Annotated in this window: 82 protein-coding genes (1 of these 82 cut by a window edge); 55 read left to right on the forward strand and 27 right to left on the reverse strand. The window is 63.4% G+C overall.

The genetic code is table 11. The features are described 5' to 3' along the window. Positions 1–768, reverse strand: the start of a protein-coding gene (locus MKI88_RS06185) for an EAL domain-containing protein (RefSeq protein ID WP_241630087.1). The gene continues 2,313 nt to the left of window position 1, outside the view; only the first 768 of its 3,081 coding nucleotides appear in the window; the start codon lies at positions 766–768; its stop codon lies off the left edge, out of view. A 314-nt stretch (positions 769–1,082) separates the two neighbouring features. Between MKI88_RS06185 and MKI88_RS06190 the strand changes: the two genes are divergently transcribed. From MKI88_RS06190 to MKI88_RS06210, 5 genes are all read left to right on the forward strand, one after another. Then, positions 1,083–1,793: a response regulator gene (locus tag MKI88_RS06190; protein WP_241630088.1), complete on the forward strand. Its 711-nt coding sequence runs from the start codon at positions 1,083–1,085 to the stop codon at positions 1,791–1,793. A 5-nt stretch (positions 1,794–1,798) separates the two neighbouring features. Next, positions 1,799–3,100, forward strand: coding sequence for an ATP-binding protein (locus MKI88_RS06195; RefSeq protein ID WP_241630167.1), 1,302 nt, complete (start codon positions 1,799–1,801; stop codon positions 3,098–3,100). Positions 3,101–3,221: 121 nt separating this feature from the next. Next, entirely contained in the window at positions 3,222–3,911 is a 690-nt protein-coding gene (locus MKI88_RS06200; protein ID WP_241630089.1) for a carbonic anhydrase, read from the forward strand. After that, on the forward strand, positions 3,908–5,425 hold the full coding sequence (locus MKI88_RS06205; RefSeq protein WP_241630090.1) for a SulP family inorganic anion transporter: 1,518 nt from the start codon (positions 3,908–3,910) through the stop codon (positions 5,423–5,425). Before MKI88_RS06200 ends, MKI88_RS06205 begins: the two co-directional genes overlap by 4 nt. Next, positions 5,422–6,525 (forward strand): aspartyl protease family protein, encoded by a 1,104-nt coding sequence (locus MKI88_RS06210; protein ID WP_241630091.1) that lies wholly within the window; start codon positions 5,422–5,424, stop codon positions 6,523–6,525. Before MKI88_RS06205 ends, MKI88_RS06210 begins: the two co-directional genes overlap by 4 nt. Before the next feature lie 50 nt (positions 6,526–6,575). On the opposite strand, the gene MKI88_RS06215 is transcribed toward MKI88_RS06210, so the two are convergent. Genes MKI88_RS06215 through MKI88_RS06225 form a run of 3 tightly spaced genes read right to left on the reverse strand, consistent with a single transcriptional unit; the run spans position 6,576 to position 10,400 of the window. Next, entirely contained in the window at positions 6,576–7,433 is an 858-nt protein-coding gene (locus tag MKI88_RS06215; RefSeq protein ID WP_241630092.1) for an SMP-30/gluconolactonase/LRE family protein, read from the reverse strand. Positions 7,434–7,461: 28 nt separating this feature from the next. Next, positions 7,462–9,258, reverse strand: a complete 1,797-nt coding sequence (locus tag MKI88_RS06220; protein ID WP_241630093.1) for an IlvD/Edd family dehydratase — start codon at positions 9,256–9,258, stop codon at positions 7,462–7,464. A gap of 11 nt (positions 9,259–9,269) precedes the next feature. Next, the gene (locus tag MKI88_RS06225; RefSeq protein ID WP_241630094.1) at positions 9,270–10,400 is read right to left on the reverse strand and encodes an aldose epimerase family protein; all 1,131 of its coding nucleotides are present in this window, start codon (positions 10,398–10,400) and stop codon (positions 9,270–9,272) included. A 147-nt stretch (positions 10,401–10,547) separates the two neighbouring features. Here MKI88_RS06225 and MKI88_RS06230 point away from each other — a divergent pair, with 147 nt between their 5' ends. After that, entirely contained in the window at positions 10,548–11,855 is a 1,308-nt protein-coding gene (locus tag MKI88_RS06230) for a sugar MFS transporter (RefSeq protein WP_241630095.1), read from the forward strand. Positions 11,856–11,937: 82 nt separating this feature from the next. Here the strand turns inward: MKI88_RS06230 and MKI88_RS06235 are convergent, their stop codons facing one another. Further along, entirely contained in the window at positions 11,938–12,705 is a 768-nt protein-coding gene (locus MKI88_RS06235; RefSeq protein ID WP_241630096.1) for a FadR/GntR family transcriptional regulator, read from the reverse strand. Positions 12,706–12,811: 106 nt separating this feature from the next. On the opposite strand from MKI88_RS06235, the gene MKI88_RS06240 reads away from it, so the two are divergent. From MKI88_RS06240 to MKI88_RS06280, 9 genes are all read left to right on the forward strand, one after another. After that, positions 12,812–14,380: an aldehyde dehydrogenase (NADP(+)) gene (locus tag MKI88_RS06240; RefSeq protein WP_241630097.1), complete on the forward strand. Its 1,569-nt coding sequence runs from the start codon at positions 12,812–12,814 to the stop codon at positions 14,378–14,380. 93 nt (positions 14,381–14,473) lie between these two features. Beyond that, positions 14,474–15,466, forward strand: a complete 993-nt coding sequence (gene araD1, locus MKI88_RS06245) for an AraD1 family protein (protein ID WP_241630098.1) — start codon at positions 14,474–14,476, stop codon at positions 15,464–15,466. Between the two features lie 2 nt (positions 15,467–15,468). Further along, a complete protein-coding gene (locus MKI88_RS06250; RefSeq protein ID WP_241630099.1) occupies positions 15,469–16,395 on the forward strand; it encodes a Gfo/Idh/MocA family protein in 927 nt (308 codons plus the stop codon). A gap of 18 nt (positions 16,396–16,413) precedes the next feature. Next, on the forward strand, positions 16,414–17,982 hold the full coding sequence (locus MKI88_RS06255; RefSeq protein ID WP_241630100.1) for an alpha-N-arabinofuranosidase: 1,569 nt from the start codon (positions 16,414–16,416) through the stop codon (positions 17,980–17,982). Between the two features lie 120 nt (positions 17,983–18,102). Then, positions 18,103–19,116 carry an arabinan endo-1,5-alpha-L-arabinosidase gene (locus MKI88_RS06260; RefSeq protein ID WP_241630168.1) on the forward strand — a complete coding sequence of 338 codons (1,014 nt, stop codon included), beginning with the start codon at positions 18,103–18,105 and terminating at the stop codon, positions 19,114–19,116. Positions 19,117–19,196: 80 nt separating this feature from the next. Beyond that, positions 19,197–20,618 (forward strand): glycoside hydrolase family 43 protein, encoded by a 1,422-nt coding sequence (locus MKI88_RS06265; RefSeq protein WP_241630101.1) that lies wholly within the window; start codon positions 19,197–19,199, stop codon positions 20,616–20,618. A 305-nt stretch (positions 20,619–20,923) separates the two neighbouring features. Next, the gene (locus MKI88_RS06270; protein WP_241630102.1) at positions 20,924–23,767 is read left to right on the forward strand and encodes a TonB-dependent receptor; all 2,844 of its coding nucleotides are present in this window, start codon (positions 20,924–20,926) and stop codon (positions 23,765–23,767) included. Between the two features lie 119 nt (positions 23,768–23,886). Then, a complete protein-coding gene (locus tag MKI88_RS06275) occupies positions 23,887–25,929 on the forward strand; it encodes an MGH1-like glycoside hydrolase domain-containing protein (protein ID WP_241630103.1) in 2,043 nt (680 codons plus the stop codon). Positions 25,930–26,083: 154 nt separating this feature from the next. Beyond that, the gene (locus MKI88_RS06280; protein WP_241630104.1) at positions 26,084–27,721 is read left to right on the forward strand and encodes a GMC family oxidoreductase; all 1,638 of its coding nucleotides are present in this window, start codon (positions 26,084–26,086) and stop codon (positions 27,719–27,721) included. Positions 27,722–27,770: 49 nt separating this feature from the next. Here the strand turns inward: MKI88_RS06280 and MKI88_RS06285 are convergent, their stop codons facing one another. Next, a complete protein-coding gene (locus tag MKI88_RS06285) occupies positions 27,771–28,565 on the reverse strand; it encodes an STAS/SEC14 domain-containing protein (RefSeq protein WP_241630105.1) in 795 nt (264 codons plus the stop codon). 55 nt (positions 28,566–28,620) lie between these two features. Beyond that, positions 28,621–28,983, reverse strand: coding sequence for a hypothetical protein (locus MKI88_RS06290; protein WP_241630106.1), 363 nt, complete (start codon positions 28,981–28,983; stop codon positions 28,621–28,623). Positions 28,984–29,175: 192 nt separating this feature from the next. Between MKI88_RS06290 and MKI88_RS06295 the strand changes: the two genes are divergently transcribed. From MKI88_RS06295 to MKI88_RS06305, 3 genes are all read left to right on the forward strand, one after another. Next, entirely contained in the window at positions 29,176–30,777 is a 1,602-nt protein-coding gene (locus tag MKI88_RS06295; protein ID WP_241630107.1) for an MBL fold metallo-hydrolase, read from the forward strand. Between the two features lie 57 nt (positions 30,778–30,834). Further along, positions 30,835–31,647 carry a universal stress protein gene (locus tag MKI88_RS06300; RefSeq protein WP_241630108.1) on the forward strand — a complete coding sequence of 271 codons (813 nt, stop codon included), beginning with the start codon at positions 30,835–30,837 and terminating at the stop codon, positions 31,645–31,647. Positions 31,648–31,716: 69 nt separating this feature from the next. Further along, positions 31,717–32,373 (forward strand): NAD(P)H-dependent oxidoreductase, encoded by a 657-nt coding sequence (locus tag MKI88_RS06305; RefSeq protein WP_241630109.1) that lies wholly within the window; start codon positions 31,717–31,719, stop codon positions 32,371–32,373. 43 nt (positions 32,374–32,416) lie between these two features. Here the strand turns inward: MKI88_RS06305 and MKI88_RS06310 are convergent, their stop codons facing one another. Next, the gene (locus MKI88_RS06310) at positions 32,417–33,214 is read right to left on the reverse strand and encodes a universal stress protein (RefSeq protein ID WP_241630110.1); all 798 of its coding nucleotides are present in this window, start codon (positions 33,212–33,214) and stop codon (positions 32,417–32,419) included. Between the two features lie 114 nt (positions 33,215–33,328). Then, positions 33,329–34,354: an Acg family FMN-binding oxidoreductase gene (locus tag MKI88_RS06315; RefSeq protein WP_241630111.1), complete on the reverse strand. Its 1,026-nt coding sequence runs from the start codon at positions 34,352–34,354 to the stop codon at positions 33,329–33,331. A gap of 145 nt (positions 34,355–34,499) precedes the next feature. Between MKI88_RS06315 and MKI88_RS06320 the strand changes: the two genes are divergently transcribed. Then, positions 34,500–35,489 carry a zinc-dependent alcohol dehydrogenase family protein gene (locus MKI88_RS06320; RefSeq protein WP_241630112.1) on the forward strand — a complete coding sequence of 330 codons (990 nt, stop codon included), beginning with the start codon at positions 34,500–34,502 and terminating at the stop codon, positions 35,487–35,489. A gap of 130 nt (positions 35,490–35,619) precedes the next feature. Further along, the gene (locus MKI88_RS06325; protein WP_241630113.1) at positions 35,620–36,129 is read left to right on the forward strand and encodes an Hsp20/alpha crystallin family protein; all 510 of its coding nucleotides are present in this window, start codon (positions 35,620–35,622) and stop codon (positions 36,127–36,129) included. Positions 36,130–36,332: 203 nt separating this feature from the next. On the opposite strand, the gene MKI88_RS06330 is transcribed toward MKI88_RS06325, so the two are convergent. Beyond that, positions 36,333–37,082 (reverse strand): protein-L-isoaspartate(D-aspartate) O-methyltransferase, encoded by a 750-nt coding sequence (locus MKI88_RS06330; RefSeq protein WP_241630114.1) that lies wholly within the window; start codon positions 37,080–37,082, stop codon positions 36,333–36,335. Continuing rightward, positions 37,079–38,449, reverse strand: coding sequence for an APC family permease (locus MKI88_RS06335; RefSeq protein WP_241630115.1), 1,371 nt, complete (start codon positions 38,447–38,449; stop codon positions 37,079–37,081). The genes MKI88_RS06330 and MKI88_RS06335 overlap by 4 nt, the downstream gene beginning before the upstream one ends. A 455-nt stretch (positions 38,450–38,904) precedes the next feature. Here MKI88_RS06335 and MKI88_RS06340 point away from each other — a divergent pair, with 455 nt between their 5' ends. The 5 genes from MKI88_RS06340 to MKI88_RS06360 all read left to right on the forward strand — a co-directional run bounded on the left by MKI88_RS06340 (position 38,905) and on the right by MKI88_RS06360 (position 44,507). After that, complete coding sequence (locus tag MKI88_RS06340) at positions 38,905–39,105, forward strand: hypothetical protein (protein ID WP_241630169.1); 201 nt, start codon at positions 38,905–38,907, stop codon at positions 39,103–39,105. A 192-nt stretch (positions 39,106–39,297) separates the two neighbouring features. Next, positions 39,298–40,371, forward strand: coding sequence for a DNA polymerase IV (gene dinB, locus MKI88_RS06345; RefSeq protein WP_241630116.1), 1,074 nt, complete (start codon positions 39,298–39,300; stop codon positions 40,369–40,371). Between the two features lie 292 nt (positions 40,372–40,663). Beyond that, positions 40,664–42,364: a toll/interleukin-1 receptor domain-containing protein gene (locus MKI88_RS06350; RefSeq protein ID WP_241630117.1), complete on the forward strand. Its 1,701-nt coding sequence runs from the start codon at positions 40,664–40,666 to the stop codon at positions 42,362–42,364. Then, entirely contained in the window at positions 42,365–42,961 is a 597-nt protein-coding gene (locus MKI88_RS06355; protein ID WP_241630118.1) for a hypothetical protein, read from the forward strand. 25 nt (positions 42,962–42,986) lie between these two features. After that, positions 42,987–44,507 (forward strand): TRAFs-binding domain-containing protein, encoded by a 1,521-nt coding sequence (locus MKI88_RS06360; protein WP_241630119.1) that lies wholly within the window; start codon positions 42,987–42,989, stop codon positions 44,505–44,507. Here the strand turns inward: MKI88_RS06360 and MKI88_RS06365 are convergent. Next, on the reverse strand, positions 44,475–45,128 hold the full coding sequence (locus MKI88_RS06365; protein WP_241630120.1) for a Crp/Fnr family transcriptional regulator: 654 nt from the start codon (positions 45,126–45,128) through the stop codon (positions 44,475–44,477). The two genes, MKI88_RS06360 and MKI88_RS06365, sit on opposite strands and share 33 nt — an antisense overlap. 458 nt (positions 45,129–45,586) lie before the next feature. Here MKI88_RS06365 and MKI88_RS06370 point away from each other — a divergent pair, with 458 nt between their 5' ends. From MKI88_RS06370 to MKI88_RS06425, 12 genes are all read left to right on the forward strand, one after another. Next, complete coding sequence (locus MKI88_RS06370) at positions 45,587–45,847, forward strand: hypothetical protein (protein WP_241630121.1); 261 nt, start codon at positions 45,587–45,589, stop codon at positions 45,845–45,847. A gap of 243 nt (positions 45,848–46,090) precedes the next feature. Beyond that, complete coding sequence (locus MKI88_RS06375; RefSeq protein ID WP_281063716.1) at positions 46,091–46,669, forward strand: helix-turn-helix transcriptional regulator; 579 nt, start codon at positions 46,091–46,093, stop codon at positions 46,667–46,669. A gap of 56 nt (positions 46,670–46,725) precedes the next feature. Beyond that, entirely contained in the window at positions 46,726–47,085 is a 360-nt protein-coding gene (locus MKI88_RS06380) for a hypothetical protein (protein WP_241630123.1), read from the forward strand. Positions 47,086–47,129: 44 nt separating this feature from the next. Beyond that, on the forward strand, positions 47,130–47,579 hold the full coding sequence (locus MKI88_RS06385) for a hypothetical protein (protein ID WP_241630124.1): 450 nt from the start codon (positions 47,130–47,132) through the stop codon (positions 47,577–47,579). Positions 47,580–47,698: 119 nt separating this feature from the next. Next, positions 47,699–48,157: a RadC family protein gene (locus tag MKI88_RS06390; protein WP_241630125.1), complete on the forward strand. Its 459-nt coding sequence runs from the start codon at positions 47,699–47,701 to the stop codon at positions 48,155–48,157. Between the two features lie 49 nt (positions 48,158–48,206). Beyond that, entirely contained in the window at positions 48,207–48,737 is a 531-nt protein-coding gene (locus MKI88_RS06395) for a MarR family transcriptional regulator (protein WP_241630126.1), read from the forward strand. A gap of 456 nt (positions 48,738–49,193) precedes the next feature. Beyond that, positions 49,194–49,331: a benenodin family lasso peptide gene (locus MKI88_RS06400; RefSeq protein WP_241630127.1), complete on the forward strand. Its 138-nt coding sequence runs from the start codon at positions 49,194–49,196 to the stop codon at positions 49,329–49,331. A 57-nt stretch (positions 49,332–49,388) separates the two neighbouring features. Continuing rightward, complete coding sequence (locus MKI88_RS06405) at positions 49,389–50,048, forward strand: lasso peptide biosynthesis B2 protein (protein WP_241630128.1); 660 nt, start codon at positions 49,389–49,391, stop codon at positions 50,046–50,048. Between the two features lie 20 nt (positions 50,049–50,068). Beyond that, a complete protein-coding gene (locus MKI88_RS06410) occupies positions 50,069–51,787 on the forward strand; it encodes an asparagine synthase-related protein (RefSeq protein WP_241630129.1) in 1,719 nt (572 codons plus the stop codon). Beyond that, entirely contained in the window at positions 51,762–52,103 is a 342-nt protein-coding gene (locus MKI88_RS06415) for a hypothetical protein (RefSeq protein WP_241630130.1), read from the forward strand. The genes MKI88_RS06410 and MKI88_RS06415 overlap by 26 nt, the downstream gene beginning before the upstream one ends. A 24-nt stretch (positions 52,104–52,127) precedes the next feature. After that, positions 52,128–53,051, forward strand: a complete 924-nt coding sequence (locus MKI88_RS06420; protein WP_241630131.1) for a DUF692 family multinuclear iron-containing protein — start codon at positions 52,128–52,130, stop codon at positions 53,049–53,051. Continuing rightward, complete coding sequence (locus MKI88_RS06425) at positions 53,048–53,728, forward strand: hypothetical protein (RefSeq protein ID WP_241630132.1); 681 nt, start codon at positions 53,048–53,050, stop codon at positions 53,726–53,728. The genes MKI88_RS06420 and MKI88_RS06425 overlap by 4 nt, the downstream gene beginning before the upstream one ends. Before the next feature lie 117 nt (positions 53,729–53,845). On the opposite strand, the gene MKI88_RS06430 is transcribed toward MKI88_RS06425, so the two are convergent. The 6 genes from MKI88_RS06430 to MKI88_RS06455 form a co-directional block, all read right to left on the reverse strand. Beyond that, entirely contained in the window at positions 53,846–55,942 is a 2,097-nt protein-coding gene (locus MKI88_RS06430) for an Atxe2 family lasso peptide isopeptidase (protein ID WP_241630133.1), read from the reverse strand. Then, complete coding sequence (locus MKI88_RS06435) at positions 55,939–58,530, reverse strand: TonB-dependent receptor (RefSeq protein ID WP_241630134.1); 2,592 nt, start codon at positions 58,528–58,530, stop codon at positions 55,939–55,941. The genes MKI88_RS06430 and MKI88_RS06435 overlap by 4 nt, the downstream gene beginning before the upstream one ends. Before the next feature lie 80 nt (positions 58,531–58,610). Next, positions 58,611–59,627 carry a FecR domain-containing protein gene (locus tag MKI88_RS06440; protein WP_241630135.1) on the reverse strand — a complete coding sequence of 339 codons (1,017 nt, stop codon included), beginning with the start codon at positions 59,625–59,627 and terminating at the stop codon, positions 58,611–58,613. Beyond that, on the reverse strand, positions 59,624–60,175 hold the full coding sequence (locus MKI88_RS06445; RefSeq protein ID WP_241630136.1) for an RNA polymerase sigma factor: 552 nt from the start codon (positions 60,173–60,175) through the stop codon (positions 59,624–59,626). The genes MKI88_RS06440 and MKI88_RS06445 overlap by 4 nt, the downstream gene beginning before the upstream one ends. A 649-nt stretch (positions 60,176–60,824) precedes the next feature. Continuing rightward, positions 60,825–61,676: a hypothetical protein gene (locus MKI88_RS06450; RefSeq protein ID WP_241630137.1), complete on the reverse strand. Its 852-nt coding sequence runs from the start codon at positions 61,674–61,676 to the stop codon at positions 60,825–60,827. Between the two features lie 102 nt (positions 61,677–61,778). Then, positions 61,779–63,065 carry a S8 family serine peptidase gene (locus MKI88_RS06455; protein ID WP_241630138.1) on the reverse strand — a complete coding sequence of 429 codons (1,287 nt, stop codon included), beginning with the start codon at positions 63,063–63,065 and terminating at the stop codon, positions 61,779–61,781. Positions 63,066–63,186: 121 nt separating this feature from the next. Here MKI88_RS06455 and MKI88_RS06460 point away from each other — a divergent pair, with 121 nt between their 5' ends. The 5 genes from MKI88_RS06460 (at position 63,187) to MKI88_RS06480 (ending at position 65,756) form a co-directional block, all read left to right on the forward strand. Next, a complete protein-coding gene (locus MKI88_RS06460) occupies positions 63,187–63,675 on the forward strand; it encodes an RNA polymerase sigma factor (RefSeq protein WP_241630139.1) in 489 nt (162 codons plus the stop codon). Continuing rightward, entirely contained in the window at positions 63,672–64,370 is a 699-nt protein-coding gene (locus MKI88_RS06465; protein ID WP_241630140.1) for an anti-sigma factor, read from the forward strand. Before MKI88_RS06460 ends, MKI88_RS06465 begins: the two co-directional genes overlap by 4 nt. Before the next feature lie 217 nt (positions 64,371–64,587). Beyond that, entirely contained in the window at positions 64,588–65,025 is a 438-nt protein-coding gene (locus MKI88_RS06470) for a hypothetical protein (protein WP_241630141.1), read from the forward strand. Then, positions 65,022–65,402: a thermonuclease family protein gene (locus MKI88_RS06475; protein WP_241630142.1), complete on the forward strand. Its 381-nt coding sequence runs from the start codon at positions 65,022–65,024 to the stop codon at positions 65,400–65,402. Before MKI88_RS06470 ends, MKI88_RS06475 begins: the two co-directional genes overlap by 4 nt. 63 nt (positions 65,403–65,465) lie before the next feature. Beyond that, positions 65,466–65,756: an excalibur calcium-binding domain-containing protein gene (locus MKI88_RS06480; protein WP_241630143.1), complete on the forward strand. Its 291-nt coding sequence runs from the start codon at positions 65,466–65,468 to the stop codon at positions 65,754–65,756. Positions 65,757–65,766: 10 nt separating this feature from the next. Here the strand turns inward: MKI88_RS06480 and MKI88_RS06485 are convergent, their stop codons facing one another. Then, positions 65,767–66,279 (reverse strand): DUF1993 family protein, encoded by a 513-nt coding sequence (locus tag MKI88_RS06485; RefSeq protein ID WP_241630144.1) that lies wholly within the window; start codon positions 66,277–66,279, stop codon positions 65,767–65,769. 355 nt (positions 66,280–66,634) lie between these two features. On the opposite strand from MKI88_RS06485, the gene MKI88_RS06490 reads away from it, so the two are divergent. Then, entirely contained in the window at positions 66,635–66,838 is a 204-nt protein-coding gene (locus MKI88_RS06490; RefSeq protein WP_241630145.1) for a hypothetical protein, read from the forward strand. Positions 66,839–66,989: 151 nt separating this feature from the next. Here the strand turns inward: MKI88_RS06490 and MKI88_RS21405 are convergent, their stop codons facing one another. From MKI88_RS21405 to MKI88_RS06510, 4 genes are all read right to left on the reverse strand, one after another. Next, on the reverse strand, positions 66,990–67,622 hold the full coding sequence (locus tag MKI88_RS21405; protein WP_281063717.1) for a GntR family transcriptional regulator: 633 nt from the start codon (positions 67,620–67,622) through the stop codon (positions 66,990–66,992). Then, entirely contained in the window at positions 67,619–68,506 is an 888-nt protein-coding gene (locus MKI88_RS06500) for a phytanoyl-CoA dioxygenase family protein (protein ID WP_241630146.1), read from the reverse strand. The genes MKI88_RS21405 and MKI88_RS06500 overlap by 4 nt, the downstream gene beginning before the upstream one ends. Then, the gene (locus MKI88_RS06505; protein ID WP_241630147.1) at positions 68,503–69,135 is read right to left on the reverse strand and encodes an acyl-homoserine-lactone synthase; all 633 of its coding nucleotides are present in this window, start codon (positions 69,133–69,135) and stop codon (positions 68,503–68,505) included. Before MKI88_RS06505 ends, MKI88_RS06500 begins: the two co-directional genes overlap by 4 nt. A 147-nt stretch (positions 69,136–69,282) precedes the next feature. Then, the gene (locus tag MKI88_RS06510; RefSeq protein WP_348636239.1) at positions 69,283–70,056 is read right to left on the reverse strand and encodes a LuxR family transcriptional regulator; all 774 of its coding nucleotides are present in this window, start codon (positions 70,054–70,056) and stop codon (positions 69,283–69,285) included. 289 nt (positions 70,057–70,345) lie between these two features. Here MKI88_RS06510 and MKI88_RS06515 point away from each other — a divergent pair, with 289 nt between their 5' ends. From MKI88_RS06515 to MKI88_RS06540, 6 genes are all read left to right on the forward strand, one after another. Continuing rightward, positions 70,346–70,567: a hypothetical protein gene (locus MKI88_RS06515; protein ID WP_281063719.1), complete on the forward strand. Its 222-nt coding sequence runs from the start codon at positions 70,346–70,348 to the stop codon at positions 70,565–70,567. Between the two features lie 920 nt (positions 70,568–71,487). Then, positions 71,488–72,630 (forward strand): acetamidase/formamidase family protein, encoded by a 1,143-nt coding sequence (locus MKI88_RS06520; protein WP_241630149.1) that lies wholly within the window; start codon positions 71,488–71,490, stop codon positions 72,628–72,630. Beyond that, positions 72,627–73,844 carry an MFS transporter gene (locus MKI88_RS06525; RefSeq protein ID WP_241630150.1) on the forward strand — a complete coding sequence of 406 codons (1,218 nt, stop codon included), beginning with the start codon at positions 72,627–72,629 and terminating at the stop codon, positions 73,842–73,844. Before MKI88_RS06520 ends, MKI88_RS06525 begins: the two co-directional genes overlap by 4 nt. Before the next feature lie 13 nt (positions 73,845–73,857). Continuing rightward, positions 73,858–74,310, forward strand: a complete 453-nt coding sequence (locus MKI88_RS06530) for a heme-binding protein (protein ID WP_241630151.1) — start codon at positions 73,858–73,860, stop codon at positions 74,308–74,310. Positions 74,311–74,377: 67 nt separating this feature from the next. Further along, a complete protein-coding gene (locus MKI88_RS06535) occupies positions 74,378–75,313 on the forward strand; it encodes a fumarylacetoacetate hydrolase family protein (protein WP_241630152.1) in 936 nt (311 codons plus the stop codon). Positions 75,314–75,473: 160 nt separating this feature from the next. After that, entirely contained in the window at positions 75,474–76,097 is a 624-nt protein-coding gene (locus MKI88_RS06540) for a glutathione S-transferase family protein (protein WP_241630153.1), read from the forward strand. 3 nt (positions 76,098–76,100) lie between these two features. Here MKI88_RS06540 and MKI88_RS06545 read toward each other — a convergent pair whose 3' ends face one another. Continuing rightward, positions 76,101–76,952 (reverse strand): AraC family transcriptional regulator, encoded by an 852-nt coding sequence (locus MKI88_RS06545; protein ID WP_241630154.1) that lies wholly within the window; start codon positions 76,950–76,952, stop codon positions 76,101–76,103. A 263-nt stretch (positions 76,953–77,215) separates the two neighbouring features. On the opposite strand from MKI88_RS06545, the gene MKI88_RS06550 reads away from it, so the two are divergent. The 6 genes from MKI88_RS06550 (at position 77,216) to MKI88_RS06575 (ending at position 84,839) form a co-directional block, all read left to right on the forward strand. Beyond that, entirely contained in the window at positions 77,216–80,083 is a 2,868-nt protein-coding gene (locus MKI88_RS06550) for a TonB-dependent receptor domain-containing protein (RefSeq protein WP_241630155.1), read from the forward strand. Between the two features lie 30 nt (positions 80,084–80,113). Continuing rightward, positions 80,114–80,668: a VOC family protein gene (locus tag MKI88_RS06555; RefSeq protein ID WP_241630156.1), complete on the forward strand. Its 555-nt coding sequence runs from the start codon at positions 80,114–80,116 to the stop codon at positions 80,666–80,668. Continuing rightward, positions 80,665–81,660, forward strand: a complete 996-nt coding sequence (locus tag MKI88_RS06560) for a fumarylacetoacetate hydrolase family protein (protein ID WP_241630157.1) — start codon at positions 80,665–80,667, stop codon at positions 81,658–81,660. The genes MKI88_RS06555 and MKI88_RS06560 overlap by 4 nt, the downstream gene beginning before the upstream one ends. Beyond that, on the forward strand, positions 81,657–82,454 hold the full coding sequence (locus tag MKI88_RS06565) for an alpha/beta fold hydrolase (RefSeq protein ID WP_241630158.1): 798 nt from the start codon (positions 81,657–81,659) through the stop codon (positions 82,452–82,454). Before MKI88_RS06560 ends, MKI88_RS06565 begins: the two co-directional genes overlap by 4 nt. A gap of 391 nt (positions 82,455–82,845) precedes the next feature. Next, positions 82,846–83,304, forward strand: a complete 459-nt coding sequence (locus tag MKI88_RS06570) for a hypothetical protein (RefSeq protein WP_241630159.1) — start codon at positions 82,846–82,848, stop codon at positions 83,302–83,304. Then, positions 83,301–84,839, forward strand: coding sequence for an FAD-dependent oxidoreductase (locus tag MKI88_RS06575; RefSeq protein ID WP_241630160.1), 1,539 nt, complete (start codon positions 83,301–83,303; stop codon positions 84,837–84,839). Before MKI88_RS06570 ends, MKI88_RS06575 begins: the two co-directional genes overlap by 4 nt. A 76-nt stretch (positions 84,840–84,915) precedes the next feature. Here the strand turns inward: MKI88_RS06575 and MKI88_RS06580 are convergent, their stop codons facing one another. The 3 genes from MKI88_RS06580 to MKI88_RS06590 form a co-directional block, all read right to left on the reverse strand. After that, positions 84,916–85,572, reverse strand: a complete 657-nt coding sequence (locus MKI88_RS06580) for a DUF6766 family protein (RefSeq protein WP_241630161.1) — start codon at positions 85,570–85,572, stop codon at positions 84,916–84,918. A gap of 187 nt (positions 85,573–85,759) precedes the next feature. Continuing rightward, positions 85,760–85,969, reverse strand: coding sequence for a DNA polymerase V family protein (locus tag MKI88_RS06585; protein WP_241630162.1), 210 nt, complete (start codon positions 85,967–85,969; stop codon positions 85,760–85,762). Between the two features lie 332 nt (positions 85,970–86,301). After that, positions 86,302–86,556 (reverse strand): DUF1989 domain-containing protein (locus MKI88_RS06590; RefSeq protein WP_241630163.1); only part of this gene is annotated, 255 nt, incomplete at its 5' end.

An 86,556-nucleotide genomic window follows, 5' to 3' on the forward strand; every position in this document is an offset into this window, starting at 1 on the left:
GCCCAGGCGAAAGACCTTCTGCTTGTCTCCCACGATCTTGAGCAGTCGTTCGCTGACCTGCTTCAACAGCGCATCGCCTGCCGGGTGCCCGAGCGTATCGTTGACCTGCTTGAAGCGGTCGAGATCAATGAGGATGACGGCGCATGGCCGCTTTTGCTGCTCGAGGGCCAGAAGGCTGCTCTCGAGCGCCCTTGTCATGCACAGCCGGTTGGGCAGGCCGGTGAGCGAATCGTACATCGCCAGTTGCGATGCGTGTTCTGACGTTCGTCGCTGTTCCGTGATGTCGATGCCGGATCCGCGATAGCCGGAGAATTTGCCCGCCTTGTCGAACTGGGGATAGCCGGACACCAGCCAGCAGCGGTCGTCGTGTGGCGTCGCAGATTTCAGCGTGAGCTTCTCGAAGCTCGTATGTTTGGTCAGAATGAATGGCAGCGTCCGGCTTACCCCCGAGCCGTCATCTGCCTGTTCGAAATGGTCGGTAAATGCGGATCCGAGCAGATGCTCCGGTTCATGGCCGAGCATGTGACAGATGCTGTCGGTCAGATAGGTCAGGCGCCCTGCGTGATCAGTCGACCAGAACCACCCCTGGCACGATTGTTCGAAGTTGCGGAGAAGCAGCAAGGCTTCGGCCGAGTTGTCGAGCAGCCCGGCGGAATCCATCGGCTTGCCGGAACGCAGCGGCAATTTTCCCAGAATGCCGTTCTTGTGGTCAGCGCGCGCGCTGTGGTCGTTCTGGCTGCCCTGCAAGAAACGAATTCTGGCCATCATGCGCTTCCACTGGTCCCCACCGTCAACGATCAATAACGGATCGTAATTGCGGAAGCGTAAATGGATTGATCATTTTGGCTGATGCCAGACATCACCTATATGCTGACCGCTTGTTCACTGTGTCGGTGTCGCAAAGGGACTGGGGCGCAACCTTTATATTATGAGGAAATGTCCTCTCCCGGAGCGTGGCTGCCCTGTAACAAAATGTTTCTGTGGGCATCGAAACGCTGGCTGTGACGCGAAATGCGACCTATCTATGCGGGCAGACGCTTGGCCTTCGCCATAACTCCAGACGAGCCTGCACGCCTTTTCAAATGACCGCTCCCGTAATTCTGCTCGTTGAAGACGATCCCGCGCTACGTACGCTAACGGCCCGAACGTTGCAGCAGAACGGCTATCAGGTCCGTCCTGCCGGGGCAGCGCCCGAGATGTGGGCAGCACTGGACGTGGGGAATGTGGGCCTGGTGCTGCTCGACATCATGCTGCCCGGCACCAATGGACTGGACCTGTGTCGCCAGCTCCGCCAGATCAGCGACGTTCCCATAATCTTCATCAGCGCCAAGGGCAGCGAGACCGACCGCGTGGTCGGGCTCGAACTCGGCGCCGACGATTATCTCGCCAAGCCATTCAGCACGCGCGAGCTGATCGCGCGCGTCCGCGCGGTGCTGCGTCGCGGGCGGCTCGATCGCCAGCACGGGGTGGGCGGCCAGGGCATGGCGCGCTTCGCGGGCTGGACCGTGAATTTCCCCCGCCGTGAGTTGCACTCGCCGACGGGCGCCGTGGTTGAGCTGACGGGCGCCGAGTTCGATCTGCTGTCCAGCTTCCTTGAAAATCCGCAGCGCGTGATAGCTCGCGAGCGGCTGATCGAGCTTTCGCGAACGCGGCTTGGCGATGCATCGGACCGCAGCGTAGACGTGCTGGTAAGCCGGCTACGCCGCAAGCTCTCGCACAAGGATTCCAGCGCGCCGATCGTGACGGTACGGGGTATTGGCTATATGTTCAGCGCGGAGGTGACCCGCCAGTGACCGCGATGCGTCCGTCGCTCGGGTTGGTTGGCAGAGTCTTCATCATCCTGCTTCTGACCATCGTGATCGAGTTCACGGTCAGCACGTTGCTGTACGAGCGGGTGGGGCAATTGCGCGTTCGCGAGGAAGAGGCGCACCGCGTCGCCGAGCACCTGGCGCTGGCCAGCCGGCTTATGAATTCCCATCCGCGCGATGACCGCGCCGAGCTTGCAGGACGCCTGTCGAGCGAGGCCTTCATCGTGAAATGGCACCCCGCGCCCATGCCTTCGGTCCCGCTGGCGGCTGATCTCGAAGAGATGCGGGGACAGATCATCGGCTGGGAACCCACACTGGCGCGAACGAGTCTGCGGCTGCATCTGAAATCGCCGGGGCGCAACGGTATCGTGACCGGTCAGCTGTCGCTCGACGATGCCAGCTCGCTCGAGTTCAAGGCAACCCAGCTGGTCAATCCGTCGAAATTCAGGATCAACCGCTTCCTTCTTGCACTGATACCGGCGGTGGCGCTGATCCTGATCGGTGGATTGCTGATGCGGCGGGTCCTGTCACCAATGCGCATGCTGGCGAGCGCGGCGGGACGTATCGGCGAAGGGGATCGCGTGGAGATTCCCGAGGTTGGGGTATCGGAGATCCGGCGGGTCGTGCGCGCCTTCAATGAGATGCAGGCGCGCATTCACCAGCTCATCAGCGATCGCACCGAGGCGCTCGCTTCGGTTGGCCACGATCTGCGTACGCCGCTCGCCCGGCTGCAATTGCGCACCGAAGCGATCAGCGACGCTTCGGTGCGCCGTGCAATCGAGAAGGACGTCGGCGAGATGGAGGCGATGGTGGCGTCGCTGCTCGCATATTACGGGGGCGATAGTGACCCCGAAAAGCCGGTGCAGACCGACATCGCGGTACTGGCTGCCACGATCGTCGACGACGCAACGGACATGGGCGACCCGGCAGTCTATTCGGGCCCCGACCATCTCGAGACAATTGTCCGCCCGCTTGCCCTGAAGCGCGCCTTGTCCAATCTCGTCGAGAATTCAATCAAATATGCGGATGGCGCACAGGTGTCGCTGCGCGTGGAAAACGGTCGGGCAGTGTTGTGTGTGGAGGACAATGGCCCGGGGATTCCCGAGGACGAACTCGACCATGTTCTGGAACCCTTTGTCCGGCTTGATCTCGCCCGGAGTCGCGACACGCACGGTCTGGGGTTGGGAATCCCGATCGCGCACCGTGTGGCGCGTCGCGAGGGCGGTGTGCTTCGGCTCTCCAATCGTCCGACCGGTGGATTGAGAGCCGAGATAGATGTTCGGCTGCGCTGAGCCGGCAGCAACACTTCCTTACAGCGCGAAACACTTCCTTACACGGGTGCCGCACCGCAGCAAAGTTCGCGGTCTAGCTTGATCCGGCGTCGTCTCGCGGCGCCAGTCAAGGAGTCCCCCCGTGAACGAACTCATCGGTCGTATCTTTTCTTTCGAGAAGCAGGTTTTCCCCAATCAGAGTACGCTTTATGCGCGTCTGGCCAGAGACGGGCAGAGCCCGAAGGCATTGATGATCTCCTGCGCGGATTCGCGCGTCGTGCCCGAACACATCATGCAGGCAGAGCCTGGTGACCTGTTCGTCTGCCGCAATGCGGGCAATATCGTGCCGCCCTTCGCCACGCAAAATGGCGGTGTATCCTCGACCGTCGAATATGCGGTCGCGGCGCTTGGCGTGCGTGACATCATTGTCTGCGGTCATTCGGACTGCGGCGCGATGAAGGCACTGGCGGTCGACCAGGATCTCAGCGCCATGCCCAATGTTGTCGCCTGGCTTCGCCATTCGCACGCCGCGCACAAGGTCGTGACCGAGAGCTACCCCGCGATGGACGATGGCCAGCGTATTCGCGCGGTCTCGCTTGAAAATGTCGTCATCCAGCTTGCGCATCTGCGTACGCATCCGTCGGTCGCGGCCGGCATTGCGCGGGGCGAGATCGCGCTTCACGGCTGGTTCGTTGATCTCCATGCCGGCTCGATTCTGGGCCTTGATGGAGAGACCGGCCGCTTCGTGCCGCTGCGCGAGGGCGAACCGCTGCCCGTGGCGCTGCCGCAGGCCGCGAGACGTGCCGCCGATTTCGCAGAGGCTGCGGAATGAGCATCGCCATGCCAGGGCTCGGCAAGAGCGCTTCGCGCGACTTCACAGCTTCGATCGTCGTCTTCCTCGTTGCCATGCCGCTGTGCATGGGGATCGCGATCGCCTCGGGCGTGCCGCCCGAAAAAGGGCTGATCACGGGGATCATCGGCGGCATTGTGGTGGGTGCGCTCGCGGGCTCGCCGCTTCAGGTGAGCGGCCCGGCGGCGGGCCTTGCCGTCATCGTGTTCGAGATCGTCCGCGATCAGGGTCTGTCGGCGCTTGGTCCGATCCTCGTTCTCGCCGGACTCATCCAGCTGTTGGCGGGGGTGTTCAGGTTGGGTGGCTGGTTCCGCGCCATCTCGCCCGCCGTCGTCCACGGAATGCTCGCGGGCATCGGCGTGTTGATCGTTCTTGGCCAGTTCCATGTGCTTTTCGACGCGAAGCCTTTGCCTGGTGGCATTGATAATCTCATGGCGATGCCCGGCCGCATCCTCGGGCTGTCCCCTCAGGCGGGAAGCGGGGCATCGGCAGCGTTCGCGATCGGTATCCTGACGATCCTTGCGATGCTGGGCTGGGAACGCTGGCGCCCGCGTGGCCTGCGCCTCGTGCCAGGTGCATTGATCGGCGTCGTGATCGCTACGCTGGTCGCATTCGGATTCGACCTTGCTCTTGTCCGTGTCGATGTCCCGCAGTCGATCATGGGCGCGGTTGCCCTGCCCGATGCCGGCTTCCTGGCCCAACTCGCCCAACCCTCGGTGATCACGACCGCGATCGCCATCGCCTTCATCGCAAGCGCGGAAACGCTGCTGTCGGCGGCGGCGGTAGACCGGATGCATGACGGTGTGCGCACCAACTATAACAAGGAATTGCGCGCGCAGGGCGTGGGCAATCTGCTGTGCGGCGTTGCGGGCGCACTCCCCATGACGGGCGTTATCGTGCGGAGCTCCGCCAATGTGCAGGCCGGCGCCCTGACAAGGCTGTCTGCGGTACTTCACGGCGTCTGGATTCTCGGTTTCGTGGCGCTCTTGCCCTGGCTGCTGCGGGAGATACCCATGGCGGCGCTAGCGGGTGTGCTCGTCGTGACGGGAGCCAAACTCGTCAGCCTCGATCATGTGAAGCATCTGTTTGACCGCTACGGGCCGCTGCCCGCGTTGATCTGGGCTGGCACCTTCCTGATGGTAGTGACCACCGATCTGCTGACCGGCGTTCTGGTCGGGCTCGCGCTCTCCCTGATCGAACTTGTCCCGCATGTCCGCAAGCTCGGGCTCCGCGCCGATCAGCGGCAAGAGGGAGAGACTCATGAAATCGTGCTCGACGGGACCGCTACTTTCGTCGCGTTGCCGAAGCTCACGGCGGCGCTGGATGACGCGCCTGTGGCGGGCAGGCTCCGGCTCAACGTCGAGCGCCTGAGGCACATTGATCACACCTGCGCCGAAATGCTCGGTGAATGGATCAGGCGACGGCGTGAATCGGGAATCGCCGTGGAACTGCAGGGCGCAAACGGACGGCTGGAACGCCTGGCAAACGCCGTATGAACGCAGCGCTTCCCGTTCCCGCTGGCCGAACCGCCGCCGCCGAATGGATTTCCTGCGGGAACGGGGGCGACACCTTCCTTTCGCTTCCGGTTCAGGTTGGCGGGGTGGAAGCGCGGGCGATATTGGACAGCGGTGCGACATGTACCGTGATCGACTCGGCTTTTGCCGCGCGGCGGGAGTTGCGGCTGGCGCAGCAACAGCGCGTCACCGGGCTTACGGGAGCGATCGCGGGTAGCACCGCCGGTCCGCTGGATATCAGCGCCGGCGCGGAATTCCTGTTCACGGCGCCGGCGCTGGTGATGGATCTGGCCCCGATTGCGCGCGCGGCAGCGACGCAGATCGATCTTGTGTTGGGGCATGACCTTTTCCTGCAGCGCGCGATCGATATCGATCCCAGTCGCGCCGCGCTCAGGTTTCTGGACTATGGCAGCGAAAACATAACGCACTGGCTGCCGGTGGTGCAGATGTCCGACGGACATTTCTGCACCACCATTGAACTGATGCACGGCTTGCGCGCCCGCGCGATAATCGACCTGGGCTGTCTGGCGCCGCTCTATGTCAGTCCCGGTTTTGCCGCTCGACATGATCTGTTCAGGGGCCTCCGGCGCGGATCGAGTGCGAGCGTTGGCGTCGAGGGGGTTGCGATCAGTGAACTGGGTCGCCTGCCACGGCTGCAACTGGGCGATTCCGTGCTCCACGACATTCCCTTTTCGGTGCCACCCGCCTGGGCTTTTGCAGCGCCCATTGTAATGGGCCTCCCGCTTTTGATGCGCTTTCATGGCATCTTCGATTTCGGACGCTCGCGCATGCACCTGACGCCCGCAGACGGGCTCGATCGGCCATTCCTGCGCGACCGATCCGGGCTGAGCGTAGTTCACGCGGGCGAGCGGCTCGACGTGCTCCACGTAGCGGCCGGCAGCCCCGCGGCAAAGGCGGGGCTTTGCCCCGGCGACAGCATCGTCGCGATCAACAATGAAGCTGTCGCCACGCCCGGTGCCCGGAACCATCGCAATCTTGGCAAGCGGCCCGCTGGAACGCGATATGTCCTGTCGCTGCTGGCCAAGGGCACGCGCGAAATGGTGCTTGAAGAATATTACTGAGCGTCGCCAAAACACACCGAAAGTCGGGGGCGGCCTGATTGGGGACGGGATCAGCCGCCGAAGCAGTGGGTTGGCAAGCCGCGGACGCCGCAGTCGATCTCGAAAAGTGCGCCGTCATGGTGCGTGCCCGATAGTCCCACGGCAGCGGAGCTGACGAACATGCGGTCGAGATCGGTGCCCGCGAAGGTGATGTTGGTGATCTGGCTGGCGGGCAGGGCGATTGACCGATCGAGCACGCCCTCGGGCGTGAAGCGGCTGATGCGCCCGCCGCCCCAGTGCGCCACCCACAGATGGCCCTGCGCGTCGACGGTCATGCCGTCGGGGCAACCATCGTCTTCCGCAAAATGGATGAAGGGCTGGCGATCGGTGATCGCGCCGTCCGTGCCGCGCGCGAAGCGGTAGATGACGCGGCGGCCGGTATCGGCATGGTAGAGCCAGCGCCCGCAATCGGAGAAGGCCGGGCCATTGGGAACACGGTAGCCCGTGTCCATTCGCATCCAGCGGCGATCGGGATCGAGGCGATAGAGCGATCCGCTATCCTGCTCCTCCGCCATGTCCATGGTGCCGCACCAGATGTTGCCATCGGCGTCGGCCTTGCCGTCGTTCATGCGATTGCCCGGAAGGTGCGGCTCGGGATCGCTGATCGGCAGTATCGCAAGGGGCGCGATCCCGATTTCGGCGATGCCGCTCTTGAAGCCGCCGATGAACCCGCCACGGGCGCGTTCGACCACCCAGCCCAGCGGCTCGGGCATAGGCCAGCGCGTCACCACACCCGTGACCAGGGCCAGCCGATTGAGCGCCGGGGCGAGTATGTCCACCCAGTAAACGGCATTGTCGCGCGCCGACCACAGCGTGCCTTCGCCCAGCTGATCACGCACATCGCGCGCGACAATCGTCCATTCGGTCATGAAGCTTCCGTTCGCTCGCTGCCGACGATCAGTGATTATCGCGCGGCAGGCCCTGAGTCTGGGCGATACGCTGATATTTCTCCGACCCTTCGAGGATCGCCCCGGTATCCATCTGCCCGACGATCGAGCGCTGAATCTCCTGCCAGGGCGTTTGCGAGGCTGGGTAGGCGTATCCGCCCGCGGCTTCCAGCGCACGGCGACGATCGGCCAGCTCCTCGGCAGAAATGAGGACGTCGACGGTGCCCTTGTTGAGATCGATGCGGACGCGGTCGCCGGATTTGAGCAGCGCGAGACCGCCATTGGCGGCCGCCTCGGGGCTGGCATTCAGGATCGACGGGCTGCCGCTCGTACCCGACTGGCGGCCGTCGCCGATGCATGGAAGCGCGCTGACACCTTCGGTGATCAGATAGGCGGGCGGGCGCATGTTCACGACCTCTGCCGCACCGGGATAACCGATCGGCCCTGCGCCACGCATGAACAGCATCGTTGCGGGGGTGATGCCGAGCGCGGGATCGTCGATGCGGTGGTGATAGTCTTCGGGCCCCTCGAATACGATCGCGGGCCCCTCGAACGCATTGGGATCGTCGGGGTTTGAAAGATAGCGGTCGCGGAACTCGGGGCTGATGACGCTGGTCTTCATGATCGCGGCATCGAACAGATTGCCCGAAAGGACGAGGAAGCCGGCTTCCTCCTTCAGCGGCTCTTCGAAACGGCGGATAACACGCTCGTCCTCGATCGTCGCCTCGCGGCAATTGTCGCCTACCGTCTTGCCGTTGACCGTCATCGCCCGTTCGCGGATCAGCCCCTGGCCCATCAGCTGCGCGACCACGGCGGGCACGCCCCCGGCGCGATAATAGTCCTCGCCAAGATACTCACCCGCGGGCTGGAGGTTGACCAGCAGCGGCACCTTGTGCCCCTCGGTCTCCCAGTCCCTGAGCGGCAGGTCGACGCCGATATGGCGCGCGATCGCCGCGAGATGGATCGGCGCATTGGTCGAGCCGCCAATCGCCGAATTGACGACGATCGCATTGTGGAAGGCATCGAGTGTCAGAATGTCGGAGGGCTTGAGATCCTCGGCGACCATTTCGACGATGCGCTTGCCGGTCAGATAGGCGACCTCCTGCCGGTCGCGATAGGGCGCGGGGATCGCCGCCGAACCCGGAAGCATCATGCCCAGCGCTTCGGCGAGGCTGTTCATCGTCGTCGCGGTGCCCATCGTGTTGCAATAGCCCGTCGACGGCGCGGAGGAGGCGACGAGCTTGATGAAGCCGGCATCGTCGATCTGCCCGGCAGCGAGCATCTGCCGCGCCTTCCAGACGATCGTGCCCGAGCCCGTGCGCTCGCCCTTGTGCCAGCCATTGAGCATCGGGCCGACCGAGAGCGCGATCGCGGGGATGTTGACGGTCGCCGCGGCCATCAGACAGGCAGGCGTCGTCTTGTCGCAGCCGGTCGTCAGCACCACGCCGTCGATCGGATAGCCGTAAAGCGCTTCGACAAGACCGAGATAGGCCAGGTTGCGGTCGAGCCCCGCGGTCGGGCGCTTGCCGGTCTCCTGGATCGGGTGGACCGGAAATTCGAGCGCAATGCCGCCCATCTCGCGAATGCCCTCGCGAATGCGCTCGGCAAGCACGAGATGATGGCGGTTGCAGGGCGAAAGATCGCTGCCGGTCTGGGCGATGCCGATGATCGGCTTGCCCGACCGCAGCTCCTCGAGGCTGAGGCCGAAGTTGAGGTAGCGCTCCAGATAGAGCGCGGTCATGTCGATATTGTCGGGATTATCGAACCAGGCGCGCGAGCGGAGCTTGGTCGGGTTGGTATCGGTCATCGGATATCCGTTCAACGGGTCGTGGACAGGCGGTAGATCATCACGTGCCGGTAAGGCTTGCCGGGATCGACGCGCGCGGAAATGAAGCTGGGCTGATTGGGGGCATCGGGAAATTTCTGCGGCTCGAGCGCAATGCCGTCACCCATGCGGTAGATATGACCCTGTTTGCCGACCAGCGTGCCATCGAGGAAATTGCCGGCGTAGAATTGAACGCCTGGCTCGGTGCTCAGCACTTCGAGCACGCGGCCCGATTGCGGATCCTCGAGCTTTGCGACGAGTTCGGGCACCTTCGTAAGTCCCTTGTCGAGCGCGAAATTATGGTCGTAGCCGCGGCCGAAGCGGATCTGCTTGTCGCGGCCGTCGCGGATGCCGTCCGCCACGCGGCGCGGCGTGCGGAAATCGAACACGGTGCCTTCGACCGGGCGAAGCTCTCCCGTCGGGATCAGTCGCTCGTCGACAGGGGTGTAGGCGCGCGCGGGTATCGTCAGCAGGTGGCCCGTCGCGCCGTCGGGCGATCCCTCACCGGCCAGATTGAAGATCGCGTGGTTCGTCATGTTGACGATCGTCGGCTTGTCGGTCTTCGCGTCGAACGCGATGGTCAGCGCGCCGGCCTCGTCGAGCGAGTAGGTGACGGTCGCATCGAGCTTGCCGGGATAGCCCGAATCGCCATCGGGGCTGCTGTGCGACAATATCAGCGTCGCGGTCGGCCCGTTCTTCAGCGAAACGACCTTCCAGACGACCTTGTCGAAGCCCTTGCCGCCGCCGTGGAGCGAATTCGTCTTGTCGTTGAGCGGCAGTTGATGGGCGCGGCCGTCAATCTCGAAGCGGCCGCTTGCAATGCGGTTTGCATAGCGGCCGACAGTGACCCCGAAATAATTGGGAAAATCGACATAGCTGGCGAGATCGTCATAGCCGAGAACGACGTCGGCCGGCTTGCCCGTCCGGTCGGGCGCGATCAGTGACTGCAGCGTCGCGCCATAGGTCAGGATCGTCGCCGAAACGCCGTGGCTGTTCTTGAGCGTGATCGCTTCCACTGCAGTGCCATCCTTGAGAGTGCCGGCCGGAGTGCTGCTGGCTTCGGCGGCGAAGGCTGTGCCTCCCGCCGTCAAAGTGGCCGCCATGCATCCGAGCAGCGCACCCATTCTAGCCAGCCTTCGCATTCTCGTCCCTCCCGGTTATGAGCGCCCATTGACGCAATCTTGGTCTGCATATAGTCCGACAAAATAATCAAGCGCAAGCCGTGTCGGCCATTGGACGCGGACGGGGCACAACAATTGGAGAAGGGTGGCATGGCTTCACCGATAACGACGTCCGCAACACCGGCTGCGGGGGCTGAAAACCAAGGCACGAGCTACCGTTCGGCGCTGACTCTGCTTGCCAGCCTCTTTTTCATGTGGGGCTTCATCACGGTCATCAACAACACGCTTCTGCCGCATCTGCGCAGCGTGTTCGAACTCAGCTATACCCAGACAACACTGATCGAATCGGTCTGGTTCATCGCCTATTTCGTTGCCTCGATTCCCTCGGCCAAGCTGATCGAGCGGGTCGGCTATCAGAAATCGCTGGTGGTGGGACTGCTGATCATGGCGGCCGGCTCGCTGGGTATGATGCTTGCGGCCAGTATCCCGTCCTATGGCGTCACGCTTGTCATGCTGTTCGTGATCGCGAGCGGCATCACCTTGCTGCAGGTCGCCGCCAATCCCTATGTCGCGGTGGTCGGCAAGCCCGAAACCGCCTCTTCGCGCCTCAATCTGGTGCAGGCGATGAACTCGGCGGGAACGATGCTCGCGCCGCTGTTTGGCGCCTATCTTATCCTCGGCCGATCCAAGGGCGGCACGGCCGAGACCGGCGTGGTGCTGACGCAGGCGGAGCGGCTCGCCGACGCGCAGTCGGTGATCCTCCCTTACGGCCTCGTCGCCGTCGTGCTCGTCGTGCTCGCCGTCGTGATCGCGCGCTTCCCGCTGCCCAGCATGGGCGCCGCGACGATGCGCATGGCGAAGGACGAGCGGAAGAAGCATTCACTCTGGGCGCATCGCAATCTGGTGTTCGGCGTCCCCGCGATTTTCATCTATCTGATTGCGGAAATCGGCGTGGCGAACCTGTTCGTCAACTTCGTCAGCCAGCCCGACATCGCGAATCTCACGCATGAGCAGGCGGGCCGCTATCTGACCTTCCTCTGGGGCGGCATGATGGTGGGGCGCTTCGTCGGTTCGGCGATCATGCAGCGAATCGACGCCGCCAAGGTGCTGGCCGTCTTTTCGATCGGCGCATTCATCGTCATGCTTGTCACGGTGTTCGCGCACGGCCCGGTTGCGATGTGGTCGCTGATCCTTGTCGGCCTGTTCCACTCGATCATGTTCCCGACCATCTTCACGCTGGGCATCAAGGGCCTCGGGCCGCTGACCGAGGAAGGTTCGGGGCTGCTGATCATGGCGATCGCCGGCGGTGCGCTCGTGATCGTCCAGGGCTGGATGGCGGACCATTATGGCCTGCAGACCTCGTTCCTGCTGACCGCGGTCTGCGAGCTCTACATTCTGTTCTACGCGCTATGGGGTTCGCGCCCCACCCATGCATTGCCCGATCAGCACGTCGACTGAGCGACGCCGATCCGGCTAAGAAAATAAGGCCCCGCTTCCTTGATGGAGGCAGGGCCTTTTTTCTTGCAGAGCTACCGACCCGTCAGCTCTTGATCGCGCTGCGCGTATCCTCGAGCGCGAGGTCGATCAGTACGCGCATGGCCGCGCTCGCGGCCTCGCCGTCGCCCGCCGCGATGGCGTCGTATACGCGGGCATGATCGGGAATCGGGTTGCGCGGCAGCGCGCGCGACCGCTGCTTGAACTGGGTGGTCCAGTTGACCGCCGCGCCAATGCTCGCAGTGAGCGCCATCAGCGCGTCATTGTGTGTGGCGCGCAGGATCGCGTTGTGAAAATCGCGATCGGCCGCGCGTCCGGCATCGGTGGCGAGCGTATGGCGTCGCATCGCCGCCAGCGCTTCCTTCATGATCTTGATGTCGGACTTGTCGCGCCGTTCGGCGGCCAGGCGCGCGGCAGCGGGCTCGACAATGGCGCGAAGCTCGAAAAGGTTGCGGATGAATTCGATATCGGGCTCGCCCGCAAAGGCCCAGGCCAGCACATCCGGATCCAGCAGGTTCCAGCGGTTGCGCGGCAGGACGCGCGTGCCCGCTTTCGGCCGGCTTTCGACCAGCCCTTTCGCGGTGAGTACCTGCACCGCCTCTCGATAGGCGCTGCGCGAAATTTCCAGTTCCTCCGCAAAGGCGACCTCGCCGGAAAGCGTATCTCCAGGCGCATATTCGCCCGACAGGATCGCCGTGCCCAGCTTGTGTGCGACCGCGCCGTGCAGGCGCCGGCCGGGCCCGCGCGCCTTTGTCGGCACCGGCGCCTGCCCCTCGTCTTCGTCCGCTTCATGCCCCACTTTGGTATTCCCCATGTTCTTCCCTCAGCACCGACAATTACCAGCGGCAGCGCGATGGTGAAACGGTAATCGTTGCCATCGTTGATGCGCTGTAATATGTCGGAGTAATAAGGAGACGTAAATGACTGCTGACGTTATCTCGATCGACCAGGTGGAACATCCCGGATTTCGTTCCGTGACGGCCGAGACCGGGCAGCCTGATGGCGCGGAATTCCCGGTTCATGGCGCCGCCGACGTGGCAGCCGCCTGCGCTGCGGCGGAAGCGGCGTTCGACGACTATCGCGCCACCGACCGTGAGAGCCGTGCTGCGTTTCTCGATCGAATCGCCGACGAGGTTCTCGCGATCGGCGATGATCTGATCGTGGCGGCCATGCGCGAGAGCGGGCTGCCGCGTGCACGCCTCGAGGGCGAGCGCGGCCGCACCGTCGGCCAGTTGCGTATGTTCGCCAATGTCGTGCGCAGCGGCGCGTGGCTCGGCCTGCGTATAGACCCGGCGCAGCCCGAGCGGCAGCCGCTTCCGCGACCGGACCTGCGTCTGCGCATGATACCGCTGGGCCCCGTCGCGGTATTTGGCGCGTCCAACTTCCCGCTCGCCTTCTCGACCGCGGGGGGCGACACCGCTTCCGCACTCGCCGCGGGCTGTCCAGTCGTGGTGAAGGGCCATCCCGCGCACCCGCAGACTGGCACGCTGGTGGCTGATGCCATTCGCCGTGCCGTCACCGCGTGCGGTCTGCCCGAAGGTGTGTTCTCTCATCTGGTCGGCCCGGGCAACGAGCTCGGCGCCGCGCTGGTCAAGGATCCGCGCATCGCCGCGGTCGGCTTTACCGGTTCGCGCGGCGGTGGTCTTGCACTGCTGGCGCTGGCGCAGGCGCGCCCGGTGCCGATCCCGGTCTATGCCGAAATGTCGAGCATCAACCCGGTACTGCTGCTCCCCGAGGCGCTGAAGGCGCGCGGCGCGGCGCTGGGTGCGGCCTATGTCGGTTCGCTGACCATGGGCGCGGGGCAGTTCTGCACCAATCCCGGCCTCGTCCTTGCCATCGATGGCGACGGACTTGACGATTTTGTGTCCGCGGCGACGGGCACGATCAGCGGCGCAGATTCGCAGGTGATGCTCACGACCGGTATCCATGCGGCGTATGAAAAGGGTATTGCGGCGCTGGCTGGCAATGCCCGTGTCGAGACGCTCGGGCGCGGGCAGGAGGGCAATGGCTGTACGCGTGGTCAGGCGGCGCTGTTCCAGACCACGGCACAAGCCTTTCTCGCCGACAAGGCACTCGGTCACGAAGTATTCGGTGCGTCGTCGATCATCGTGCGTTGCCGCGACGAGGCGGAATTGCGCACCGTGATTGCAGGCCTTGAAGGGCAGCTCACTGCGACACTGCACATGGACGATGCCGATGTGGCTGTCGCCGGGCGGCTGCTGCCGCTGCTTGAGCGCAAGGTCGGACGCATCCTCGCCAATGGCTGGCCCACGGGTGTCGAGGTTTGCCATGCCATGGTTCATGGCGGACCGTTCCCCGCGACATCGGACGCGCGCACAACCTCGGTCGGCAGCCTCGCGATCGACCGCTTCCTGCGGCCCGTCTCATACCAGAACCTCGCGCCTGCATTGCTGCCGGCGGAGTTGCGCGACGACGCGCAGGGCGATGGCGCTCCGCGTCTCGTCGATGGGGCGCTCACCGTAAACTGATTGAATGGTCGGGTCGGGTTCGAACGGATCCCGGCCCGCAGTGGCAATGATGACGGCGCCCGCAATAGCGGCGCCTTTAAGGGAGAGTTTTTCATGGCATTGCGTCTGCTGCAGCATCGCAGCGCTGAAGGTGTGCGTTCGGTGATCGCCGCGCGGGGTGATTCCGCCGCCTTCCTTCCCGGTGTGACGAGCGTTCGCGAGCTGGCGCTGCGCGCTATCGCTGCGGACAGAAGTCTGGCCGAGATCGTTGCCGAATGCGGCTCCGGCGCTGCCGTTGATATTGCCCAAGAACTCGCCGCGGGCCGCCTGATCGCGCCGATCGATCACGAAGATCCCGCGCATATGCTGCTCACCGGCACGGGGCTCACGCACCTTGGTTCGGCCGAGGGACGCGACAAGATGCACCGCGAAGCGGCGGCGTCCCACACAAAGACCGATTCCATGCGGATGTTCCTTGAAGGCCTCGAAGGCGGCAAGCCCGCGCCTGGGGAAGCCGGCCAGCAGCCCGAATGGTTCTACAAGGGCGACGGGTCGCAGCTCGTCGACCCGGGTGCCCCGCTGACCATGCCAGCCTTTGCGCAGGATGGCGGTGAGGAACCCGAACTCGCCGGCATCTACATCATCGGCCTGGATGGCACGCCCTTCCGCATTGGCCTGTGCCTTGCCAACGAATTCAGCGACCATGTGACCGAACGGCACAATTATCTCTGGCTGGCGCATTCCAAGCTCCGCCAGGCATCGCTCGGCCCCGAACTTCTGGTCGGCGAGCTGCCCGAGCATGTCGAAGGCTCCAGCCGCATCCTGCGCGGCGGCGAGACATTGTGGGAAAAGCCCTTCCTTTCGGGCGAAGCGAACATGTCGCACAGCTTCGCCAATCTCGAGGCGCACCACTTCAAATATGATCTGTTCCGCCGCCCGGGTGATGTTCACGTGCACTTCTATGGCACGGCGACGCTGTCCTTCGCTGATGGCGTCCGCACCAACGAGGGCGACGTGTTCGAGATTGCGGCTGCGCCCTTCACGCTGCCGCTGCGCAACCCGCTCGCGCGCGCCAGCCGTGCGGCCGTGTCCGTCAGGGCGCTCTGATCATGGACCCCATCCGCATCGCCGTTGTCGGCATGGGCAAGATCGCGCGCGACCAGCATCTGCCCGCAATCGCCGGCAATGCCGCCTTCAGCCTCGCCGCCACGGTCAGCCCGCACGATCCGGGCATGCCGGGCGTGCCGCACCATCGCAGCCTCGAGGCGTTGCTCGAAGAAGGGCCCGCGGTGGATGCGGTCGCGCTCTGCACCCCGCCGCAGGTCCGCTACGACCTCGCGGCCATGGCGCTCAGGCGCGGCATCCATGTCTTTCTCGAAAAGCCGCCGGGGGCGACGCTCGCCGAAGTGGCGGCGCTCAGCGCGCGCGCTGACAAGGTGGGCGCGACCCTGTTCGCGGGCTGGCATTCGCGCTTCGCCGCTGGCGTCGGCCCGGCCCGCGCCTGGCTCGCCGAGCGAACGATCGAGAGCGTTTCGGTCATCTGGCGCGAGGATGTACGCGTCTGGCATCCGGGGCAGGCATGGATATGGGAGCCCGGCGGTCTGGGCGTGTTCGATCCCGGCATCAATGCGTTGTCGATCATCACCCATATCCTGCCGCGCCCCTTTTTCCTGAAATCGGCAACGCTCGTGCTTCCTGCCAATCGTGCCGCGCCAATCGCCGCGGATCTCGAATTTCGCGACACGGCCGGAGCGCCGATCCACATGGATCTCGATTGGCGGCAGACCGGGCCGCAGAGCTGGGACATCATCGTCGAGACCGACGCGGGAACCCTCAAGCTCTCCCATGGCGGTGCGGTGCTGTCGATCCCGAGCGGGACCGAGCATAACGAGGATCATGAATATCCCGGCCTTTATGGCCGCTTTTCAACGCTGATCCGCGGCGGCCGCAGCGATGTCGACACCGATCCGCTGCGACTGGTGGCCGATGCCTTCCTGCGCGGAAGGCGCGAGATCACCGACGCATTCCACGACTAAGAATTGAGGGGAGAGGAAATGATTGGAACCCTGCGCCGCGCTGCTGCCGCGCTGCTGTTGTCTGCTGCCGCCATCACGACCACGACGGCGGGCCATGCCCAGACTGAAAAGGCGGTCACCGCGACGATCAGCGCCGACAAGCCCGGCCCGGTCTATGACCGCCGCATCTTCACCCAGTTCGCCGAGCATCTCGGCAACGGCATCTATGGTGGGCTTTGGGTTGGCAAGGACAAGTCGATCCCCAACACCAACGGTTTCCGCAACGACGTGGTCGCGGCATTGCGCAACCTCAAGGTTCCGGTCATCCGCTGGCCGGGCGGCTGCTTTGCCGACGAATATCACTGGCGCGAGGGTATCGGCCCGAAGAACAAGCGGCCGGTAAAGGTCAACACGCACTGGGGTGGCGTGACCGAGCCCAACACCGTTGGCACCCACGAATTTTTCGAGCTGCTCCGCCAGGTCGGCGCCGAAGCCTATGTCGCGGGCAATGTCGGCAACGGCACACCGCAGGAAATGGCCGAATGGGTAGAGTATATGACCGCGCCCGCCGGCAGCCTCGCCGAGGAGCGCGCGAAGAACGGCCATAAGGAACCGTGGGCGGTGCCCTATTTCGGCGTCGGCAACGAACTCTGGGGCTGCGGCGGCAACATGCGGCCCGAATATGCGGCGGATGTGACGCGCCGCTATGCCACCTTCATCAAGGCGCCCGCGGGTACCAGGGTCATGAAGATAGCGGCGGGCGCGAATGTCGATGATTACGCCTGGACCGATGCGATGATGCGCGTGGCAGCGGGCCAGCTCGACGCACTCTCGCTTCATTACTATGTGCTGCCCGCTGGCGGCTGGCCGCCGCGTGCGCCCGCCGTCGACTTCGACGAAGCCGGCTGGGCCGACGCCTTGGCGGGTGCGTTCCGCATGGACGAGCTCATCTCCAAACACAGCGCGATCATGGACAAATATGATCCGCAAAAGCGCGTCTGGCTGGCGGTTGACGAATGGGGTGCCTGGTATGCTCAGGATGCGGGCACGCATCCCGGCTTCCTTCGCCAGCAGAATACGCTGCGCGACGCGCTGATCGCCTCGATCCACCTCGACATCTTCGCCAAACATGCCGACCGCGTGAAGATGACTGCCATCGCGCAGATGGTGAACGTGCTGCAGGCGATGATCCTGACCGAAGGTGACAAGATGGTGCTCACGCCCACCTATCACGTCTTCGAGATGTACAAGCCCTGGCAGGACGCAACCGTGCTGCCGATCAGGATCGATACGCCCTGGTATGCGAAGGACAAGTGGACGATGCCCGCGGTCAGCGGCTCGGCGGTGCGGGCGAAGGACGGCAAGGTCCATGTCGGCCTGTCCAACCTCGATCCCAACCAGCCTCACACGGTAACGGTGAAACTGGATGGTCTTGCCGCGCACGCTGTCTCGGGCCGGATCCTGACGGCGCCCGCAATCAACTCGCACAACAGCTTCACCGCGCCCGATGTGGTGAAGCCCGCGGTGTTCACGAGTGCCCGGATCGAGGGCGGGGTGCTGAGTGTCAGCCTGCCGCCAAAGTCCGTGGTCGTGCTCGACCTGCAATAAGCAGCGACATCTGCGGCGAACATGGCGTGAGCCGGTTCGCCGCAGGGCGCCGGACTGGCTGCCGACAAGTCTCGTAAAGAAAAAGGGAGAGTGGATTTGAGGTTTGCAAGGATCGCGCTGATGGCGGGGATTGCGGCGCTTGCCCTGGGCGGTGCCGCGGTCGCGCAACAGGCGGGCGAGCAAGGCAAGCAAAGCCTCAACAGCCGGCTCGCTGGCGATCTCGCGCCCACGCATGATCCGGTGATCATCCGCGAAGGCGACACCTATCATGTGTTCGGCACGGGCAATGGCGGCCGTTACATCGAGACGCGCAGCTCGAAGGACCTTGTTCACTGGACCGCGGGTGCCCCGCTGTTCGACAAGATCCCCGATTGGGCGAAGCAGGCGATACCCGGCACCGACGGCATGTGGGCGCCCGACATCAGCTATGTGGACGGCCGCTACCGGCTTTACTATTCGGTCTCGACCTTCGGTTCCAACCGTTCGGCGATCGGCCTTTTCTCCAGCCCCACGCTCGACCCCAAGGCGCCGGACTATGGCTGGCGGGATGAAGGGCTGGTGGTCATGTCGACGCAAACCGACGACTTCAACGCGATCGACCCCAACTTCATCATCGATCGCGAGGGCAGGCACTGGCTGTCGCTGGGCAGCTTCTGGAGCGGCATCAAGCTGTTCGAACTCGAACCGCGCACCGGCAAGCCATTGAAGCCGGATGCAAAGCCCTATTCCATCGCGCGTCGTCCGGCTCCCGCGGGCGGACCGGCGCCGGTAGAGGCGCCGTTCATCGTCGATCACGGCGGCTATTACTGGCTGATCGTGTCCTATGACTATTGCTGCAAGGGCGCGAACAGCACCTATTACACGGTGATCGGCCGATCGCGCGTAATAACCGGCCCCTATCTGGGCAAGGATGGCAGCGCGATGATGGAAGGCAAGGGGACGATCTTCCTGCGCGCCGATCTGCAGGAGCAGCAGCGCTTTCGCGGGCCCGGCCATGCCGGGTGGCTGCGCGACCGCGATGGCAGGGATTACGTCGTCTATCACGCCTATGACCGGCAGAAGAATGGCGCACCAACACTCAGGATCGCGCCGATCCGCTGGGGCGCGGACGGCTGGCCGGTTGCCGAATATTGATAAGCCGGGCGGGCGCGGTCGCCCGCCCTTTTTCCGACTATCGCCGCCTCCCCGAAGATCGCGGCACAGGAGTATCCGATATGAGCCTCAACCTGTCCCGCCGCGGCTTCATTGCAAGCACCGCCATGCTTTCCGCTGCGCCCGTCGTAGCGCGCGCCGCCATGTCGGACGTGCCCGACATCGCGCCGCAGAACCCGCTCGTGAAACAGCGCGCCGATGCGCAGATCTTCCGCCACGAGGATGGCTGGTATTACATGACCGGCTCGGTGCCCGAATATGACCGGCTGGTGCTGCGCCGCTCGCGCACGCTGGCGGGCCTCGCGACCGCGGAGGAAGCGGTGCTGTGGCGCCACCTTTCCAGCGGCCCGATGTCGGGTTTCATCTGGGCGCCCGAACTCCATCTGATCGACGGACGCTGGATCATGTATTTCGCGGCCGGCCCGAGCGGCGGCGGCGAGGATGTGTTCCGCATCCGCACCTATGCGATCGTCTGCGACGGGCCCGATCCGATGAAGGGGAAATGGTCGGTGCTCGGCCAGTTCCAGGCGCCGTGGGACAGCTTCAACCTCGATTCGACTATCTTCGTCCATCGCGGAAAGCGCTATTTCGTGTGGGCGCAGCGCGAACCGGGGATCGAGACCAATTCCAACCTCTATATCGCGCCGCTGGCGACGCCGCTCACGCTCGCCGCCAAAGCCACGCGCCTGACCGTGCCGACGCTCGACTGGGAGATCCAGGGTTTCAAGGTGGCCGAGGCCCCAGCGATCCTTGCTCGCAACGGACGGCTGTTCATGACCTATTCCGCCAGCGCGACCGATGCGCGTTACTGCCTCGGCCTGCTGACCGCCGCGGACGATGCCGATATCATGGATCCGCGGGCATGGACCAAATCGCCCGAGCCGGTGTTCGTCTCGTCGGAGGTCACGAAGGTTTACGGGACCGGCCACAACAGCTTCACCACCGATGAAGAGGGTCGCGACATTCTCGTCTATCACGGGCGTGATTATTCGGCGATCACGGGCGATCCGCTGTTCGATCCCAATCGTCACACGCGTGTCCAGCGGCTCTATTTCCGCGCGGACGGCACGCCTGACTTCGGCATTCCCGTGGGCAATGGTCCGTTGCCCGGACGCTTTTCTCCCGCCGACCGCAAAGAAGCCTTCCTCGCGCATGACGGGCAGCGTGCGATCGTCGGGCAGGCAGCCCTGCCGGCCACGCAATTCCGTCTGGCGCCGGCGAGGGTTAGCGGGAGCGTCACGCTCAGTCCGATCGATATGCCCGACTATTGCCTTACCTCTGGAGCGGATGGTCGGATCATGCTGGCAAAGGCTGAGCAGGGCGCAGACTTCGTCCGGCGCAGCGCATTCGTGCCCCGTGTCGCGCCCGACAACAGCGTCCGCTTTACCGCCGTTGCGAGTCCGGATAAGGCGCTCGCGCATCGCGAGGGCGCCATCATTCTCCATCAGGCCGAGGATGCAACGACGCGCTGGCTGTCGAGCTGAGGCGTGGGCGACTCGAATTAACTCTGACTTGTGAAGGGCATTTCGATGCCCAGAACGCTGCCGGATTTTGGAATGACAACGGTAACCATCGCTCGTGGTGGCCTCCGTACCCTTGCGGTCCGAAAGCGAAAACTCAGATTAAATATGGAAATAACAGAGCCTTGTTTGGCGTTTGTCTCTGATATTTCGGGCCATTTTGTGGGGATTTCAGGACGCAAATTTACCCTTGCGTCATCCGCGGTCTGGAAATAAATACTCCGAGTTAATGAGGGCCGCGGCAATGGGCCGGCCAAGGGGAGGATAAGATGGCGTTCAAGCCTGTAGTCATGTGTTCCGTGTCCGTTTTCTCGCTGATGCTCGCGAGCGCGGCGCACGCGCAGGTTGATGCTGCCGCGGAAGCTCCTGCGACCGCCGAGGCTTCACCGGGCGGCGATGCCGCGACCGACGAGGAAATCATCGTCACCGGTGTGCGCGCATCGATCGTCGGCGCGCTCAACGTGCGCAAGGAATCGGTCCAGATCGTCGACTCGATCGTCGCCGAGGACGTCGGCAAGCTCCCCGACAACAACGTCATCGAAGCGCTCCAGCGCGTCACCGGCGTCCAGGTCACCAACCGTGCCGGCGGCGAGGCGGCGGGCGTGTCGATCCGCGGTCTCACCGATCCGCTGACGACGATGAACGGCCGCAACATCTTCACGTCGTCCGGCCAGTCCTTCCAGCTTCAGGATCTTTCGGCGAACCTCATCAAGCAGGTCGACGTCTTCAAGACGCGCGCGGCCGACCAGATCGAGACCGGCCTTGCCGGCCAGATCGACGTGCAGACGCGTCGTCCCTTCGATTTCGATGGCTTCGCCATTTCCGCTGTCGCACGCGGCATCTATAACGAGCAGGCCGACACCTATAACCCGAACGTCAGCGCGCTCATCAGCAATCGCTGGGAAACGGGCATCGGTGATATCGGCATCCTCATCAACGGCAGCTATTCGCGGACCAAATATCGCGACATGACCGTCACCGCGGGCGCCTTCGTGCCGTTCGCGACCGAAAATCCGCCCGCCGGTTCGGGGCTGACGCCGCTTGAGCGCATCTTCCCGGGCCCCGACAATGTGAACTGGCAGCCGGGTCAGGATTACGGCCTGCCCACCGCGCCGGGCTCGACGCTCAACATCAACGGCGTCGACACGCCCTATTATCTCGCGCGCGACGCCGTGTTCAGCTCCGATCTCTACGGCAAGCGCGAGCGTCCAGCGGTCAATGCCGCACTCCAGTGGGCGCCCAACGACAGCTCTGAATATACGGCCGAATTCTTCTACAATGGCTTCCGGGGGCAGACCTTCAACAGCCTCCAGTTCAGCTTCGTCGACTGGTGGGGCAACCTTGGCTCCGATCCGGCGTCGACCTTCGAGCTTTACGACGGTACCAACATCATGAGCGGCCGTCGTGTCGGCAGCGTCTATGGGTTCAACAGCGGCGACTTCGCTAAGAACAAGACCGACAACTTCCTTTACGCTTTGAACGCCAAGTGGAATGTCGGAGACCATGGCAAGATCGTGGCCGATCTCGCCTGGCAGGACAGCACCTACAAGAGCTCGTTCATCGCGCTGCGCACTGATCGCGTGGCGGATTCGATCGACACCGTGTTCAACGCCGGTGGCGGCATCCCGTCCTATCACTTCAACGACGATTCGCTGCTGGCCGATCCGGGGCAGTGGAACCTCGCCCAGTTCTACGACAACGCCAACAAGTCGAAGGGCAGCGCGCTAACCTTCACGCTCGACGGCGAATATGAGTGGGACGAAGGTTTCCTGCGCAAGATCAAGGGTGGCATCCGTTACGATGACCGCAAGGCCGCGGACTCCGTCCGCGGCCAGGAGGCGGGCTCGCTCGGGCGACCCTTCTCGACGCTCGATCCGGCAGCCTATTTCACGAACAAGGGCTTTTTCGATGGCCGCGCCGACGTGCCGACCTCATGGGTGCTGCCCAGCGGTTACTGGCTTTACAACAATGCCGACACGGTTCGCGCGCTCTATCAGTCGGTGAATCCCAACATCAGGCTTTCGGATGATCTGTCGCTGATCAAGGTCTTCGACATCAACGAAGTCACCATGACCGCCTATATCCAGGCGGACGGGGAGGTTTCGATCTTCGGACGGCCGCTGCAGATGCAGGCGGGCCTGCGCTTCGTCTCGGTCGACACCGATTCCGTGTTCACCGATCGCTATTCGGATCCGCTGGTTTCGACCAGCGGCTCGACGGGCACCGAGAAGCTGCTGCCCAGCTTCACGCTGCGCTACGCGATCGAGGACAATCTGCGGCTGCGCTTCAACTATGGTGAAACGCTGCGCCGCCCGGCCTTTGGCGATCTCAACCCCAACTATACGCTGGTGGGCGATCTCACCAATGTCGGCTATGGCAGCGGCACCAGCGGCAACCCGAACCTGAAGCCGACCACCTCGAAGAATTTCGACCTCGCGCTCGAATGGTATTTCGAACGCAACAGCGCGATCTACGCCACGCTGTTCCGGCGCGAGATCGACGGGCTCGTGGTGCCGCTCAGCTCGCTGGTCACCATCCCCAATACCGGTCTCAACACCGATACCTTCCTCGTCACCCAGCCGCAGAACGCGTCAAATGGCGTGCTGAAGGGGCTCGAAGTTGGTCTCACCTATTTCCCGACCTATCTGCCGGGCATTCTCGACGGTCTTGGCATCCAGGGCAGCCTGACGGTGCTCGATTCGAGCCAGACGATCCCGCTCGACGACGGGCAGGGCAATGTCATCGGCGAGACCCAATCGTCCTTCTTCGGCGTGTCGGACCTCTCCTACAACGTCACGCTCGCCTATGAGCGTGGTCCGGTCGGCGCGCGTCTGTCCTATGTCTATCGTGACGCCTTTCTCGCCAACAACGAGGCGCGTCTGTTCGCCAATCCGATCGGCGTGTGGCGGACCCCCGAAAAGAGCCTGGACCTCCAGTTCACCTACAACATCAACGAGGATCTCGGCCTGACCTTCGACGCGGTGAACCTCACCAAGTCGAAGCAGCAGACCTATTACAAGTTCGACGATGTGGGCGGGCCTGACCAGTTCAATCTCGGCACCACGCTGCTCGCGCGGACCTTTGCGCTGGGCGTCCGCTACACCTTCAAGTGATCTCTCCGCGGGGCGCAGGCGTTATTCTGCGCCCCCCTCGGGCGGTCTCTCCGGGCATCCTGTTCGGCCCGGAGAGACCGCCCCTTCGTTTTTGGGGCGTCTTCGGAAAAGGCAGGAAAATGAGGTCACGTCTGTGGATTGCGATGGCGATCATGCTGGCCACCGCGATGCCCGTGCCCGCGATACCAGCGACGCCTTCCCCGGCGGTTCGGGCAATGGATACACGCCGCATCGCGCTCGAGCGCTTCGGCAATGATGCGCCCTGGTATGAGGAGCGTATCCCCTTCTTCGAATCCGCCGATCCGCGCCTCGATGCGGTCTATTATTATCGCTGGGCGCTGTTCCGCGCGCATCAGCGCGATCTCGGCACCGAAGGCTATATCTCCACCGAGTTCCTCGACGACGTCTCGTGGCAGCGCGAACCCTTTGCCAGCCTCAACGACGCCACCGGATTTCACATCGGCGAGGGGCGCTGGCTCAATGACCGCCGCTATGCGGGCGACTATATCGATTTCATGTATCGCGGCGGCAACGATCGCCACTTCACCGATTACATGGCGGATTCGGTCTATGGCCGCTTTCTCGTCGATGGTGATCGCGAAGCCGCGCTGCGGCACCTGCAGACCATGCGCCACATCTATCGCCTGTGGGACGAGAAGTATGATTTCACCAAGGGGCTCTATTTCGTCGAACCTCTGCTCGACGCGACCGAATATACGGTCTCGTCGATCGACGCCTCGGGCGGGAAGGACGGTTTTCGAGGCGGCGATTCCTTCCGCCCGTCGGTCAATTCCTACATGTTCGCCAATGCGCGCGCGCTGTCCCGGCTCGCGGAGATGGCGGGCGACCAAGCGATGGCCCGCGAATATGCTGCACGCGCCGATGCGCTGCGCTCGCGGACGCTGGATGCACTCTGGAGCAGCGACCTCTCGCACTTCATCGATCGCTACAAGGTCGAAAACGAGCATGTGAAATACTGGTCGCCGATCCGCGCGCGCGAACTGGTCGGCTATCTGCCGTGGATGTTCGATCTCGCGCCCGATGACGCGCGTTATGCGGCCGCCTGGACGCATCTGCTTTCACCCGAGGCTCTGGCGGGCAAGACGGGAATGCGCACCGTCGAGGCGAGCTACCAATATTATATGAAGCAGTATCGCTATCTCGGCAGCGACCCCGAATGCCAGTGGAATGGCCCCGTCTGGCCCTTCCAGACGACGCAGGTGCTGCACGGCATGGCCAATCTGCTCGATCACCATGACCATAAGGGGCCGGTTACGCGCGGCGCCTATATGCGCCTGCTGCGGCAATATGCGGCGCTCCACTATCAGGATGGCCGGCTGGATCTGGAGGAGGATTATCATCCCGAGACGGGCAAACCGATCGTCGGGCTCGACCGCAGCCATCACTATTTTCACTCGGGCTTTGTCGATCTGGTCATGACTGGCCTTGTCGGCATCCGCCCGCGCGCCGACGATGTGCTGGAGGTGAACCCGTTATTGCCCGATGCCGGCGATCCGCAGGCGCTGGCATGGTTCCGCGTCCAGAATGTGCCGTATCACGGACGCCGGATCGCGATCACATGGGATCGGGATGGCCGCCATTATGGACGCGGCAAGGGGCTGTCGATCGAGGTCGATGGACAGGAAGTAGCGCGCAGCGCAACGCTTCGCCGGCTGACAGTGCCGATCGACCGCGCGCCCGTGCCCGCCTATGCGCGCCCGATCAATCGCGCAGTGCAGCTGGTGCGCGGCATGTTTCCGAAAGGGCAGGCATCCAGCAACGCCGATGCCGAAAACGTCCATGACGCGATCGACGGCCGGCTCTGGTTCTTCCCCGAGCTGGCGAACGGCTGGTCTTCGGCGCCTTCCGGCAAGGAACAATGGTATGCGATCGATCTCGGCGAGCCCGCTCGTCTCGCGCGCGCCGAACTGGCGTTCTTCGATGATCGCAAGACCCATGCGGTTCCTGGCGCCCTTCGCCTCCAGGCGTGGACGGGGCAGGAGTGGCGCGACTTGACCGCATCTAGGGTCAAGCCGGTGCCCAATGGCATCACGCACGTCGACTGGCCCGAGACAACCGCAAGCCGCGTCCGCGTCGTGATGCGCCAGCGCCCCGGCCGCGCCATTCGCCTCGTCGAATTCAAACTGTTCGGTCCCGACTAAACCGTCCAGCCGGGCGAGACAGGTTCCACCCCGCTCTTCATCTGTCCGTTGGCAAAGCCGTCGGCATCGCGCCGGCAGTCTTGCGGTCCGCCATATTGACGTGCCACGGCATCTGGTGGTCTGCCCGAGGGGACCGAACGAGGAAAGCGTGCGCATGAGTGACCCGGCGAAGGACTTTGGGACCTATGACTATGTCATCGCCGGCGCGGGCTCGGCGGGCTGCCTGCTCGCCAATCGTCTTTCCGCGGACCCCAGGAACCGTGTGCTTCTGCTCGAGGCGGGCGGCAAGGACGACTGGATATGGTTCCACATCCCGGTCGGCTATCTCTTTGCCATCGGCAATCCGCGCGCGGACTGGATGTTCGAGACCGTGGAAGAGAAGGGGCTTGCGGGACGCAGGCTTGCCTATCCCCGCGGCAAGGTGATCGGCGGCAGTTCGGCGATCAACGCAATGATCTATATGCGCGGGCAGGCCGCCGACTATGACGGCTGGCGTCAGCTTGGCCTCACCGGCTGGGATTGGGAAAGCGTGCTGCCTTATTTCCTGCGCCATGAGGATCACATGGCGCCCGAGGGCGAGCACCACCGCGCCGGGGGTGAGTGGCGGGTGGAGAATCCGCGCGTGCGCTGGGACATTCTCGACGCCATTCGCGCGGCGGGCGCCGAGATCGGCATCGCTCCGGTCAGCGACTTCAATTGCGGTGACAATGCCGGCTCGGCTTATTTTCAGGTCAACCAGCGGGCGGGGCGCCGGGTAAGTACCGCGCGCGCGTTTCTGAAGCCTGCGCTCAGCCGGCCCAATCTCAGGCTGGAGACGGGTGTCGAGGTCGAGCGCGTCACCTTCGATGGCAGGCGCGCGACGGGCCTTGTCTTGCGTCGCGGCAATGAGCGCTTCGAAGCCCGCGCCAGCGGCGAGGTGATACTGGCTGCCGGCGCGATCGGCTCGCCCAAGATCCTCCAGCTTTCAGGCGTCGGCGAACCCGAAATGCTGCGCGATTTCGACATTCCCGTGGTTCACGCGCTGCCGGGCGTGGGTGCCAATCTGCAGGACCATTTGCAGATCCGCCCCGTGTTCAGGGTGACCGGGGTTTCGACGCTGAACACGCAATACGCCAATCTGTTCAGGCGTGCCGGCATGGCGCTCGAATATGCGCTGTTCCGGCGTGGGCCGCTGACGATGGCGCCGTCGCAGCTCGGCATGTTTGCACGATCGTCCGAAAATCAGGCCACACCCGATCTGCAGTTCCATTTTCAGCCCCTGTCGCTCGACAAATGGGGGGACGGCCTGCATCGGTTCGGCGCCTTCACCGCCAGCGTCTGCAACCTGCGGCCCACCAGCCGCGGACGCGTGGCGCTGGCAAGCGCCGATGCCGCCGCGCCGCCGGTCATCGCACCCAATTATCTGGCGACCGATGAAGATCGGCGGGTGGCGGTCGCCTCCCTCAAGCTCGCGCGCACGATCGCCGCGCAGGCGCCGCTCGCCTGCTTCAGGCCAGAGGAGTTTCGCCCCGGTGCCGACGTCCGGAGCGACGATGATCTGCTCAGGGCGGCTTCCGAACTGGCCACGACCATCTTCCACCCCGTCGGCACGGCAGCCATGGGGGCTGCGTCCGACCCATGTGCGGTGCTCGACGAGCGGCTTCGGGTACGCGGTATCGAGAGGCTGCGCGTGATCGACGCATCGGCGATGCCGCGCATCACCTCGGGCAACACCAACGCGCCGACGCTGATGATCGCGGAAAAAGGCGCTGCCATGGTGTTGCAGGACGGGACCGGCCTGTCGCAGCGCTAAGGCTCTGCGGCGGGGTCATGGTCGTCGTCTCGCACTATCGCAATGAGGATCAGCCCGCGATCGCCTTGTCGATCTGTTCGGGATTTGCTGCGATGCCGCCCTTCAGCCAGCGCCACGCCTCGTCTTCTTCATCGGCATCGAAATGGCGCATGTCGGTCCTGACCAGCGGATCGAGAGTCATCACCAGCGATCGCAGCCAGGTCGGCCCACCGACGATGGCATAACGTTCGATATGCCTTGCGAGCTTCAGCTTGAGCTCGAGGTAGCGGCGGTCCGCCAGCAGTGCGGGGTCGAAACCCCGGAGATCCTTGATCCGGCCGAGCACGCGGATCGGTTGGTCCGATGCGACTGCGGCTTCGAGCACCCCGATAAAATCCTGGATTTCCTCGCGCTCGATCTTACCGTCGAGTTCGAAGGCAAGGATATGTGCGTCGCCCGTCGACAGGCGGTGAAAGCCTGGCGCTCGCGGCCGTCGCTCCTCACCCTTGACCCAGGCAAGCGCACGGTGGCGCTCCTCGGGCGTGAAGACTTCGTAGCTGACATGCGGGAGCAGAGCGCTCTCGATCCGCGCCATCGCCCGTACCCAGGCGTGCTTGCTGACGATCGCGATCCGGCCGAAACGCTTCAGCTGCGTCAACAAGTGCGCCCCTCGCGAAATGCTGTCATGCCAGGCTTCGGCGCTGACGCCTTCGAGGTCGGCAACCTCCGAGAAAAGGTGCACCTCGTCATTGTCTTTCAGCGCCTCATCGACGAGTTGGATGGCAATATCGACGTCGGCCTGTTCAAGCGTGCCCGAGAGTCGGAATGCGACGATGTCGGGGGCGGTCGGAATCCTGCTCAGCACGATGATCTCCTCGACATTGGCCTTGTCATCCTTCGCAGCGTCATCCTTCGCAGCGTCATCCTTCGCAGCGCATCACGCGGAACGGAAATTGCTCGCCATCGGCCTCGGTGATCGTGACATATTCACCGAGGCGAATGGGATGCGTTTCCAGATGGAAGATCGCTTCATCGTCATCGTCGCCCACGGCATAGGACAGAGCCCAGCCGCCACCTGGCCTGCGGATCACATAGCCCGTCTGATCGGCTTCGTTGGGCCAGTATCGACGCACGGTGGCAAGTTCGGGATCGGCACGGAATTCAACCGGGTCGATGCGTCCCTCGGCATCAAGCGGCAAGCGTAGCAGGTAGACGCGGCCCGGAGACCCGTTCGGGAACTCGGGTGTTCGCGCAAGTTCGAGGCGTATTGTTTTCCAGCTCATGGCGCAAAGCTGCGACTTTGCGCTGCCCGATGAAATAGGGATTGATACGGATGAGGCGCGCGCGCCGGATCCGCTTTCGATCAGGTGGCCGATTCTGCCGACCGGCGCGAGGCCGGCGACTAGGTAGAGTCCCGCATATCCTTGGCGTGTCTCGCGTCCCATCGTGAATCTGAATTTCGAGGATGGCTTGCCATGGGATATCCCGCCACGGTCACGATCCACGGCGCTGGTCGCACGGTCACGGGCTCGTGCTTCGAAGTCACTTCGGGCGACAGGCACGTGCTTGTGGATTGCGGCCTCTTCCAGGGCTCGCGAACGCTGGAAGCACTCAACCGTGAGCCCTTTGCGTTCGATCCTGCGCAGATTGATGCCGTGATCCTCACCCACGCGCATCTGGATCATAGCGGGCTTGTCCCGCGTCTCGTCGCAGAAGGGTTTTCGGGGCCGATCTGGGCGACCGCGCCAACCGTCGATCTTCTCGTTCCGATGCTCAAGGATGCGGCGCGTCTGCAGGAACAGGATGCCGAACGCCGCAACCGCAGACTGGACCGGGCCGACGAGGATCCGTTCGAGCCGATCTATACCGTCGCGGACGCAGAGGCCGCGCTTGCCCGGTTGCGGCCGATATCGTTGGGAAGCCTGTTCACGCCCGCGCCGGGTTTTGAGGCAATGTTGTGGAACGCGGGCCATATTCTCGGATCGGCCTCGGTCGATCTGCGTCATGCGCAGAGCAGGCTGCTATTCTCCGGTGACATCGGCCCCGAGCACAAGGCGTTCCATCCCGATCCCGATGCACCCTCCCGGTTTCACCACGTTTTTTGCGAGAGCACCTATGGCGATCGCGAGCGCGAAACCGTGACCATCGAGGAACGCCGGCGGATGCTGGAAGCCGAGGTCAAGGCTGCCATGGCGCGTGGCGGAAATCTCGTGATACCGGTCTTTGCGCTGGAACGTACGCAGGAATTGCTGCTCGATCTGGCGCGGCGGATCAACGCCGGGACCTTGAAAGCAGCCCAGGTGTTCATCGATTCGCCGCTGGCGATGCGTGCGACCGAGGTCTTTGCGAAATATTCCGCGAAGCTCGAGGATCTGGGGTCCGGCGAGGTGTTTCATCACCCTGCCTTTCATTTTGTGGAGGACGTCGCGGCCTCGCGCCGGCTCAATGACATGTCGGGTGCGATCATCCTTGCCGGCTCGGGCATGTGTGAGGGCGGGCGGGTCCGCTACCATCTGCTCGAGAACCTCGCCCGCCGCGACTCGACTATCCTGTTCGTCGGATTCCAGGCCGATGGAACGCTCGGACGAACGATCCTCGATGGCGCGAAACGCGTCCGGATTTCGGGGCGAGACGTTGCTGTTCGCGCTGTGATCAGGCGGATGGACAGCTATTCGGCGCATGCCGACAGGACCGAACTCGCCGCCTGGATCCATGCCCGAGAACCCATTTCGGGCAGCCTCTTCCTCACGCACGGCGAACCGGGCGCGATCGAGGCGCTGCGGCGTTCGCTCCAGGGCGAGATGGCCTCGATCCTCGTACCCGAGATCGGGGAGACCTATGCGGTGCCGCCCGATGGTCTGGCGCGCAGATTGAAGACGGGGCGCGAGGACCTGCGCGATGCGCTTGGTCGTGACTGGCAGAACGACTATGCGGCCTTCACCGTCGATCTCAAACGCGCGCTGGAACAGATCGACGCCGACCACAATCGCCGCGAAGCCATACGCCGGATGCGCGGCATTCTCACCGATTATCGGGCCGCGCGATCGCAGCAGGCGGCCCTCCGTAAAGTCACCTAATTACGGCCTCCTGGGGGCGTCCTAAGCTCGACGGGCAAGGACAACAGGAGCAGGTCCATGAAGTCGATCCTCTTGCTCATCCGGCCCGACAACCATCAGGAAGAACGGCTGCAATGTGCGCTTGATCTCGCGCGCGCCTTCGATGGTCATATCTCGTGCGTGCAGGTGACGCCCTTCGATCATTTCATCGGCGGCGACCCTTTTGGCGGGATGCACGGCTGCGCCGAACTGATGGCGAAGCTTCGCACCGAGGAAAAGGTGGAACGCGAACGCGTCGAGGCGCACCTTGCGCGCGAGGGCGCGAGCTGGGACTGGCTGCATTTCGACGGCAATGCCGTGCAAACCGTGCTCAGCCAATCCAGGCTCGCCGATGTGATCGTGCTCAGCCAGGCAATTCGCGGCAAGACCGAAGGCATCCGGCCGCTCCCCATAGCCGCCGAGGTCGCGATCCATGCGCGCGCACCCGTCATGGCGGTGCCGGCAATCTTCAAGGGGCTGGATGCATCCGGCACAGCGATGGTCGCCTGGAACGGCTCGTTCGAGGCGGCCCAGGCGCTCCGGCTCGCGCTGCCGATGCTCCGCGGCGCGGGCAAGGTCTGCCTCGTCGAGGTGACCGATGACATGCACGATTTCCCCGCAACCGAAGCCGCGTCCTACCTGTCGCGTCATGGCATCGCCGCCGAGCTGCATCAATGGCGTCGCGAAGGCCGATCGACCGCCGATGTGTTGCTTGATGCCGCCGCACAGCTCAGGGCCGGCTATGTCGTCATGGGCGCCTATGGGCACTCGCGCGTGCGCGAGACGGTCGTAGGCGGCGTTACGCGCGACCTGATTTCAGGCAGCGCGATACCGCTTCTGCTGGCGCACTAGGACCCGCGGCAGCCGCGACCTTTGGGCGTGCCGTCGCACGTTCCTGCGATTGACCTTCAAGGCAGGTGGATGACCGACATGTGTGCTTCTCCCGCTTCAGCCCCGGCACGCATGCCACGGCATGCGATCATTCTGACCCACCCCGCGCCCGACAGCTTTTGTGCGAGCGTGGCCGATCGCTACCGGCAGACGGTTGAGGAGGTGGGACACGAGATCGTCGTGCGCGATCTTTACGGCCTGAATTTCGATCCCGTGCTCAAGGCCAGCGAACGACCGACATGCGCGGATTTCATGCTCAGCGACGATGTCGCCGCCGAGCTGGCCGCGATTGGCGGTTCCGACGTCTTCGTTCTCATCTATCCCATCTGGTTCGGAACCCCGCCCGCGATGCTCAAGGGCTATGTCGATCGCGTTCTCGGCGCAGGGTTCTCGCACCATGCGATCCGGAACCAGGAGTTCAACCCGGTCATGACGGGCAAGCGGATGATCAGTTACACGTCATCGGGAACCAGCTGGGCCTGGCTCAACGAAAAGGCCGCCTGGCTCGCGCTGCGCGAAGTCTTCGACGACTATCTTGCCAATGCCTTTTCGCTGGCGTCGGTCGAACATGTGCATTTTTCCTCGATCGTCGACGGACTCAAGGAACGATTTGTGCGCGAGCATCTGTTCCAGGTCGAGGAAACCGCGCGCAAGCTCTGCGCGACGATCGAGCGGGCGGCACGCTGAGGCAAACTGGCGTGCCTCGAATTCAGGATCGCGACGGCGCCACCTAGTGCGCGAGGAAGAGCGGGAAGGCGTCGCGGTTCAGCAAGGCCTGCGCTACGCTTCCGAAAAATGCCCGACCCAGTGCGGAATGGCCAGCCGCGCCGAGCACGATCAGTCCGGAGCAATGCTCGGCCGCCGCGCCGACGAGCACATGGGCGATCGGTGCGCTCTCGGGGAGCACGTCCCCGCTCGCGGAAACGCCCTCCCGCTGCAGATAGTCGATAGCTGCGCTGAGCGGGAGCTCGGGATCATGGCCGATCGAAACGAGCTTGATCGCGCGCGAGCACCGCAGCACGGGCACGGCGGCGCGTAGCGCACGGCTCGCGGAGAACGACCCGTCCCAGGCCACGAGAATGGGCGCATGTGGATCAAATGGGTCGAACTCGGTCGGCACCGCAAGAATGGGACAAGGGGATTGACGGGTCATCGCATCAGGCAGTCCGCCATAATCGCGCATATCATCGATCGAGACCACGCACAGGTCGGCGAGCCTGGCATGAAGCATCAGGCGCTGCCCCCGATCACCGATATCGCGCCGCCATTCCACGGTCTTCGTCGAACCGAACAGTTCCTGCACGCATTCGCGCGAGATGTCGGCTGCGACCTGCGCAGGCGCCAGCTTGTCCTCCAGTTCGGTTTCGCGAAGTTCGGCGCCGAGCAACGCGCTGGCGAGCATCGCGGGTTCCTCAATCGTCTGCAGCGCGGTGATCCGCGCGCGGACCGACTTTGAAAGGATGCTGGCCGCCTGGACGCGGGCGGCGAGCCAGCGGTCATTATGTGCGTCGAGAAGAATCGATTTCATGATCGGCCCTTTCGCAAGACAGGGACCCAGATTCGCCGCACGGCAGCGCGCACGCTATAGGTAAGCTTCCCTAACCGGTCGGCGCAGAGCGGGGCCGAGCCGTATCGCAAGCCACTAGCCCCCAATTACGAGACGCACTTCGCGCCTGCCCGAGGGAGGCACTTTCGGGCCTCGGCCGAAGCGCATCAAAAGCTGTGGAATGCGACGCGAACCCACGATCGCGCCTAGCCCGGCTCTGAGTTCAGGGATCTCGACTGGCTGGTTCAGAAATGCTGCCTGAAGGCCAGCTGCGGTCGCTTCGAGCAATATGTCCGCGAGCGCCATTCCCGTACGCAGCCAGTTGGCCGGCCCGTCCTGATCGGTGAAAAGAAGCGCAAGAACAGGCGAACCAGCAACCAGCTGACGGTCGCGCGCAGCGATGCCCGCGCCGAGATCGAAGGTGCGGATCACCGCAGCGGCCGCCCCCGACAGATTGTCCCTGTACCCGAAACTTGCAATCGACATTCCATCGCCGTCAGGGGCATGTCCCGGCCGCAGCCACTGGGCCAGCTCGGCGCGGAAGGCCGGATTCTGCATCTGTAGTTGATCGGCCTTTGCGACAAGTTCAGCGATTGCTTCGCGGTCGCCTGTCGTGTTTGCATAGACAAGCGTCGCGTGACGATGCGCTGCCAGCCGCTGCAGGGTGGCAAGAGTCTCGATCGGAATCTCGTTTGTGGCAAAGGCCGTGCGGGTCGTGCGCCGATCGGGAATGGCCCTGAAGCGCCGCGCTTCGGCAGCGTCTGGCGCGCGACGCGAGCCGAGCCGCAACCTCGCCAGCAGATCGGGATGTCCGCCCGCCGGCAGCAGTTCTATCGCCCCTTCATAGCCGAAGTTCCGCGCGGCGAGCTGCGCGATGCCAAGCGCGGCACCGCACGAGATCACGAGCTCGCGGTCCTCGGGGTCGCACACTGGAAGCGCGCGGCCACGATCGGCGAAGAGTTCGAGCGAGTCACCCCGCACGCGGAAGAGCCAGGGCTGCGTATTGTGCGTCGAAGGCGCAAGTACGGCGTAACGCACAAGAAACTCGAGCTGAACGCTTGCCGGGCCGGTCACGGGATAGGCGCTGTGGTCGACGGACCATGCTGTCGTCATTTCAGCCATTGAAGCGGCCCCTGATCGCATATCTGTTCCACATAGCGCGGGCGGCACATTGGCATGATACGTAGTTGTCCGAATGGCGCGCATAGCCGCGCGCTAGGGACTATTACGAAGCGACCGCGTCCGGGACGCATGTCAGGATCGTGCCATGGAAACCTGTCGAGCCATGTTGCTTGAGCAGCCACACACACCATTGCGGCTCATCGAACGCGCGGTCCCGGCGCCAGGGCCTGGCGAGGTGCTGATAAAGGTTTCGGCATGCGGCGTATGCCGCACCGATCTCCATGTGGTCGATGGCGAGATTCCGGCGCGCTCCCCTATCGTTCCAGGGCATGAGATCGTCGGGCGGGTTGAGGCGCTCGGGGAGGGCGTCGGGTCCTTCTCGATCGGAGACAGAATTGGCATTCCCTGGCTTGGCTGGACTTGCGGAACCTGCAGCTATTGCAGCTCCGGTCGCGAGAATTTGTGCGATCGCCCGGAATTCACGGGATGCACGCGCGACGGTGGCTATGCGACCCATGCAGTCGCCGATGCCCGCTACTGCTTCGCGCTTCCCACAGGCCTCACCGATGTCGAGGCCGCGCCCCTGCTCTGCGCCGGACTGATCGGCTGGCGCGCGCTGTCTATGGCGGGCGAAGGGCGCGTGATCGGCCTTTATGGCTTCGGGGCTGCGGCCCATATCATCGCGCAGGTGGCGGCATGGCAGGGACGAGAGGTTTACGCGTTCACGCGTCCCGCCGATGCCGATGCCCGGCAGCTGGCACTGAAACTTGGCTGCACCTGGGCGGGATCTTCCGAAGAGTCTGCGCCGCAGCCCCTCGACGCCGCGATCATCTTTGCCCCGGTGGGCGCGCTCGTGCCCCAGGCGCTCCGGCAAGTGCGCAAGGGCGGACGCGTGGTGTGTGCCGGTATCCATATGAGCGACATCCCGTCCTTTCCCTATGCCGATCTGTGGGGCGAACGGACGATCCTGTCGGTCGCCAATCTCACCCGCGCCGACGGACATGCCTTTTTCCAGGTGGCGATGAAGGCGGGCGTTCGGCCGGTGACCCAGCGCTTCGCACTGGGCGAGGCAAATGAGGCGCTGGAGCGCCTGCGCGAAGGGCGGCTAAGCGGTGCCGCGGTGATCGTACCCTAAGGGACATTCCGAATAGAAGCGGTGGTGCACCCTTTCCTAGAATCGCACCGACACGATCGCTCAGACCGGGCGTGATGTGCCCGTGTCCCCGGCGCCGTTGTCCGCATGCAGACGTGAAGGAGAGCTGGAAATGACCGATACCAAAACCCGTGTCCCCGCCAGGGTACGGACGGGGACGTCCCTGTTCGACCTGGCCAGCCAGATGACCGAACCGATGGGCTGGCTGCGCAGCGAAATCGACCGGATTTTCGACGATTTCGGCCGGCCGCAGCGCGGCGCCTTTGCGTTCGGGGGCCCCGATCTGCCACCCGTGCCCGCGCTCGAGCTGAGCGAGACCGAGAAGGAATATCGCCTGACCGCCGAGCTGCCGGGCCTGTCCGAGCAGGATATCGACATCAGTCTTGCGGATGGCGTCCTCACCATCTCGGGCGAGAAAAAGGAAGAGAAGGAGGAAAAGGAAGGCGGCTTCCTTCTGCGTGAACGCCGCTATGGCGCGTTCCGGCGCCAGCTCGCGGTTCCGCCCGACGTCGATGCCGAAGGTATTTCGGCCGAGGTGAAGGATGGTGTCCTCAAGCTCACGCTCGCCAAGGACAAGAAGGCGGAAGTCCGTACGCGCAAGATCGCGGTCAGGAAGGGGTGAGCGATCGGATCATGTCCGCCTGGTCAGCGGGCGGGCATGATCCGCCGACGTCGCTGGTGAAAGCAGCGCGTTGCGCCTGCGGCAAACAGGTCGGGTACTGCCTTCGATGGACCACACGGCTTCACGCCGGGCGGTGAGGTCATCATCGGCCCATCGCTCAGCACAGGATGCGCGACCATCGAGGGATCGCCCGCCAGCGCCATTCAGCTCCGTATCTTGCGCGTCAGCGGTACGAAGCGCACCGCGATCACGAATCGCTCGACCGTTTTGCCGCGCGCGTCCTTGGTGATCAGCATCAGCCGCTGGGTGGAATGTGATGGTCCGACAGGAATCACCATTCGCCCGCCCGGCTTCAGCTGATCCAGCAGCGGCTTGGGAACATGCGGAGCGCCGGCTGTGACGATGATACCGTCAAACGGCGCATGTTCGGGCCATCCGGCATAGCCGTCGCCATGCCTGACGGCGATATTGGCATAGCCCAGGCGGGTGAGCGTCGCCGCCGCCTGCCGCGCCAGAGGCTCGACGATCTCGATCGAATACACCCGGCCAACAAGACGCGAGAGTATTGCCGCCTGATAGCCGGAGCCTGTCCCGACCTCCAGCATCACCTCTCCCTTTTTCGGGCGGAGCAGGTGCGTCATCAGCGCGATCAACGACGGCTGCGAGATCGTCTGGCCTTCGCCGATCGGCAGCGGATAATCCTGATAGGCTTCGGCGCGCTGGTCAGTCGGAACGAACAGGTGCCGTGGAACTGCGCGCATCGCGGCGAGCACCCCGGGGTTGGCGCTTTCGCCAATCGGGCGACCATAGTTTCTGATCGCGTCCACGAGGCGCGCGCGTTCTGCGGCGAAGCGCCGTTGCTGCTCCGGTTCTCCGGCGGCGTGTGTCTCGGTCGGTGGCAGCGGTGTGATGGCGACGAAAAGGATGGCGAACAGCGCCTCGAGCCGTTTCATGATGCGTTCTCCTGTGGGGCCGATCGCCGATCGACAAACGGAAGCATCAGCGCACCGGCAGCCACGACGACTGCACCGACAAGGGCGCCGGTGCCGGTATAGGCAAGGCTTGAGTATAGGAGACAGGCGCTTGTGAGGCAGAAGAGCGCGGGTATGACAGGGTAAAGCGGAACCCGGAATGGCCGCTCGATCTCGGGTTCGCGCCGCCTGAGCACGAACAGCGCCAGCCCAACTGCCAGAAAGAAGAGCCAGAAGGCCGGCGCGGTATATTCGACCGCCAGCCGGAAGCCGTCTCGCGCGAAAGCACCGAACCCCACCAACAGCAGCGCCGCGCCGCCCTGAACGAGCAGTGCGTTGGCCGGCGTCCCCTTTTCTGACTGCCAGCGGCCGAGAAAGACGAGGCGCGGGAAGTCCCGGCCAAGCGCAAAGGCCGAACGTGCGCCGGTGAATGCGGTCGCGTTCGCCGATGTGAGCGCGGCTACGGCCACTGCGACGCTAATGATCGCCGCCCCGGCGGGACCCCAGGCCAGTCGCAACAGATCGGCCGCCACCGCATGCGATGCGGCCGTGCCGGCGAGACCCAGTGCACGCAGATAAGCGAGATTTACGAGCAGGTAGATCACGGTGATCAGGGCGAGGCTGCCGATGAGCACCGGTACGATGCGTCGCCGCGCGTCGCGCAACTCGGCCGAGAGATAGGCGGACTCGTTCCAGCCCCCATAGGTCAGCAGAACGAACACCAGCATGAGTCCGAGCGAGGATTCGTGCGGGAGCGGTGTCGCCGCCACGGACTTCGGGGCAATCAACAGCCCTGCGGCGATCACCAGCCCGAGCCCGAGCAGTTCTGCCGCGGTCAACCAGAGTTGCGTGCGGCATCCATGCGTGACGCCCGCCCAGTTGATCGCGGTGACCGCGGTCACCGCTGCTGCGGCATGGATAGACGCCGAATGAAGCCCCAGCGGGAGGATCTCGGTGGCGTAGTCGCCATAGACATAGGCGAGCAGCGCCAGCGACCCGGTCTGGATGATCGTCAGCCTCGACCAGCCGTACAGAAAGGCGAACCGGCGCCCGAAGGCCCGTCTGAGGAAATGATATTCACCCCCGGCGTGCGGAAAGGTCGAAGCCAGTTCCGCGTAGCACAACGCGCCGACCATCGAGATCGCGCCGCCGAGCAGCCAGGCGAGCAGCATCGTCTCGCCGTCGGGCGATTGTGCGGCGACAAGCGGCGGCGTCCGGTAGATCCCGGCGCCGACCACGACGCCGACCGTCAGGGCCACGGCTTCGCGGACCCCGAAGCTGGGTCGGGGAGACGCGTTGCGGTCGGATCGCCCTGGCCGCCTTCTGCCGAAGCCGTGCTTCGCAGCCATGCGCGTGCATTCCTGAGCCTTGCAGGCCGAACTCACTCGGGATGATTTACACCCATATCCCGAGGATTGGGGTGGTACCGGATGAGGGATTCGAACCCCCGACCCGACGGCCGCGTTTAACACCTCGCGAAAGCCGCAGAAATCTGCGGATTTTTTGAAGTCTATTAGGAGGTGAGGTCGATCGTCAAGCGAATCGATGGCACAAATCGTGACACAGGGCGCAATTTCGTAGGCTGGCGATCTTTCGAACATCTATGCGCTTGACGAGGCGCCCAAGGTGACCTCAAAAAGCCGTCTCGCGACCAGCCTTTCGTTCCCTGCGACGAGAATTTATTCTTCAAGACAATGCGTACTGAGCGGGCTTCAATTCGTACATCGCTTGGTGAATGGCGCGCGCTTGCAGGCGCATGGCGCGACGCTGGACATGGCCGCCCGAGCATCGCTATCGGCGCCTGATGAGTATCACAGCAACAATCATGAACACCGCAACCGGTCAGCCCATTCAGACCATGAAGTTTGGTCGCATGCCGAAGCCCTGGATCTCTTTCAATCTGGAGACCGGAGAGCTGGTCACGGCTGAACGCATCGATGTTGGCAAACCCGCGCCGGGCAAATTTGTCGTGCCCGTCTCGATCTGGGTGACGCCCAAAAAATAGATAATGCGTCTATTTCGGGGGCGGATTTCGAACCTTTCCTGCAAGCGGCACAAAGCAAACCGCAGTCTGTCTGGATCGGGATTGTATACCGGCTCGACATGATTCTCGCCGACGACGCCTCGGTGCATTGACGCGAGCGCATCCAATATCCCATTTGGATGCGCCAGACTGTTGGTCTACGAAAACGCCGCCATGACCGTGCGCAAGATCATTCATATCGACATGGATGCCTTTTTCGCCTCGGTGGAGCAGCGCGACAATCCGGCGTTGCGCGGCAAGCCAGTGGCTGTCGGTGGAGGGAGCGCGCGCGGCGTGGTGGCTGCAGCCAGCTATGAGGCGCGCGCGTTCGGGGTTCGATCGGCAATGGCGTCCGTGACCGCGCGGCGTAAATGCCCGGACCTCGTTTTCGTCCCCCCACGCTTCGACGTCTATCGGGCAGTATCGCGGCAGGTGCATGAAATATTCGCCGGCTATACCGATCTAATAGAGCCGCTCTCGCTCGACGAGGCCTATCTGGACGTTACCGACGACCGCCAGGGCCTTGGATCCGCAACCGCGATCGCAGAGGAGATCAGAAGGCGAATCAAGGCGGAAACGGCACTCACCGCGTCCGCGGGTGTCTCCTACAACAAATTTATCGCAAAGCTGGCCTCGGACCAGAACAAGCCGGACGGCATCTGCGTGATAACGCCGGCCAGGGGAGCCGGGTTCGTCGCCTCGCTCCCCATAGGCAGATTTCGCGGTGTCGGACCGGTTACGCGCAGGAAGATGGAAAATCTTGGGATCAGGACCGGTGCCGATCTACGTGCCCTCAGCCTTGCCTTTCTGGCCGAGAATTTCGGAAGCAGCGCCGAATATTTCCACCTGGCAGCACAGGGCATCGACAACCGGCCAGTGACACCCGACAGGCCCTTGAAGTCGGTTGGCGCAGAGACGACCTTCGAGACCGACCTCATGACCAGGGCGTCGGTCCATGAGGCACTCGGACCAATACTCGACGGGCTGATGCGTCGCATCGAACGCGCGGGAGCACGGGGAAGGACTGTCGTCCTCAAGGTACGCTATGCCGATTTTCGACTGATCACGCGCTCGCGCACGCTGAGCACCGCGTTTGGTGAACGCGACTCGATCGCCCATGTGGCGGCCGGCCTTGTGGACAGTCTGGAAAAGGTCGAGCCGGGGATCAGGCTGCTCGGGCTGACAGTCACGAACCTCGTCACCAATGAGCCGCGCATGCTGGCGGAGCAGCAAGCGCTGCCACTGTGACCCTGCTCTGGGTAAAGCCCGCGATGACGCTGCCAGTGATGAGAACGGCCATGGTCGGGGTGAGCGGCCCGTTGCTGGCGGAATTGGAGGAGCCTCGCCGAAAGACCGTCGGTCGGCAGGCCCGGGCGCTCGCACAGCGGCGGGAGAGCGGTTCCGCCATTGTCTCAACAGGACGTTCCAAAGCTGACTCAGTGTGAAGATCAGAAGTCGTTGCGATCAATGATAGATATGGTGGCTCGAGCTTGCTAACCACGCGGGCCTTGGGCCAGCGGAGCGATCTATGGAAGAGGCGATGGAGACCGCAGCATATGTCGCCTTTCTCAGCTACAGCCACAAGGACGTCCGCCGGGCTCGCTGGTTGCAGCGGCGAATCGAAGGCTATCGACTGCCCAGAGGCCTGACACTAAAGGACGGCACGAACCGCCTGGGCCCTGTATTTCGCGATCAGGACGAACTGGCCGCAGCGAGCGATCTTTCCCAGAGCGTTAAGGACGGCATTGCGCGTTCGGGGGTTATGGTGGTCCTTTGCTCACCTTCAGCAGCTGCCTCGCTTTGGGTCGACAAGGAAATCCGCCTGTTCCGACAGGTCCATCCGGATCGTCCGATCCTTGCCGCGATTGTCGAGGGCGACCCCGCCCATGCTTTTCCTGCCGCGCTGATCGAGGGGGCTGAGCCCCTTGCTGCCGATCTGCGCCCGCAAGGCGACGGCGCGCGACTGGGAACGCTCAAGCTGATCGCGGGTCTTGCCGACATAAGGCTGGACCGCCTCGTGCAACGCGACGCGCAAAGACGGATCCGCCGCGTGACGGCCATCACGGTCTTGTCGCTCATTGTCGCGCTAGGCTTCATCGCGCTGTCGCTCTTCGCCTGGCAGGCCCAGCGCGAGGCCGAGAGGCAGCGAGCAGAAGCCGAGGGGATCGTCGAGTTCATGCTGACGGATTTGCGACAGCGACTGCGCAGCGTCGGCCGGCTCGATGCGCTCATGACGGTCAACGAACGGGCGATGAACTATTACAAGGGACAGGGCGATCTGGATCGCCTGCCAGACGAGAGCCTCGAACGCCGCGCCCGCATTCTCCACGCCATGGGCGAGGACGACATCGCCCGTGGCGACCTGGGCGCGGCATTGCAGAAGTTCAGGGAAGCGCACCGGACGACCGAGGCGATCCTCGAAAATGCGCCCGACGATCCCGAGCGGATCTTCAACCATGCGCAGAGCGAATTCTGGATCGGCCAGATCGACCAGCTCGAAGAGCGGGCCGAAGCAGCGCTCGGTCATTACCGCGCCTATCTGTACTGGGCGCGCAGACTGGTGGAGCTCGAGCCCGAACGATCGCGCAGCTTCATGGAGGCGGGCTATGCGCTCAGCAACATCGCGGCCGTCCAGTGGCAATTCCAGAAGAACCATGCGCAGGCGATCAGAAACTACCAGATGTCGCTCGACTGGTTCCTGAAATCGCAGGCAGCGGACCCAAGGTCGCTTAACGCCCGCATGGAGGTCGCTGAACGCCATGCCCGGATTTCGGACGTCCAGTTCGATCGACGCGATTTTGATGCGGCGCGCTGGCACCGGCTTCGTCACCTGGCACTTCTCGAGCCGCTCAGGCGCGAGGACCCCGACAATGGGGACCTCGCCTATGACACGCTCGTTGCGACCCGCGCGCTTGCCCGCATTGCATTTGAAAGCGGCGAACTCGACGAGGCTGCGACCCTGGTTGCGCAAGCGGAAACGCAGGCGGAGAGCCTGCGCGCGCGCGATCCCGAAAACCAGTTCTGGTTCGAACAGCATTTGCGTGTCCTCATGGACGCGGCCGAGGTGGCACGTGCCCGGCACAACCCGTCCGAAGTCGCGCGACTGACCGGTCAGGCGCGGGAGTTTCTCAGCCAGACCCGTTCGGGATCAGCGGCGGACCCGGCATTTCGAGCGGAGTCCATCGTGAGACTGGATGCAATCACCCGTTCAGGCACAGATCTTTCAAAAAAGGGGGAATGAATGACTTACGGAGACAGTGTCCGCCTGCCCGGTCCGGGCAATGCCATCAAGCATGTCGCACTTCTCTACATCGGCGTGGAAGAAGGCATATGGACCGTCAATCGTTGGTTCGCGCCGATCGGCGAGGGGGGGCTCAAGGCGACCGAAGAAAGGCTGCTCGAGCTCGCCCAGTCGGACGATCCGTCGCGCCATCCCGAATTCCAGGGCTATGGCTTCGAGAACATCCGTTTCGTGGAATATATGTGCTTTTTCACGACCGTACTCCATGCGCCTGGCTACAGCTTTCATGACGGCAAGGGTACAGATCCGATCTGGTTTCTGGAAAAGAAGGAGAATTCCTCGCTGCCGCCGCCGCCGGCGCCTGTTGCCCCCAACAAGAGCTTTTATGACCTCGAAGAGGTGTCAGTCGGCGGGTTTCCGGCGCTGCGCTGTCGCAACTACATGTGCAACGGCTATACCGGGGAGCCGCTGAAGGAAGGCGAGACGCAGGGGTTCATCTTCAACCTCTATATTCACGCGCACTATGCTCAGGGCGGTGGCGCAGGCGTCGTGCTCGCCATCGATCCGGACGGGATGAGCAGCGGTCCGCGCAAGTAAATCGGGTGGCGCCCCGATGAGCGATATGAAACAAGACCAGGGCATGGACTTATCGCGGCTCAATGGCATCACGCGACTGGCGCGCGCAGGGGCGCTCGAACAGGCCTTGATCCTGTTTCGTGCTCAAGGTCTTGACGCGCGCCTTGATGATCCGGAGGTGCTCACGGTCCATGGACGTTTGCTCAAGGACCGCGCCGCTCGTGTACGTGGCGAGGCCCGCGAAGCTTTGCTGAGCGAGGCGATCGCTGCCTATGAGCGGGCATCGCACATGGCCCGCGCAACCTATCCGCTCATCAATGCAGCAACGCTCGCGCTCCTTGCCGGGCGGCGGGAGCGTTCGCGTCAGCTGGCGGTTGAGACGCTGGAGCTGATAGATGGCGGCGATTGCGCGCCAGAAACCCCCTATTGGCTCGATGCCACAAGGGCCGAGGCATTGCTGCTGCTAGAGCGCAGGGAGGAGGCCGACGCCATTCTCGCTCAGGCGATCCGGGGTCAGGCGGAGGCATGGGAGGATCACGCCTCGACGCTGCGCCAGTTCGCGATGATCTCGAACGAAATGGGATGGGATGCCGCCTGGCTAGACCACTATCGCCCGCCGCCTTCACTGCATTTCGAAGGCATAATGGGAATTGCCGGGGATGATGCGAAGGCGCGGGGGGCGATTGCTGCAAGCCTCCAGGACATTGGTCCGGCCAATGTGGTGGGCGCGCTCGCGGCGGGTGCCGACATATTGGTGGCCGAAGAGGCACTTCGCCTTGGCGGACACCTTCATGCGGTGCTGCCGTGCCCGGCGGAGCTGTTCATCGAGTCATCCGTCGTGCCCTACGGCGCAGCCTGGGAAGCGCGCTTCCAGCGTCTCATGGAAGAAGCTGCCTCGGTCCTGATCCTCGATGACTGGCAACCGCTCAGCCAGGCATCGGTTTCAATCGCGCGTCAGGCGGCAATGGGGCTTGCGATCCGCGAAGCTCGGCGCCTGCAATCCTCGGCCATTGCAATTCGCGTCGAGGCAGTGGGTGAGGATGGCCAGTGCGAAGGTGAAGCCGACTGGAGCCGTCACGGGCGCGAGGTACGCCATGTTGCGGTCGAGCGAAGCAATATCAGCCGGGCGACTCTCCCGGCTACCGCACGGGCTACCGCGCTGCTGACGTTACCTCTCGAACTGGCAGTCGCGTTGCCCGGTGAGAGCATGCGCCTGGCCGAGCATGACGGCTATGTCGTTTATGGCAACGTCTCGCTCACTGATACCGCGCGCCTGGCCCAGGTCCTTGCCTCGCGGCATCCGGATGCGCGGCTGGGGCTCGACTATCGTGCCGTGTCGGGTGCGCAGGTCGCCGGACGCTTTGAGCGCTGCCTCGCCCTCGCCTCCTCGGATGTCGGGGGGGCGCTCGCGCTCAGTGAGCCGGCTGCGCTCGCGCTTTCGCTCCAAATACCTTCAGCCAATGTGGAGCCCATGGGGAGCATCCGCAGTGCTGTTGGAGATTTGCCTGTTTACGGCCTTTTCCCCGATCCGGTGTCAGGCGATGAGCTCGGCGAGCAGCCTGGGTGAAATGATCTCGAGCGCCGCGTCGGATCGATCAATTATTCCGCGTCGAACAAGGTGTGCGATCGCCCGCGATGTCGTCTCGCGCGTCGTGTGAACGGTGAGCGCGAGCGCCGAGAGAACCGGGGGTGGTTCGATACGGTTGGAGGCGTCTGCGAGCCGGAGCAATTCAGCATAGACGCGACCCGTCGCGCTGAGCGTTGTTCTTGCCGCCATGCGATCGAGCAGAACATCGAGCTGTCTTGCGAGAAGCAGCGACAGGCCGTGCGCGATCTCTGCATTGCGACGTGCGAGATCGACGAGGATTCCCGTCTCGATCGAAAGCAGCCTGAGCGCGCCCAACGCGACGATGTCCGCACGGAGCGGCGCGGGCTCGGGATAGCTTCCGAAGATCTCGCCAGGGCCATAGGAGGCGAGAAGGGTAAGCTGGCCATCGGACGAATTGATCTGTGCCTGGGCGACACCGTCGACCACCAGCCAGCAATGGCGCGCCACGTCGCCTTGACCGGCAACCACGTGCTTGCCGGGCACACTCAGCTCCCGGACGGCGGTGCCAAGCGCGACCGCGGCATCGTGACGGCAGGAAAATACCGATTCTATTACGGCCAGCCGTTCCGCTTCGAGCAAGCTGTCACCCCCAGCAAATATTTGCCGACCCACCCAATATTCAGGGGCGGATGCTGTCAACCGTTCTCGTGGGGCGACGCCATAAGGAAAAGCGGCCCGGCGAACGCGAGGTTCGCCGGGCCTGAGTTATTTCGGAAATCAGATGGAATATCTGATCCCCTCGGGTCGCGCCTTGTGAATAGGACACGGGATCGGAAATGCGCGTGACCGCCATCACGCAGAGCAATTTATTTCTCAGCTAACAGCGTAGCCGCCATGCGCTGGATGCGGGCAAGCAAAGGAAATCCGCGCAGGCGATGGCCGTTCGTGTCGAAAGCATGAGCGGCCCCTGCCATCGGAGTCGAGCCATGGACGCATGCGGTCTTTTCCGTGCCGCTTCCGGGTCAGCCGATTGCAGGCGGCCGAGCTGTGAGACGCTCTTGAGACGCGCGCCGGTGCCTTTAGCCTATGGCCTGAACATGCGCATCGGCCACCCGGCCGCCCGCGTTGCCGAAACAACAGTGCAATTTGCGCAATTTCGGGATTCGCACTCAAGGAAAATCACCCGATTCATCCGCAATGGTGCAAGTTGTTGTGATATTGAAGCGATACAGGCGAGTTCAGGCGGCGCCTTGGCGGCGAGCGGAAAAGGCTACGAAAAGGGGTGGCTGGATGTCGGGAAAGGGCACGAGCCGGGGCCGATGTCCGTTTTCGGGACGCTTGCATGCGAACGCCTCTGATCCAATTGCGAGCGGCCAGGATTTGGGGCAGGGCGCCTGGTGCAGCACAATCGTGCAGCCCGGTCCCGTCCCGTCTGACCCGGTCGGCCACGGGGCCGGCATTGCACCTCGCAGCACTGCACGACCTTGGCTCCGCGCCCCGGAGCGTAGCGCGCGCCCCTGAGGTCGCGCGCGCTGTGTGCTGCGGATTACCCGCGATGTTGCGATATCGCAACGGTGTCCCGATTCTGATACGTAAGAACAATGTCGGTTCGTGCTAATCATGCGCCCGTGGATGAGGGACGAATCAACAGGCTGACGCCAACGCAGCGCCAATGCCTGCGCATGGTTGCACGCCTGATGACATCCAAGGAAATCGCGCTTGAGCTTGGCATTGCCTCGGACACCGTCGACAAGCATCTGAAGGCGGCTATCGCAATCCTTGGCGCGAGGAACCGGCAACAGGCCGCGCGCATGTTCGCGGATTTCGAGCAAACGCAGCCCCCCCAGCAATTGGGTACCCAATCGCCGGAGCTTGTGCCCAGGCCCTCCAGCGGAATAGCCAAAGCGTTGTCGGCGGGTGATGCAGTCAAGCAGAACGGGGCCGGTCAAACGGAATTGCGCGAGGGGCGGTCGCCCTTCGATGCAGGCGTACCGGTGGACCGGCCGAAGTGGCTTCTTCCGATCCCGCTCGACGGAAGACGTGGCAACCATCTGAAGCCCGTTGAACGGCTGGTCTGGATCTTTGGTATCATGGTCCTGATCATCCTTTCGCTGGCGCTTCTGGCAAGCGCGGCCGAGACGATCGGCCGTATTGCGAGCGCGGTCGCCGCCGACGCCTGAACCTTTCAACGCCCAATTGATGTCTGGTGGCTCTGCGACCGGGCAGGAGAGACGTCATGCTCAATCAACGCCTGTCACTGGCGCGAAGAATCGCGTCCGATATAAACGAGAGCGAACGCGCCGCCGATCTCATGGTCTGCAAGATCGCAACGCTTATTTCCGGCCTCTCCGAAGCCCGCATGGCAACCAATGTGCCCGCCTCAATGGGACAGGATGCCTTTGACAATGCGGGCGAAGCCATGGCGCTTGCGATGAAGCTTCGCAGCCGCCTCGTCGCAGCGCATGAGAATCTTGTCACGGTACGCGCACAGGCCGGGCTTGGGCCCTACGCGATCGGCGACGGATCGGATTGTCCGCCCCTGCCATCCGAACCAACCGGAGAGGACAAACCGCTGAAGCTCGTATCGGCCGCGTGACGGCGAGGCTTGACCGGAGCGAATGACAATGGTCGGGTTCGCCTATGCGCGTCTACGTCTTCTACGCCTTGCTGCTCACCTGCTTCGGTTATGCATGGTTGCGTGGCGGCGGCCCCGAGCGGGCGGCTGCCACCATCATCCTGACGGGCACCGTCCTGACGACGCTGACCTATCAACCCTTTGCGACGCGCTTCCAGTCGGTGGAGACGTCAGCCTTTCTCATCGACCTGGCGGTATGGCTCGCCTTGCTGGCGCTCGCACTCAAGGCGGAGCGGTTCTGGCCCTTATGGATAGCAGGACTGCAGGGCGTCGCGGTTGTGGTGCACGCGGTGAAGATCCTCGATCCTACGATCCTTCGATGGGCCTATGCCTTTCTGATGGCAATCTGGGTCTATCCGATGATGCTGATTCTGACGATCGGGATCTGGGGCCATCAGCGGCGTGTGATGCAATACGGGGCCGATCCATCCTGGACGCGCTCCTTCGGGTCGTAGAGCCGGAAAAAGCCGAGCTCTGGTCGGAGCGCCTCATCCAGACCTACAGCACTCTTGCGGGCGTCGTGGCCGCACCCCCGGCGCGCATCAGCGAAATTACGGGGAGCGAGCAGGCTGCAATGCAGATGCAGCTGGTGCGCCAGGCGACGCTCCAGACGCTCAGGACCGAGGTGCTGAGCGCACCGGTGCTCTGCGGCAGCACAGCCGTCACCAACTATCTCTTCGCCCGCATGGCCCATCTGCCATCCGAAGAAGTCCGCGCATTGTTTCTCGATGTCCGAAACCGGCTGTTGAGTGATGAAATCATGGCGAGAGGTGAAGTCGATCGCGTACCCTTTTCGGTAAGGGCAATCGTCAGGCGCGCAGTTGAGCTCAATGCCTGTGGCATCGTCATTGCGCATAATCATCCATCGGGTGAGGCGGTGCCAAGTGATGCCGACATCGCCGCCACCGGCGAACTGGTCGACGCGGCCCGTACGCTCGGCATCGACATTCTCGATCACCTGGTCATCGCGCGCAGCGGATGGGCAAGCTTCCGGCGCCTGGGCCTGTTGCAGTCGACAAGGGCACAGTCATGAAATGTCATGCACGCTTCCACCACATGATCCACAGCCTGTCAGGGGGGCAATGATGGCAAGTACTCGCCAATGCGATCCCCGAAGCGAGGACACCGCACGGATCGTCACCAACATGGCTGCACAGCTGCAGATTGCCTCGAGCATGTTCACAGTCCTTGCCCGGAGCGTGCAAGGTTCAGCGCTCGACATCTCGGCGGTGCTCGAAGTGATGGGCGAGGACAAGAGTCAGGTGGCGCTCAGTCTCTCGCGCCAGACCGATCTTGCGGCAAGTGAACTTCGCCAGCGCCGGTTTCGCGAGCGGATCTTTCCGCCCGGTCTTTTCGGCGATCCCGCCTGGGACATCCTGCTGGACCTCTTCGTCGCCGAAGCGCGGGGCAACCGGGTCTCGGTGACTGATGCGTGTCTTGCCGCTGCTGTCCCCATGACGACGGCCCTTCGATGGGTTCGCCAGCTTGAGAGCGTGGGCCTTGTCGTGCGCCGTGCCGATGAACGCGACGCACGCCGCGCCTGGCTCGTGCTGACCCAGCGGGGCACAGAACTGGTCGGGCAGGTGATGACCTTTGGTCAGCTGGGGCGATGACCTGCAAGGTTCGGCCCATGCTGTGTGCCAAGCCTCCATTATGGAGCGATATATTGCCTGCTGCCGGGCTGACTGGCGACGCCAAGGAACCAGATCGGAGGCAATGGCGCTGGTCCTGAAGCGCGCTGCCCGATAGCATCGGGCATTCTTTCGAAGACCCTCCCTCATATCCGCCGTTGGTCGCGAACGGCGGATCTTTTTTTGCAGCGATCGTGAAGCTGGGTCGGATATCTGCCGGATAGTGAAGGTCGATAGGCAACTTCAGGGTTGCGTGTTATCGCACATGGCTGCGCCACGGTCGACGAGCAACTCCGCGCACCGATCCAAGCCGAGGCGGTGGACGTCGGGTCATTTCAAACAATCGTTCTGCAGTTTCAGTATAATTTTCTTATACAATCGCGAGCGCTTTAGCTTCATCTCGTCCGCAACTGGCTGCGGACAGATTGGAGCCAAGTCATGGAACACCTGAACGAACGCAGTGAAAGCCTCGAGATCGAGCTCGGCACCGCAAGTGTCGAGACCCGCGGCAATGGCGTGGGCAAGCGCGATATTCCCGACGAACAATATCCCCTCTCGGGTCTGACCGACGACTGACGCTGTCGGGCGCACGGCTTTGTGGGCCGTGCGCCCGCTTCGTTCGGAAATACCACCATGGGATGGACGCTTCGCCCCGGCATTTCCTTCTGCATCGCCGGGGACCGCGCGATCTTCCTGGACCTGAGGCGCGATCGCTATTTCCGCCTGGACGACATGGTCGATCGCGCATTTCGGGATCTCGTCAAGACGCCCGGGCATCCGAAGGCATCCATTCCTAGCGAGCTCAGTCGAAGCGGGTTGCTCATCGCGACACCCGGCGACGTGTTTCCCCAACCCCAGAGCGCGACAGCGCCAGTTTCTGAATTCGATCCCGCGCACGAGCGCCCGGCGACCCGGCGGAGCACTGCATGTGCGTTCGGGGCGCAGCTTCGCGCCGACTGGCTGACACGTCACCGCCCGTTGCACTGGATGATCGAACGGCTGGTGCCAGCCACAGCTTCTCGCGCTTGCGCGGAGATGGCCGGGCCGAGCGTCATGGCCGGCATAGTGAGCGCGCATCTTTCGGTCGATCTCTGGCTCTCCCCACATGATCGCTGCCTCGCCAGGTCGATTGCGCTGCTTGGTGCACTGCGCCGACGCCGTGTCGCTGCCGAGCTCGTCTTTGGCGTCACCGCGCGGCCCTTCGCCGCGCATTGCTGGGTCGAGGCGGGCGGCATCGTACTCAATGACCGCGTCGAACATGCCCGGCTCTTCACGCCCATCCTGGTCATATGATGGCTCGGCGCTGGCTCCTGGTGACGGGCCCCGATCGCGGCGGGCGCAGGATCGTCGAACGACAGCTGGGCGCGCTCGGGCTACAGACGCGCCTCGCGTGCCAGGGCTTTACGCTGATGGCAGATGATGATGTTCCCGTGCTCGCGACGCAGAATCCGCCCCTGGCGATAATTGGTGCTCTTTTCGAGCGGCAGACCTTCGCGCGACTGAAGCGTGTCTCACACCCGGTGGCGCAGACCATTGCCACTGATCCGGGAGGCTTTGTCTGCCAGAACTTCTGGGGACGCTATGTCGCAATTGGTGCCGAGAAGGAGAGCGGGGAGGTCTGGGCCCTTCGCGATCCTTCAGGGGCGGTGCCGGTCTATTGGGTGCCGCGTCCGGGTCTGGCGCTTCTGACCAGCAATGTGCGGCTGCTGGTCGACGCCGGTCTTCTGATCCCGCGGGTCGACCTGGCATTCGTTGCTGCTCATCTCAACAGACCCGGCCATCACGGCACGCGAACCGGGCTGGAGGAGGTGACCGAACTTCTGCCCGGCACGATGCTCACCATGGGCCGCGAAATTCGCGTGCGCACGATCTGGAGCCCTTTTGAGTTCATACGCGAACAACCGGTCAGCGCAGCCGGGTTGCGGTCAGTCGTCGAGCGCTCGATCGTGGCACTTGCATCCTGCCATGAAAGGCTGCTCGTCACCGTGTCGGGCGGGCTCGATTCCTCGATCATTGCGGCAAGCCTCACCCGGTCGAGGCGTCCGGTCTCATTGCTCACCATCGCGACCGTGGATGCCTGTGGCGACGAGCGCCCCTGGGCGCGGCTCCTTGCCGATGCGCTCGGCTTTGCGCTTGCCACAGACATTTATGACCATGGCGACATCGACCTTCAGCACTCTACCACCGAGCATCAGCCCTGGCTCAGCGCGCGTACCTTTGCCCAGGGCTATGATCGCCGCCGTCAGGCGCAGGCCCGGGCATCCGGCGCCGATGCGATCTTCAGCGGCGATGGCGGCGACAATGTCTTTTGCCTCGTCACGTCGGCGCGACCGGTGATCGACCGCCTGGCGGCCGAGGGTCTGGAGGCCGCATTCGAAACCGCGCGTGACATCGCGCGACTGACCTCCTGCAGCGTTCCGGCGGTACTCAGATCAGCATGTCTCCAAATGTTGCGGGGTAGCACCCGGTCCTGGCCGCTGGACGATCGCTTCCTGAGCGCACAGGCGAAGGCGTTGGCGGCATGCATGCCCTGGCATCCCTGGCTTGAACCCAGGTTGGGGGTGCCGCCCGGCAAGCGCGCGCATATCGCTGCGATCATCCGTACTCAGAAATATCAGAATGCCTATGTGCCGGGTTGTGCCGAGGCGGTGCTGCCCCTGCTTTCGCAGCCCATAATCGAGGCATGCCTGTCGGTGCCGAGCTGGGAGTGGTGCCGCAATGGCGCGAACCGGTCGCTGGCGCGCGCGGCATTTGAGGGAGTCTTGCCCAATGCCATCGTGCACCGCCGGACCAAGGGTGGGCCCGACGCCTTTTGCGTCGAGATCATCGAGCGCAACCGCCCGGAATTGCGCGAGATGCTGCTGGGCGGTGTGCTGGCCTCCTCGGACATGCTCGACGCTGCCGCGATCGATCGGTCACTCACATGTGGTGCTGCCCTGGGGCCAGATGTCCACCGCATCCTGGCACTGGTCGACGCCGAGGCCTGGATGCGCGCATGGAGCGCAGATGCGCCCGATCGGCGGTACCTATGATTCTGCGCATAGCGCCAATCTGGCTGCAAATGTCCGTCAGCGACGCGGCAAAAAGTATATGATCACGGCACGGGCGCTCCTCTCAAACATGGAGTCTGTCATGCAAAGCAAAAGCAGGATTGCGTCAGCCAGGCTGACCCTCAACCCGGAACGTCAGACAATTGCGCAGATCAACGAACTGATCGCAAAACTGGCCGGAATGGCCGGATGTCTCGAGTGCGGGCAACTCGCCTTTCTGGACGTCCATTTCCTCGGCGACCCCGACCCGGGATTCAGGGATCTCGGCGTGATGTCATTCGAACAGAACTTTCACTGAGCCGTCTGGTCGCGAAGGCCGAAGATGGACAATGCTGAAATGTGGTGCGGGCCTGCGCCGCTCGGCACAGGCCTGCCCTATGTGCCGGGTCTTGATCCCGAACTCTATCGCCTGGCGTGCATCGACTTTGTCGAGATCGTGCCCGACACATTATGTGGTCCGGATCGGTTCGGGGACGGCATAATATTGCTCCCCGAAGCCCTTGAAAGGGCGCGAGCAATCTGCGGCGCCCTGCCGATTGTCGTGCACGGCGTGGATCTGTCCATTGGTTCGGCACGCCGGTGGAATGAGAGCTATATCCGCATGCTCGATGCCTTTCGGCAGGCATGGCCGTTCCGGTGGCACAGCGAGCATCTGCATTTCCAGACGATCGATCGCGACGACGGGCGGGGCGAAGTCGCGACCGGTGTCCCATTGCCCATGCCACTGACCCATGAGGCGATCGACCTTGTCGCCGAGCGCGCATCCGCGCTGACGCAAAGATATGGTGTCCCCTTTCTCCTCGAGAACGCGGCCCATTATCTGGGAACGCTCCCCGGTGACGCTGATATCGAGGACGAAGCCGCACTGCTCAATTGCATAGTCGCCAGGGGCCGATGCGGCATCCTGCTTGATCTCCACAATCTCCATTGCAATGCGGTCAACAACGGTATCGACGCCGAGGACACGCTCGATCGGCTGCGGCTCGACCGGGTCATCGAGATTCACGTGGCCGGCGGTTCCTGGTCCGAAGGCTTCCGGCTCGATGCCCATGACGGCCTCGTCCCCGAGGCAGTGTGGCATCTGCTTGAGATGGCTCTTCCGCGCTGCCCCAATATTGCAGGCCTGACCTTCGAGATCATGGAGGGACATGCCGTCCATATGGGCTCGGACGCGATTGCCGGGGAGCTTGAGCGGCTGAGTGCTGCTTGGTTGCATCATGTCGCCGCCAGCCAGGCGACATCATGACCGGCCTTGAGCAATATCAACATGCGCTGACGCGGGCCGTCTGCGGCGAAATGCTGAATGGCACCGATCGCGCCCTTCTTGGCCCGGGCATGAACTATGCCGGCCTTGGACTCACCGCGCGGATTCGCCAATCGTGGTGCAAGGGCCGCGCCGCGCGCGCCGCCATGCTCACGCTCTCCGCACTGCCTTCCAGTGAGCGGGCCGCACATCTTTCGGCCTGGGTGAGCGCAGGTGGCGGTACGCGCGCCCATATCCAGCTCGAGGCCGAGGCGTTTCTGAGCTTTCTCGGGGGTCGTCTGGCAGATCCGTCGGACGCGCTGTCGCTCTGTAGACTTGAACTGGCGCTTGTTCGCGCGCGCCGGAGAGACGATCGGATACCAAAAGGCCGCGATCTGGCGGAGAACACCATGGTGCGCCGCTCGCCCTACGCCGCGATCGTAAATGTGCCTGCGTCGATAGACCGGATTGTGGCCGACCCCGTGGATAGAGCGCGGACACAAAGGCGCGGTGATGCAGAAATTTCGTTGCTGGTTGCACCGGGTCTGGCAGGCCAGCTGCGCGCAGCAACGTCGCGCGAGCGGGCTCTGTGGCGCGCCGCCGAAACGACGATCCGCGCAGGCGTGGATCTCGAAACTGCCAGGGTGTTGCTTGCGCTCGGCGCGCTTGATCGTGCCTGAATGGCTTTCCGCTGCCGCTTTTGCATGGAAGCGTGATCGTGATCACGCTCTCTTAAGACCCTGTAGGGCATGGTGCGAGCGCGAGGATGGCAACGCTCTTGATGGCCCTCGGCGTCGCTATCCTCGCTCCCCCCTTTTCAATTGCAACATCGTTTCGTCGCGCATCGAGCGCCAGCGCGCATATTGCGGGGCGAGCAGGGGAGAAGGATCCTCGACGTCCCTCAGCCAGAAATCAAACCACTGGATGCTCCGCTCATAGATTGCGAGCCGGTGCGCTGGCTGGAACTTGATGTGCCGTTCGCCCGGGAAGACACGCATCTCGACCGGGCGTCCCCTGGTCTTCAAGGCCCAATAGCTTTCAAGCGCGCCCAGGAACTCGTCGTCGGACAGCTGCATCAATATGGGCGCCTCGACCTTGTCCGCATTTCTCGAAAGCGAGGATTGAGCCCAGAAATTGTCTCCCTCTTCGCCTGGGGGCGGAAAACCGTCGGCTGTCAGTGCCGCGATCTGCGCCTCCCCCAGGAGGGGCAGGAGACCGGGATCGAGGCAGCAACTGCTCATTGCCGCGGCCGCGAACAACCTTGTCTGCGTGAGCATCCAGTGGACCGTCGTGGCCCCGTCGCTGAGACCCGTGATGCCAATCTTCGCGGGTTCGACGATGCCGCGTCGAAGAACGAGTGCGATACCCGTTTCGAGCGAGGACTGGACGCTCTTGCGGTCGGCCTGGTCCTCGCTGTCACTGACCGCGCCGGCCCCGCGCCGCGCGGCCTCGAGTGACCAGTGGAGCGGGCGCTGGAAGCTCAGGACCGCATAGCCGCGCGCTGCGAGCGCCAGGATCGGATATTCATCGCCCGTGCCTCCGCGAAGAAAGCCGCGCGATCCATATTGGACGATCACGAGGGGGAGGCGTTCGCCGGGTTTTCGTCGCACAGGAAGGACAAGGTCGCCAAAGGTGGCGATACCGAAACTGTTGGTCCAGCCGAGCCTTTCGACCGTGACATTTGCGCGCTTCCCTATGCCCGGATTGGGATCCCAGAAGGGCTGGATTTCACCGCTTTCGGCATCAAAGCTGACGAGCCTTCTCGGCACAAGCGAGTCTTCCTGCAGGCAGATCATATCTGCTTGTGCGGTCGTTCGGCAGCCAAGGAGCAGGTCCTCGCCAAGGTAAAGGCGCTCGGGCAATCTGTCGCTGGTTGCACGCCAACGATACAAACCCGTCTGGCTGCGTGCCTCGCCTTCGCGGGTGAGGTAATAGAGCAGCCCGTCCTTACCCCACCACAGATCGGCGATCTCGCCGCGACAGGCGCTGCATTCGATTTGAGCACCGGCCTTGCTGACGAAGAGCGACCGCTTGAGCATGTCAGCGGGATCCGCGCGCGTCCATGCCAGCGCGCCACCCGGCGACCGCGAGGATTTGAGGGGGCCTGTGGGCGCGGCTCCCCGATCCGCGTTAAGCAGAGCGCCCTCCTTCGCGCTTGCCGGGCGCATTTGGCCTGTTGCGGGGTCAAGCGCGAAATAGCGCGTCTCAATGCTGTCATTCCTGAGAAAGGGATAGCGGGCGCTCAACGGACGGAATCGATTGTCGACCAGATAGCCGCCAAGTGCCTCCTTCTCGAGCGCTGCCTTGCCCGGGATGATGCCCGTCCGGCTGGCAAGGATTATATGCCTGCCGTCGCTCGCCCAGCGAAAGTCCTCGACCCCCGCTGCGAGCCCGGTGGCCTCGGTGCCGGCCCCGCGCGCGACATCTACGAGCCAGATTTGCGCTGCGGATCCCGTCCGCTTCAGCCAGGCTATGCGTCGGCCGTCCGGCGACCAGAGCGGGGTGATCACGCGTGCTACCCCGCTTTCAGGAAGGGCATGGCCGAAGAGCGGATAGCTTTCGCGGATCAGATCGCCGCCCTTGTCGACGAGACGCGCGGTGCGCCCGTCCGCCAGATCGGCCACGACCAGTCCCTGACAATAGCTGTTGGTGGAGACGTCCGCGCGGCGCAGGACGAATGCGACCTGGCGGCCGTCAGGCGAGACGCTGAGCGGGCTCGCAAGATCGATCCGGTCGGTTGCCTGGCCGATGTCGCGCAGTCGTGCGAGATCGAGCGGGACAAGCGGGTCCTGCGCGGCCTCTTTCGCGGCTGGCATCAGATCGTCGCATGCAGCCATGGCCGGGGCCGCGCTGCCCGAGACAAGCAGCGCGGCGATGATCACACTGCCCCTCATTGCCAGCGCTTGGTGATCGAAAGGCCGACAAAGCGCCCGATCGACGAATAATTGGTCGAGTCGTAGGGCGTGTACTGGACGACATCGGTGCGGATCGTGTCAGGCTCGTCGTTGAGGATATTCTGCGCCATGAGCGCGAACTCCATATTCGACGAAAATTTTTGGCCGGGCTCGGTCCGATAGCGCAGCGTCAGATCAAGGGAGGTCTGACCCGAGACCTTATCGTGCGACGTGGTCCGGTCATCGGTGACCCCGCCTGTATAGCTGAACCAGCCTGACAGGGTGAGGCCGCCATCGGCCCAGGTCGCACCTGCGCGCGCACGCCAGTGCGGCGGATTGAAGATGGTGCCGGCAAGCGGCGCGAAATCCTGGGTATCAATCAGCTGGCGTCGGCTTTCGAGATAGCTCGCTGATGCCGACAGCGTCAGTGTGCCGTCGGCCCCGGTCTCGATCCGGTAGCGGCCCGCAATATCGACACCCTGTGCGCGCTGGCGGCTCACATTGGTGAAGCGGTTGTCGACGATGCCGACGACGCTTGCAGGGTTGAAAGGGCGTCCGGTCAGATTGTTGAGCCCGAGGCCCGAGGCGGCAATCGTCGCCTCGATCTGCGCCGGGCTCGGCGACAGGGTGACAAAGCCCGCATAGACGGGATTGTCGAGCACGCCGGCGGCCGAGGGGATCGGTTCGATCACGCGCCTGTCGTAGGCGACATCGAAATAGCTCAGCTCGAGCTCGAAACCGGCCAGGGCGCGCGGATGGAGCGTAAACGTCGCGGTCCAGTTGGTCGAGCGCTCGGGGCTGAGATCGGGATTCCCGCCCGAAATATAGAGAACGGTGCTGCCGGCCGGATAGCCCGTGCCAAGCCCCGCCGCGTTCAGGAGCAATGTCTGCTGGTCGAGAAATTGCTGGTAGAGCGTCGGTGCCTTGAACGATTTGCCCCAGCTTGCCGACAGGCTGAGATCGGGATTTGGCTCAAGCACAAGACCGAGCTTGGGCGTCGCCACCTCGTCCATGCCGGGATAATTCTCGTAGCGAAGCGCGGCCGAAAGGCTCAGCCGGTCGAGCCCCGGCACCTCCATATGGGGTGCGACAAGCGGCATGAAGAGCTCGCCATAGCCATACCAGCTTTCCTGGCGTGCCCTGAACAGCGACTGTTGTGTCGGAGCGCCGACAAAGCTGAAGCGACGTCGCTGCTGGTCGAGGATGTTTTCGCGGTAACCTGCACCAAGCGCAATCCTGACGGTGCCGGCGGGCAGGTCGAACAAGCCGCCATCGGCGCTGAGCTCTGCCGTGGTGAGCGCGTTGCAGAAACAGATCCGGGTATCATACTGGTCGACACCACCGACCGCCAGGATCGTCGAAAGGCGCGTCCTGTCCTCGGCATAGACAAGGCCTGCCGCGAGCGACCAGTTGGCCGGAAGCGCGACCGTGAGTTCGGGCGCGATCGAGAAGCGCTCGGAATCCGCGCGGCTCAGCGTTCCGAACTGGTCATAGGGCTGGTCCGCCGAGAAGGGCGCCTGGATGCGGTGCTTGCGCGTGCTGTAAAGCGCATCGGCACTGAGCCTGACGCCCGGGGCCAGTTGCTGGTGAGCGCTCAGTACCGCACTTTGCGCCTTTTGTTCGGGATAAAGCGTTGTGTCGGCCTGTAGTGCGCTCGCATAGTCGCGCTGGCGCGCGAGGATCGCGCTGGTCTTCGACCAGTCCCAGGCCGCGATGAATGAGCCTGAGCCCCAGTCCGTGCCGCCGACCAGGCCATATTGCTGCTCGACATCGCCGCCTTCGGTTGCCGCCCCCCAGCGGCCGCTGGCCGACAGCCCGTCGAAATCGCGCTTCAGCAGGATGTTGACGACGCCCGCGACCGCATCCGAGCCATAGAGCGCCGATGTTCCGTCAGCGACGAGCTCGACCCTGTCGACCGCATCGACCGGGATGGCAGAGATGTCGACCGCATTGTTGACGCCGCCATAGGCAAGGCGCCTGCCATTCACGAGCGTCAGCGTCGCATCGGGGCCGAGCCCGCGCAGATTGGGGCTCGAAGCCGAGTTTATGTTGATATTGTCGGCGCCGCGCACGCCGCTGCCGACGCCCGGATTCTGGCCGCCATTGAAATTCTGCGGGATGCTGCGCAGCGTCTCGCCGAGATCGGCCTGGCCTGCATTTCGAATATCCTCTCCGGTCACGCGGATCACAGGCGTGGCGGGCGAGGCACCACGGATGCGCGAACCGGTGACGACGATATCGGAGCCCGTTTCGTCCTCTGCCGCCTGGCGCCTGCGCACGATGACACTTCCATCGCGCCATTCGGCGACAAGGCCGCTTCCTTCGAGCAGCAGCGCGATCGCCGCCTCGGGACTGTGCGCGCCGATGAGCGCAGGCGCGCGCCTGCCCGCTACATCTGTGTCTGAAAATATGATCTCCCGGCCCGAGGCCTTGCCGGCGGCGACCAGCGCATCGGAAAGATCCTGGGCCGGGAGATCCCAGCGCATCGGCGCACCATGGGGTGATTGCGCCCGCGCTGTGGGCATCATCGTGACTGCAGCGACCCCTGCAAGCATGGCGAGCCCATATCGGTTCTGCACATATTTCATCCTGTCCTCCCCCTGTCTGGCCGCACCTGGAGACGGGCGGCATCGGTTCGGGGAGGTCGACGCAGGCTGCGCGGGGGACCTTAGGGGGCGGGTGAAATTTTTTCGTGCCGGCGTTTGAGCACGATGCTCCCCGGGGTCGAACGGTCAACCTCGAGGTCGAGCAGCCGGGCAAGATTTTCCGCCAGACGTCCGGCGTCGTCGATGCGGAAACGGCCCGAGACAGTGATTTGCCCAAGTCGCATATCACCCGCAACGAGCCGGACGGACCCATGACGGTTAGCCAAGACAAGCACGTCGCTCAGTGGCCTGTTGCGGACATCGATCATCGCCTCGGGCCAGCCGGGTGGCGTGGCTGAAGAGAAGGAGGGCAGGGAGCGCGATTGCCCCTGTTGAAAGGCGACCGCTTCGCCCGGTTCCAGGCGATGTGGCAGTCGCCGGGCCCTTGTGTCCGCCGAGACTTGAGGCACCACATCAACGCGTCCCTCGATGAGCGCAACCTCTACCTTGGAACCGTCAAGCGCGACGTCGAAGATCGTGCCGCGCGCGGTGATGCTGCCGCCTCCAGCCGTCACGACGAACGGGCGTGCCTCATGCGCGACTTCAAAGCGCGCGCGACCGCGCTCGAGCCGCAATGCGCGCCTCCGGCTGCCAAGCGCCACGCTGACCAGACTGTCGGTGTCGAGCGTCACGACCGATCCGTCCCCGAGGCGAATGCGCCGAATCTCGCCGTGCGCGGTCATGATCTGGCTCGTGGCATGTGCGTCACGCCCGATTGGCCAAGAAACAATTCGGGCAGCGACGAGCGCAACGGTTCCAAATGCAGCAAGTGTCGCGATGCTCAGCAGCGCAGCAAATGCCGTGCGTCTCCTGGCGGGCCTTGTCGGTGCGCGGTGCGATCCGCGCAGGATCTTTGCTTCGGCAAAGCGCCCCGCGATCCGGTTATAGGCAGCGAGATGCTCAGGGATTGCGAGCCAGTGCTCGAATTCCTGCCGGAAGCGTTCGGCATCGTCGCGGCGCATGCGGGCGAACCATCTGGCCGCCTGCTCACGCAGCTGGTCTTTGCGTTCGCGTTCCGGGGTTGCGGCGGGTTCCTTCATGCGTCGTCCAGGACACGGTCGAGATGGGCAAGCGCGCGCATCATGTGATATTCGACCGTCGATACGCTAATCGCAAGTCGCTCGGCGATCTGGCGGTAGCTCAGGCCTTCCACGCGGTGCAGGAGAAAGACCTGTCGCGTCCGCTCGGTCAGTTGGGCAATAGCGCGCTCATAGCTTTCCAGCAGTTGCCCGGCTTCGATCCGCGCCGCCTGATCAGGGGCGACGCCTGCATCCATCGCTTCGTCGAGCGGGACATGGAGATGCGCCTGCCGGCTCGCGTCGCGCCGTGCCTTGTCGATAAGCAGGTTGCGCGCGACGCGCTGCAGCCAGGCTGCGGGATTGCGAAGCCTTAGGTGCGCCTCGTTTGACGAGAGCCGCAGAAAAGTCTCCTGCACCATGTCGTTCGCGGCGTCGATGTCGCGCGTACGCGCGCTGAACCACAGCCTGAGGCGCGGCGCTTCGCTGCGAAACAGGCGGTCCATGTCGAGCGCCGCCTCGTCATCCGCGGCACGCTCCAGCGGCCAGCGGTCACCGGGCGCACCGCTCAAACCTGTTCGCCTGGACTTGAGGGCGTGCAGCAACACTTAGCAAAGCAATCGGGCATCTGCTCGAACCTGGCGGCAGCGATCGGCGCCCGGTTGTGCCGGACGGCAATGCGTCAGTCAGGTGTGCCGCCGTTGCGGCCTGGCGCCGCTGGTCCGGTACGGCCACCCGTCCAGCGGACGGGCGCGTTTGATGCCTGGCAGGGTGAAATCCCGCAGCGCGCCTGCCGGCATGCGGCGCTGCGGGGGTATCTTGCACGCGGTCGCGGCCGTGAACAAGCCCGCTGCCAGATGCCACGATCCGGCGCGCGCGCATGTTCATGAAATGTTCTTTCCTACAGATTGTGCGATTGCTAGTGTTTCGACAATGGAGGATGCCTTGCTCATCATCGATGCTCCGCTGATCATTGCCTTTTCCGCGCTCATCACGAGCCTGTCGGCGCTTGTCTGGTCGCTGCGCCGCAGGCCTTGAGACTGGTGCCCGCGGCAAAGGCGCGTGCTGCATGATAGTGTTGAACCAGGCTCAATCCTTGGGCCGCACCGGTCGATCAAACCGTTTGTGTCACTTCTGCAATTGCGACCCTGGGTTGACGGTCCCATGCCGGTCGTTGACCAGCATGGGCCTTCATTTGCCTGTTCTGCCAAGGGCAAAACCTCAGCGCCGATCGGTTCGGACCGGCTTGTCGGCGGCCTGCGCCTGACCGGTTTCCTTTTCCTGCTGCTTTGCCTCTTGTTTGACGTCACCCCTCGTCATGCCCGAAATGAGCGCATTGCCCGATCCCGAAGCCGCAAAGTTGGCGGCGGGCAGCAATGCGGTCCGATCACCCACAGTCAGAAGCACCGACTCTACGGTGCCGCGCGACGTGGTGCGGACATTCTCGACCGTTCCGATCAATCGTCCTCGGGCATCCTCGACCGCCATGCCACGCTCAATTGCAAAGGCGCCCGCGCCATTGGCCGCTGCCGTCCCGGCGAGCGCGAGCTGGCCAAGGCTGCCTTGCGCCATGGCCTGTGCGCTGCCTGCCAGGCTGCCGCTGGCGTTCGTCGCCAAACCGGTCGCGCCCTTGATGGGGCCCTCAGCCGTGCTGCGCGCGCTGCCTACCATGCCCTCAGCGGTGCCGGCGGCCTGACCCACATTGCCCCGGACGTAGTCGGTGCCGACGAGCTGCGCATCGGCGCCACCGTCAGCCGAGCCTGCGGCACCGCCACTGGCGCCACCCGAAAGCGTCTTGCCGATGACGTCACCCGATCCCGAGGCCGTGCCATCGGCACTGCCGTTGCCGCGCGTCCTCACCGAAGCCTTGCCCGAACGACGATCGATACTGCGCTCGGCGCCAATATCGCCCGTGCTACGCCCCATGCCCGTCACGCCGCCGGTAACTCCGCCAATCGTACCGCCCAGGCCGCCAACGCCGCCCAGGCCACCGCCACCGCCGAGCAACTGGGCCTGGGCGGGAGCCGCGAAGACAAGCGCGAGCGTCGCGCTGGTGAAAAGAAGGGTCTTCATCGGATATCTCCTTCGTTGAACCATGAGGGCGCTCTGCGATGCGCTCTCATATGGGCTAACGATAGGGACTCCGGCTTTAATCCGGCCGTGGACGAAAAGATTTCACTTGGTCGCGCAATCTCCGCAGACGAGGCCGTTTCCATAGAGCTTGTCGGGCCCCTTCTTGCCCAGATCGCGCGCTTCGCCGGTGAGCCTGGCAAGTGCTGCCGCACGCGCAGCGGGATTGGGCCTGGCATAGTGCGCGAACAGCCGACCCGCCACGAAGGGCGCCGCGAACGAGGTGCCGCGCACCCTGGCTGTCGCGCCATTGACCGCGCCTGCCCGCATGTCGGCGCCAGGTGCTGCATAGTCGAGATGCATCGCGCGTCCCGCCTCGGGCAGGGCACGGTTCTTCGCGTCTACCCCGGTCACTGCAATGACGCCCGGATAGGACGCGGGATAGGCAGGGGGGGCCGCGGGACCGTCATTGCCAACCGCCGCGACGATCGCGACGCCGCGGTCCCGTGCCGCGCCAACCGCACGCTGGAGCAGCGGGTTGGGCGGTCCCACAAGGCTCATCGTCACTACGCTTACCTTGCGCGCAGTCATCCAGCCGAGCGCACGCGCGATCGCGACCGCGTTACCACCCGCAGGATCGCTGCCATAGATATCGGCGACGAGCAGCGGTGTTCCGGGCGACGCGCCGCGGATCGCACCGCGCCCCGCGATGAGCGAAGCAATCGCTGTGCCGTGCGCGCTCGGTGCTGGTGCACCGCGCGCAAAGCCGGATTGTTCGACCCGGCCTGTAAGTGCTGGATGCCGGGCAATCCCGCCATCGATCAGTCCGATTGCGCTGCTGTTCACTGAATCTTTCACCCGGCCGGTCGCAGCGAGCGCCGCTGCCTGAAGCGAAGGGGCCGGGCCACTCGCAAAATAGAGATGGTCGGCGCTCACCTCGGCGCCAGGCAAGAGCTTGCGTGCGCGCTTGATCGCGCGGGCAAGGCTTTCGCCCGCGGGCACCGAAAGCATGTGATAATCGATGTCGATCCCTGCGATCGTCTCACGCCCGATCACCGCGAAGCCACCCCGAGTGGCTGTGGCGATCTGTTCGGCGCTCGCGCCGGTTACCAGTAATACGCCACGCACCGCGGGCTCATCGCGTTCATCGCGCTCGATCAAATCGCGGTGACGGGACACCAGCGCGTCGATCCGAGCTAGCCGCGCGTCGACCAGCCGGTCAGCGAGATTGACCGGATCGGCGCCCTCGATTTGATCGAGCGTGAGCGTCTTCATGACGCGGTCGATTACCGCGCCGGCACCCGGTACGCCGGGCAGTCCGATCTGGGCGGCGACCATTGCGGGAAGCGCAGCAAGCCCGATAGCCAACAGCAACACCGATGGTCTCTTCATGCCCATGGCCTAAAGCAGTCACCCCGCGATTGAAATTTCTTTGTGAATTTCGTCATGTCGGGGATGAAACGCGCCGCGGCATCCGTTTCATCCGCATGAGAAGCAAAAGGGCGATGGCTTGATGGCGTTCGAAAGCGACCTGCTGGCGCTGCTTCCGCGGCTCAGACGCTTTGCCATGACGCTGTCGCGCAACCCTGCCGATGGCGACGATCTGTGCCAGGGCGCAATCGAACGCGCGCTCAGATCGCGGACTCAGTGGCAGGAAGGAACGAGGCTCGACAGCTGGATGTACCGGATCATGCGCAATCTCTGGATCGATGAGGTCCGCACCCGCACACGGCGCGATCAGATCTTCGCGCCCGAGGAACAGGGGATGGACGTGGGAGACGATGGCGAGCAGCGCGTCGAAATGACAGCGCAGTTGAACGATGTCGACCGTGCAATGGCGAAGCTTCCGCCCGAGCAGCGCGAGGCAGTCGCGCTCGTGCTGGTCGAGGGTTTTGCCTATAAGGAGGCCGCCGAGATACTCGACATTCCGATGGGAACGCTGACCTCGCGGCTGGTGCGCGGGCGCCAGGCGCTGATGGCCGAACTGGGAGAGGCGGCATGACGATCGATCCGGAAACACTCATGGCCTATGCCGATGGCGAGCTCGACGACCTTGCGGCAAAGCGCGTCGAGCGCGCGATTGCCGAAAACCCGACGCTCGCAAGGCAGATCGAGGCGCACCGCGCGCTGACTGCGCGGCTCGGCGCGCACTTCGATCCCATCGTCGCCGAGCCGGTGCCCGATCACCTCAAGGCGCAGATCCAGACCAGTGTCGCCGATTTCCGAGCGGTGAAGGAAAGGCGCGATCGCCCTCGTCGGGCTATATCTTCGGGCAACTGGGCCGCTATGGTGGCGACATTGGTGGTCGGACTGCTGGTGGGGCAGGCGATCGATCTCAATCCCCCGCCAGTCAGCGGAAAGGGCGGAGCGCTGTTCGCGCACGGATCGCTCGAAAAGGCGCTCGACACCCAGCTCGCCTCCACCCAGCCGCGCGATGCCAAAACGCGGATCGGGCTGACCTTTCGCGATTCATCTGGCGCGATCTGCCGCACCTTCGAAGCCAGGACGCTCGCCGGAATTGCCTGCCGCGTGGGTGACGACTGGCAATTGCGCCAGTTGATGGGCACCGCGCCGCAGCAGGCGGATTATCGCCAGGCAGGAAGCGCCGAGATTCTTGCCGCCGCCGATCCGATGATGGCTGATGGCCCGTTCGACGCCGATGTCGAACGAGCTGCGCTCCGGCAAGGCTGGCGATGACGCCAAGGCTGCGCGCTTCTGTAGAGGACAGACCAGCCAGAGAGAAGGCGACATTGTCGCGCCTGACGTGACTTTGCCGGGGACGATGGCCCGCCTGCCAATCTCCCCGGCCTGATAATGTCTGTCGCTACATTTTCTTCCGATCGTGAGGTCGCACGCGCGGCCTGATCGGGACCATCCTGCGATACTGCTCTTGCAAGTGGCGGGCGCACAGGCGATGAGCATACCCATGCTCGCCCGGATCGATCACTGGATCGGCAAGACGCTGTTCATGCCGCTCATCGTCAAGCTTTGCCATCTGACCCGCCAGACACAATATGCTATCGCGCGGCTGTTCTGGTTCGCGGCGATGCTGAGTGGTCTCTACAGGTCCGAGCACGTATTTGATTATATCGTCTTCGGCCTTGGCAGCTTCTTCATGATGCTGACGGCCTCGCTGCGTGCAGACCGGCCGGCACGCAGTCACCTCTGGTTCCGGCTGCTCGCGCTCGTTCTGCTGGTTGTGCGCATCGGGGACATTGCCCTGGGCGGCCAGGCCCTCGGTATCGAATTCTGGGTCTTCGTGCTCATCGCCGAATATGCAGCAACGATCCGTACGCTACCTCCACGCAAAAACAGCAAGCCAGCGGCCCGCTCTGCCGAGGCGGGCGCATGATGTTGCTAGCCTTGGTGATGGCCGCCAGTCTCACCGGTTGCCAGGCAACCGATGGCGACAGCATTCGCTGCGGCGACGAGCGCATCCGCCTTCTCGGCATCGATGCCCCGGAAATGGGACGCTGCCCCCCGCAGCGCCGGTGCGCTGATGGCGATCCGGTGGCGTCGCGTGACAATCTGAGGCGCAGGATCGCCGGGCGCGCCATTCGTGTCGAGCGCATCAAGAAGGATCGCTATGGGCGCACCATTGCCGTCGTGACCGCAGGCGGTGCCAATCTGTCATGTCTGCAACTCTCGGGGCATCATGCCACCTACCGGCGCGACTGGGATGACGGATTACGCGTTGCCCGGGCGTGCAGGGACATGGCGCGTCGTTAACCAGCCTCGCCACGCGCTTCCTTAACCTTGATCTGCCAGTTGCGCCGATGGGGAGAGGGATTCATGAAGCGCATCTTGTTAGGGTGCCTGTTGCTGACAGTGCCGGCCATGGCAATGGCGCATGGCGGCGGCCTTGATGCACATGGCTGCCATCGTGATCGCAAGAACGGCGGCTATCATTGCCACCGGCCAGCTCAGCGTCCACCCGACGCACTTTCGCGCTCGTCGTCATCTCGGGGAGCATTCGTGAATTGCAGCGCCGCCCGGGCGGCCGGTGCCACTCCCGTGCGGCGCGGCGATCCGGGCTATGGAGGGCATCTCGACCGTGACGGGGATGGCGTCGGCTGCGAATGAGGCGGTACCGTCAGCTCAGTATTGGCCCCAGATAGTCGCGCTTGCCGACCGGCACGCCCTTGTGCCGCAAAAGGTCGTAAGCGGTCGTCACATGGAAATAGAAATTGGGCAGCGCAAAATCGAGCACATAGTTCGTGCCCTTGAAGCTGAAATCGCCGCCGGGCGTCTGAAGTATGATCTCGGCATTCTCCCGACCGTCCATGGCGTCGACGGGGACGGACCTGAGGAATGAAATGGTTGCCGTGATCCGCGCCTGAAGATCGTCGAAGCTCTCCTCTTCATCCTTGAACACGGGCGCTTCGATCTGCCCCATCCGCGCCGCGGTGAACTTGGCCGCGTCGCTCGCGCGCTGAATCTGGGCGGTGAGGGGAGCCATGTCTTCGAACAGTCGCGCTCCCAGAAGGGCTGTATGCGGGATGTCGCGCTCATTGGCGAAGGTGCGTCCCTTCTCCAATATGGCAGACAGATTCTGCAGGCCTCGAATGAAGGCGGGGATGCTTACCTCGTAGAGCGAAATCGACATGGCGTCTCCTTGTGCGCGCGGGGAATCGCTGCGCTGACGAAGCTCTTAGCCGACATGCTGAGATCAGGTGAACTGGTGGGCTATCCCCCCGCATCACGATCGCGCATCATCACACATATGAAACGGAAAAGAGCAATCGCAATTGAGTTCTGGATGCTAGTCGTGGTCATTGGCGGTGCGTTGCTAAGGGGCCTCCTGCAAGGCCCTGGTTTGCCCTTCATCGGCTGAGTGACAAGGATCGTCTGCGCGGGGCTGGGGAGCTGAAGAGGCGTTGTTCGACATCATCCGATCGACCCAGATTGATGGTGCGGAAACCATCAAGTCGTATGAACGCTGAACGGGCAGGCGGTCACTGATGCGGTACAAGATCAAGACCAACTCGCTGGATGTATTCCGAAAAGCGAAATCGCTCGTTGCAGGCGAGACGCAGATTTTCGTGTCCTCGGAACGGCGCCTCTCGTTGTCAACCGGGGATCTTTCGGCGGCCACCAAGGCCAAGTTGATCAATCTCGGAGCGCGGGTCGTTCCTGACATGCAGTTTCACGCCGACGCCGCTTGAGCATAGCTCGGGGCGCCAGTGAATTCGCTCACCGCCGTGGCGCACGGCTGGTGGAGGCACGCTCGTGAGCCACCGCGATATCGAGTGCTTCAGGTCCGCCCGCCATTGATATGCCGTGCCCTCGATACCGGACCGCGCGCCAATGACACAATCATGCATCTGCCCCCGCCATGGTTCTGATCATGACCGTGATCCTTGGGACCGCCCGCATGCGCCGACGGTGATAGCTGGTAAGGGCGCTCAGCGCCTCGCGCTGAGCGCCCTTTGCCAGAAAATGGGCGATCTCGAGCAGGTCTGAAAATGATCCGCCGAGCGCTTCGGCCTCGGCGAGCCTCGAAATATGCAGTCGCTCGTTGCAACCGATTATGGCGTGTCGAAGCTCGAGATTGTCGCTGAGCGCGGCAATAGCCGCGAAGAGCTGCATTGTCGTATCTGCCTGGCGGTGCGCGTCGGGGGCGTTGGCCTCAAGGGCGAGTGCGGCTTCGTCGATCCGCTTGTCCCGGCCCTGCCGCATCGCAGATGCGACAAGATCCTGATGCCAGCGATAAAGATCGCGCAGTCCGAATTCACTCGGAATCGGGGCGTGAAATCCGTCCTGCGGGAAATATCGGACCATCCGCTCGCCGACGAGTCGGTGCAGCGCGTCTCTTACCGGCGTCGCGCTGGCATTGAGGTCGGCGGCCAGCCTTACAGGATCAAGCCGTGCACCCGGGGCGAGGGCACCATGCATGAGCTGATATTTCAAAGCCTCATAGACGCGTTCCATGATGACGGCGGGGCTCATGGAACTGGCGACGCGCTGGCCGAGGCGCGCTCGCGCGCGAGGTGCGCTGCGACCATGGCTTCCTGGTCGGGACGAAGCGCATCGATTGCCCCAGGTGTATCGGGGAGGTTGTTGCCAAGCGCGACCGAGGGGCATTGGCCTTCGAAATTGCCGAGATTTGGGCGGTGCTGCCGATAGCCGACAAGCGCTGCGAGCTCGGGTGAGAATGTGCGGGCGACTTGGGGTGGGTAGGCCAGATAAGGGTTCTCATAGGCTTTGAGCCAGCCAAGCGAATAGCCGATGACGAGGCCGCGCCTCGCACCTGTGCTGCAATTGGGCCCGGCGCCGTGAAGCGTCGAGCCCAGAAACAGGATTGCGGCGCCGGGCACGCATTCGGCGGCCACGGCATCGCCATGCGGTTCCTCTTCAAGCGCGTGTCGTCCATGCGACCCTGGCCAGATCATGGTTGCGCCGTTTTCGTGCGTAAACGGGGTCAACGGCCAGATGACATTCAACAGATATTCGATGCGGCCCTTTTCTCCCGCCCACATGTCCTGGTCGCGGTGCGGCGCCTGCGCGAGCTCGCCCGGATGGATCTCGATCGCCTGGGTGACGTTGAGCTGGATGCGATCACAAAACGGACCGAGAACCGTCTCGACAATCTCGAGGATCAGCCTGTGCTGCACAAGACTTGCGACACGCCGATCGCGCACAAGCAGGCGACCGAACCGCTTTGTGCTCTCCCCATAGAAATTGCCTCTGGAACAGGGCGTTCGTTCAAACACCGGCGCGAGACTGGTGTCGAGCGCACTAATGAATGCGCGGGGAAGGACACTTGGAATGATGCAGAAGCCCTTTTCGTTCAGCTCGGCGACGCGCGCCTCGACAATGGCTGAAGTGCTCACGATACTACCTCCCTGAAATCGAGTGCCCTGCGCTCGATCATGTGCGCAGCCGGAAGCTCGAAGACACCGGCATCGGCGAGCAATGACGGCGTGTCGTCGTCGATCTCGATTGCGAGCGCTGAAAGCGCGTTGCCCTGGTTCAGGGGGTGGCCGAGCAGCTTACAGCGCCAGCCAAAGCGAAGAATTTGATCCAGCCAGGACCGCTCGGCGACGCAGGTGTAACGGGATATCCCGTTTGCCAGGGCATATTCGGCAAGTGCAGTGACCAGCTGGTTGCGTACATGGCGGCGCTCGACCGCGCGCAAACGGCGGTCGAGGCAGAAGCGCGTGATCTCCCGGATATCCGGGCCGCGCGGTACGTCGCTGTCGCAAAGCTGGGCAAACAGGTCGGCCAGGATATGGGGTCCCGAAGTCGCGAGAAGCCTGGCTGAACCCAGATGCGCACCGGTCGGGTCGACAAGCACGATATAGACTGCGTTCTCGTCATCGAACTGGTCGATCTCATAGCGTCCCTCGAGGACAGGCACGTCCCACTGCAACAGGTCGACAAAGACGCGCTTGCGCGCCTCGAACATCGATCTGAGGATTGCGGCCTTCGGCTTCGGCTGACTGTCGATCACGTCGATCATCGTTCTGGCACTCCCCTTGTCCTTGGGAATACCAGTCGAACAGATCAGGCAGTGGCGCAGTATCCCTAGATATAGGGAGCCTTCGCATAATGTCCGCGACACTCGCCCGAGCCGCGCGACCCGATAGCCGGATGAGATCGGGAAAGCTCAATCGTCACGGCGTGTGAGATCATCCAGGCAGAGCGAGCCGCTGGCAAGGAGATTGACGACGAGCTCAGTTCGCGATCGCACGCCATGGCGCGCCCGGGCTTCACGCAAATGCTCAAGCACGGTTTGCTGGCCAATTCCGAGCGCGACTGCGATCTCGGCATTCCTGACCCCGCGCCCCGCGAGCAGGATGCAGTCGCGCTGGCGGTCGCTGATCCTTGGCCAACGGGTATTGAGCCGCGGGCTAAAGATCCGCCGCGCTGCCTGGAATGCGAACAATCCGACGGTCTGTGCCCAGATGAGTGCGTCGGGTGGCAACTGCTCGCCGGCGGCACTCACGAAGGTGCACGAGCCGCGGCGTTCGCCCGGCACATGCGCCGGCACAGTCACGCCATTGCCGAAGCCCATTTTTCGGCTGCGCTCGAGAAGCGCATGATCACTGGCGGTCATCGCGATAAGTCTCGGTACCTCATCCCAGGTGAAACCGTTTGCGATCATCTGGCTTGCGCGGTGGATCGGGTCCGACACGCCGAGGCGATGCTCGTCATACCACTCAGCCCAATGCCCCGGATAATTGTGGATCCTGAGCGCAGTGGAATGAACCGAGAAATCGACATGATGCGACACTGCAAAATAGCGCAAACCGATGCGAGCGCATGCGTCGGCGAGCGCATCCTCAAGTGCTCTTCTCGTCCTAATGTTCGAGACCTGGTCAATAAACTCCCTGGCAATCAGAAATGTACGCATTGAAAGCCGATCAGCCGCCGCTCGCATGTTCTCACCACACAAGAGCGGTGGCTGCCTTCCAATCGATCTTCCGGGTCGTTCTCAAGCACGGCCAGAAAGGATTGTGCCTCAAGCCCGGTTTGGGATGAACGGTACTTGCACGCCGTCAGTCCCAGTTGTGAGCGGGGCAGATTAATTTAATACGTTGCTGATCTGCAACAATATTTTCAGTATATTCATGGAGTCCAGATCGGGACATTTCTCAAGATCGCGCAGACTGCTTCGTGGCAGCAGTCAGACCTGGCGATGAGGAGAGCTTTGGGCCACTTGCCGATAAATGGCCCACATCGCCAACAACAGCTATGGCCGCCAGCTCGCGATCGACGCGGTTGCCTCGGGCCGTGCCGACATGGTGTCCTTTGGGCGGCCTTTCATCGGCAACCCCGATCTCGTCGAGCGCCTGCGCCGCGATGCGCCGCTTCTGGATGCCCCGGCGTCGGCATATTATGGTGGAGGAGCCGAAGGTTACACCGACTTTGGCACGCTAGCTGCCGCGTGACGGCGATCGCGCCCGGCCTGCTGGGGCCGGGCAGCGACAATCGAACGCGTTCGGCGATACCCACGGAATGAGCGCGCAATTTAATCCCGCGATCCGAATCGAGAATATCAGGAGCGTTAATTGGTGTCCGGAGGCCGGGGTTGCCAACCTGCTTGATGTGCTCGACGCTGACCGGAGCCTACTCGCAAATTGCGACGCTGAAATTCAGTCATGGGCGGCTGCCGCACGCGCCGCCATTGCCTCCTTCCGGGCTCTCGGTGGAGGGTGGGATTCGCCTGCACCGGCACTTGCTGCGCGTTGATCGGGTAGCAGACCCGGCCCGAACACCACAGCCTCGCGGACGCCACAAGACGTTGGGGAGGCAGAGTTCACGCGCGAGATGGGAGGGCGCGCCTCCCGCGATCCGATCTCAACCCACTCCAGCCGGGTTGTTGCTCCGGCCATCCCGAGTAACCTGCAACACCCGGCAGGTTCGATCGGCTGTGCTGATCTTGGCGGTGTTTGACCTTCATTATCGAGTTCAAAGTTGACCGATGCTGTAGGCAGGCCGCAGGCATAACATCGGGGCTCAGCTTATTGGTCAGAGCCCAAATATGATGATCGCGCGTGCGACGTGCCAGGAAATCATACGCGGCAGGGTTGGTGGGCGGCCTTGTGCAACGTGAAAGTCGGACGATCGGACAAGCGGCAAGATTGACAGGAAAGCGCCAACCGTCGCGATTTCCTATCGATAGCGACAACGATCGCAAAATGTGAGCCGGAGCATGGGAGAGGACATGAGTATCCACAAAGCGCCGTCAGGCGCACAATGTTGCCCCGCCTCCAGTCCTTGCGCCTTGCATATTGGCCATGCAGCAACACCGGCGATGATAGAAAGAAGCCGCCATCTCGATGGGACTGATGGCGACGAGTTGTCCGCCATGATGGACACGCGCGGTTTGAGCAGGCGCTCGCTTGGACGGTTCGCGGCGGCTTCCGGTATCGGCGCACTCCTCGCGCCCGCCGTTGGCAGCACCGCTCTCGCTGCTCCTGCAAAAGCACTGCCGGTCTTTGATCGCGCACGGGTGGGGACAACGCATGTCCTGCCGTCGACGCCCCAGACCGTCCGATCGGGAGCCTTCGACCCATCGGCGCCAACCGCGATCAGGATCCGGTCCGGCGATGTCGTCCACTATCCCAACACCTGGCTCCATTGGGGCAACAAGCCCCAATACGGGATGTCGTTCGCCGAGCGCGAACCGATCCGCAAACAATATCGGACCGGCCCGTTTTCGCTGGTGGGACCGGTCGAGGTGGCCGGCGCCGAGCCGGGCGACGTGATCGAGTGCCGCATGTTGCGCCTCAAGCCGATCGATTGGGGCTGGAACTCGGCGCCTCTTGGCGTCGGCGCTCTCCCCGAAGATTTCGACCAACCCTATCTCCATTATTTCCGCTTCGACGCGGCGCGCAAGACGACCCAGTTCGCGCCCGGCGTCACCGTCGCGCTCAATCCCATCCAGGCCGTGATCGCCACCGAGCCCAAGGGCAACGAACCGATCAGTGCAATCCTCACGGGTGACTATGGTGGCAATCTTCTGCTGCCCGAGCTGGTTGAGGGCACCGCGTTGTTCCTGCCGGTGCAGGTGACAGGAGGGCGCCTGTGGACCGGAGATTCGCATGCCGCGCAAGGCGATGGCGTCGTCAACCAGACCGCGATCGAAACCGCGATGGAGGATCTGCGGATCCAGTATGTTCTCCACAAGCGAGTAGAATTGCAGGGTCCGGTCGCTGAAACCGCGACGCACTGGGTCATGCCGGGCTATGCGGAATCGCTCGAGCATGCCCTGACGCTGGGACTTCGGCGCCTGATCAAATGGCTCGCTCCGGCAAGCGGTCTCAGCCCTGCCGACATCTATTCACTAGCAAGTATCGCCGGCAGCTTCCGCGTAACGCAATATGCGCATCAGCTCGACACCAACTACACCTCCAAGCCCGCCAAGGCCGTTCATGCGATGCTGCCCAAGGCGATCTTCGATACAAGCCTGCAGGCGCGCATTGGCGCGTCGGTGAGGCCGGGCGCATGACTGCCGCCACCACAATAGCGGCGCCGGAGTCGACCCGATCGCTTCAGGCGCGCGCCATCACCCTGTGCGCCATTGTCGCTTTTCTAGATGGTTTCGACACCCAGGCGCTGGGTCCCGCCGCCAAACCGATCGCGACCTCGCTGGGTTTTCCCGTCGGGGATCTCGGACCGGTGTTCAGCGCCTCGCAAATCGGGTTTCTGGTCGGCGCACTGACATTCGGGGCGCTTGGAGACCGGCTCGGTCGCAAGCGCGTCCTGATCTGCGCTGTTGCGCTATTCGGACTCTGTTCGCTCGCAACCGCTTTTGCCTCGAACTTCGAGACGCTTTTCGCCGCTCGCCTGCTGGCCGGACTCGGGCTCGGCGGGGCGACGCCCAATTTCGTGAGCCTGGCTTCTGAATATGCACCGCCGGAGAAACGCGCGCGCGTCGTGACCATGATGTGGGCCGCAGTCCCGCTCGGCGGGATGACGGCGGCGCTCGCCACCGCGGCCTTGCTGCCGGACTTCGGCTGGAAGATGACCTTCTATATCGGCTTCGTCGCGCCCATGCTGCTGATCGGCATCATGTTGCCTTATTTGCCGGAATCCAGCGAGGTCAAGGCCGTCGTCCAGGAGAAAGTCGGGCTCGGAACCGCGCTTTTCGGCGAGCACCGCTGGTTGGCAACGATCTGGCTCTGGCTCGCTTCGCTCACCGGGTGGATGACGCTCATCGTCGTCGTCTTCTGGACGCCTGCGCTCCTGGCCCAATCCGGCCTGTCGGCATCCGCCGCCGCGTCGATCCTCGCATTGCACAATGTCGGCGGCATATTGGGGACGCTCACCATCGGCGCGCTGATCGGTCGGCTGACACCGCGACAGGCCCTGACGATCGCGCTGGTCGCCTCGGGCCTGTCGGTCATCGCTATGGGACAGAGCATCGGTATCTTCCCGCTGCTCGCCGGCGCCACGGTCTTCGCGGGCTTTTTCGGTTCCGCCGCTGGAGCTGCCCTCATCGCGGTATCGAGCCGCATTTATCCTGAAACCGCGCGTGCATCGGGCGTTGGCTTCGCGCTCGGTGCCGGCCGTCTCGGCACGATCATCGGGCCGATGCTCGTCGGACTGCTCATAGCCTCGGCCTGGCCGGTGGGCCGCATCTATCTCGCGATCGCGCTTCCCGCCTTTGCCGCAGCGCTCTTCATTACCCTGCTCGCGCGGGCACGCCATTCCAACCTTTGAACCGGAGCCAGATATGACCAACACCAAAACGCTGAGCCAATCGCTGATTGGCTATGAACTCGCCAGCGAGGCGATCGCCGCCGGCGTAGCGGCTGCCAGGGAACGGAAGGTCGCACTGAGCTTCGTGGTTCTCGACGCTGCCGGCCATCTAGTCGCTTCAGCCCGCATGGACGGCGCCGCTTTCATCACAATCGAGGTCGCGCGCGGCAAGGCATTCGCCAGTGCCGCGACGGGCGGTCAGCCCGGTCTCAGCCTCGGTCAGCGCTACAATGACAATCCCATGGTCTGGGGCAATGTCTCATCGCTGGGCTTCGGTGCGCCGCTGCTGCCCGCCCAGGGCGCGCTTCCGATATTCCTTGAAGGACAGTTCATCGGCGTGATGGGGGCCAGCGGGGCTCCGTCAGAGATCGACGATGCGGTTGTCACCTGCGCCGTCGAAGCAATCGGCTGCACCGTCTCCGCCTAGAAACCGACGCAAATTCAAGCATCAGCACCGCCGAAGGCTGCTTCGGCGCAGGGGAGGACTTTGTCCAATGAAGATCATCGCTTTTGCCGATGGCGCAGGTGAAGCGCTCGGGGTCATGACCGGCCCGGAGCATTTCGTGGCTCTTGCCGATGTCGCGCCCAAACTGCCGACCTCGCTGGTCGCCATCCTCGAAATGCCTGATGGCCTTTTGCACGTCGCGGCCGCCGTGGAAGGACAGGTGGGGAAGCGCGAGCTCGCCTCGGTGACGCTCAAGCCATTTCTGGGGCGGGCCAATGCGCTCTGGGCGCTCGCCCTCAATTTCAAGACGCACATCGAGGAAACCGGCCTCACCACATCGCGGGAACATCCGCATCTCTTCCTGCGAACCGCAGCCTCCTATGTCGGCGCGGGTGAGCCGATCCTCGCACCGCATGACGATGTGGCACGCGCCTTCGACTATGAGGGCGAGCTCGCGGTCGTGATCGGGAAGGGCGGTCGCCACATCCCTTATGACCGCGCGCTGGAACATGTAGCGGGATATAGCTGCCTCAACGAAGGCTCGGTGCGCGAGTATCAGCATCACAACCGCCAGTTCGGTCTGGGCAAGAATTTCGAGGCTTCGGGAAGCTACGGGCCCTGGCTCGTGACCGCCGATGAGTTCGGGGATCCGTCCACCCACAGGGTGAAAACGCGCGTCAACGGCGTCACGCGCCAGGATGCGCCGCTCGACGACATGCTCTTCGATGTCGCCGCCACCATCAGTTACCTTTCGCAAGCTTACACGCTGCGGCCCGGCGATATGATCGCGATGGGAACGCCCGGCGCCTTGCCGCCCGCCGAGGACGATGTCGAAGGTCGCGATCTCAGCCGGCAGTTCGGCACCTTTAAGACACCAGGCCTTGTCCATATGCGTCCCGGCGATCTGGTCGAAGTCGAGATCGACGGCATTGGCATACTCAGCAATCCGGTCTCCGGCGACGAGCCGGCGCTCTACCGGCGGTAGTGAGTGTTTACGCTGGTGCTGGAACCGCACTTCGCTCGGCCCACGCTTCTAGAAATCGCGCGCTCTCCCCTGCGACGGGAGCCTTCACTGGACACGCCAACAATCCGCTGAGGCCGGCTTTACGGTCGGATCGAGCGACTAATCATGTTGAGGAACGAATATGACATTGCGGATCTGGGGTCGGGAAACGTCGACCAATGTACAGAAAGTGCTCTGGCTGTGCGCCGAGTTGGGACTGTCTTATGAGCGGATCGACCTCGGTGGGCCTTTTGGCGGCCTCGACGATCCCGCTTATCGCGCCAAAAATCCCAATGGCCTGATCCCGACGATCGAGGACAATGGCTTCATATTGTGGGAATCGCACGCAATCCTTCGCTATCTGGCCGCAGATCACCCACAATCCGGGCTGATGCCGGACGACCGGCATGCGCGCGCCATAATGGACCAATGGCTCGACTGGCAGATGGTCGCGCTTGGCCTTGCGCTCCGCGACCTCTTCATGAAGCTTCACCGCCCCGGTGCCGTGGCGCCAACAGTTGAGGAGATCGCGGCCGCGGCCGATTATGCCGCTAGCAAATTCCTGATCGTGGAAGGGCGGCTCGCGCAATCACCCTATGTCGCAGGAGATGCGTTCTCGCTCGCTGATATCGCGGTCGGGATCAGTGTCCATCGCTGGCTGAAGCTGGCGGTCGACCGTCCGGTGGTCCCGGCGATCCTAGCCTGGTACGACCGTGTCAGCAGGCGCGACGCGTTCGGCAAGATCGCCACGATCCCGCTCAAATGAGGATCAGGATGCAGCCGCGTCGCCGCTCGTGGTCTGGCGGCGAAATTCGCTCGGCGATACGCCGATATGCTGGGTGAAGAAGCGGGTGAAATTGCTGTGGCCGGCAAAGCCGAGTTCGTCGGCGAGTTCGATCAGCGGGAGGTCGGAGGTGCTCAGCCGGCGCGTCGCCATTGTGAGGCGGACATAGTCTGCATAATGCTGCGGCGACGTTCCGACGCAGCGACGGAATTGCTCGAAGAAGCGGGAGCGTGAGAGGCCGACCTCACGCGCCACTTCTTCCATGCGGGGATTCTTGAGCGCATTTTCGTGGATATAGGCAAGCGCCTTGCGGATGCGGAAGTCGACCATGCGCCGGCGCGGAAGCAACGCGCGGTCGAGCGAAGAGTCGGCGTAGTTGGTGACGAGCGCGTCCATCAGACTGAGCAAAAGGTCGCCGCACTGATCGTCGATATCGCGAACATGCGTCGGGATGGCCGAGGCGAGCCGGTTCGCAAGCATGCGCACCTCCTCGTTGAGTTCGGCACTGGGGCCCGGAAAAAGCGATTCCACGATCATCGTCGTTTCGGGAAGCATTTCGGACAGCCATGCCGGTTCAATGAAGAGCGACAGGATCAGTGTGGGTTTGTCATCATTGGCGAGCTTGGCATGGGGCAGCCAGGAATTGAACAGCAGCACATTCTGGTCGTCGAGCACAATATCCTTGCCGTCGGCCTGAAATATCGCGTCCGCGCCACCCATCTTGAAGAGAATGTTGATCTGACGATGAGAATGTTCAACGAGCGGTCGGTCATTCAGATTGACGGTCGCCCGTCCGAAGCGTCCGGAAAATATCCAGACCAGTCTTTCCTGCGCCATAACGCCCGCATCCTCTTCTTTTCTATTTGTATCCACCATGACCGGACAGGCGCCTGATCATGATCGGCCCTCTTCATCTACCGCCAACGGGCAATGAGCGAACCCAAAAAACGCCTTTGGCTTTCGAAAAACTGGACTGATTGGCAAGTGGACGGATTGTGCCGACAGCGCGGTTGAAAAGCCCATGCGACAGGGAAGGGGACGGACACAGAGGGTGAGAAACCCCATCCGGCACCACCAATAATGGGGAAGAGAGGATGGGAATGAAAACGCGCAATATGGAGCAGGCAAAGAACCGATATTCTCGCCAGAACCGATATCTGAAAGCGACGAGCGCTGCCGTCGCGGTCTTCTGCCTGATGCCCTACGGCCAAGCCACGGCCCAGGAAAGCGAACCGGCGGCAGCACCGCAGGCGGCCGAGGAAACGCCGGCCAGCGACATTGTGGTGACAGGCTCGCGCGTGGCTCGCGAAGGCTTTACGGCGCCGACGCCGACCACCGTCATCGGCGTCGAACAGATCAAGGCGGCGGCACCCGCCAGCATTGCCGACTATGTCAACCAGTTGCCCGCGCTCGTGGGTTCGAACACGCCGCGCATCGCCAATACCGGCGCGTCGGCGACGGTCGGTTCCAACCTTTTTAACCTGCGCAGCCTGGGGGCGAACCGCACGCTCGTGCTTCTCGACGGTCATCGCGTGGTGCCGTCCACCATCACGGGCAATGTCGATATCAACCTGTTGCCCCAGGCGCTCGTCCAGCGCGTCGATGTCGTGACGGGCGGCGCATCGGCGGCCTGGGGTTCGGATGCCGTTGCCGGCGTCGTCAATTTCGTCCTCGACCGCAAGTTCGAAGGCGTCATGGCCAACATCCAGAGCGGGATCGCCGAAGAGGGCGATGCCCGCACCTTCAAGGCCGAGCTCTCCTACGGGACGAGCTTTGCCGATGGGCGCGGCCATTTCATCGTCAGCGGCGAATATCACGACGATGGCGCCGCCGGAAAGGTGAGCACGCGCGACTGGTTCAAGAGCCGCAAGGTCATCTTCAATCCCGCCTGGACGGCGACCAACGGCCAACCGCGGCGCATCGTCCAGACCGGAGTGGGGGCCAGCAACGAGACTTCGGGCGGGCTCATCACCGGTCCCGCAACCGTGACGGTCGGCGGCGTCACCATGGCCAATCCGTTGCGCAACATCCAGTTCGGCCCCGGCGGCGTTCCCATGCCCTACGATCCCGGCACGGTCAGCGGCATTTCGGCTTTTGGCGGCGATGTCGAGGACATCAGCCAGGCAATCGAGCTCGCCGTGCCGCTGCGCTATGGCACCGCTTATGGTCGCCTGAGCTACGAGATCGCGCCCGACGTCACCATTTACGGCGAGGCGACCTACGCCAAGGCGTGGAACGAGATTGTGGCGCGCGTCTATGATCGCGGCGGCAATATCACGATCCGACGCGACAATGCTTTCTTGCCGGGAAGCATCGCCACGCAGATGGCTTCGCTCGGTCTAAACACCATCCAGATGGGACGCATGTTCCTCGACTGGGGGCCGCTGCGGGGGCGCAACAAACGCGAGCAGCAACGCTATGTCGCAGGCGCGGAAGGTGAACTGAGCGGCGGCTGGTCTTGGGATGCCTATGTTCAGCACGGCGTCACCGATTTCTCGACCGGCGCATATGACAACAATCCGATCATCGCCAATTTCAACCGGGCGGTGGACTCGGTCGTCAATCCCGCCAACGGGCAGATCGTGTGCCGAACGACCCTTGCGGATCCTACCAACGGTTGCGTGCCGCTCAACATTTTCGGTTCTGGTTCGACCTCCGAGGCGGGCCGCAACTATGTCTTCGGGCGCTCAGTCCAGAATATCAAGATCCAGCAGGACGTCGTCGCAGCAAGCCTGCGCGGCGAGCCGCTCTCGCTTTGGGCGGGTCCGGTCTCGGTCGCGCTCGGCATCGAGGGACGGCGCGAGAAATATCGCTCGACCGCCGATGCGCTCTCACTGACCGATGCCTTCTTCGTCGGCAACTTCAAGCCGTCGAGCGGCAAATATGATGTGAAGGAAGCCTTCTTTGAAACGGTGATCCCGCTGCTCGCGGACAAGCCATTCGCCAAGTCACTCGACCTGAACGCCGCGATCCGCCTGACCGACTATAGTCTCAGTGGATCGGTGACCACCTGGAAGGTCGGCGCAACCTGGGACCTCAACGATCAGATCCGCGCGCGCGGCGTGGTGTCACGCGACATTCGCGCGCCCAATCTCAGCGAACTGTTCCAGGGCGGCGCGACGCTCAACCAGACCGTCGACGATCCCGTCACGGGGACGAGCTACAGTTCGCGGACCGTCAGCCAGGGCAATCCGAACCTCAAGCCCGAAAAGGCCGACACCAAGTCCTTTGGCATCGTCTATCGCCCGCACTGGCTTGATGGCCTCTCGGTCTCGGTCGACTATTTCGACATCAAGATCGATGGCGCGATTGCCAGCCTCATCGCGCAGCGGATCATCGACAAGTGCGACGAGGGGATCACCTCGCAATGCGCGTTCATCACGCGCAGCTCGCCTACCGGGCCGATCCAGAGCATCCTGCTCGTCCCGCAGAACATCAACTCGGAACGAACCAAGGGTATCGATATCGAGGGAACGTATCGCACCGAACTGGGCAAGGGCGACCTGACGCTCAGAGCAGTCGCAACCTATGTCGACGAGCGCTCGGAAACCGCCGATGGCCAGAAGGTCGAATATGCCGGCACCAACGCCAACGAGTCCCAACCGTCCAAGGCGGTGCCCAGCTGGCGCGTCATGTCGTCGGTTACCTATGATCTGGGTGATATCGCATCCACGCTGACCGGACGCTTCATCAGCGCGGGCAAGCTCAACAATGCCTGGGTCGAAGGCGTCGATATCGACGACAATAATGTGCCGTCCGCCTTCTATCTCGACTGGTCGATGACCTACCGCATCGACAGCTTCGGCAAGGGCGCGGAGGTCTATTTCGCGATCCAGAATCTGCTCGACAAGGATCCGCCGGCCTCACCCAACTACTCGACCGCGAGCACGATCCAGACCGGCGTCAACGGCTATATCTACGATGTCATCGGGCGCCAGTTCCGCGTCGGCGTGCGGACCAAATTCTAGAACGTGCCAAATCTCACAGGAGACATACCGATGCTTTGCAAGAAGCTGCACCATGCCGCATTCCGGTGCGTCGATGCCGCCGAGACCGTGGAATTCTACACCACCGTGCTTGGACTCAAATTCACGCATGCGATGGGGGAGGACCATGTGCCATCCACCGGCGAATACAGCCCCCACATCCACATCTTCTTCGAGATGGAGGACGGGTCCAATATTGCCTTCTTCGAGGTGCCGCAGGCGCCGCCCGGTATCAAGGACACCAACACGCCCGATTGGGTACAGCATTTCGCTTTCGAGGTTGAAAGCGTCGATGCCCTCATCAAGGCGCGGGCCGAACTCGAGGCCAAGGGCATCGACGTGCTCGGACCGACCGATCATGACGGTTTCATCCTCTCCATCTATTTCTTCGATCCTTCCGGGCACCGGCTCGAACTGACCGCGCGCACGGCTACGCCCGAGCAATATGCGCAATTCGAGAGGGAGGCCGTCGAGGTCCTCGAATGCTGGAACGAAACCCACGACTGGTCGAACCGTGAGCGGGTTTTCGGCAGCGCCAGCGGCTATCACCGGGAGGTGCTGCAATGAAACTGACGAGCCTCAACGAAGGCGGTCGCGACGGGGCGCTTGCCGTGGTTTCGGCCGACATGCGCCGTGCGGTCCGGGCCACCGGTATTGCGCCCACGCTTCAGGCCGCGCTCGACAATTGGGCCAATGTCGAGCCCGCACTCCGCACGCTCGACCGGGCATTGGCGGAGGGCAAGGCGGACGGTGTCTTCGACTATGATCCGCGTGCGGCGCTGGCCCCCCTTCCGCGCGCCTATCAGTTTCTCGACGGCAGCGCCTATTATCATCACATGTCAGTGGTCCGCGCAGCGCGCGGCGCGAAGCCACCCGAGGACTTCTTCGAGATCCCGCTCATGTATCAGGGCCTGTCGGATCCGATCCTGGGTCCAACACAGCCTCTCCGCCTGACCGAGGACGAGGCGCTCGGCATCGATATCGAGGCGGAGATCGCGGTCATCACGGGGGATGTCCCGATGGGGGTGAGCGTCGAGGACGCGCCGAACTATGTGCGGCTGATCGTACTTCTCAACGACTATTCGCTGCGCGGCGTGATCCCGCCCGAAATCGGGCGGGGCTTCGGCTTTCTACAGGGCAAATGCGTCAACAGCATGGGTCCCGTGGCGGTCACGCCCGACGAACTGGGAAGCGCATGGAACGGGCGGCTGCTTTCGGGGATCTACCGAATCCACATCAATGGCAACCAGCTCGGCGAACTCCAGCCGGGGATCGACGCCAGTTTCGACTATGCCCAGCTCATCGCGCACGCTGCGCGAACCCGTGAACTGCGTGCGGGCACGGTGATCGGCGCGGGCGCGCTCGCCAATGCCGATCACGCCCGGCATGGCAGCGGCTGCATCGCCGAGGAGCGTGCCCATGAACAGCTTCGCGACGGAGCGCCCTCCATGCCCTATCTCCGCTTCGGCGATCAGGTTCATCTGGAAATGGTCGATGACCATGGCCGCTCGCTCTTCGGCGCGATCGACCAGCGCGTCGAACCCTATGTGGCCTCATGAGCGGCTCTGTCATCGGCCACGCGCTGCACGGACACGGGCCCCGGCGCGTTCTCTTCCTGCACGGCTGGTTCGGCGATCATAAGAGCTTTGATCCGATCCTGCCCGGCTTCGAGGAGGATGTCTGGTCGCTCGCGCTGATGGATCAGCGAGGATATGGGCTGTCAGGAGACCGAACAGGCCCGTTCGATATTGCGACGATCGCGGAAGACGCGCTCGCACTGGCCGATCATCTGGGATGGGACAATTTCAGTGTCGTCGGCCACTCCATGGGCGGGAAGGCCGGATTGCGGCTCGCTCTGCTGGCTCCGGACCGGATCGCGGCCCTTGTCGGCATTGCGCCGGTATGGGCCGGGGCCGCGCCCTTTGACGCGGATTCCCTGGGGCTGTTCCGTGCCGCCGCCACCGACGCCGGCGCGCGCGACATCATCATTCGGCATTCGACCTCAGGGCGGCTCGACGACGGACTATATGGCGAGCTCGTCGAGACGTCGCAGAGCACCGCAAGCGTCGAGGCGTTCGCGGCCTATTTCGAATCCTGGGCGCTCGACAATTTTGCCGACCAGGTTCGCGGCCTGCCGACTCCCGTTCAGGTGCTCGTCGGCGCGTTCGATCAGGCCATTACGGCAGATCTGGTCGACGCAACCTGGCGTGACGCGTTGTGCAATTTCTCATGCCACGTGCTGGCAGACGCCGGTCACTACCCAATGCAGGAAAATCCCGCAGCACTGGGTGAGGCGCTCAACAAATTCCTGGAAGCTCCGATCGTCCAGCAAGGTGCCTGCCTGACCGAGTGAAGGGTTCGCGGCTGGCCAGACTTGGACTTGATCGAGAATATTTCGCAATCTCCATCGAATGCGGACCAGTTGAGATTATCGCTGCCAAGAAAACCATCGGTCGCGATGCACGACAGCGGTGGACCTGCGTGGGTAACCGGGGCTGGTCTATGAAAGTTGCGCGGGGGCGGTGCAGTTTAACCTGGATCAAGCCGATTATGCGTGCCGCGATGGTTATCCCTAAGGTAGGCCGCGGGGAGCAGCTCAAGCGCAACCTATTATGGTTTCGGCACGTTCCCTATGATCCCACCGCGGAGATCAGCAGATGAGCCAGCAACCTCCCCAACTTTTCAGCCGTATGCTTCTGGGCGCGATCGCAGGTGCCACCGGTACTGTCGCCATGACTGCGGCTATGAACAGGATGCATGCGGCCCTTCCTGAGGAGGAACGCTATCCTCTGCCTCCACGCGAAATTACCGAACGCGTGCTGATCGACGGCCCTGACGAAGCCGTCATGGATGCGGCGACCGTTGCGCATCTTGCCTATGGCGCAGCGATCGGCGCGCTGATTGGCGGCATGCGACCCGGGATTGGTCCCGGGGCGGGGGCGGCGGCTGGGGTCGGAGTATGGGCGGCGAGCTACTTCGGATGGGTTCCCGGATTCGGTGTCCTCGAGCCAGCCGATGAACACCCGCCGCGCCGGAACGCCCTCATGATTGCGGCGCATCTCGTCTGGGGCGGTGTTACGGCCCTCGCGCTTGGCTCGCTCATCGAGGCGCGCTCGACGACGCTTCGTGCAGGGCCGGTGCTCGATGCCCCGCCAGCGACGAGGCGAAAACGGTCGCGTGCAACTGCGGAGTTGGCTTCATGAATGTGGGCGACGAGCACAGCATTTCATGCTGGATGAAGGAGCTGCCGCGGCTGGCCGCAACGCCGCTACAGGCCGACACCATTTGCGACGTGGTCGTCGTTGGATCAGGGATCGCTGGTCTGTCCATCGCCTATGAACTGATGCGCGAGGGCCGGTCGGTCGTCGTCATCGATCGCGGGAAGATCGGGGCGGGTATGACCGCGCGAACCACGGCCCACCTGGCCTCAGCGCTCGACGACTATTATTCCGAGCTGATTGCGATCCACGGCGAAGACAAGGCGCGGCTTTACCATTCCAGCCAGGTTGCTGCGATCGACCGGATCGAGGCAATTTGCGACCGGGAACATATCGGTGCGGATTTCGCACGCGTCGACGGTTATCTTTTCGCGGCCCGTCCGGACGATCTTGGCGATCTCGAAACGGAACATGATGCTTGCAGCGCGCTGGGTATCGACGTCGCCTGGGTCGAACGCGCGCCGATTGGGGCCGTCGACACGGGAAAGGCCCTGCGCTTTTCACGGCAGGCCCGCATCCATCCCACCCGCTATCTCACCGGCCTCGCGCACGCCGTGATAACAGGCGGTGGAACGCTTTATCGGGACACCGCCTATGTCGCTGACCGCGAGACCGACGATGGTGTCGAGATCGAAACCGAAGCAGGGCCTCTTATTCGCGCGAAGGCCGTGGCGTTCGCGACCAATTCGCCCGTCAATAACCGGGTGACCGTCCACACAAAGCAGACGCCGATGCGCAGTTACGTCATCGCGGGCCGCGTGCCCGCGGGATCGGTCGCTGACGTATTGTTATGGGACAGCCTCGAGGCCTATCATTATGTTCGTATCCAGCCGCTCGATGCGGTGCACGACCTCCTCATCGCGGGCGGCGAGGATCATCGTACCGGCGAGGCGAGCGATATGGAGGCCCGCTTCGCCGCCCTTGTCGAATGGACCCGTGAACATTTTCCCGAATTCGGGGAACCCGACTATCGATGGTCCGGACAAGTGCTCGAGCCGCTCGATTATATGCCCTATTGTGGTCGCAACCCCGGCAGCCGAAACATCTTTATTCACAGCGGGGATTCCGGTCAGGGCATGACGAACGGGGTTGCGGCGGCGCTTACGCTCGTCCCTTTGTTGCTCGACGCACCATCGCGCTTCGCCGATCTTTTCGACCCCGGACGCAAGCCCTTGACCTCGAGCGCTCCGTTGGCGGATTTCGTGAAAGGCCAGGCGGACGTTGCGCGCAACATGGCAGAATATGTCACACGCGGAGAGGTCGCGGCGGAGGACGAGATCGAAGCTGGTGCCGGGGCGATCATACGCCAGGGTTTGCACAAACGCGCTGTCTACCGGGACCCCCAGGGCGCGTTCGTGCGCCGGTCGGCGAGTTGCACCCATGCCGGCTGCATCGTCCACTGGAATCCGTTTGAACATTGCTGGGACTGCCCCTGTCACGGGTCACAATTTGCCCCCGATGGGGCAGTGCTCAACGGACCTGCGATTCATCCGCTCGCGAGCGTCGACGAAGCGAGCTAGATCTGCCCGCGCCCTTCTTTCGGCTGGATCCGCGATGACGCTGGACCCGACCGTTGCCCCGATCCGTCGGCAGGGCCTAAGCACCCGTCTGCGAATGAGGCGCTGCCACCGGCTTCGATTCCGGGGACTCGCGTTGCCGCAGGAAGATCGAGAGAACTATAAGGACTGCGGTTGAAAGAAACTCGCTCTGCCAGTTCTGAAATGATTCAAACCAGAGCTGCGCAGAAAAGAGATAGGCGTGGATCGGTTCCGCCGTGTCCCCATGCTGCGCTGCTTCTGCGGCGGCGGCCTGGGCGCTGTAGACCAGGTGAAGCGTGAAGGAGGCCCCAAAGAGCATAAAGAGCACTATTCCCAACGAGCGCGCATAGAGCCAGCGCCACAGCGCTCCCGCGCGCAGGATTGCGGGCGCACCGGCTTTACGTGCCTGCTTCGCCAGATCGCCGTCGCGCAGCGGGGCATCTGGATCACGGGACTCTGCAGAGCCCCGCTGCATAAGCACGGCCGTGAGCATGACATAGGCCGACATTTGCAGGAACTCGCTCTCCCAGTTTTCGAACACGCTCGACAGGAACAGCGGATCGCGCAGAAAGGCCACGGGGCCGATTTCGGACTGATGATGTCGGACCAGTTCCGAATTGTTGAAGTGCCATCCCGCCAGCCACTGACCGATCAGGCTGATCGCGAACAGCAACAACAATATCAGCGTGAGGCTATTGTCGCGCAGCAGACGCATGTCCGGCTCCCGTTCTTGAAACATCACACCCATGCAACGAACCACGGATGCGCCAGTTGCGCGCGGTGTGGATGGTCCGGCGCCCGAAGCGGGCTATGAGATCGAAGTGCGGATTGCCCCCGCTTACAGTAAAAAGGTGGCACTCCGATCAACCGGAATGCCACCATTTCTTTCAGAGAGGCGTGAATCACTCGTCGGGCAATGCGCCGGCGATCCCAGGTTCAGGCGTGGCTCCGTCGTCCTCGCTTTCATACTCGCCGGAATCATCCTCTGCGGGATCTTCTTCATCTCCACGCTCGTCCTCGAAACCGTCATCGGGCCGAGCGCCGCCAGCCGTGTCTTCACGCTCGCGTTCCACATCTTGGCCCTGATCAAAACCTTCTCGATTGTCACCCATGATTTCCTCCGTAGGCCCACATGCTCAGGAGGTGAACAGGGTGGGGAGACCGGTGGTTCCCCGGGGTTGACCTCGATCAACACGAATGTCGTGAACGGCGAAATCATATTGATGCGGGTTAAGATCGCCGATGGCTGGGGGCCGACAGGAGGCACGACGCAACTCAAACCCAATCCAGGACCGAGTCCAAATCCAAATCCAGTTCGAAGGCAGCAGGTGCGGCGGCCAATTCTTCGGCTCTCGGGATAAGTGCGGCGGCCGCGCCTCAAGTGGTCGCCGCTGATCAGGCCTTGCCAGCGAGCGCGCGCCTGAGCGCGCGGGCGCGAGGAGGATCAAGCCGGGTCGCGGTCCTTTCCGGCAGCAGCGATGATCTGGTAGTGGATCGGTTTGAAACTGCCATTGTTCGATTGCAGTGCGGAGCAAGCGGTTAGACCGATGACCAGATCCATCTGGGCCTCGAAAACGATCCGGTCGCCCGCGCGGCTGAGCGGCGGCTCGACTGTGAACGCACCCGTCTCCCCGTTTACGCGCACATTCATGAAGCAGTTGAACGCTGTGGGGATGGCGTCGGGCGCGACCCCGAATGG

Origin of the sequence: Sphingomonas sp. LaA6.9, assembly GCF_022601895.1 — a bacterium.
GTDB lineage: Bacteria > Pseudomonadota > Alphaproteobacteria > Sphingomonadales > Sphingomonadaceae > Sphingobium_A.

What these genes read in the sequence shown, in the direction of transcription:
- MKI88_RS06525 (WP_241630150.1), top strand. Translation starts at nt 72,627, where the DNA reads ATGACTGCCGCCACCACAATAGCGGCGCCGGAGTCGACCCGATCGCTT.
- MKI88_RS06545 (WP_241630154.1), bottom strand. Translation starts at nt 76,952, where the DNA reads ATGGCGCAGGAAAGACTGGTCTGGATATTTTCCGGACGCTTCGGACGG.
- MKI88_RS06215 (WP_241630092.1), bottom strand. Translation starts at nt 7,433, where the DNA reads ATGACCGAATGGACGATTGTCGCGCGCGATGTGCGTGATCAGCTGGGC.
- MKI88_RS06205 (WP_241630090.1), top strand. Translation starts at nt 3,908, where the DNA reads ATGAGCATCGCCATGCCAGGGCTCGGCAAGAGCGCTTCGCGCGACTTC.
- MKI88_RS06555 (WP_241630156.1), top strand. Translation starts at nt 80,114, where the DNA reads ATGCTTTGCAAGAAGCTGCACCATGCCGCATTCCGGTGCGTCGATGCC.
- MKI88_RS06485 (WP_241630144.1), bottom strand. Translation starts at nt 66,279, where the DNA reads ATGTCGATTTCGCTCTACGAGGTAAGCATCCCCGCCTTCATTCGAGGC.
- dinB (WP_241630116.1), top strand. Translation starts at nt 39,298, where the DNA reads ATGACCGTGCGCAAGATCATTCATATCGACATGGATGCCTTTTTCGCC.
- MKI88_RS06235 (WP_241630096.1), bottom strand. Translation starts at nt 12,705, where the DNA reads ATGGGGAATACCAAAGTGGGGCATGAAGCGGACGAAGACGAGGGGCAG.
- MKI88_RS06475 (WP_241630142.1), top strand. Translation starts at nt 65,022, where the DNA reads ATGATGTTGCTAGCCTTGGTGATGGCCGCCAGTCTCACCGGTTGCCAG.
- MKI88_RS06300 (WP_241630108.1), top strand. Translation starts at nt 30,835, where the DNA reads ATGAAGTCGATCCTCTTGCTCATCCGGCCCGACAACCATCAGGAAGAA.
- MKI88_RS06535 (WP_241630152.1), top strand. Translation starts at nt 74,378, where the DNA reads ATGAAGATCATCGCTTTTGCCGATGGCGCAGGTGAAGCGCTCGGGGTC.
- MKI88_RS06210 (WP_241630091.1), top strand. Translation starts at nt 5,422, where the DNA reads ATGAACGCAGCGCTTCCCGTTCCCGCTGGCCGAACCGCCGCCGCCGAA.
- MKI88_RS06490 (WP_241630145.1), top strand. Translation starts at nt 66,635, where the DNA reads ATGCGGTACAAGATCAAGACCAACTCGCTGGATGTATTCCGAAAAGCG.
- MKI88_RS06275 (WP_241630103.1), top strand. Translation starts at nt 23,887, where the DNA reads ATGAGGTCACGTCTGTGGATTGCGATGGCGATCATGCTGGCCACCGCG.
- MKI88_RS06400 (WP_241630127.1), top strand. Translation starts at nt 49,194, where the DNA reads ATGGAACACCTGAACGAACGCAGTGAAAGCCTCGAGATCGAGCTCGGC.
- MKI88_RS06335 (WP_241630115.1), bottom strand. Translation starts at nt 38,449, where the DNA reads ATGGCTGCGAAGCACGGCTTCGGCAGAAGGCGGCCAGGGCGATCCGAC.
- MKI88_RS06280 (WP_241630104.1), top strand. Translation starts at nt 26,084, where the DNA reads ATGAGTGACCCGGCGAAGGACTTTGGGACCTATGACTATGTCATCGCC.
- MKI88_RS06315 (WP_241630111.1), bottom strand. Translation starts at nt 34,354, where the DNA reads ATGGCTGAAATGACGACAGCATGGTCCGTCGACCACAGCGCCTATCCC.
- MKI88_RS06465 (WP_241630140.1), top strand. Translation starts at nt 63,672, where the DNA reads ATGACGATCGATCCGGAAACACTCATGGCCTATGCCGATGGCGAGCTC.
- MKI88_RS06580 (WP_241630161.1), bottom strand. Translation starts at nt 85,572, where the DNA reads ATGCGTCTGCTGCGCGACAATAGCCTCACGCTGATATTGTTGTTGCTG.
- MKI88_RS06350 (WP_241630117.1), top strand. Translation starts at nt 40,664, where the DNA reads ATGGAGACCGCAGCATATGTCGCCTTTCTCAGCTACAGCCACAAGGAC.
- MKI88_RS06585 (WP_241630162.1), bottom strand. Translation starts at nt 85,969, where the DNA reads ATGGGTGACAATCGAGAAGGTTTTGATCAGGGCCAAGATGTGGAACGC.
- MKI88_RS06305 (WP_241630109.1), top strand. Translation starts at nt 31,717, where the DNA reads ATGACCGACATGTGTGCTTCTCCCGCTTCAGCCCCGGCACGCATGCCA.
- MKI88_RS06240 (WP_241630097.1), top strand. Translation starts at nt 12,812, where the DNA reads ATGACTGCTGACGTTATCTCGATCGACCAGGTGGAACATCCCGGATTT.
- MKI88_RS06360 (WP_241630119.1), top strand. Translation starts at nt 42,987, where the DNA reads ATGAAACAAGACCAGGGCATGGACTTATCGCGGCTCAATGGCATCACG.
- araD1 (WP_241630098.1), top strand. Translation starts at nt 14,474, where the DNA reads ATGGCATTGCGTCTGCTGCAGCATCGCAGCGCTGAAGGTGTGCGTTCG.
- MKI88_RS06570 (WP_241630159.1), top strand. Translation starts at nt 82,846, where the DNA reads ATGAACAGGATGCATGCGGCCCTTCCTGAGGAGGAACGCTATCCTCTG.
- MKI88_RS06390 (WP_241630125.1), top strand. Translation starts at nt 47,699, where the DNA reads ATGCAGATGCAGCTGGTGCGCCAGGCGACGCTCCAGACGCTCAGGACC.
- MKI88_RS06295 (WP_241630107.1), top strand. Translation starts at nt 29,176, where the DNA reads ATGGGATATCCCGCCACGGTCACGATCCACGGCGCTGGTCGCACGGTC.
- MKI88_RS06340 (WP_241630169.1), top strand. Translation starts at nt 38,905, where the DNA reads ATGAGTATCACAGCAACAATCATGAACACCGCAACCGGTCAGCCCATT.
- MKI88_RS06510 (WP_348636239.1), bottom strand. Translation starts at nt 70,056, where the DNA reads ATGCGAGCGGCGGCTGATCGGCTTTCAATGCGTACATTTCTGATTGCC.
- MKI88_RS06290 (WP_241630106.1), bottom strand. Translation starts at nt 28,983, where the DNA reads ATGAGCTGGAAAACAATACGCCTCGAACTTGCGCGAACACCCGAGTTC.
- MKI88_RS06515 (WP_281063719.1), top strand. Translation starts at nt 70,346, where the DNA reads ATGGCCCACATCGCCAACAACAGCTATGGCCGCCAGCTCGCGATCGAC.
- MKI88_RS06575 (WP_241630160.1), top strand. Translation starts at nt 83,301, where the DNA reads ATGAATGTGGGCGACGAGCACAGCATTTCATGCTGGATGAAGGAGCTG.
- MKI88_RS06560 (WP_241630157.1), top strand. Translation starts at nt 80,665, where the DNA reads ATGAAACTGACGAGCCTCAACGAAGGCGGTCGCGACGGGGCGCTTGCC.
- MKI88_RS06355 (WP_241630118.1), top strand. Translation starts at nt 42,365, where the DNA reads ATGACTTACGGAGACAGTGTCCGCCTGCCCGGTCCGGGCAATGCCATC.
- MKI88_RS21405 (WP_281063717.1), bottom strand. Translation starts at nt 67,622, where the DNA reads ATGAGCCCCGCCGTCATCATGGAACGCGTCTATGAGGCTTTGAAATAT.
- MKI88_RS06435 (WP_241630134.1), bottom strand. Translation starts at nt 58,530, where the DNA reads ATGAAATATGTGCAGAACCGATATGGGCTCGCCATGCTTGCAGGGGTC.
- MKI88_RS06540 (WP_241630153.1), top strand. Translation starts at nt 75,474, where the DNA reads ATGACATTGCGGATCTGGGGTCGGGAAACGTCGACCAATGTACAGAAA.
- MKI88_RS06430 (WP_241630133.1), bottom strand. Translation starts at nt 55,942, where the DNA reads ATGAGGGGCAGTGTGATCATCGCCGCGCTGCTTGTCTCGGGCAGCGCG.
- MKI88_RS06450 (WP_241630137.1), bottom strand. Translation starts at nt 61,676, where the DNA reads ATGAAGACCCTTCTTTTCACCAGCGCGACGCTCGCGCTTGTCTTCGCG.
- MKI88_RS06325 (WP_241630113.1), top strand. Translation starts at nt 35,620, where the DNA reads ATGACCGATACCAAAACCCGTGTCCCCGCCAGGGTACGGACGGGGACG.
- MKI88_RS06195 (WP_241630167.1), top strand. Translation starts at nt 1,799, where the DNA reads ATGCGTCCGTCGCTCGGGTTGGTTGGCAGAGTCTTCATCATCCTGCTT.
- MKI88_RS06480 (WP_241630143.1), top strand. Translation starts at nt 65,466, where the DNA reads ATGAAGCGCATCTTGTTAGGGTGCCTGTTGCTGACAGTGCCGGCCATG.
- MKI88_RS06380 (WP_241630123.1), top strand. Translation starts at nt 46,726, where the DNA reads ATGCTCAATCAACGCCTGTCACTGGCGCGAAGAATCGCGTCCGATATA.
- MKI88_RS06255 (WP_241630100.1), top strand. Translation starts at nt 16,414, where the DNA reads ATGATTGGAACCCTGCGCCGCGCTGCTGCCGCGCTGCTGTTGTCTGCT.
- MKI88_RS06250 (WP_241630099.1), top strand. Translation starts at nt 15,469, where the DNA reads ATGGACCCCATCCGCATCGCCGTTGTCGGCATGGGCAAGATCGCGCGC.
- MKI88_RS06260 (WP_241630168.1), top strand. Translation starts at nt 18,103, where the DNA reads ATGGCGGGGATTGCGGCGCTTGCCCTGGGCGGTGCCGCGGTCGCGCAA.
- MKI88_RS06265 (WP_241630101.1), top strand. Translation starts at nt 19,197, where the DNA reads ATGAGCCTCAACCTGTCCCGCCGCGGCTTCATTGCAAGCACCGCCATG.
- MKI88_RS06330 (WP_241630114.1), bottom strand. Translation starts at nt 37,082, where the DNA reads ATGAAACGGCTCGAGGCGCTGTTCGCCATCCTTTTCGTCGCCATCACA.
- MKI88_RS06320 (WP_241630112.1), top strand. Translation starts at nt 34,500, where the DNA reads ATGGAAACCTGTCGAGCCATGTTGCTTGAGCAGCCACACACACCATTG.
- MKI88_RS06550 (WP_241630155.1), top strand. Translation starts at nt 77,216, where the DNA reads ATGAAAACGCGCAATATGGAGCAGGCAAAGAACCGATATTCTCGCCAG.
- MKI88_RS06520 (WP_241630149.1), top strand. Translation starts at nt 71,488, where the DNA reads ATGATGGACACGCGCGGTTTGAGCAGGCGCTCGCTTGGACGGTTCGCG.
- MKI88_RS06530 (WP_241630151.1), top strand. Translation starts at nt 73,858, where the DNA reads ATGACCAACACCAAAACGCTGAGCCAATCGCTGATTGGCTATGAACTC.
- MKI88_RS06370 (WP_241630121.1), top strand. Translation starts at nt 45,587, where the DNA reads ATGCGCATCGGCCACCCGGCCGCCCGCGTTGCCGAAACAACAGTGCAA.
- MKI88_RS06425 (WP_241630132.1), top strand. Translation starts at nt 53,048, where the DNA reads ATGACCGGCCTTGAGCAATATCAACATGCGCTGACGCGGGCCGTCTGC.
- MKI88_RS06375 (WP_281063716.1), top strand. Translation starts at nt 46,091, where the DNA reads ATGTCGGTTCGTGCTAATCATGCGCCCGTGGATGAGGGACGAATCAAC.
- MKI88_RS06440 (WP_241630135.1), bottom strand. Translation starts at nt 59,627, where the DNA reads ATGAAGGAACCCGCCGCAACCCCGGAACGCGAACGCAAAGACCAGCTG.
- MKI88_RS06225 (WP_241630094.1), bottom strand. Translation starts at nt 10,400, where the DNA reads ATGGGTGCGCTGCTCGGATGCATGGCGGCCACTTTGACGGCGGGAGGC.
- MKI88_RS06460 (WP_241630139.1), top strand. Translation starts at nt 63,187, where the DNA reads ATGGCGTTCGAAAGCGACCTGCTGGCGCTGCTTCCGCGGCTCAGACGC.
- MKI88_RS06415 (WP_241630130.1), top strand. Translation starts at nt 51,762, where the DNA reads ATGCGCCCGATCGGCGGTACCTATGATTCTGCGCATAGCGCCAATCTG.
- MKI88_RS06385 (WP_241630124.1), top strand. Translation starts at nt 47,130, where the DNA reads ATGCGCGTCTACGTCTTCTACGCCTTGCTGCTCACCTGCTTCGGTTAT.
- MKI88_RS06230 (WP_241630095.1), top strand. Translation starts at nt 10,548, where the DNA reads ATGGCTTCACCGATAACGACGTCCGCAACACCGGCTGCGGGGGCTGAA.
- MKI88_RS06190 (WP_241630088.1), top strand. Translation starts at nt 1,083, where the DNA reads ATGACCGCTCCCGTAATTCTGCTCGTTGAAGACGATCCCGCGCTACGT.
- MKI88_RS06455 (WP_241630138.1), bottom strand. Translation starts at nt 63,065, where the DNA reads ATGAAGAGACCATCGGTGTTGCTGTTGGCTATCGGGCTTGCTGCGCTT.
- MKI88_RS06405 (WP_241630128.1), top strand. Translation starts at nt 49,389, where the DNA reads ATGGGATGGACGCTTCGCCCCGGCATTTCCTTCTGCATCGCCGGGGAC.
- MKI88_RS06310 (WP_241630110.1), bottom strand. Translation starts at nt 33,214, where the DNA reads ATGAAATCGATTCTTCTCGACGCACATAATGACCGCTGGCTCGCCGCC.
- MKI88_RS06470 (WP_241630141.1), top strand. Translation starts at nt 64,588, where the DNA reads ATGAGCATACCCATGCTCGCCCGGATCGATCACTGGATCGGCAAGACG.
- MKI88_RS06220 (WP_241630093.1), bottom strand. Translation starts at nt 9,258, where the DNA reads ATGACCGATACCAACCCGACCAAGCTCCGCTCGCGCGCCTGGTTCGAT.
- MKI88_RS06565 (WP_241630158.1), top strand. Translation starts at nt 81,657, where the DNA reads ATGAGCGGCTCTGTCATCGGCCACGCGCTGCACGGACACGGGCCCCGG.
- MKI88_RS06395 (WP_241630126.1), top strand. Translation starts at nt 48,207, where the DNA reads ATGATGGCAAGTACTCGCCAATGCGATCCCCGAAGCGAGGACACCGCA.
- MKI88_RS06420 (WP_241630131.1), top strand. Translation starts at nt 52,128, where the DNA reads ATGGACAATGCTGAAATGTGGTGCGGGCCTGCGCCGCTCGGCACAGGC.
- MKI88_RS06505 (WP_241630147.1), bottom strand. Translation starts at nt 69,135, where the DNA reads ATGATCGACGTGATCGACAGTCAGCCGAAGCCGAAGGCCGCAATCCTC.
- MKI88_RS06270 (WP_241630102.1), top strand. Translation starts at nt 20,924, where the DNA reads ATGGCGTTCAAGCCTGTAGTCATGTGTTCCGTGTCCGTTTTCTCGCTG.